Below are 111,627 nucleotides of genomic sequence, written 5' to 3'. Positions count from 1 at the left end.
GGTGTCGCGCGTGCTGTGCGACGCCCGCATCCTCAACATTTTCGAGGGCGCCGCCGAGATCCAGGCGCAGGTGATCGCGCGGCGGGTGCTCGACGGCGGGAACTGAGGGCGCTCGGCAGGCGGTTGCGGCCGACGCGATGGCCGTATCGATCAAGGCACAGACGCCCGTCCGCGCCTTGATCGAATGCCGGTGCAACCAGCGTCGCGCCGATCACGCCGCCCTGGCGCGGTCCCGTGCGACGAAGGCCTCGTAGCCGAAGCACGCCAGCGCCACGATGCGGGGGATCGGGCCCACGTGGAGGTAATTCTCGATCTGCCGCCGGCTGCGTCCCAGCAGCGCCGCCGCGGCCTCATGCGTCAGGCCGTTCCGGACCAGAAACCGCTCGAAATCGGCCGGGCTCATGCTCTGCTCGGCCAGCGTCTCGATCAGCTCGGCCGTCATCTCGAGATCGGGACCGTCCCACGCGACGACGTCGCCGTCCTCAATGAGATGGGCCGTGGCAAACAGATCGGGGTTGTTTCGCAGCGGACGATAGACCTTGTAGCTGCCGATCAGCGGGGTGAGATCGAGCACATCCGTCCGCCCGGCACGGATCCCCTCCGACCAGACGACTTCCACCTGATTGGCCCCAACGACGCGAAGATGGGCGATCCGGGCAATCGTCAGGCCGGTATCCAAAATGTCATCAGTCGCGTTCATTGAGCCGTCTCCACTCGCTCAACAGGCGATGGCGATGCTCCGGAATGCTGGCCCAGGCAACGGCCTCGCCAATCGCCGCCTTATCCCCGGTTCCCCTCAGCACCTTGTGCGTCACGATATCGATCGACACCCGCACACCTGGACCGCGCACATGGAAATGAGGCGGCAGATGATCGCCGGGATAGACGCAGATCTTGCATCGGGCGAGACGAACGATCTCGGGCACTGTCCAGCGGTCTCACGAACGGGAAGGATAGTGCAATGGCTTCACATCCGCAAGCCGGGAATTGTGAAACAATTGCACATGCACACGCTCAATCGACACCAGCCTCTTGTGCAGCCCGTCATCGTTTCAACGACCAGAAGCACCTTGCGGCGGCGCAACCGGCGAACCCAAATGGATTGGCCCGATCGAGGGCCGGAAGCGCTCACGCCCCGCCGCCATTTGACGAACCGCGCCGCCGCACTACCCTTTCAGCGAGCTTCGACCCCCAAACTCGGAGGATGCAATGGGCGACGCCGTGCGGATTCCCCACGACGCCTGGGTGCTGGTCGGCGACGGCCGCAAGGCCCTGGTGTTCCAGAACGAGGGCTCGCCGGACAAACTGAAGCTCGTCGTCCAGGAGGTGTTCGAGGCCCCCGCCAATCCCTCGGCCGCCTCGCAGGGCAGCGAGCGGCCCGGCCGGGTGATCGCCTCCGCCGAGGGTGGCACCCGGCGCAGCGCCGTGGAGGCGACCGACTGGCACGAGATCGCCGAGGCCCGCTTCGCCCGCGATGTCGCCTCGGCCCTGGCCGGGGCCGCCCGCGCCGGCCGGTTCGAGAAGCTGGCGGTGGTGGCGCCCCCCAAGACGCTGGCCGAGCTGCGCGATGCATTCGACGATCCGGTCCGGAAGAAGATCATCGGCGAGCTCGACAAGACGCTCACCAACCATCCTGTGCCCGAGATCGAGCGGCTCTTGGCGGGCTGAGGCACCCCGCAAAGACCGGACGGCATCGCGCCGGCCGCGCTTGCCGGTGTCAACCGCGGCTTGGCGCCAGTCCGGTTTGGCGCCAAGCTGGGCAGCGGAGGCCGCCCCCGATGTTCGTTCCGCTCTACGACCACAACCCGCTGCGCCATCTGGCGGTGCCGTGGGTCACCCGCCTGCTGATCCTGGCCAACATCCTGATCTACGCCCTGTTCCAGGAGCCGCGGGTGGTCGGCGAGCCGGCCTCCGAGGCGATGCTGGCCTCGTTCGGCGTCATTCCGGCGGTGATGACCGACTTCGCCTATCTGCCGCCGGAGCTGGTGCGCCTGCCCACCGAGGCGACGCTCGTCACCTACATGTTCCTGCACGCCGGCTGGCTGCACCTCGTCACCAACATGCTGTTTTTGTGGGTGTTCGGCGACAATGTCGAGGACGCCATGGGCCACGTCCGCTTCATCGTCTTCTATCTGGTGTGCGGGGTGGTGGCGGGCCTCGCCCATGTCGCCTCGGTGCCGGGCTCGGAGATCCCGCTGGTCGGCGCCTCGGGCGCGGTGGCCGGGTGCGTGTCGGCCTATCTCATCTTGCATCCGCGGGTGAAGGTGTGGGTGCTGGTGCTGATGCGCATCCCGATCCGGATTCCGGCCGCCGTGGCGCTTGGCGCCTGGATCGTGCTGCAGGGGGTCAATGGCGTGCTGGCCAATGACGACGGCACCGCGTGGTGGGCGCACATCGGCGGCCTGATCGCCGGCGCCGTGCTGGTGGTGCCGCTGCGCCGGCCGGACGTGCCGCTGTTCGACCGCGGCTTGGATGCCGGAACGCCCTGACTCGGGGCGGGCTCTACGCCGGCCGCATAATTGACAATCGTTGCCCCACCGCTACCGTGCCCCGGCTTCGTGCGCCCGAGGGCGGCGAAACAGCGCCGTTTCCGGCTGATCCCGTTGCGGTCCCGGATGCGGTTTCGCCGAAACCTCTTGTTCGGCAACGGGAATTCGGCGACCGGACGCCGAAATCCGCCCTCGAGGGCGGATTTCGCATAACAAGACGCGCAGCCCGCCGTTCGCGCCCTGGCGAGGCCGGCGAGAGTGCTGCTCCGCGGGGAGATTTGGATGAAGGTTCTGGTGCCCGTGAAGCGGGTGGTCGATTACAATGTCAAGATCCGCGTCAAGGCGGACGGTTCGGGCGTTGATCTCGCCAATGTCAAGATGTCGATGAATCCGTTCGACGAGATCGCCGTCGAGGAGGCCATCCGGCTGAAGGAGAAGGGCACGGCGACCGAGATCGTGGCGGTGTCGATCGGCCCGGCGCAGGCCTCCGAGACGCTGCGTACCGCGCTCGCCATGGGGGCCGACCGCGGCATCCTGGTGAAGACCGATGCGGTGGTCGAGCCGCTGGCGGTCGCCAAGATTCTCGCCAAGCTGGTCGAGGCCGAGGCCCCGGGCCTGGTGATCATGGGCAAGCAGGCGATCGACGACGACTGCAACCAGACCGGCCAGATGCTGGCCGCCCTGCTCGGCTGGCCGCAGGGCACCTTCGCCTCCAAGGTGGTGGCGACCGACGGCTCGCTCAACGTCACCCGCGAGGTCGATGGCGGTCTTGCCACCGTGCGGCTGAAGCTGCCGGCGGTGGTGACCACCGACCTGCGGCTCAACGAGCCGCGCTACGCCAGCCTGCCCAACATCATGAAGGCCAAGAAGAAGCCGATCGACGAGAAGACGCCCGAGGCGCTCGGCGTCGACGTGGCGCCGCGCCTCAAGGTGCTCAAGACCACCGAACCGCCCGCCCGCAAGTCCGGCGCCAAGGTCGCCTCGGTCGAGGAGCTGGTCGCCAAGCTCAAGAACGAAGCGGGGGTGCTGTGATGACGACGCTGCTGATCGCCGATTACGCCGCGGGCCATCTCTCCGACGCCACCGCCAAGGCGCTCACCGCCGCCCGCGGGCTCGGCGCGCCGGTCCATGTGCTGGTGGCGGGCGCGGGCGTGGGGGCCATCGCCGACGCCGCCGCCAAGCTGGAGGGCGTGGAGAAGGTGCTGCTCGCCGACGACGCCCGCTACGCCCATTTGCTCGCCGAGCCGGTGGCGGCTCTCGTGGTGTCGCTCGCCGGCGGCTATGGCGCGCTGGTCACGGCCGCCACCACCACCGGCAAGAACCTGATGCCGCGCGTCGCCGCGATGCTCGACGTCATGCAGGTGTCCGAGATCACCAAGGTGGTGGGGCCCGACACGTTCGAGCGGCCGATCTATGCCGGCAACGCCATCCAGACCGTGCAGTCGGCCGATAAGGTGAAGGTCCTCACCGTGCGCACCGCGAGCTTCGCCGCCACCCCGGCGGGCGGCGCGGACGCGCCGGTCGAGGCGGTCTCGCCTGCGGCCGACCCTGGCCTTGCGAGCTTCGTCGGCGAGGAGCTGTCGGTCTCCGACCGGCCGGAGCTGACCTCGGCCAAGGTGGTGGTGTCGGGCGGCCGGGCGATGCAGTCGCGTGAGAACTTCGCCAAATACATCGAGCCGCTGGCCGACAGGCTGGGCGCGGCGGTCGGCGCCTCGCGCGCCGCGGTCGATGCCGGCTTCGCCCCCAACGACTGGCAGGTCGGCCAGACCGGCAAGGTGGTGGCGCCGGACCTCTACATCGCGGTCGGTATTTCGGGTGCCATCCAGCACCTCGCCGGCATGAAGGATTCCAAGGTGATCGTGGCGATCAACAAGGACGAGGAAGCGCCGATCTTCCAGGTCGCCGACTACGGCCTAGTAGCGGACCTCTATCAGGCCCTCCCGGCCCTGCAGGACGAGCTGGCCAAGATCGGCAAGTGAATCGGCCCGTGAACCGGTAAGCGAATTGGCAATTGAACCGGCAAGTGAGTCGGCAAAGGAGTCAGCGGGCAACCCGGTTTCCGGAAGGTGATGCCGTGATCACGGAACCACACTCGGCAAAAATCCTTGTTCGATAATGGATTCTTGGCGACTGGAAGTTCGAAATCCGGCTTGATCCGCCCGATTTCATGTGACACGAACGCCGGCCCCTGGGCCGAAGTTCGCATGGTACGGATTCCGGCCGATCAGGCCGGAATCCGTATAAGGTGCTCTCGCGCGAAGGGACGACCCTCTGCGCACCTGGGCGAGTGGGAACGATGACGTTCGAAATCAAGAAGATTGGAGTCATCGGCGCCGGCCAGATGGGAAACGGCATCGCCCATGTCTGTGCCGTCGCCGGCTACGACGTCGTTCTCAGCGACGTGTCCGAGGACCGCGTCAAATCCGGCCTCGCGACCATCACCGGCAACATGGCTCGCCTTGTCACCCGCGGCAAGCTGACGGACGAGGAGCGCAAGATCGCGCTCGACCGCATCAAGCCCTCGGTCGGCCTCGCCCGGCTCGCCGACTGCAATCTGGTGATCGAGAGCGCGGTGGAGAAGGAGGACATCAAGCGCAAGATCCTGGTCGATCTGTGCGTCGTCCTCAATCCCCGCGCCATGATCGCCACCAACACCTCCTCGATCTCGATCACCCGGCTCGCCGCGGTGACCGACCGGCCCGAACGGTTCATGGGCATCCATTTCATGAACCCGGTGCCGCTGATGGAGCTGGTGGAGCTGGTGCGCGGCATCGCCACCGGCGAGGAGACCTTCGAGGCCTCCAAGGAGTTCGTGCGGCGGCTCGGCAAGACCTATGCGGTGGCGGAGGATTTCCCGGCCTTCATCGTCAACCGCATCCTGCTGCCGATGATCAACGAGGCGGTCTACACGCTCTATGAGGGCGTCGGTACCGTCGAGGCCATCGACAACGCCATGCGGCTCGGCGCCAACCACCCGATGGGGCCGCTGCAGCTCGCCGACTTCATCGGCCTCGACACCTGCCTGTCGATCATGCAGGTGCTCTATGAGGGCTTGGCCGACTCCAAGTACCGGCCCTGCCCACTGCTGGTGAAGTACGTCGAGGCCGGCTGGCTCGGCCGCAAGACCCAGCGCGGCTTCTACGACTATCGCGGCGAGAAGCCGGTGCCGACCCGCTAGAGCATTCTCCGCAAGAGCGCGAACCGGTCCTGCGGACGGGATTGCGACAGATCAAGCCGCAGAGCGTCCGCTTGAGTTCCGTACATCGGAGGATGCGCTGAAGGCCAGCGCCGCGATGCGCGACGGATCGCGCCCGCCACCTTGCCGCCACCGCCGTCGATCCCTTAGAACACGCCGGGTCCGGCGAGGGCCGCTGCGGAAAGCCGGGCATTCCTCCGCGTCCGGCGGCGCTGCCGCCTTGGCGCTTCCGTCTGCCCGGTGCTCGTGCCCCCACCGTCTCAGCCTCGGAGAACGATCATGAGCAACAGGATGTGGGGCGGCCGCTTCGCCTCGCCGCCCGCCGAGATCATGGCGGAGATCAACGCCTCGATCGGCTTCGACAAGCGCCTGCACGCCCAGGACATTCGCGGCTCGATGGCGCATGCCGCCATGCTGGCGGCCAAGGGCATCATCTCGGCCGAGGACGCCGCCGCCATCCGCTTCGGGCTCGCCGCCATCGAGGCCGAGATCGACGCCGGCACCTTCCAGTTCTCGCGCGAATTGGAGGACATCCACCTCAACATCGAGGCGCGGCTGACCGAGCGCATCGGCCCGGCCGGCGGGCGGCTGCACACCGCACGCTCGCGCAACGACCAGGTGGCGACCGACTTCCGGCTGTGGGTGCGCGACACGCTGGATACGCTCGACCTCCAGTTCAAGGACTTCCAGCAGGCGCTGGCCGAGAAGGCGCTGGCGCACGCCGCCACCGTGATGCCGGGCTTCACCCATTTGCAGACCGCCCAGCCGGTGACCTTCGGCCATCATCTGCTGGCCTATGTCGAGATGGCGGCGCGGGACCGCGGCCGGCTTAAGGATGCCCGCCGCCGCCTCAACGAGTGCCCGCTGGGCTCGGCGGCGCTCGCCGGCACCTCGTTTCCGATCGACCGCGACATGACCGCGGCCGAGCTCGGCTTCGACCGGCCGACCGCCAATTCGCTGGATGCGGTGTCGGATCGCGACTTCCTGATGGAATCGCTGGCCATGGCCGCGATCGCCGCCGTCCACCTGTCGCGGCTGGCCGAGGAGATCGTGATCTGGACCTCGGCGCCGTTCGGCTTCGTGCGCCTGTCGGACGCCTTCACCACCGGCTCCTCGATCATGCCGCAGAAGAGGAACCCCGACGCCGCCGAACTGGTACGCGCCAAGACCGGACGAATCGTCGGCGCGCTGATCGGCATCCTCACGGTGATGAAGGGCCTGCCGCTCGCCTATGCCAAGGACATGCAGGAGGACAAGGAGGGCGGCTTCGATGCGCTCGCCACCCTGTCGCTGGCCCTCGCCGCGATGGCCGGCATGATCCGCGATCTCGAACCCAATGCCGGGGCGATGAAGGCCGCGGCCGGCGGCAGCTACTCCACCGCCACCGACCTTGCCGACTGGCTGGTGCGCCGCCTCAACCTGCCGTTCCGCGAGGCCCACCACGTCACCGGCCGCATCGTCGCCGCTGCGGCGGCCGCCGGGCTCGCCCTGGACGAGCTGGCGCTCGACCAGATGCAGGCGGTCGAGCCGCGCATCACCGCCGAGGTCTACGAGGTGCTCTCGGTCGAGAACTCGGTGAGGAGCCGCACCTCCTATGGCGGCACCGCGCCGGCCAATGTCGAGGCCCAGGCCAAACGCTGGCTGGAAAAACTGGCGGCCGAGGGCCGCGCGGCGTAGACAAGGCAGAGATTTTGCCGGCCGGGGCGTCCGTCGCGACCTCGGGCCGGACGCCCGGACTGCACGGCCCCGCTTGATACGGCCCTGCTTCATGGAGACGACCCGCGTGAGTGCGATTCTCCCCTCCCGCCGCCGCCTGTTCCTCCTCGCCGGCGCGCTCGTTTTGGCCGCGGCCACGGCGGGCTGCGGCCGCAAGGGCGCGCTGGAGCCGCCGCCCGGCAGCTGGGAGCCGCCGCCCGGCACCGAAAACGACAAGGCCAAGCCGCCCAAGGGGCCGGTCAAGCCCAAGGACCCGATCCTGCTCGACAAGCTGCTGAACTGAGCCTCGCCGGCACGCCATGAACCATTTCGCCTATCGCGGCGGCGCCCTCTTCGCCGAGGACGTCGCACTGGCCGAGATCGCCACGCGCGTCGGCACGCCGGTCTATTGCTATTCGACCGCGACGCTCGCCCGCCACTACCAGGTGTTCGACGAGGCACTGGCCGGGCTCGACCATCTGATCTGCTACGCGCTGAAGGCCAATTCCAACCAGGCGGTGCTGGCGACGCTGGCCGGGCTCGGCGCCGGCGCCGACGTGGTCTCGGGCGGGGAGCTTCAGCGTGCGCTCACCGCCGGCATGCCGGCCGACAAGATCGTGTTCTCCGGCGTCGGCAAGACCGAGGCCGAGCTCGCCGGCGCGCTGGACGCCGGCATCCTGTGCCTCAACGTTGAATCCGAGCCCGAGCTGGCCGCGCTGTCGAAGGTGGCGCAGGCGAAGGGCAAGGTCGCCGCCGTGTCGCTGCGCATCAATCCCGATGTCGACGCCAAGACCCACAAGAAGATCGCCACCGGCAAGGCCGAGAATAAGTTCGGCATCCCGCGCGCGAAGGCCCGCGCCGTCTATGCCGAGGCGGCGAAGATGCCCGGCATCCGCATTGCCGGCGTCGACATGCATATCGGCAGCCAGATCGTCGATCTGGCGCCGTTCGAGGACGCCTTCGCCATCCTCGCCGAACTGGTGGGCGAGCTGCGCGCCGACGGCCACGCCATCCACCACGTCGATCTCGGCGGCGGGCTCGGCATCCCCTACCGCACCGACAACGAGCCGCCGCCCGAGCCGCTGCGCTATGGCGAGATCGTGCGCCGGCACATCGCCCCGCTGGGCTGCAAGGTGATCATCGAGCCCGGCCGGCTGATCGTCGGCAATGCCGGGGTGCTGGTGGCCAGGGTGCTCTACGTCAAGGAAGGCGAGGCCAAGACCTTCGTCATCACCGACGCCGGCATGAACGACCTGATCCGCCCCACCCTCTACGAGGCGTTCCACGACATCCGCCCGCTGAAGGAGCCCGCGCCGGGCGGTCCGCGCATGGTGGCCGACGTGGTCGGCCCGGTGTGCGAGACCGGTGACTTCCAGGCCCAGGACCGCGATCTGCCGGAGATGAAGGCCGGCGACCTCATCGCCATCCTCACCGCCGGCGCCTATGGCGCGGTGCAGGCCTCGACCTACAACACCCGCCCGCTGGTGCCGGAGGTGCTGGTGAAGGGCGACGAATGGGCGCTGGTGCGCCCGCGCGTCGGGGTCGAGGTGCTGATCACGCTCGACCGCCTGCCGCCCTGGCTGTGAGCGCCACCTCGTCGTCCCGGGCAAGGGCCGAAGGCTCGCGACCCGGGGCCGTTTCCGGACCAAAACCCTATCCTGCGCCCGGATGCTGACGCGCTCGTGTCCACCGGCTCACTTTCGGCCGATTCGGCCCGTGTTATGCTTGCTCGGGATTTGCCCGGAGTTTGCGTGACCGACACCTCACGGATCGCACCGCCCGACATCCGCCCGCCGGAGCCCCCGTCGGCCGCGCCGCTGGCGCCGGCGGTGGAGCGCGCCCGCCACGTGCTGCTGTGGGAGCAGGTCTGGCCGCCGCTGGTGCGCCTCGGCTCGGCGATCGGCCTGTTCCTGGCGGCCTCCTGGGCCGATCTGTGGTCGGTGCTGCCGCCGCTCGGCCGGCCGGTCGTGCTGTTCGGCTTCATCGCGCTCGCCGCCTATGCCGGAGCGCCGCTGCTGCGGCTGCGCCGGCCCGGCCGCGGCGCCGCCCTGCGGCGGCTCGATGCGGTCTCCGGCCAGCCGCACCGGCCGGTGAGCGCGCTCGACGACCCGCTCGCCACCCGGCGCGACGACCCGATGTCGCGGGCGCTGTGGGAGGCCCACCGCGAACGCATGCTGGCGCAGAGCGGCACGCTCGATGCCGGCCTGCCGAGCCCGCGCATGGTGGAGCGCGACCCGTGGGCGCTGCGCGCGCTGGTGCTGCTGCTGCTCGTCGCCACCTGGTTCATGGCCGAGGGCGATCGCGGCCGGCGCATCCTGACGGCGTTCGACTGGACCGGCGCGGCCTCGGCACCGCCCTACCGCATCGACGCCTGGGTGACGCCTCCCGCCTATACCGGCCGCCCGCCCTTGCTGCTGTCGGGCGTGCGCTCGGGCGAGCCCGTGAGCGAGGCCCGCGGCACGGGCCCGATCGAGGTGCCGGCCGGCAGCGTGGCGACGGTGCGCGCGACCGGCCTCGGCACCCTGGCGCTGCGCGCGCAGGGCGGCCTGGCCGACCTGCCGGACCAGGACGACGCGCCTGCCCCGCCCGCCGGCACCATCGAACGGCGCCTCGTCATCACCGGCGCCGGCCAGCTGTCGCTGCACGATGTCGGCGATGCCGACCTGATGTGGTCGTTCGCCGCCGTGCCGGACCTTCCGCCGGCCGTGAGCCTGACGCGCCCGCCCAATGCCGTGGGGCGCGGGGCGCTGTCGCTCGCCTACCGGCTGGAGGACGATTACGGCGTGGTCTCGGCGGAAGCCCGCATACGGCGGAGCGAGGAGCCGCAGGCCGGCCGCCCGCTCTACGCGCTGCCCGCTCTGCCGCTCGCGCTGCCGCAGGCCCGCACCCGCGCCGGCATCGGCGAGACGGTGAAGGACCTCACCGACCACCCCTTCGCCGGCGCCAAGGTGACGCTGACGCTGCACGCCCGCGACGACGCCGGCAATGAGGGCCAGAGCGAGCCGGCCGAACTGGTGCTGCCGCAGCGCAGCTTCTCGAATCCGGTGGCGCGGGCGCTGGTCGAGCAGCGCCGCAATCTGGCGCTCGACGCCACCCGCCGCCCGCAGGTGGAGCGCGCGCTCGACGCCCTGGCGATCGCGCCCGAGCGCTTCACGCCCGACCCCCGCCTCTATCTCGGCCTGCGCAGCGCCTTCTGGCGGCTCGCCAATGCCCGCGACGACGACGATCTGCGCGGCGTCGTCGATTATTTGTGGGCAATCGCGGTGCAGGTCGAGGACGGCGACCTCGCCGACGTCGAGCGCGAGCTGCGCGCCGCCGAGGACGCCCTGCGTCAGGCGCTGGAGCGCGGCGCCACCGACGCGGAGCTGAAGCAGCTCACCGACGCCCTGCGCCAGACGCTCGACCGCTTCCTGCGCGAGCTGGCCGAGGACATGCAGCGCAACCAAAGCCAGGACGCTCAGAGGCGGCCGCTCGACCGCAACGCCCGCATCCTGCGTCCGCAGGATCTGCAGGCCATGATCGACCGGCTGGAGAACCTCGCCCGCTCCGGCTCCCGCGACGCCGCCCGCCGCATGCTGGAGGAGCTGCAGGCGATGCTCGACAGCATCGACCGCCGCCGCTCCGGCGACATGGCCGAAGGGCCGGACGGCACGCGCGACGCGCTCGACGAACTGGGCGACATGATCCGCAACCAGCAGCAGTTGCGCGACCGCACCTGGCGCGAGGGCCGCGAGCAGCGCGAACGCCAGCGCCACGGCGAGGCCGACCCGGAGCGCAGCGACCGGCTGGACGATCTGCAGAACAGCCAGGAGGCGCTGCGCCAGAAGCTGGAAAACCTGCTCGACCAGCTCCAGCGCTCGCGCCGCGAGCAGGGCAATGGCGAGGCCGGCGAGGGCGAGAGCGCCGAAGGGCCGGAGGGCCAGGCCTTCGGCCGCGCCCGCGAGGCGATGCGCGACGCCGAGCGCCGGCTCGACGGCGGCAATGCCGACGGCGCCGTCGATTCCCAGGGCAAGGCGCTCGAAAACCTGCGCCGCGGCGCCCAGAGCCTGGCGCAGAACCGCCAGGGCGAAGGCCAGGGCCGCATGGGCAGCCGCAGCGGCCCGGCCAGTGGGAACGACACCGATCCGCTGGGCCGGCCGCGCGCCGGCAACCGCGACCTCGACACCACCAGCCAGGACCGCATCCCCGACGCCATCGACGCCCAGCGCGCCCGCCGGGTGCTGGAGGAGCTGCGCCGCCGGCTCGGCGAGGCCGAGCGCCCGCGCCTCGAACTCGACTATCTGGAGCGCCTGCTTCGGGAGTTCTGAGACAGAATGCCGGCAGGTTTCGCGCGCCATCCCAGGCAAGCAGCGAAGCTGCGCGAGCCGCAACGACGAGAACGGAGCCGCTGCTACTCCGCCGGCGTCAGCACCGCGGCGACCGCCGCCCGCAGTTCGGGCAGAGTAAAGGGCTTGGAGAGCACCTCGCGCACGATGGCATCGAGGCCGTGGGCGCGCTCGCGCTGGTCGGCATAGCCGGTCATCAGCAGGATCGGCAGGCCCGGATAGTCGCGCGCCGCCGCCAAAGCGAGGGCGATGCCGTCCATCACCGGCATCTGGATGTCCGACAGCAGCAGGTCGAAGCAGCCTTCCTCGCGGCTCAGGATGTCGAGCGCGGCGCCCCCGTCCTCGGCGGCGGTGATCTCGTGCCCCTGGGCGGCGAGCGCCCGCACCACCAGAGCGCGGACCTCGGAATCGTCTTCGGCAATCAGGATGCGCGCCATCGCATCGCTACTCCGTCTCGCTGTGCTCGACCACGCCGACGAACGGCAGCTGGCGGAAGGCGTGGGCGATATCCATGCCGTAGCCGACCACGAACAGGTCCGGGCAGCGGAAGCCGAGGAAGTCGGCGTCGATCTTGACGGCCCGCTTGCCCGGCTTCTCCAGCAGCACGCAGGTGAGCACCCGGGCCGCCCCGCGCGCGGCGAGCAGATCCTTGGCGAAGGCCAGCGTGCGGCCGGACTCCAGGATGTCGTCGATCAGCAGCACGTCGCGCCCGCGCACCTCGCTCTCGACATCGCGCAGGATCTGTACGCGTCCCGTGGAGACGGTCGAGGTGCGATAGCTCGACAGGATCATGAACTCGACCTCGGGCGCCACGCCCGCGGCGTGCAGCGCCCGGATCAGGTCGGCGGCGAACACGAAGCTGCCCTTGAGCACGCACACCACCAGGAGCCGCTGGGGCTCGATGGCGGCGATCTCAGTGGCCAGCGCGCGGTTGCGCGCGGCGATGGTCTCCACGTCGTAGAGGACGCGCACGGCGGGTAGCGGCGGGGGCGCCGCCGGGGGCGGCTCGCTGGGGTCGGAGGGGGGATGGTCCGAAGGCGACATGAGCTCTCAGGGCTTGGAGTTGGCCATATCCCGCTTGCGCAGGAAGCGCACCACGACCTCCTGGCCATCCTGCGGCGGGGCGGCGAGACGGCTGCGCAGGACGAAGCTCTCGCCGGCCTTCAGCATGGGCTGCGGCGGCTCCGCCGTCCAGACGTAGAGTTCGCGCCCGCCCGAGCCGACAATCGCCATGCGCAGCTTGGGCACCTCGGCCGCCTTGGGGCCGGGATTGAACACGAAGCCCTCGATCGACAGCACCGGGACGCCCTCCACGTCCGCGCGCACCGCGCGCACCTCGTGAAGCTGCAGCCCGCGCAGGTTCACCTCGAGTCCGAAGAGCTGGTAGAAGCCGGCAAGGCTCGGGACCAGCCGCACCAGGTCGCTGCGCCAGATGAACAGCGCGGCGACCGCGACCAAGAGCGCCGTCGCCGCGGCACCCAGCAGATGCGACAGCAGGCCCGGCTTCGGCCGCGCGGCCGGTCGGCGCGCGCGCGCGGCCGCCTCGCCATCGCCGGGGTCGCCGTCCGAGGGTCGCCCATTGAGCCGCAGGCCGTCGAGGGAGGAGGCCTCGCGGGAGGCGACCGCCTGCGCGCGGGCATCGGACGGATCGTCGGCGGCGGAATCGTCGAAGGCGCCCGCCTCGTCGGTCTCCGGCTCGGCTCGATCGCCGAAGGCGTCGTCGGCCGGCAGCGCATCCTGCGGCGCCAGCGGCGGGGCGTCGGCCTCCTTGATCAGCGCCTCCTCGCCGCCGAATGGCCGGTCGACGGCGATGATGTCGTCGTCGACGCCGATCTGGAACCGCGGGTCGGCGTCGGGATCGGTGGTCCAGCCCTCCGTACCCGGGGCGACGGCATCCCAGGAGTCAGCCCCCCAGGATTCAGCGGCAGACGCGTCGTCCGAGCCGGCGTCAGGGGAGGCGGCTGCGGCGGCCGGCCCGCCTCGGGCAGCGCCGCCGGCCGCAAATCCGCTGCCAGCCGACCGCCCCGCCGCCTCGGCGGTCTCGAGGTCGGGCTCGGGCACCAGGTCGGCCGGCATCGCCGTCCAGATGTGCTGGCAGTGCGAGCAGCGCACCGTCCGCCCCGCGGCCGAGATCGCGGCCGGCGGGATGCGAAAGGCAGACGTGCAAGAAGGACAGACAAGCAGCATGGCCGACCCAGGGGTTGCGCCGCAACTTTGCACCGGCGACCGTTAACGGATTGGAAACCTCGTTTCGAATTTCCGGCCACGGATGGCAAAAGGGTGCAGGCGCGCGCGTTCGGACGGCGGCCCGCCTGCCGCCGCAATTGCGTGGCGGAGATCATGCGGAGATCATGTCATGGCAGCATTCAAGAATCCGTTGAGCCGGTCCGGGGGGTGCGCGTGATCCGCTTCGAGAATGTCGGTCTGCGCTACGGCATGGGGCCGGAAGTGCTGCGCGACCTCACCTTTTCGATCGAGCCGCATTCGTTCCAGTTCCTCACCGGCCCGTCGGGGGCGGGCAAGACCTCGCTGTTGCGGCTGCTGTTCCTGTCGCTGAAGCCGACGCGCGGGCTGGTGTCGGTGTTCGGGCGCGAGGTGACGGGGCTGGCGCCCGACGAGGTGGCGGGGATCCGCCGGCGCATCGGCATCGTGTTCCAGGATTTCCGGCTGCTCGACCACCTCACCACGTTCGAGAACGTCGCGCTACCCCTGCGGGTGATGGGGCGGGAGGAGGCGAGCTACCGCGTCGAGGTGAGCGAGCTTCTGCGCTGGGTCGGGCTCGGCGAGCGCGCCTCGGCGCTGCCGCAGACCTTGTCGGGCGGCGAGAAGCAGCGCGCCGCCATCGCCCGCGCGCTGATCGCCCGGCCGGAGCTGCTGCTGGCCGACGAGCCGACCGGCAATGTCGACCCCACCCTTGCCCGCCGCCTGCTCAAACTGTTCGCCGAGCTGCACAAATCCGGCACCTCGGTGGTCATCGCCACCCACGACCTGGCCCTGATGGACCAGTTCGACGCCACCCGCTTCGTGCTCGCCGGCGGACGCCTGCACGTCTACGATTGAGCATGGCCACGATGAAGCTGATGACTGCCGATCCCGATGCCATCGACCAGGGCAATGCCATCCGGCCGCCCGGCCCGATCATCCCGTCGGGCAGCATCTCCGGCAACGCGCTGGTGGCGGTGGTGGCGATCATGACCTTTCTCGCCGCCCTGGCCATCGGCACGGTGGGGCTGGTGCATGTCGCCGCCGCCGACTGGCGCGCCGAGGTGGCGCGGGAGATGACCATCCAGATCCGCCCGGTGGACGGGCGCAACGTGAACGACGACGTGCGCCGCGCCAGCGAGATCGCCCGCGCCACGCGCGGCGTCGATGGCGTGCGCATCTACGCCCAGGCGGAATCCGAGCGGCTATTGGAGCCGTGGCTGGGCTCGGGGCTCGACCTCACCGGCCTGCCGGTGCCGCGGCTGATCGGCCTGCATGTCGGCGGACCGGGTCTCGATTCGGCGGCGCTGCGCCGGCAACTGGCCGAGAAGGTGCCGAACGCCAGCCTCGACGACCACCGCACCTGGTCGGCCTATCTGGTGACGATGGCCGACACCGTGGTCGCCGGCGGCATCGGCGTCACCGCGCTGGTGCTGGCCGCCACCGCGCTGTGCGTGGCCTTCGCCACCCGCGGCGCGGTGTCGATCAACCGCAACATCGTCGAGGTGCTGCATCTGGTCGGCGCCCGCGATTCGTTCATCGCCAGCCAGTTCCAGCGCCACTTCCTGCTTCTGGGGCTGAAGGGCGCGGCGATCGGCGGCCTGCTCGCCACCGTGCTGTTCCTGACCGTCAGCCTCGTCGCCGGCAGCGGCCTCGCCGACGGGGCGGGCGGCGCGGCGGCGCTGCTCGGCAGCATGTCGCTGCCGCGCCAGAGCTATGTCCTGATCGCCGCTTTGGTGCTGGTGGTGGCGGCCGTCACCGCGCTGACCACCCGCGCCACGGTGCGCGCGACGCTGCGCTCATTCGAGTGATACGGTCTCCGGCCTGAAGGCCCGGAGACCGTATGCCGGTCGCCGGGCGGGGAATGTCGATACGCAACCCGATTCACAGGCCGATGCCGCGCGCTTATGATTCGCCCCGGAGAGGGGCATGACCATAGGGCAGAACCGAGATCCGGCCGCACCGCCGCGGCGCCGGTTTCATCGGCTCCGGCTGGCGCTGGAGCTGGTGGGACTGGCGACGCTGGCCGGCCTGTGCGCCGGCATCGGCGGGTTCTTCTGGTTCGCCGCCGGGCTCGACATGGAGGAGCGGCCGCTGAGCGAGAAGGCGGACGCCATCGTCGTGCCCACCGGCGGCGCCTCGCGCATTGAGGACGGGCTGGTGCTGCTGGGGCGCGGCCTCGGCCAGCGGCTGTTGATCACCGGCGTCAACCGCTCGACGCGGGCCGAGGAGCTGGCCCGGCTCGCCCCGCAGAACGCGACGCTGTTCGCCTGCTGCGTCGACATCGACCGCCGGGCGCTCAACACCAATGGCAACGCCATCGAGACCGGGGTGTGGGCGCGCCGGCACGGCTTCCGGTCGCTGATCGTGGTCACCTCCGCCTACCACATGCCGCGCGTGCTGGTGGAGCTCGGCGGCGCCATGCCGGATGTCGCGCTGATCCCCTTCCCGGTGGTCTCCGACCAGCTCCGCGCCGAGCCGTGGTGGGCCAGCCCGCGCACCGCCCGGCTGGTGGCGCTGGAATACGTCAAGTATCTCATGGCCCACGTCCGCCTTCGGCTCGACCCGCCGACCCACGCCAGCGCGCTGGCGACCGCCCAGTCGCACTGAAGGCGCCAAGGACCCGACAACGGAACCGGCCAGAACCGGCAAAGGAAACCGCCCGTGCTGCTGCGCTCGCTCGCCTTCAACTTCCTGTTCTATCTCAGCGTCCTGGTCCATTCCGTGCTCTACATGCCATCGCTGGCGATGTCGCGACAGGCGGTGATCCGGGCCACCCAGAGCTGGGCGCGCACCGTCGATTTCCTGCTGCACACCGTCATGGGCGTGCGCATCGAATGCCGCGGCCTGGAGAACATTCCGCCCGGCCCGCTGCTGGTCGCCTCCAAGCACCAGTCGGCCTGGGAGACCTTCGGCCTGCTGCTGTTCCTGACCGACCCGGTGTTCGTGATGAAGCGCGAGCTGATGCGGCTGCCCTTCTATGGCTGGTACTGCCGGCGCGCCGGCATGATCCCGGTCGACCGCGCCGGCGGCGGCGCAGCGCTGCGCCGGCTTGCCGAGGACGCCCGCGGCGCCATCGCGCTGGGCCGGCAGATCATCATCTTTCCCGAGGGCACCCGACGGCCGGTCGACGCCGCCCCCGACTACAAGCCCGGCGTCGGCCTGCTCTACGGCCAGCTCGGCGTGCCGTGCCTGCCGGTGGCGCTGAATTCCGGCCTGGTGTGGCCGCGGCGCACCTTCCGCCGCTATCCCGGCACCATCATCGTCGAGTTCCTGCCGCCGATCCCACCCGGCCTGCCGCGGGCGGAATTCATGGCGCGGCTGCAGGAGGGGATCGAGCGCGCCAGCGCCGCCCTGGTGGCGGAGGGGCGGGCGAACGCCATCGGCCCGCAGCCGGCGGCGGATACGGCGTCCGTCTGATCGTCCGGCATCTCGCGCCCTCGTCCGGACGGGAGCGGACCGGCGAGCACCCCTCGGCTCACGGCTTGTCCGAGCTGCTCCACAGCCGCTCGGCCAGCCAGGACAGCCCGTCGTCGCGGATGCCGAGCCGCTCCAGCTCCGCCACCGTCGCCAGCACATAGTCGCGATTGGGGCCGGAGCGGCCGTGGCCCTGGCGGACGAGGTAAAGCTGCTCCTCGCGCGTCAGATTGCCGGCATACTGCGGGTGGGCGCGGTCGATGACATAGACCAGCGCCAGCACCTCGCGCGCCGGGTGGCTGGCCAGACGCACCCGCCGGTGCACCTCGCGATAGGCCTTGGTGGTCTGCTCGCGCTCGCGCAGATAGGCCAGCGTCGCCGGCCAAAGGTCCGCCTCGACGCGGTAGGCAACGCCGCGGCATTGGCCGCCGAGATCGAGCCCGAGCACTAGGCCCGGCCGCTCCGGCGTGCCGCGATGGACGTGCGAATAGAGGCAGAGCGCGCGGTGGGCGCCCATCAGCCGCGCCGGATGGCGCTCGGCGAAAGCGAAGTCCGGCCGCCACATCAGCGAGCCATAGCCGAACACCCAATGGCCCGAGACATCGATCCCGGGCGCCGGCACGGCATTGCTGGGGTCCGCTGCACGTGCGTTGACAGCGGCGTCGTAAACCGGTCCTTTCGCCATGTTTCTCGACTAGAGCATTTTCCGTGGCTGTGGGAACCGGATTTGCGCAAAAGAAATGCCGCAGACGAGGCGCCCAGCCCGCTTCAGCCCAGCCCGCTTCAGCCCCAGATCCGCGATTGCCGATGTCGTCCTCCCGCCGTTTCAAGCTTCTCGCCGCCCTCGTCGTGCTGCTGGTGCTGGCCGTGGCCGGCTGGTCGGCACTGTGGGTCACGGCGCGCGACCGCGTCGAGGCCGAGATCGACCGCGCGCTGGCCCGCGAGGCCCGCGCCGGCCGGCAGGTCGCCTGCGCCGAGCGCACCCTCGCCGGCTTCCCCTTCCGAATCGAGGTGACCTGCGCCCGACCGCTGTTCGCCCAGAGCCGCGGCCAGCTGCTGGAGGTCACCGCAACCCGGCTGACGGCGCGCGCCGCAATCTGGCAGCCGCGCCGCGTGCGGATCGACGTCGCCGGTCCGCTGCGGGTCGCCGAGCCCGGACCGGGCGGGCGCGAGATCGCCGAGGTCGCGTTTTCCGCCGCCACCGCCGAGGCCCTCTATGACTGGAGCGGCCGCCACGGGCTGACCGCCTCGGCCCGGGACATCGCCATTCGCCTTCCCTCCGCCGCCGAGCCCTATCGCAGCCCGCACGCCGAGCTGGTGATGCGCCGCAAGGCGGCGGACGGCGCCGGTGGCCACCCGGTCGAGATCACCACCGCGGTGTCGCGCCTCGAAGGACCGCTGCAGCTGCCCGGCGTCCACGGCGCCATCGACCTCGACGCCGAGCTGACGGTGTCCGAACTCGACCAGGTGCAGGGCGCCAGCCGGGCCGAGCGGTTGCGGAGCTGGGCGGAGGCGGGCGGACGCGCCGAGATTGCGCGCCTGCGCGTTCTCAGCCCCGGCGCGGCGAGCGAGACCTCGGGCACGCTGGCGCTGGACCCCCGCGGCCGGGTCAATGGCGCGCTCAAGGTTCTGGTGCACGGGCTCGACCAGGTGCTCGGCGACCTGATCGAGCGCCGCCTGATGCCGCGCGAGATGATGACAATGATGCCGACGCTGGCGGCGCTGAGCCAGAAGGGCGACATCGGCGGCCGCCCGGCGATGGTGCTGCCGGTCAATCTGCGTGAGGGGCTGATCCGCATCGGGCCGATGCCGGTCGGCGCCCTGCCGCCGGTGTTCTGACGCGGAGATCCGGCTGATCGGGCCGGCGCTTTACTGCAGAGCGCGGATGGTCGGCAAGGCGGCGTTCGCTCGCCCTGCGGACTCGGCCCTTCGGATCATCTTCCGCGCCGAAGACTTGACCGGTGGCGCCGATTGGCCGACCAAGACCGGTCCGTTCCGATCGTTGAGCCGAACAGCCGCAAAGGATCAAGATGGCGACATCCACTCGCGACCTGATGAAACGCGCCCCCCGGAACCCGTTCTGCATGTCGTTGCCTGCCGCATCCGCCCCTGTTCAGCGGAGGCGCACGAGACTCCCAGCGTTCAGCCGTTTCCTGTTCGCGATTTTCTTGATTCTGAGCGTATCGGCCGCGGTGGCGCAGACATCGCCGAGCCCAGGCGCCCAGCCCGCCCCGGCACCGGCCGCCCCCAAGGATCCGCTCGGCCGCGAGACGCCGCAGGGGCTGGTGACCGGCCTGATCAGTGCGTTTGCCGCCGGCGACTATGACCGCGCCACCCGCTTCTTCACCACCAAGAAGATCGCGGGCACCGCCGGCACCGCCGCGTCGCGCGTAGCGCTGGCCAAGACGTTCCAGCAGGTTCTCGACCGCAATGGGCGGCTGACCACCCCGGCCGAACTCAGCACCGACCCAACCGGCCGCGTGGACGATGGGCTGGGCGAGACGCTGGAGCGCATCGGCACGATCCAGACCGAGGATGGCGCGGTCGAAATCCTCGCCGAGCGGGTCGATGACGATGGCGTCATGGTCTGGGTCGTGTCGGCCAAGACGCTCTCCGCGATCCCCGCTTTGGCACGGACAAATGCCGACAGCCTGTCATTCGCCTCGCTCACAAACTACATCCCCGCCGGCCCGGTGGTGGGCGGCGCCCCGGTTGTGCACTGGGGGATGCTGCTGGTCATCGCCGGCCTGGCCTATGTGGCGGCGTGGCTGGTGATCGTGCTGGTGCGCCTCATCGTGCGGCTGATCAAGCGCGCCCACGGCGAGACGCCGGTGGCCCGGTTCATGGAGGCCGCCGCCGCGCCGGCCCGCCTGCTGCTGACGGCGGTGCTGTTCGTCGTCGCCCTGCGCTGGATCGAGGTGACGGTCGTCATCCGCTATTACGCGGAATTCGGGGCGCAGCTCGTGAGCTGGTTCGGCCTCGCCTGGCTGCTGTGGCGCCTGTCGGGTGCGGCGGGGGAAGTGGCGCTCGGCCGCATGTCACGGCGCGGCCAGCTCTCCACCTACGCCATCGTCAGCTTCCTGCGGCGCATCTTTCAGGGCCTCGTCGCCCTGGCCCTGGTGGCAGCGCTGCTGCATGTCTTCGGTATCGATTTCACCACCGCTCTGGCCGCCCTCGGTATCGGCGGTCTCGCCATCGCGCTGGGCGCCCAGAAGTTCTTCGAGAATCTGATCGGCAGCCTGACACTCATTTTGGACCAGCCGGTGCGGGTCGGAGATTTCTGCCGCTTCGGTACGGCGCTCGGCACGATCGAAGACATTGGCATGCGCTCCACGCGCATCCGCACGCTCGACCGCACCGTGCTCACTGTGCCGAACGGCGAGTTCTCGGCGCTGCACATCGAGAACTTCTCACGCCGCGACCGCTTCTGGTTCCATCCCACCCTCAACCTCCGCTACGAGACCGATCCGGACCGGATGCGCTTCCTGTTGCAGGAGCTGCGCGCCATGCTCCTGGCGCATCCGCGGGTCGATCCCGACCCGGCGCGCGTGCGGTTCGTGCGGCTGGGGTCGTTCTCGCTCGACGTCGAGATCTTCGCCTACGTCTACGCCGTCAATTTCGACGACTATCTCGAAGTGCAGGAGGATCTGCTGCTGCGCTGCATGGACATCGTCGCGAAAGCCGGCACCGGCTTCGCCTTCCCGTCGCAGACCGTCTATGTCGCGCGCGATTGCGGCAGCGACGACGAGAAGGCCACGGCGGCGCGCGAGACCGTCAAGCAGTGGCGGGAGGCCGGCGAACTGCAGATTCCCCGCTTCCACCCCGACCGCATCCGCGAACTGCGCAACACGCTCGAATACCCGCCGCCGGGCGCGGCCGTGCGGTGAGGACGGGCTGGGCGAGGATGCTTGGTGAGGATGCTTGGTGAGGATGCTTGGTGAGGATGTCTGGAGGGTGGCAAGGGTGCCGGCGGATTTCGCTTCACCCCCGCCGCCTGAGCAGGAACACCCCCTGCTCGCCGAACAGGTTCCAGAACCACCACGGCACGTCAACCCGCACCGGCCGGCCGTAGCGGTCGAGCGCCACCGCGCGCTCCATCTCGGCGTCGAGTTCGTGCACCAACTCGACGAAGTCGCGGATGGTGCAGAAATGGATGTTGGGCGTGTCGTACCAGCTGTCCGGCAGGCTCTCGGTCACCGGCATCTGGCCGCGCACCAGCAGATGGGCGCGGATGCGCCAGTGGCCGAAATTGGGGAACGACACGATGCCGCGCCGGCCGATGCGCAGCATCTGCTCGATCACCCAGCGCGGCCGGCGCATTGCCTGCAGCGTCTGCGACAGCACCACATAGTCGAAGGCGTCGTCGGGATAGTCGGCAAGGTCGGTGTCGGCGTCGCCCTGGATCACCGCCAGCCCCTTGGCCATCGAGGCCGACACCCCCTCGCGCGAGATCTCGATGCCGCGGGCATCGGCGCCGCGGGTCTCGGCCAGGAGGCGCAGCAACTCGCCGTCGCCACAGCCGACGTCGAGCACCCGCGCGCCGGGTGCGATCATGCCGGCGACGGTGATAAGGTCGACGCGCGCGCCATGGGTGCCGCTGGACGGCTTGGCCGGCGCCGCGATGATGTTGTCGGCCACGCTCATGACGCCACCGGCAGGCCGCGAGCCTTGGCGGCGGCGTCCAGGAAGCCGCGCACCGTGGCGGTGAGCGCGGGCACGTCGAGCAGGAAGGCGTCGTGGCCCTTGTCGGTCTCGATCTCGACGAACGACACCGAGGCCGCCGCCGCATTCAGCGCCTTGACGATCTGGCGCGATTCCGCGGTCGGAAACAGCCAGTCGGAGGTGAACGAGATGACGCAGAACCGCGTCTTCGAACCCTGGAAGGCGCGCGCCAGCACCCCGCCATGGTCGGCGGCGAGGTCGAAATAGTCCATCGCCCGCGTCACATAGAGATAGGAGTTGGCGTCGAACCGCTCGACGAAGCTCAGGCCCTGGTGGCGCAGATAGCTCTCCACCTGGAAGTCGGCGTCGAAATGGAAGCCGGGCGCAGTGCGGTTCTGGAATCGGCGGCCGAACTTGGTGTGCAGCGCCGCTTCCGACAGATAGGTGATGTGGGCACCCATGCGGGCGACCGCGAGGCCCTTCTCGGGACGGGTGCCGGCCTCCAGATAGTGGCCGCCGCGCCATTCCGGATCGGCCATCACCGCCTGCCGGCCGACCTCGCCGAAGGCGATGTTCTGGGCCGAGTGGCGGGCGGCCGCGGCGATCGGCAGCGCCGCGAACACCCGCTCCGGGTAGCTCGACGCCCACTGCAGCACCTGCATGCCGCCCATCGAGCCGCCGGCCACCGCGAACAGCGTGTCGATGCCGAGATGGTCGATCAGCCGCGCCTGGGCATCGACCATGTCGTGGATGGTGACCACCGGCAGATCGAGCCCCCACGGCTTGCCGGTGGCCGGGTTGGTCGATGACGGGCCGGTGGTGCCCATGCAGCCGCCCAGCACATTGGCGCAGATGATGAAGAAGCGGTCGGTGTCGAGCGGGCGGCCCGGGCCGACCATGGTCTGCCACCAGCCCAGCTTGCCGGTGACCGGGTGGGGGTTGGCGACGTGCTGGTCGCCGGTCAGCGCGTGGCAGATCAGGATGGCGTTGGAGCGCGCGGCATTCAGCGTGCCGTAGGTCTGGTAGGCGCACTGCCAGGGCGCGAGCACCGCGCCGGAGACGAGCTTGAGCGGCGCCTCGGGGCCGAACCGCACCACAGGCGAGGTCGGCTCGTCGGCCTCGCGCCGCGTCAGGTCGAACGCCTTTGCCTTCTCGTGCTTGGTCATGCTGATCCTGACAGCTTTGTGGAACCGTTCCGTTCTCGTCAAGCGCCGTTTCGTTCGGTACAACGAACGAAACGGACGGACAAGCGGCCTCCGCCGCAGGCGGAGCCGCTTTGCATCCGGCGCGCGCCGGCCTATCACATCGTCATGACCAAGCCCCCGCCGCCCTCCCCCGCGCTGGCCCAGCTCCGGGCCGAGATCGACCGCCTCGATGCCGAGATGCACCGGCTGCTGATGGCGCGCGGCGAGATCATCGACCGCCTGGTCGCCGTGAAGAAGACCGGCGAGAGCGGCTCGGCCTTCCGCCCGGCCCGCGAGGCCGACATGATGCGGCGCCTCGTCGCACGCCACCACGGACGGCTGCCGCTCGACACGGTGGAGAGCATCTGGCGGGTGATCATCGCCACCTTCACCTGGGTGCAGGCGCCCTACACCGTGCACGCCGACTTCTCCGCCGGCGAGGCGGTGATGCGCGACGTGGTGCGCTTCCATTTCGGCTTCACCGTGCCGTTCGTGCCCCATATGGGGGCGGCCGGCGCGGTGGCGGCGGTTGCAGCCTCCAAGGGCGACCTCGCGCTGGTGCCGGCGGCGGGCCTCGGCGGCAACGGCGCCTGGTGGCGGGCGCTGGAGGCCGACGACGCCCCCAAGATCATCGCCCGCCTGCCCTTCGTCGAGCGTGCCGACCACCCGGCGGGCCTGCCCACCTTCGTGGTGGCGCGCCCGGCGCCGGACGCGGTGGCGAACGAGGTCCGCACCGTGAGCGTGCGGGTCGCCGGCTGGGGGCCGCAAGTCGCGGCGGCGCTGTCGCCGCTCGTCGACACCGTGGCGGCGCCGGACGCGGCACTCGACGGCGCGGCGCTGCTGGTGTCGCTGCCGCCGGGGCGGACGCTGGAGGAGGTGCTGGCCGCCATGCGGCAGGCGGGCGCCTCGGTCCGCAATACGGCGCTCGTCGGCGGCCACGCCAGCCGCTATACGGTGGCCTCCGAAGGGGCCGCGCCGGTGCCGGCGGGCCGCTGAGCCGGCCGGCGGCACCCTGCCACAACGATCCCAGAGACGACCCCAGACCGCCTGTTGCCTGACATTTCGGAGTTCTCGGCCATGAACGCGCCCGTCCGCCCGCTGCCGCTCCCCGGCGTGCTTGCCATCGATCCCTACGTGCCGGGCAAGAGCGGCGCGCCGGGCGCCGCCAAGGTGTTCAAGCTGTCGTCCAACGAGACCCCGCTCGGTGCAAGCAAGAACGCCGTCACCGCCTACGCGGCGCTGGCCGACAAGCTCGAATTCTACCCGGACGGCGCCTCCACCGCGCTGCGCGAGGCGATCGGCGCCACCTTCGGTCTCGACCCCGCCCGCATCGTCTGCGGCGCCGGCTCCGACGAGATCCTCAACTTGCTGGCGCGCGCCTATATCGGCCCCGGCGACGAGGCGATCTACTGCGCCTACGGCTTCCTGGTCTACAAGATCGCCATCACCGCCTGCGGCGGCGTGCCGGTGGTGGCGCCGGAGACCAACTACACCGCCGAGGTCGACGCCATTCTGGCCAAGGTGACGGCAAAGACTAGGATCGTCTTCCTCGCCAACCCCAACAACCCGACCGGCACCTACCTGCCGTTCGACGAGATCAAACGGCTGCAGAACAGCCTGCCCGGCAACGTGCTGCTGGTGCTCGACGCGGCCTACGCCGAATATGTCCGCCGCAACGACTACGAGGCCGGCATCGAGCTGGTGGCAACCTGCGACAACGTCGTGATGTGCCGCACCTTCTCCAAGATCTACGGCCTCGCCGGCCTGCGCCTGGGCTGGATGTACGGCCCCGCCCACGTGGTCGACGCGCTGAACCGCATCCGCGGGCCGTTCAATGTCGGCGCGCCCTCGATCGCGGCGGGCATCGCCGCGCTCGCCGACGCCGACCACCTCAACGCCGCGCTGGCCCACAATGACCGCTGGCTGCCCTGGCTGACCCAGGAGATCTCAAAGCTCGGCCTCGAGGTGACGCCGAGCGTCGGCAACTTCCTGCTCATCCACTTCCCGGCCACCCCCGGCAAGGCCGCCAAGGACGCCGACGCCTTCCTCACCGCCCGCGGCCTGGTGCTGCGCGGGGTCGGCGCCTACGGCCTGCCCGGCGCGCTGCGCCTGACGGTCGGCGACGAGGAGGCCAACCGGCTGGTGGTGCAGGCCTTGGCGGAGTTCGTCGGTGCCTGAGACCGCACCGGTCTTCGAGCGCGTGGCGCTGATCGGCGCGGGCCTCATCGGCTCGTCGCTGGCGCGGGCGATCCGCGCCACCCGGGCGGCGAAGGCCATCGTCGTCACCGACGCATCCGAAACGGTGCGGGCGCGGGTGCGCGGGCTCGGCTTCGCCGACGTCGTCACCACCACCGCGGCCGAGGCCGTGATCGGGGCGGACCTCGTCATCGTCTGCGTGCCGGTGGGCGTGCAGGGCAAGGTGGCGGCCGAGATCGCCCCGGCGCTGAAGACCGCCGCCGTGGTCTCCGACGTCGGCTCGGTCAAGGGCGCGGTGGTGCAGGCGATGGCGCCGCATCTGCCGGCGTACGTCCATTTCGTGCCCGCCCACCCGGTGGCCGGCACCGAGCAGTCCGGCCCCGACGCCGGCTTCGCGACGCTGTTCGAGAACCGCTGGTGCATCCTCACCCCGCCGAAGCACACCGGCGAGGATGCGGTGGCCAAGGTGAAGGCGTTCTGGGAACGTCTCGGCTCCAAGGTCGAGATCATGACGCCCGAGCATCACGATCTGGTGCTGGCGATCACCAGCCACCTGCCGCATCTGATCGCCTACAACATCGTCGGCACCGCCGACGACCTGGAGACGGTGACCGAGAGCGAGGTGATCAAGTTCTCGGCCGGCGGCTTCCGCGACTTCACCCGCATCGCCGCCTCCGACCCGACGATGTGGCGCGACGTGTTCCTGGCCAATCGCGAGGCGGTGCTGGAGATGCTCGGCCGCTTCACCGAGGATCTGGCCTATCTGCAGCGGGCGATCCGCTGGGGCGAGGGCGACAAACTGTTCGACCTCTTCACCCGCACCCGCGCCATCCGCCGCTCGATCATCGAGAGCGGCCAGGAGACCGCCGCCCCCGACTTCGGCCGGCATGCCGTGCGGGAGGGCGAGCCGGTGCCCATCCCCCGCCCCTATGGCAGCGGGGAGTGATACCAGGGGCCGTGAAACTCGACTCGGCATGCCCGCACAGCCAAGCCCGCGCAGGCTGCATGAATCGGCCTGCGCAGGCATCCACGACTTGAATGTCTTTTAAAACAAAGACGTGGATGGCCGGGACAAGCTCAGCCATGACGACGGCGGGTCATAGCCGAAGTCCGCTGGCATGAGACCCCTTCCGGCCGATCGGGCCGGATGCGTCATCACCAGTAGCAGGCGCCCTTGCTGCCCTGCCAGCCGGGGCCGACATCAAGGCTGGGTGCGCCGCCGCGCCGGCCGCCGCGCCCACCGATCGCCCAGTTCGGCCGCAAGGCGTCGTCCCGCAGCTCGTAGGTCGTACCGCCCAGCGTGAAGGTCTTGGCCACATAGGTGTTCTCGGGCATCTGATCGGTGCGGAACCCCTCGAAGCTGACCGGATTGGTGGTGGTGATCTGATCGAGCAGGTCCTCAAGCGCCGCCGAGGGGCCGAGATGCACATCGACGATCCGGTCCGGCATCTGGACCTTCACGTGCACGCCCTCGACGAACCGGCCGGTGGTGCGCTTGCACGGGGCGATCTCGATATTCTCCACCGTCCCGGCGAAGGACTGGACCGTCGGCTTGTCGGCCTGCCGCGCCACGCCGGTCGCCTCGCCCATGCCCTTCTGGGCCGAGGCCGGCTGGCCGGACAGCGCCAGCCCCGCGCACGCGACAAAGACGCCAGCCCGGAAACGGGTCCGGACAGCCGTCGGCAACTTGGTCGGCACATTCGTCGACAAATTCGTCATGGGCCTGCCCTCCACCACCTGAGATTGGCTACCGTCTGGCGAATCATACGCCGTCCGATTGCAGCTGCAAAACCACCGGCGCCGGCCCATCCCGAACCGGGTGCGGCGACGCCCGAGGCTTCGCCGGAGAGTCGTTGCAGCACAAATTAACAATTGCGTGTCAGGCTTCGCTCCAACCGCTTGATATGGTTTCCGTTGATCTCTTTGGGAGACCGGGCTCGATCGGCAGGATCGCGCGCAGCCGGATCGCGCGCAGCCGGATTTCCCGCCAAGGCCGGGGATATGGATTGGGGGCCGGATGCACGAACCGGTACGATTGCTGATTTCGGATCTGGAAGCCGCGCTGGCCTCGGGGCCGGGCGAGCGCCGCCTGGGCATGCTCAACCGGGTGACCGAACTGTTCCTGGCGCGCGCCGAAGGCGTCGGCGAGGCGCAGGTCGCGGTGTTCGACGAAGTCCTGCTGCGGCTGGCCGAGGGCATCGAGAGCCGCGCCCGCGCCGAGCTCGCCCGGTCGCTGGCGCCGGTCGCCAACGCACCGCTGGTGCTGGTGGGCAATCTCGCCCGCGATGCGTCGATCGTCGTCGCCGCGCCGATCCTGCAACATTCCGAGCGCCTCGACGACCGCACGCTCAGCGACTACGCCACGAAGCTGAGCCAGGGCCATCTCCTGGCCATCTCCCGGCGCCGGCGGCTCGGCACCCGCGTCACCGACGTGCTGGTGACGCGCGGCGACCGGGCCGTGGTGCGCACGGTGGCCGGCAATGACGGCGCCCGCTTCTCCGACGCCGGCTTCCACGTGCTGGTGAGCCGTGCCGGGGACGACGACCTTCTGGCCGAGACGGTGGGCCTGCGGGCCGACCTGCCCCCCGCCAGCCTGAACCGGCTGGTCCGGCAGGCCTCCGAACCGGTGCGCCGGAAACTCGCCGAACGCGATCCGGCGCGCGGGCGCGCCACCGCCACCGCCACCGCCACCATTGCCGGACGGGTGGCGCCGCAGCGCAACTATTCCGCCGCCGAACGGCTTGTTTCGGCGCTGGCGCGCGAAGGCAGCCTGGACGAGGAGACCGTGCGCGGCTTTGCCAGCGCCGGCCGGTTCGAGGAAGCGGTGGCCGGGCTCGCCGCCCTGAGCGGCCTCACCAGCGACGTCGTCGGCCAGGCCCTGACGAGCGAGGCCGGCGATCCGGCCCTGATCATCGGCAAGGCCGCGGCCCTGTCCTGGCCCACCGTACAGGCGCTGCTGGTGATGCGCAGCGGCGGCCGGCCGATCGCGCCGCGCACGCTCGAGGACAGTCGCGTCAACTACCTGCACCTGAGCCGCGAGACCGCCCAGCGCGTCACGCGCTTCTACCGGCTGCGCGCCATCGTCAACCGCCCGGCGCAGGCCACGCCCCCGCACAACGGCCTGCCGCACCACACGCCGGCGAGCCGCCTCGACGCCTGATGCGGTTCTCCGCCCCGATCAGCCGGGATCGCGCCGCATCTCGCCGGTGGCGACCCGCGCCCCGGCGGCGGCCGGCCCCAGCGCCGGTTCCAGCGCCGGCATCAGCCGGGCCCGCCGCACCGGCGCCGGCCGGTAGACCTGCTTGGTCGCCTCGACGATATGCACCCCGGCGAACGGCAGCCCGAGCGAGGCACCGACCCGCTCCCACGCCACCGCCGAGCGCAGCAGGAGGCCGCGCGGCACCGGCGGCAGATAGAGCGCCTCCGACCAGCCCACCGGCGTGAACCAGGTCTCCCGCAGCAGATGGATGATCTGCGATTTCGAATAGGGCCGGCCCTGGCCGAACGGCGTGGAATCGATGCGCGCCCACAGCCCAGCGCGGTTGGGCACCACCGCCAGGAGCCGCCCGCCGGCACTGAGCGCCCGCCACACCTCGCGCAGCACCTCGGCCGGGTCGGCCGACATCTCGATCAGATGCACGCACAGCACCCGGTCGATCGAGGCGTCGGGCAGCGGCAGCTCGCCGGCCTCGACCAGCGCCGCCAGCGAGGGCCCGCGCGTCGGCCAGTACATCACACCCTGGTGCGCCGGCATGAAGGCCAGCGTGCGCTCGGCCTCGTCGCGGAACACGCCGAGATAGGGCGTGGGATAGCCGAGCCCGACCATGCGGTCGCCGCTGACGTTGCCCCAGCGTGCCCGGATCGCCCGCGACACGAAGCGGCGCGCCACCATGCCGAGCGGCTGGGCGTAGAAGCTGCGCAGATCGACGACATCGAGCGCCATGGGTGGGACGGATCCTGTCCGCTTCAGGCGGCGGCGGGTTGATGGTAGCCTTTCCGCAGATAGGCCGGAAACCGCATGACCGCCACATCCTTGCCCGCCACCATCCGCCTTTTTCGTTGCCGAACCGACAATTACGGCGTGCTGATTCATGATCCGGCGACCGGCGCCACCGCCGCGGTCGATGCGCCCGATGCCGGGCCGATCCGCGCCGAGCTCGCCGCCGCCGGCTGGCAGCTCACCGACATCCTCGTCACCCACCACCACGCCGACCATGTGGCCGGCCTCGAAGCGCTCGCCGCCGAGACCGGCTGCCGGGTCGTGGCGGCCCGTGCCGACGCCGGCCGCATCGGCGGCGTCACCCTGCCGGTCGCCGACGGCGAGCGCGTCGCGGTCGGCGCGCTCGAAGCCCTGGTGATGGCGACGCCGGGCCACACCAGCGGCCACATCGCCTTCTGGTTCGGCGGCCTTGGTGCGGTGTTCGTCGGCGACACGCTGTTCTCGCTCGGCTGCGGCCGGCTGTTCGAGGGCACCCCGGCCGAGATGTGGGCCTCGCTCCAGAAGCTGCGGGCGCTGCCCGACGACACGCTGGTCTATTGCGGCCACGACTACACGCTGGCCAATGCCGCGTTTGCGCTGACCGTGGAGCCGGACAATCCGGCGCTGCAGGCCCGCGCCGCCGAAGCGGAGCGGCTGGCCGCCGCCGGCAAGCCGACCATCCCCACCACCATCGGCGTTGAGAAGGCCACCAACCCCTTCCTGCGCGCCGACCGGCCGCAGCTTGGCGCCGCCATCGGCCTGCCGGGCGCCCCGGCGGTCGAGGTGTTCGCCGAGCTGCGGCGGCGAAAGGACCGGTTCTGATGAGCGACCATGCTTTGCGCGGCCTGTCGGCCCGAGACGTCATCCGCCTGCTCGACCTCAAGCGCCACCCCGAGGGCGGGCACTATCGCGAGACCTTCCGCGACGCCGGCGACATGCCGGGCGGGCGCGGCGCCTCGACGGCGATCTATTTCCTGCTCGCCGCGGGCGAGCGCTCGCACTGGCACCGGGTCGATGCCGCCGAGGTCTGGCACTTCTATGCCGGCGCGCCGCTGACGCTGATGACCGCGGAGAGCGACGCCGGGCCGGTCAGAACCAGCGTGCTCGGCCCCGATCTCGCAGCCGGCGAGAGGCCGCAGGCGGTGGTGCCGGCCGGTGTGTGGCAGGCGGCCGAGAGCCTCGGCGGCGAATCGACGCAAGCTTGGACCCTGGTCGGCTGCACCGTAGCGCCGGCCTTCGTGTTTCCCGGCTTCGAGCTGGCCCCCAAGGGCTGGGCGCCCAAGACCTGATCATCTCCGGAAGAAATCCAGCGCCGCCACCACCGCGCCGGCGGTGATCAGCAGGGCTGCCACCAGCAGCAGCCAGCTGGCGGAGGCGTAGCCGGCGATGACCAGCAGGCTGGTCGAGATCACCGGCGCGGCGTAGGAGGCCGCCCCCAGCACGCGGATGTCGCCGCGCTTGACGCCGTGGTCCCAGACATAGAAGGCGAGCCCCACCGGCCCGAGGCCCAAGGCCACGACCGCCGCCCACTCGACCGGCGTGGCGGGCCACACCGTGTCCTCCAGCGCCAGATGGAACAGCGCCGACAGCAGCGCGGTGACAAGGCAGAAGCCGGCCACCGCATCGGTCGGCACGCCCGGCAGGCGGCGCGACAGCACCGAATAGGTGGCCCACACGAAGGCGCACACGAACGCCGCCGCATAGCCCGGCAGATAGGCGTCGTCGATGGCGAGGCCGCGCCCGCCGGTGACCACCAGCACCGTGCCGGCGAAGCCGAGCACGGCGCCGATGACGTGATGGGCGCGAAGCCGCTCGCCCGGCAGCGCCGCCGAGAACAGCACGATCAGGAGCGGCCAGAGATAGTTGATGAGGCCGGCCTCGGCCGGCGGCGCAAGCCGCAGCGCGATGAAATACAGCGCGTGGTAGCCGAACAGTCCGCCGACCCCGAGCAGCCAGACGGGAAGCGGCTGGATGAGCGCGCGGGCGCCCTGCGGCCGAGCCAGCCAGCGCGACGCACCGACCGCCGCCCCGAGCAGGAAGGTCATCGCCGCGAGCTGGAACGGCGGCACGCCGCCGGATGCGGCGGTCAGGGTCGCCAGCGTCGACCACAGAAGGATGGCGCAAAGGCCGACCAAGGTGGCCGAGCGGGCGGAGGCGGACTGTGCGGGCATGGAAAACGGGCCAAAGGAGCGGGCCAGACCGATGCCCCGGTGTCGCCGGACGGTGCCTCTGCGTCAAGGCTGTTCGTGACGGGTGCGCGGCCGCAAGACCCCGAAGGCCAAACACCCCGAAGGGCAGCCCGCAGGGGAGCTCCCATAGCTCCCAAGGGCCTGCGGCCGCGCAACGCCGATCACGGCATGTACTGGCCGCCATTGATCGAGATCGAGGCGCCGGTGATGAAGCCTTCCTTGTCGTCGACCAGGAACATCACGGCGCGGGCGATCTCGTCGGGGTCGCCCAGCCGGCCGACCGGGATCAAGGGCAGGATCGACTTCTCCAGCACGTCTTTCGGGACGGCCTGTACCATCTCCGTGCCGATATAGCCGGGGCAGATGGCATTCACGGTGATACCCTTCTTGGCATTCTCCAGCGCCAGCGTCTTGACGAAGCCGATCTCGCCGGCCTTGGCCGCCGAATAGTTGGCCTGGCCGATCTGACCCTTCTGGCCGTTCATCGAGGAGATGACGATGATGCGGCCGAAATTGCGCTCGCGCATGCCCTCGATGACCGGCCGGCACATGTTGAACAGCGAGTTCAGGTTGGTGTTGATCACCGCCAGCCACTGCTCGACCGTCATGCGGTGGAACATGGCGTCGCGGGTGATGCCGGCATTGTTGACCAGGATTTCGATCGGACCGAGCTCGGCCTCGACCTGCTTGATGCCGGCGGCGCAGGCCTCATAGGAGGAGATGTCCCACTTGAAGACCGGGATGCCGGTCTCGTCCTTGAACTTGGCCGCCGCTTCGTCATTGCTCGCGTAATTGGCGGCAACCGTGTGCCCGGCAGCCTGCAGCGAGCGGCTCACCGCAGCGCCGATACCGCGCGTTCCTCCGGTGACCAGAACCACATGCCCCATTGTCGTTTCCCTTTTTGAAATTGGCCGTTTTGCGCAGGTTCTTGTCCGGCGTCTCGGATCAAAACTCGAACTTGGCCATTTTGTGCCGAGAGCGCGCGACGGGACGCTGTGGCGTCCCGTCGCAGTCGACGAAGTGCTAGACGAAGTCCGGCATGGCGCGCCGGAGAACCGTCGGCCAGCCACCGAAAGTCCCGCGTCAGACAAGGGACTCCCGGCGAGATCGTTTCCGGGATCCCGACGGGATCATCCGGAAACCGCCTCACGCCCGCTCGACGCACATGGCGATGCCCATGCCGCCGCCGATGCACAGCGTGGCGAGGCCCTTCTTGGCGTCGCGCTTGCCCATCTCGTGCAGCAGCGACACCAGGATGCGGGCTCCCGAGGCGCCGATCGGATGGCCGAGCGCGATGGCACCGCCATTGACGTTGACCTTCGACGTATCCCAGCCGAGATCCTTGTTCACCGCGCACGCCTGCGCCGCGAACGCCTCGTTGGCCTCGATCAGGTCGAGGTCGGCCGCCGTCCAGCCGGCCTTCTTGAGCGCCGCGCGCGAGGCCGGGATCGGCCCCGTACCCATCAAAGCGGGGTCCACACCAGCCTGCGCCCAGGAGACGACGCGGGCGAGGGGCGTGAGGCCGCGCTTGGCGGCTTCGCTGGCACGCATCAGCACCACGGCGGCCGCGCCGTCATTGATGCCCGAGGCGTTGCCGGCGGTCACCGTGCCGTCCTTCTCGAAGGCGGGGCGCAGCTTCTGCACCGCCTCCAGCGTGGTGCCGTGGCGCGGGAACTCGTCGGTGTCGACGACGATGTCGCCCTTCTTGGAGGCGATCACCACCGGCACGATCTCGTCCTTGAAGCGGCCGGACTTCTGGGCCGCCTCGGCCTTGTTCTGCGAGGCCACCGCGAACGCGTCCTGCTCCTGCCGGGTGATCTGCCACTTCTTGGCGACGTTCTCGGCGGTGTTGCCCATGTGGTAGCCTTGGAAGGCGTCCCACAGGCCATCGCGCAGCATGGAGTCGAGAAACTCGACCGTGCCCATCTTGGCGCCGTTGCGCAGGAAGGCGACGTGGGGAGCCTGGCTCATCGATTCCTGGCCGCCGGCCACCACGATGTCGGCGTCGCCATTGGCGATCGCCACCGCCCCCAGCGCCACCGAGCGCAGGCCCGAGCCGCAGAGCTGGTTGATGCCCCAGGCCGGCACCTCGGCCGGCAGGCCGGCGGCGATGGCGGCTTGGCGCGCCGGGTTCTGGCCTTGCCCGGCGGCGAGGATCTGGCCGAGGATCACCTCGGTGACCTCGCCGCCCTCGACCTTGGCGCGCTTGAGGGCCTCGGTGATGGCGATCTTGCCGAGCACATGGGCTGGCTGGCTCGACAGCGCGCCGTTGAAACTGCCGACCGGCGTGCGTGCCGCACTGACGATCACGACGTCGTCTTTCATGTCCCGCTCCCGTTACGTTATCCGCCCGATTGACATTGGCCGGCTAATCTTCCGGCGTGCCGCCGCAGCTCGCGCCGCCCAGCCCGGTCATCCTTCATTACCGTGCGTTGCGCTGTCAATTCATGCGTTCGGACGGGTGGGCGCAGGGTGCTCGGCGACCGCCTGGAACCGCCGCCTGGAACCGCCGGCGCAGCCGCTTCGAATGCGAAGCTCGGGCAAGCCCAGCTTCGGCGCAAACCGGGGGGGCGGACCTCGCGGCGGCGCAGCCTCGCCGGGGTTTCCGGCCGCCCCCCAAAGCCGCCAAGACGTCGCCGAAGTACCAACTAGCCGCCCGGTCAAAAACGCCATATTGTCGGCACAAAACCGCCATGCGAGGCGGCGCAAACGGGGGGGCACGTTACGACATGGCCAAGACGCACGATCCGGTCACCATCAAGAAGTACGCAAACCGGCGGCTCTACAACACAGGCACCAGTACCTACGTCACGCTCGAAGACCTTGCCGTCATGGTCAAGAACGGTGAGGACTTCCTCGTCTACGATGCCAAGACCGGCGAGGACATTACCCGCTCCGTTCTGGCCCAGATCATCTTCGAGCAGGAGAACAAGGAAGGCCAGAACCTGCTGCCGGTCACCTTCCTGCGGCAACTGATCCGTTTCTATGGCGACAGCATGCAGATGCTGGTGCCGCGCTATCTCGACATGTCGCTCGACAATTTGTCGAAGGACCAGGAAAAATTCCGCGAGATGATGACGTCGAGCTTCGGCCACGGGCCGTTCAGCGGCTTGATGGAGGAGCAGGCGCGCCGCAACATGGAGATGTTCGAGCGCGCCTTCACCATGTTCCTGCCCTTCGCCAAGCGTGAGCCGACGGCCGAAAGCCCCAAATCCGAACTGACCGACGAGATCGGCGACCTCAAGCGCCAGATTTTCGAGATGCAGAAGAAGCTCGACAAGCTCTCCGAAAAGGAGAGCTGAGCCACTGGGCTGAGCGCCGGCGGCGGTCTATCCCGTCGACGCGCGTCCCTTGATCGCGCGCTCCCGGCACACTCTCAGTCCCTGGTCACTTCAAGATCCTGGCCACTTCGAGATCCTGGCACATTGCGCACGCCGGCCCCTTGGGCCGGCGTTGTCGTTTCGCCGCCCCCTCGACGCCAATCCATCCGCGCCGCCACGCCCGCCGGGAAGCCTGGAACGAGGGCCAGGGAACGGACGCGCTCTGCGCGCCCGAAAGCGAAGGTGGTTGCGATTTATGCGCGTGTATTTTACATTTTGAGTTGAATTGTCGCCCGCACCCGAATCGTCCTTCCCGGGACGGGTGACGGTACCGAATTGGGACGGAGTCTGCGGACCGATGAGCGCGGCGAGGCCTTGGTCGGAGACAAGCAGGCTGGCGGCCCATGCGGCATCAGGACACGGTCCGGTGCTGCCGTCCGGCATGGCGCGCCGGCCCGCGATCGAGGCGCCCCAAGGTGTTGCCGGCGGAGCGCGGACGCCAGCCGCGAACGTCCCGCCGGCGCGGTTGTGGGCCAACGCCCGGCAACCAGGCCGTTTGGCGCGCGGCTTGAACTGCGGAGGGCGGGATCCCGCCCGGGCGTCCCGAACTGGCACAGGAGCTGCGCCATGACGACCGCCAAATCTGTCCACCACAGGTCTGCGAATCCTTCGGCGGGCGATGCGTTCCGGTTGGACGACGAAGAACCGGCCACCCCCAGCCTTGGCGCCCTGGTGCCGGTCGAGCCTGCCGCATCCACGCCGCTGACACCGCAGATCCGCCGCCTCGCCGAGGCCGGGCTGATCGCCCAGCTCATCGCCCACCGCGAAGGGTTCGAATGGACCCGCGAGAGACGCCGCGCCGCGCCGGACGTCGCCACCGCCGCCTATCGCGCCAGCTCCGCCACCCCGCCCGCCCCCGGCCGCGTGCTGACCGCGGCGTGATCGCGCCGGTCTCAACCGCTTGAGCATTCTCCGCAAAAGTGGATACTGGTTTTGCGAAAGAGAATGCGCCAACTCAAAGACTGAGAGCATCCGCTTGGTTCAATCAGATCGGCGGATGCTCTTGAGCGCGATCCGCTCCGACGGTATCCGAGGGCCGGTCCGCTGCGCGAGCCTCTTGCTGCCGGCGCCCCCAGGCCTTCAGACGGCTGCCGGTTGATCCCTCCGGAACACCGGAAACGGCCTCGCGGGTAAATCACTGACCTGAAACGTATTGCTGCCATTGGAACGCGAACGCCGGCCCACAGGGCCGGCGTTTGTGTCCCGTGGCATAGCCCGCGACGACTCTGAGGTCAGAGTTCCCCCGCGACCACGTCCTCCAGCGTCTTCAGGCCGGTGGTCGGCGCATTGACCAGCACCGCCATGTTGCCGGGCGCGTGCTGGTTCTTCCACATCTTGGTGTGGGCGAGCGGGATCTGGTTCCAGCCGAACACCTCGCTCATGCACGGGTCGACGTGGCGGTCGAGCACGAACTGGTTGGCGGCCGAGGCCTGCTTCAAATGGGCGAAGTGCGAGCCCTGCACCCGCTTCTGGCGCATCCACACATAGCGGGCGTCGAAGGTGATGTTGAAGCCCGACGTTCCGGCGCAGAACACCACCATGCCGCCGCGCTTGACCACCAGGCACGACACCGGGAAGGTCGCCTCGCCCGGATGCTCGAAGACGATGTCGACGTCCTTCTTGCCGGTGATGTCCCAGATCGCCTTGCCGAACTTGCGCGCCTCCTTCACCCACGCGTCGTATTCGGGCGTGTTGACGATCGGCATCTGGCCCCAGCAGTTGAACTCCTTGCGGTTGATCACCCCCTTGGCGCCGAGGTCGAGCACGTACTGGCGCTTGGTCTCGTCGGAGATGATGCCGATGGCATTGGCGCCCGAGGCCGCGCAGAGCTGCACGCCGAACACGCCGAGCCCGCCCGAGGCGCCCCACACCAGCACATTGTCGCCGGGCTTCAGCGTATGCGGCGCGTGGCCGAACAGCATGCGGTAGGCGGTCGCCAGCGTCAGCGTGTAGCAGGCCGCCTCCTCCCAGGAGAGGTGGGCCGGCTTCTTCAGGAGTTGGCGCGACTGCACCCGGCAGAATTGGGCGAACGAGCCGTCGCAGGTCTCGTAGCCCCAGATGCGCTGGGAGGCGGAGAACATCGGGTCGCCGCCATTGCATTCCTCGTCGTCGCCGTCGTCCTGATTGCAGTGGACGATGACCTCGTCGCCGACCTTCCAGCGCTTCACCTTGGCGCCGACCTTCCACACGATGCCCGAGGCGTCGGAGCCGGCGATGTGATAGGGGTGCTTGTGGACGTCGAGCACTGAGATCGGCTGGCCGAGACCGGCCCACACGCCGTTGTAGTTGACGCCGCCGGCCATCACCAGGATCAGCACCTCGTCGTCGCCGATCGGCCAGGTCGGCACCACCTCGAGCTGGAACGACTGCTCGGGCGGGCCGTGGCGCTCCTTGCGGATCACCCAGGCGTGCATGTTCGCGGGCACGTGTCCGAGCGGCGGGATTTCGCCGATCGCGTACAGATCCTTGGCAGCAGAAGCCTCGGCCGGAACCGGAGCGGCCATCGCGATCTCCCTTGTGAGAAGCGGCCGTCTTTGGTGGCCGTTTGGCGCCGCAACATAGCCAATCGGCGACAGCGGCGCGAGAGCGTCCGCCTTCGACCTTGGTCGGCTTTGCAACCGAATGGCCGGCTGCGGCGTTGGGTCGCCATACCCCTCGCCCGGCCACAGGAGAGACGCATGGACTTCTCGATCGCCGCCATCATCATCCTGCTCGTGGTCGGCGGCATCGCCGGCTGGCTCGCCGGCATCATCGTCACCGGCTACGGCTTCGGCCTCGCCGGCAACATTGCGGTCGGCATCGTCGGCGCGGCGCTCGGCAACTGGCTCCTCGGCGCCGCCGGCCTGATGTTCGGCGTCGGCATCGTCGGCGCCATCATCCGGGCGACGATCGGCGCCGTCGTGCTGCTGCTCCTGCTGCGGCTGATCCGAAGGTAGCTTCCTCCGACCAAAGGCGGCATGGTTGCGCAGGATCGGACCGGGTAGGACAATTGGGACGCCGATCCCGGCGTATCGTTCCGCTGCCGTGCCGGAGCCCGCTCCATGACCCGCCCCAATCGCGACAAGCCCTGGATCTTCCGCACCTATGCCGGACATTCCACGGCCCGAGAATCGAACAAGCTCTACCGCAGCAATCTCGAAAAGGGCCAGACCGGCCTGTCGGTGGCCTTCGACCTGCCGACCCAGACCGGCTACGACTCCGACCATGTGCTGGCCAAGGGCGAGGTCGGCAAGGTCGGCGTGCCGGTCGCCCATCTCGGCGACATGCGCATGCTGTTCGAGGGCATCCCGCTGGTCGAGATGAACACCTCGATGACCATCAATGCCTGCGCCCCCTGGCTCCTGGCGCTCTACATCGCGGTGGCCGAGGAGCAAGGCACCGCGCGCGCTGCGCTCGCCGGCACCACCCAGAACGACATCATCAAGGAATATCTGTCGCGCGGCACCCACGTGTTCCCGCCGGCGCCCTCGATGCGGCTGACCAAGGACGTCATCCTGTTCACCACCTCGGAGATGCCGAAGTGGAACCCGATGAACGTCTGCAGCTACCACCTGCAGGAGGCGGGCGCCACGCCGGTGCAGGAGCTGGCGTTCGCGCTCTCCAACGCCATCGCCATCCTCGACACCGTGCTGGCCTCGGGCGAGGTCGACCACGCCGGGTTCGAGGAGGTGGTCGGCCGCATCTCGTTCTTCGTCAATGCCGGCATGCGGTTCGTCACCGAGATCTGCAAGATGCGGGCGTTCGGCGAATTGTGGGACGAGATCACCCGCGAGCGCTACCGCGTCGCCAATCCCAAGCACCGGCTGTTCCGCTACGGCGTGCAGGTCAATTCGCTGGGCCTCACCGAGCAGCAGCCGGAGAACAACGTCTACCGCATCCTCTTGGAGACGCTGGCGGTGACGCTGTCCAAGCGCGCCCGCGCCCGCGCGGTGCAGCTTCCCGCCTGGAACGAGGCGCTGGGCCTGCCGAGGCCCTGGGACCAGCAATGGTCTTTGCGCATGCAGCAGATCCTGGCCTACGAGACGGACCTTCTGGAGTTTGGCGACATCTTCGACGGCTCGACCGAGATCGCCAAGAGGGTCGAGGCGCTGAAGGCCGAGGCGCGCGAGGAGATAGCCCGGATCGACGCCATGGGCGGCGCCATCGCCGCGGTCGACACCAGCTACATGAAGCAGCAGCTGGTGGAAGCCAACACGCGGCGGCTGGAGGCGATCGAGCGCGGCGAGCAGGTGGTGGTCGGCGTCAACCGCTTCACCGGCACCGAGCCCTCCCCGCTCACCACCGGCGAGGGCTCGATCCTCACCGTGCCGGAGCACCTCGCGGTCGAGCAGGTCGAGCGCCTCAAGGCGTGGCGCGAAGGCCGCGACGCCAAGGCGGTGGAGACGGCGCTCAGCAGCTTGCGCGCGGCTGCGGCGGAAGGCCGCAACATCGTGGAGCCGTCGATCGCCTGCGCCAAGGCCGGCGTCACCACCGGCGAGTGGGGCGGCACGCTGCGCGAGGTGTTCGGCGAGTACCGCGCGCCCACCGGGGTGGGCCGCGCCGCCCGCGCCGACGTCACCGGCCTCGACGAGGTGCGGCGCGACGTCGAGCTGGTGTCAAAGACGCTCGGCCGGCGGCTGAAGTTCCTGGTCGGCAAGCCGGGGCTCGACGGCCACTCCAACGGTGCCGAGCAGATCGCGGTGCGTGCCCGCGATGCCGGCATGGAGGTGGTCTATGAGGGCATCCGCCTCACCCCGGCCGAGATCGTCAACGCCGCCCTGGAGGAGGGCGTCCACGTCGTCGGCCTGTCCATCCTGTCGGGCAGCCACGTGCCGCTGGTGCGCGACGTGATGGAGCGCATGCGGAAAGAAGGCCTCGACGACATCCCGGTGATCGTCGGCGGCATCATCCCGCCGGAGGACGCGGCGCTGCTCAAGGCGTCCGGCGTCGCCGCCGTCTACACGCCCAAGGACTACGAGCTGAACCGCATCATGGCCGACATCGTGAAGATCGTCGGCGCAGGCACGCAGCGGGCCGCGTAATTCGGCTTCCAGTGAGGAACTCGCGCCCCTTCCTTCCCTCTCCCCTTGCGGGAGAGGGTGCCGAGCGATCATCAGATCGCGAGGCGGGTGAGGGGTGACACGGTGCCGGCTTGAAGCAACCCCTCACCCGGCTCGACCTCGCTGACGCTCAGTCTCGCCACCCTCTCCCACAAGGGGAGAGGGAAGGAAGCGGGCTCCCGGGCAGCCGCAATGGACGTCGATCGCCCGGACTCCGCCTCACGCGATCGGGCCGGCATCCTTGCGGGCGCGCTGGTCCTTCTTGCGGTCGTTGGGATCGAGGATGCGCTTGCGCAGCCGGATCGATTTCGGCGTCACCTCGACCAGCTCGTCCTCGTCGATATAGGCCAGCGCCTTCTCCAGCGACATGCGGATCGGCGGCGTCAGCCGCACCGCCTCGTCCTTGGAGGTGGTGCGGATATTGGTGAGCTTCTTGCCCTTGATGACGTTCACTTCGAGGTCGTTGTCGCGGGTGTGCTCGCCGACGATCATGCCCTCATAGACCTTCCAGCCCGGCTCGATCATCATCGGGCCGCGGTCCTCCAGGTTCCACAGCGCATAGGCCACCGCCTCGCCCGGCTCGTTGGCGATCAAGACGCCGTTGCGCCGGCCGACCATCTCGCCCTTGAACGGGGCGTAGGAATGGAACAGCCGGTTCATGATGGCGGTGCCGCGGGTGTCGGTGAGCAGCTCGCCCTGATAGCCGATCAGGCCGCGGGTGGGCGCGTGGAACACGAGGCGCAGGCGGCCACCGCCGGACGGGCGCATCTCGATCATGTCGGCCTTGCGGGCCGACAGCTTCTCGACCACCACGCCGGCGTGCTCCTCGTCGACGTCGATCACCACCTCCTCGATCGGCTCCAGCACGCTGCCATTGGCATCCTTGCGGAACACCACCTGCGGCCGCGACACCGCCAGCTCGAACCCCTCGCGGCGCATGGTCTCGATCAGGATCGCGAGCATCAGTTCGCCGCGTCCGGCGACCTCGTAGGAATCCTTGTCCGCGGATTCGCCGACACGCAGCGCGACATTGCCCTCGGCCTCCTTGAACAGCCGGTCGCGGATGACGCGGCTCGTGACCTTGTCGCCCTCGGTGCCGGCGAGCGGCGAATTGTTGACCATGAAGGTCATCGCCACCGTCGGCGGGTCGATCGGCTGGGCCTTGAGCGGCTCCTCCACCTCCATGGCGCAGAAGGTGTCGGCCACGGTACCCTTGGTCATGCCGGCGATCGAAATGATGTCGCCGGCGGAGGCTTCCTCGATCGCCGTCCGCTCGATGCCGCGGAACGCCAGGATCTTGGTGATGCGGCCCTGCTCGACCACCAGCCCGTCACGCGACAGCACCTTGATCGGCTGGTTGGGCTTGATCGTCCCTGAGCGCACCCGGCCGGTGATGATACGGCCGAGATAGGGGTTGGCCTCGATGATGGTGCCGAGCAGGCGGAACGGCCCCTCGTCCACCTCCGGCGGCGCGACATGCTGCAACACGAGGTCGAACAGCGGCGCCATGCCCTGGTCCTTGGGGCCCTCGGGCGCCTTGGCGATCCAGCCCTCCTTGGCCGAGCCGTAGAGGATGGGGAAGTCGAGCTGCTCGTCGGTGGCGTCGAGCGCGGCGAACAGGTCGAACACCTCGTTGACCACCTCGGTGATGCGGGCGTCGGGCCGGTCCACCTTGTTGACCAGCACGATGGGCTTCAGCCCGAGCTTGAGCGCCTTGCCGACCACGAACTTGGTCTGCGGCATCGGCCCCTCGGCGGCATCCACCAGCACGATGGCGCTCTCGACCATGTTGAGGATGCGCTCGACCTCGCCGCCGAAATCGGCGTGGCCCGGGGTGTCGACGATGTTGATGCGGGTGCCGTGCCACTCGACCGAGGTGCACTTGGCGAGGATGGTGATGCCGCGCTCGCGTTCGAGGTCGTTGGAATCCATCACCCGCTCGGCGACGCGCTGGTTTTCGCGGAAGGCGCCGGATTGCTGCAGGAGGCGGTCGACCAGCGTGGTCTTGCCGTGGTCGACATGGGCGATGATGGCGATGTTGCGCAGGCTCATGAAAGGTCTTTCGGCAAAGGACTTGGGCGGCGCCCGGCACGCGCGGCGGGCCGCGCCGGCATCGGCGGAGCCGACGGGCGCGCGTCGCGGCGGACGAGGTGGAAGTTTCACCGCCCGGCTTAGCCGACCGCGGGCGACGGTTCAATGACGCCGTGCCGAAACCGGCCCAAGCTCGCCCTCTGCCCAAGCCGGCCCTAGGTCCAAGCTAACCCTGCGCCCAACCAAGCCGGCCCTAGGCCGCGTGCAGCCAGCCGGCCCGGCGCTCCTTGGGCCAGGCGGAGCGCACCTGCATCAGCCGGCGAACATTGTCCGGCGTCACCAGGCCGATCAGGCGCTGGTCGTCGTCCACCACGCCGAGCGCCGGAATGTGCCGCTGTCGCAGCCGCTTGAGGACGGAGTCGAGCGGCGCGCGGTGGTGGACGGTGGGCACCTGGGTCATCACGCTGGTCACCGGCGCGGTGCCGCCTGTGCGGCGCAGCGCCCCCAGCATGGCCTTGCGGGTGAGGAAGCCCTTGAGCTGGCCGGCGCCGTCGACGACCGGGAACTCCTTCTGGCTGGTGCGCAGAAGCTCGTCCACCGCCCGGCCGAGCGTGGCGTGGGCCTGCAGGCTCTCGAACTTGGTGATCATGGTGGCTTCCACCGGCAAGCCGCGCGCCGCATGCGTCAGCGTCACGTCGTAGGATTCCGCCTTGGCGGCGATCAGCACGAACACCGCCACGACCACCAGCAGCGGGTTGTAGAAAGCGCCGAAGATGGCGAGCGGCACCGCCACCACGCGGCCGATCCAGGCCGCCGCCGTGGTGGCGCCGGGATAGCTCATGCGAGTGGCGAGCAGCGCCCGCAGCACCCGCCCGCCATCCATCGGGAAAGCCGGGATGAGGTTGAAGCCGGCGACGACGAGATTGGCCAGCGTGAGCCGCCCGAGCATGCTGCCGCCGGGGCTCAGGATCTGGTCGGCCGAGCGGATGTCGTGCATCCCGACCATGACCAGCACCAAAATACCGGCGATCGCCACATTGATGGCCGGACCGGCCAGCGCCACCACCAGCTCCTCGCCGGATTTCTCGGGCATGCGCTCCAGCGTCGCCAGCCCGCCGATCGGCAGCACGGTGACGTCCGGGGTGAAGATGCCGTAGCGGCGGGCAGCGAAGATGTGGCCGAACTCGTGCGCCACCACGCAGGCGAACAGCAGGATGACGAAGGTGAGCGCATCGGCCGCCTCGGCGAGGCCGCCGACCACGAAGCCGGCGATGGCGACGGCCGCGAGCAGCAGCACGAACGTCAGATGAATCCGAACGACCGTGCCAGCGATCCTGCCGAGCGCAAAAGACCAGACCATGCCTCGTCTCTCCCGTACCCGACACTTTGCCGGGTTCATTCCAAACTGGCAACGCTGGTGAGCCCTGGTAAGGACCGGAATCGTTCGCGCACAATTTCTTGATTGTACGGCACAATTGCCGCATCCGCGGCCGAGACGGCCGGCCGAGTTCAAGAATGCGTGCCGGCGCAGGACCTTACCCGGCCTCAGGGCCGGCAATCGGGCCGCGCCGGCCCCGCCCTCACGCCGCCCGCGGCAATTGCCGCTCGGGCCGCACGCTGCGGATCAGCATCATCTCGCCGACATTCTCGGGCGTCACGAGGCCAACCAGCCGCTCGTCGTCATCGACCACGCCCAGGGCCGGCGCCTGCTCTGTGCGCAGCCGCTGCAGGGCGGCCTGCAGCGGCGCCCGGCAATGGACCACCGGAATCTCGATCATCACCTCGATCACCGGCGTCGTGCCGCCGCCCTCGCGCAGCGCCGCCACCATCGCCTCGCGGGTGATCAGGCCGCGCAGGCGCCCCGCCCCGTCGACCACCGGAAACTCCTTCTGGCTGGTGCGAATCAGCTCGTCCACCGCCCGGTCGACGGTGGCGTTGGGCAAGAGCGACTCGAACTTGGTGATCATCGCCGAGGCGACCGGCAGGCCGCGCGTCGCGTCGCGCAGCGCCACGTCCTGCGCCTCCGCCGTCGCGGCGAGATAGACGAAGATGGCGATGAAGATCAAAAGCGGGTTGAAGAACAGGCCGAGGAAGCCGAGCAGATAGGCCACCCCCTGGCCGACCGAGGCGGCCGTGGCGGTGGCCCGCGCATAGCCCATGCGGCTGGCGAGCAGCGCCCGCAGCACCCGCCCGCCGTCCATCGGGAAGGCCGGGATCATGTTGAACACGGCGAGGAACAGATTGGCCGCGGCCAGCCGCGCCACCAGGCTCGCGCCCGCATTCTCGATATGGGCGAGGTGGCTGAGGTCGGTCACCGACCCCATCGCCAGCATCAGGATGATGCCGATCGCCAGGTTCACCGCCGGCCCGGCCAGCGCCACCACCAGCTCCTCGCTGGGCTTTTCGGGAATGCGCTCCAGATTTGCCACCCCGCCGATCGGCAGCAGCGTCACGTCCGGCGTGCGGATGCCGTAGCGCCGGGCGGCGAAGATGTGGCCGAACTCATGCGCCACCACGCAGGCGAACAGCAGCACGACGAAGGTCAGCGACGCCAGCGCCTCGGCCGAGCCCCCCGCCGCGTAGCCGGCGATGCCGATCCAGGCGAGCAGGATCAGGAATGTCAGGTGAACCCGCACCACGGTGCCCGCAATGGTGCCGATCGGGATGGACCAGGACATGCCGAACCTCCTGTTGCGTCACCTGCCGCGCCCGCCGGCGGCGTTTTCCAGAGCTCTCCAATAGATAGGCAAGGCCTGAGGTTTGTGCGATGGGCGCGGGCCCCCTTCGGCGCCCGGCGCGGGCAGGCCCTTGCGCGGTACCGCGGTATCCCGGCCGGATCGGGCCGGCGTGCGACCATTAACTGTCTGTTAACGATCCTTCTTGAAGAGCGCCGGCCGCCGTGCTTCGATCTGCCCATGTCGACGAGCACCATCGAAATCCGACGCGCGCGTCCTCAGGATGCACAGGCCCTGGCGGAGGCCCACGACGAGGCCTGGCGGGCCGCCTATCGCGGGCTGATCCCCGGCATCGAGCTGGAGCGGCTCATCAATCGCCGCGGCCCGGCGTGGTGGGAGACCGCCGTGCGCCGGGGCTCGCGCATCTCGCTGATCATGTTCGGCGACTCGGTTGCCGGCTACGCCAATTACGGCCGCAACCGCGCCAAGAGCCTGCCCTATGCCGGCGAGGTCTATGAGCTCTATCTGAAACCGGAGTTCCAGGGCCTGGGGTTCGGACGCCGGCTGTTCAGCCACGCCCGGCGCGACCTGACGAGCAACGGGCTCGCCTCCACCGTGGTGTGGGCGCTCTCCGACAACGACTACGCGACCGGCTTCTACCGGGCGCTCGGCGGCCGCGCGGTCGCCCGGTCGTCGGAGACCTTCGGCACCCAGGTGCTCGACAAGGTGGCGTTCGCCTGGGCCGGATAAACGGGCCGGATAAGCGGGGCCAAGCGAATCGGAACGCCCGGCTCCCGGCCGGGAGAACGCCTCCGGCACCTCTCGCCCGTTGCCCGATGCACCCGCGATCCGATGCAGCCGCCGCGCGACTGGGACGCGCGCCGCAGTCTGCGCGCCTTTATGTCCCAGTCATACCGCGATGATCTGATCGCCGGCTCGCCGCCAAGGCGAGCGGCCGTCAGCCCTCTTGATGATTGTCCGCGACCGGCCGTCCCCATAGAAGAGGCGCGGACAAGGAGATTCCCATGCGCATCGATGCGATATCGGTCGGCGACAACGTGCCCTACGAGGTCAATGTCGTGATCGAGGTGCCAACCGGCGGCGAGCCGATCAAATACGAGCTGGACAAGGCCTCCGGTACGCTGGTGGTGGACCGGTTCCTCTACACCTCCATGCACTATCCTGGAAACTACGGCTTCATCCCGCACACCTTGTCGGACGACGGCGACCCGATCGACGTCCTGGTCGCCAACCAGCGCGCCATCATCCCCGGCGCGATCATGGCGGTGCGGCCGATCGGCGTGCTGCTGATGGAGGACGAATCCGGCCACGACGAGAAGATCATCGCGGTGCCGACGCCCAAGCTGACGCCGCGCTACGAGCAGATCCGCCACTACACCGACCTCACCGAGATCGCCCGCCAGCAGATCCGGCACTTCTTCGAGCACTACAAGGACCTGGAGCCCGGCAAGTGGGTCAAGGTGGTCCGCTGGGGCGACCGCGAGGAGGCCCACAAGCTGATCCTCGAATCGATCGAGCGCTACCGGCAGGACAAGGCCGGTAAATGACCGCTGCCACCCCGGCCGAGCGCGGCTATGCCGGCCCGGCCGGGGTGTTCGGCTGGCTCCTGTTCGACTGGGCCGGCCAGCCCTTCTTCACCCTCGTCACCACCTTCGTCTTCGCCCCCTATTTCGCGTCCGCCGTGGCGCCCGACCCCGCCACCGGCCAGGCGCTGTGGGGGTTCGCCACCGGCGCGGCCGGCCTTTGCATCGCCCTTCTGTCGCCGGCGCTCGGCGCCATCGCCGATGCCGGCGGGCCCAAGAAGCCGTGGGTTGCCGCTTTCGGCGGGCTGATGTGCCTCGCCGCGATTTCATTGTGGTGGGTGGCGCCCGGCGCGCCGGCCGCCGTGACGCTGGGGCTCGCCGCCTTCGCGCTCGGCACCATCGGCGCCGAGTTCGCCCAGACCTTCAACAATGCGATGATGCCGCGGGTGGTGCCGCCCGAGAGGCTCGGCCGGCTGTCGGGCACCGGCTGGGCGGTGGGCTATGTCGGCGGGCTGGTCAGCCTGTTCCTGACGCTGGGCTTCCTCGCCGCCGACCCCACCACCGGCCTGACCCTGCTCGGCCACGCCCCCGCCTTCGGCCTCGATGCCGCCACCCGCGAGGGCGAGCGCCTCACCGGCCCCCTCGCGGCGGCGTGGTTCGCGGTGTTCGTGATCCCGATGTTCCTGTTCACGCCCGATGCGCCGCGCGAGCTGCCGCTGCGCGCCGCGGTGCGCCAGGGCTTCATCGGGCTGCGCCGGACGATCGGCCACGTGCGCACCCACCGCAACGTGCTGACCTTCCTCGCCGCCAACATGATCTACACCGACGGACTGATCGCGCTGTTCGCCTTCGGCGGCATCTATGCCGCCGGCACCTTCGGCTGGAGCGCGGTGGAGCTTGGGGTGTTCGGCATCCTGCTCACCATCACCGGCACGGCGGGCGCGCTCATCGGCGGCTGGCTCGACGACCGGCTGGGGCCGAAGCCGGTGATCCTCGGCGGCCTCGCGGTGCTGGCGCTCGCCAGCGTGCTGGTGCTGTCGGTCGGCCGCGACTTCGTGCTGTTCGTCATCCCGGTCGAGCCCTCAGCCCCCGGCCACGGCCTCTACGACTCGCTGCCCGAGCGGCTCTACGTCGCCTTCGGCCTGCTGATCGGGGCCGCCGCAGGTCCCGTGCAGGCCTCCTCGCGCGCCCTTCTGGCGCAGCTCGCCCCCGCCCACGACATCGGCCAGTTCTTCGGCCTGTTCTCGCTGTCGGGCAAGCTCACCTCGTTCGCCGGGCCTTTCCTTGTCGGCCTCGTCACCGCGGTGACATTGAGCCAGCGGCTCGGCATCTCGGTGCTGGTCGCGTTCTTCGCGGTGGGAATGGCGCTGCTGGCACGGGTCGAGCCGCCGGAGCTGGCGCGGGGGTGAGACGGTTTCCGGCTGACCAAGCCTTCGAGCCGTATTCCGATCGCCGAAAATCCCGTTGTCGAACAAGGGTTTTCGGCGAGTTCGCTTCCGGGATCACGAAGTGATCTCCCGGAAACAGCAGGACGTCTTGACGTCATCCCGGCCAAGCGGCGAAGCCGCGCGAGCCGGGATCGTCCGCAGAACCGGCCCCTTTCTGCTTACGGCCCCGGGTCTCGGCTGAAGCCTCGCCCGGGGCGACAGCGCTTCAGATCAATGCCGGAAATGCCGAGTGCCGGTGAGCACCATGGCGAGGCCGCGCGCGTCGGCCGCCGCAATCACCTCGGCGTCGCGGATCGAGCCGCCGGGCTGGATCACCGCCGTGGCGCCCGCTTCCGCCGCCGCGATCAGGCCGTCGGCGAACGGGAAGAAGGCGTCCGACGCCACCACGCAGCCCTTGGTCAAGGGCTCCACCAAACCGGCCATCTCGGCCGCGTCGATCGCCTTGCGCGCGGCGATGCGGGCGGAATCGACCCGGCTCATCTGGCCGGCGCCGATGCCCACCGTGGCGCGGTCCTTGGCATAGATGATGGTGTTCGACTTCACGTGCTTGCAGACGCGGAAGGCAAACTTGAGATCCTCGAACTCCGCCGCGGTCGGCGCGCGCTTGGTGACCACCTTCAGATCCATGTCGTCGACCACCGCATTGTCGCGCGACTGCACCAGCAGGCCGCCGGCGACCGTCTTGGCGACGAGTCCCCGTGCACGCGGGTCGGGCAGCGTCCCGGCGATCAACAGGCGAAGATTCTTCTTGGCGGCGAACACTGCGATCGCCTCGTCGTCTGCCTCCGGCGCGATCACCACCTCGGTGAAGATTTCGGCAATCGCCCGCGCGGTCGCGACGTCGAGACGCCGGTTGACGGCAATGATGCCGCCATAGGCCGAAACCGGATCGCACATCAGCGCCTTGCGGTAGGCCTCCAGCAAGGACGGCGCCTCGGCGACGCCGCACGGATTGGCGTGCTTGACGATCACCACCGCCGGGGTGCGCTCAGGCGAGAATTCGCCGATGCACTCATAGGCGGCGTCGGTGTCGTTGATGTTGTTGTAGCTGAGCTCCTTGCCCTGGAGCTGGCGGGCGGTGGCGACGCCCGGGCGCACCTCGCCGGTGCGGTAGAAGCCGGCCCACTGGTGCGGGTTCTCACCATAGCGCAGGCCCTGCAGGAGGCGGCCGCCGACGGCGCGGAACGGCGGGGTGGTCTCGCCGACCTCGGCGAGCAGCCACGTCGAAATCGCCGCGTCATAGGCGCCGGTGCGGGCGAAGGCGCGCGCGGCGAGCCGCTTGCGGGTGGCGAGCGTGGTGCCGCCGTGGGCCTCGATCTCGTCGAGCACCGTCTGGTAGTCGGACACATCGACCACCACCGCCACGTCGGGATGGTTCTTGGCGGCGGCGCGGATCATCGCCGGCCCGCCAATGTCGATGTTCTCGATGCAGTCGTCGAAGCCTGAGCCCTTGGCCAGCGTCTCCTCGAACGGATAGAGCGACACCACCAGGAGGTCGATCGGCGGAATGCCGTGCTCGGCCATGGCGGCGGCGTGGGCGGCATCGTCGCGGATGGCCAAGAGGCCGCCATGGATCTTGGGGTGCAGGGTCTTCACCCGCCCATCCATCATCTCCGGATAGCCGGTGACGTCGGCGACGTCGGTGACCGGAATGCCGGCCTCTTTAAGCGCCTGGGCCGTGCCGCCGGTCGAGACCAGCGTGACGCCCCGCGACGCCAGCGCCTGGGCGAAGGGGACGAGACCGGTCTTGTCCGAGACGGACAAAAGAGCGCGGCCGATGGGGCGGATACGGTCAGGCATTAAGACACCACTTGATCAGGAAGGCCGGCCGGCAGCCATGCCGGCGTCGGTACGGATGAAGGTCCAGCGGATGCGCGTGCTGGTCCGAAGCCGGCCATGCAGCACGATCTGGACGGTTCGGCGCGGCCCGTCGGTCGCGCCAAGATAGACGCTTTCCTCCAGGACCGGTTTCAGGTCGTGGACCGCGAACATCCAGGAATCGCGGTCGGGCAGCACCAGCAGCAGGCTCTCGCCCGCACCGATCGGGCTGACCTTGACCGCCGGATGCAGGTGGAAGCGGATGGCAAAGTCGTCTTCCTCGACCTTGATACGCGCCGCAGCGTCCTGGAACACGTCCTCACCATCGAGCCGGCTGCCGTCGGCGGTCAGCCGCAGCGAGCGCTGGTGCAGGACGCCGAACCGCGGTGCATAGCCGTCATGGCTGGCGCGCACCATGATGGAATCGGCACGTTCGCTGCGCGCCGCGCGCGCGTCGTGCGGCCCGTCGACGATCGGCGTGCCGCAGACGCTCTCGGCGAAGCCGCCGGTGAGGAAGCGGCAGGAGGAGGTGTCGGCCAGCACCGCGGTGGAGTGGGCGGCGGTGGCCCGGGCGGCGGCGCGCCAGGCGGCGCGGTTGGCGGTCGGCACGCCGCAATTGACCACCAGCCGGTGGCGGCCCACCGACATCTCGAACGACAGGCAGCCGGCATGGGCGTCGCCGGCCACCGCGATCGGCGGCGGCGGGCCGGTATCCATCAGCACCACCGTGCTGCCGGCCTCCATGCGCTGATAGCCGCCGTGCGGGGCGGCGGCGATCGGCCGGCCGCGGGCGTCGTCATAGGCCAGCAGCGTCGCGAGGTGGTCGGCCGCCGTGGTGCCCATGCCGTTGAAATTGCCCAGCGTGCCGTCGCGGTGGCGGAAGAAGCGCAGCATCGGCATGGTGCGGTCGATGGCGTTCATCAGCGCATCGGGCGGCACGCTGCGGGCGGCGAACGCCTGACGGAGCGGAAGAAGATCGAGCAGCAGCTCGACCAGCACGCCGGGATTGCGGCTGACATGCACGCCGTCCGGCAGGATCTGGCGGCCCAGCTCGTAGGCCAGCCGCCGCTGCGCCACCTTGAGCAGCCGCCCCTGCCCGGCCATGCACAGGCCGGCGAAGCTGAGCGCGATGGCCGAGACCAGCCGCGGATAGCCGTCCTGGGCATCGCGGGAGACCTGGCGCAGAAAGCGCACCTGCTTCAGCAGGCTGCGCAGGAAGCGCCGGTAGAAGTCGTGGTCGGCATTCTCCAGGATCATCGGCGCGTGGGCGAGCCACGAGATGATCCGGCGCGACAGGATGGTCGGCTCCCAGGCGCGCGGATCATAGCCGCCGCAGACATGGATCCATTCGTCAATCAGGGCGCGGGCGTTCTGCTGGGCGATGGCGGTGCCGGCGGCGCGCAGATGGCGCAGCCAGGCGAACGACATCAGCTCCTCGGACCATTCCTGCGACGGCGCCGGCATCTCGAACGGCGAGCGGCCATCGACCGCCACCATCTTGCCGGCGAAGGCGAAATGACCTGCGTAAATTTCGCTGGCATTGGTGGGGTCGGCGGTGCGCAGATCCTGCGGGGCGATCACCAGCCGGTCGAGCGAACCCGCGCCATAGCGCCAGCGCACGAGCCGCGAGGCCGCCCAGGAAGCCCGCATGTCGCGCGCCAGTCGCTCGACGACGAACAGGCCGGTGCGCGCTCGCGCCATGCTCGCTTTTCCCCCTCCAGAGCATTCTCCGCAAAAGTGGGAACCGGTTTTGCGAACGAGAATGCGACAACTCAAAGACTTAAAGCGTCCGGCCGGTTCATTCAGATCGGCGGACGTTCCAGGAACCCCAGTGTCCAATATCCCATGGCAGGTTCGGACAATTCTGCAAGCGATCCTTTACGTGCTGTTCACCACAAAAGAGGTGCAGGCGGCCGGCGGGCCGGCGATCGTCTGTCCGGACTTGACGAGGATTGTTCAGCCGATGGCCAGCCGGGCGGCGAAGAAGCCGTCGAGGCCGGCCAGCCGCGGGTCGGCGTCCGGCAGGTGGCACGGCAGGGTGCGCAGATCGCCGGCCGCGGTGATCCAGGCCGGATCGGCGCCGATCGCGGCCGCCTCGATCGGCAGCCGCGTCACGCCCGGCCGCCGCGCCAGCAGCGCCTCAATCTGGTCCGGCCCCTCCTCCGGCTCGAGCGAGCAGGTGCAGTAGACGAGCCGCCCGCCGGGCTTCACCAGCTGGACCGCGCGGTCGAGCAGGGCCGCCTGCAACTCGGCGAGCGACGCGATGTCCTGCGGCCCCTTGGTCCAGGCGACGTCCGGGTGGCGGCGGATGGTGCCGGTGGCCGAGCACGGCGCATCGAGCAGCACCGCGTCGAACGTCCCGCCCGCGAAGGCCAGCACGTCGGCGCAGACGATCTCCGCCGTGAGGCCGGTGCGTTCGAGGTTCTGGCGCAGCCGGTCGAGCCGGCTGTCGGCGCGGTCGACCGCGGTGACGCTGGCGCCGGCCGTGGCGAGCTGCAGCGTCTTGCCGCCCGGCGCGGCGCAGAGGTCGGCGACCCGCAGGCCCCGCACGTCGCCGAGGAGGCGCGCCGGCAAAGCCGCGGCGGCATCCTGCACCCACCACGCGCCCTGCGCGAAGCCTTCGAGCTGCGGCACCGGCCCCTTGGCGAGCAGCCGCACCGAGCCGGTCGGCAGCACCTGCCCGCCGAGCCGCTCGGCCCAACCGGCGGCGTCCGCCTTCACCGTGAGATCGAGCGCCGCCTCATGCCGGTGGGCCTCTGCGATGGCGGCGGCAACCTCGGCGCCATAGGCGGCGCGCCAGCGCGCCATCAGCCAGTCGGGCGCATCAATGCCGGGATCGGCAAGCCCGGCCAGCACGGCTTGCCCCTCGGCCGCCACCTTGCGCAGCACGGCGTTGACGAGGCCGGCATAGTGGCGGGCGGCATGGTCGGATGTCGCAAGCCGCACCGACAGATCGACCGCTGCATGGTCCGGCACATCCAGGAACAGGATCTGCGCCGCGCCGAGCAGCAGCGCCGCGTCCAGCCGCGGTCCGCCCTTCGGCGCGCGGGTGAGGAACGTGCCGACCACCGCGCGCAGCGTGCCGTGGCGGCGCAGCACGGTGCCAACCAGCATGCGCACCAGCGCGCGGTCGCGCTCGGCGACCCCGGCCAGTGCCGCCTCCAGCGCCTCGTCGAGCGGGCGGCCATGGTGCAGCACGCCCTCGATCAGCTCGGCGGCGACCCGGCGGGACGCGAGGCCGGCCGGCGGCTCGGGCGGGCGCGCCCGTCCGGCAGAACGGTTCGGTTTTCTCATACCCCGGCGATTAGCGCACTTGCCGGCCCATTGCACGCACCGGCACCGTCAGCCGTCGTCCCGGGCGGAGGCGTCGCGTCCGTCCGGGACGACACCCGGTATCACCCCCACGGCCCGCCGCGGCGGCCCGGACCGGCGCCCGGCACCGAGCCACCGCCGAACAGCGCCCCGGCCCGCCCGGCGGACCCGCTGAACAGGCGCGGGTCGCCATGGGCGCGCATATCGGCATCGAGGTCCTGCAGCGCGGCGATGCGGTTCTCGGTCGCGGGGTGGGTCGAGAACAGATTGTCCATCCGCGCCCCCGACAGCGGGTTGATGATGAACATGTGGGCGGTGGCCGGGTTGCGCTCGGCCTCGTAGTTCTCGATCTGGTGGGCGGCGCCGGAGATGCGGTTCAGCGCCGAGGCCAGCCACAGCGGCCGGCCGACGATCTCGGCGCCGAGCCGGTCGGCCTCGTATTCGCGCGAGCGCGAGATCGCCATCTGCACGATCATCGCCGCCATCGGCGCCAGGATCGCCATCAGAATGACGCCGATGAAACCGAACGGCGAATTGTTGTCGCGGCTTCCGCCGAAGAACAAGCCGAAATTGGCCAGCATCGACACTGCACCGGCAAGAGTTGCGGTGATGGTCATGGTCAGCGTGTCGCGGTTCTTGATGTGCGCCAGCTCGTGCGCCATCACGCCGGCCACCTCCTCCGGCGACAGGCTGTTGATCAGGCCGGTGGTGGCGGCCACCGCCGCGTTCTGCGGGTTGCGGCCGGTGGCGAACGCGTTGGGCTGCGGATTGTCGATGATGTAGACGCGCGGCATCGGCAGCCCGGCCCGCTGCGACAGCTCGGCGATCATGGCGACGAAATCGGGCGCCGTGTGCTCGTCCACCTCCTGAGCGTTGTACATGCTCAGGACCATCTTGTCCGAGTTCCAGTAGGCAAACAGATTGGTGGCCGCAGCAACGACGAGCGCGACGATCATGCCCTGCTGGCCGCCGATCATGGCTCCCACCGCCATGAACAGCGCGGTCATGCCGGCAAGCAGAATGGCGGTCTTCAGATAATTCATCGGTCTCCTCCCGCGGGGACACGCCCCGTCTCCGGCTGAAGGCGCGGACTGCCAACAAGATGGGGGAGCACGATTGCACCGGCAAGACTCCCGCATAGGCAAGACTCTCGCGCCGGCGAGACGCAGGCATCCGGCGAAACGTCTGGGGCGGGACGAGGCACCCAGGCGGTTCGCCGCCGGTCTTGCCCGGCGGGTGAAGCCGCGCCATGGTGCGGGCATGACCGAAACGCCAGTCAACGCACCGCAAGCCGAGGCCAAGCAATTGGACTCGAAACGCGAATTGCCGCCGGCCGCCCAGCGCGCCTTGGCGGAAGCCGCCGCGCGCCGCGCCGCCATCGACGCCGCCGCCAGACTGCCGCCCGAGCACCACGGCCGCGGCGGGCTCGAACCCGTCCGCTACGGCGACTGGGAGATCAAGGGGATCGCGGCGGATTTTTGAGCGCCACAGCAAAAGAGCCAGGCGCTGCCCGGCTCTTTGAGCGTCGGTTTCCTGTCGTCCCGGGCGAGCGGAGCGAGACCCGGGACCGTCTGCAGGAAAGGGATCCCATTCGGGTCACGGCCCCGGCTCGCGCGGCTGCGCCGCTTGGCCGGGGCGACGAGACCGGAATGACTGGCCTCAGTTCCCCAGCTTCCGCTTCCTCGCCCCGTACGTCCGCAGGCGCAGGGCGTTGAGGCGGATGAAGCCGGCGGCGTCGCGGTGGTCGTAGGCGACCGCCCCTTCCTCGAACGTCACCAGATCCTGGTCGTAGAGCGAATACGGGCTGTCGCGGCCGACGATGTGGACGCCGCCCTTGTAGAGCTTCAGGCGCACCCAGCCGGTGACCATCTCCTGGCTCTTGTCGATCAAGGCCTGCAGCATCTCGCGCTCGGGCGAATACCAGAAGCCGTTGTAGATCAGCTCGGCATAGCGCGGCATCAGCTCATCCTTGAGGTGGGCGGCGCCGCGGTCCAGCGTGATGCTCTCGATGCCGCGATGGGCGAGCAACAGGATGGTACCGCCCGGCGTCTCGTACATGCCGCGGCTCTTCATGCCGACGAAGCGGTTCTCGACCAGATCGAGCCGGCCGATGCCGTTGGCGCGGCCGAGCTCGTTGAGCTTGGTGAGCAGCGCCGCCGGCGACAGCGCAACGCCATCGATCAAGACCGCATCGCCCTTCTCGAAGCCGATGGTGACGTAGGTCGGGGTATCGGGCGCCTGCTCGGGGCTCAGCGTGCGCGAGAAGACGTAGTCGGGCACCTCGAGCGCCGGATCCTCCAGCACCTTGCCCTCGGACGAGGTGTGTAGCAGGTTGGCATCGACCGAGAACGGCGCCTCGCCGCGCTTGTCCTTGGCGATCGGGATCTGGTGCTGTTCGGCGAACTCGATCAGCTTGGTGCGCGAGGTGAGGTCCCACTCGCGCCACGGCGCGATGATCTTGATGTTGGGCTCGAGCGCGTAATAGGTCAGCTCGAAGCGGACCTGATCGTTGCCCTTGCCGGTGGCGCCGTGGCACACCGCGTCGGCGCCGACCTGGCGGGCGATCTCGATCTGGCGCTTGGCGATCAGCGGCCGGGCGATCGAGGTGCCGAGCAGGTAGAGCCCCTCGTACTGGGCGTTGGCGCGGAACATCGGGAACACGTAGTCCCGCACGAACTCCTCGCGCAGGTCCTCGATGAAGATGTTGTCCGGCTTGATGCCGAGCAGCAGCGCCTTGCTCCGGGCCGGCTCCAGCTCCTCGCCCTGGCCCAAGTCGGCGGTGAAGGTCACCACCTCGCAAGCGTAGGTGGTCTGCAGCCATTTCAGGATGATCGAGGTGTCGAGCCCGCCCGAATAGGCGAGCACCACCTTCTTCACGTCGCCTTTCGGCATCTCGATGCACTCCGGAGGAATGGGCGTTTTGCCCCCAAATATCGCGCGCGGTGTATCAGCGCCCTTCCGCGCTGCCAAGCGCGCCCGCCGCGGCCCGGCGGTACCAGCGCCAGCCGGCCCAGACGACCGTGAGCGACACCAGCGCGCCGAGCAGCACGTCGGACAGGAAGTGGGCGCCGAACACCACCCGCAAGACCGCGGTGGCGGCGGCATAGCTTGCGGCACCGGCCAGCGCGAGCGCCCGCCACGGCGGCGGCGTGAGCGCCGCCGGCGCCAGCATCCAGGCCGAGGACGCAGCCTCCCCCGAGACGAACGAACGGTTGGCGAACCAGCCCGTCCCCGGCTGCCACCAGGGCTGGAACGGCGCCGCCCCGCCGAAGGTCGCGACGTCGCGCGGCCGCGGCCGGTCCCAGGCGGTCTTGACCACGCCATTGACGATCAGGCCGGGGCCGAGCGCGAAGGTCGCGACCAGAAAGATCAGCGCCCGGCGCGGCAGGCGCAGCGACGGGCGCAGCGCCGCCACGATCAGTGCGACCAGCGCCGGCCAGAAGATCAGATGCGGCAGGATGCGAAAGACCTCGCGCAACCCCTTCAGCGCCGGGTCGGCGGCGGCGGGAAAGCGGCCCGCGGCGGGATCGAACGCCGCCGCCGAGACGGCGAGATCGAGCCCCGGCCATACCCCGAGCACGGCGACGACCCCGAGGACCGCAAACAGCAGCGTCAGGCGGGCGCGGGCGGTCACGGGCAAACGACGAGCCGGGTCCGCGGCCCGAGCCGGGCGACCAGCCGGCGCAGCTCGGCCGGGGCCAGCGCGACGCAGCCGGCGGTCGGCTCGAACCCGGGGCGGGCGGCGTGCAGGAAGATGGCGCTGCCGCGCCGGCCGCGGCGGGGCGACATGTTCCAGCCGATCTCGACCACGAGGTCGTAGAGCCCGTCCGCCCGCCACATCTCCTCGTGGCTCGCGCGGCAGGGCAGGCGGACCGGCCGGTTGTAGGCGGCAGCACCCGGCTGGTCGCACCAGCCGTCGTCGCGGCGGATGCGCCGTCGTCGCAAGTTACCTCCAGGCTGTGGGCCGCGGTCGGCCCGCCACCATGCCCGGCCGAACGGGAACCGGCCGGCCGGCGTCGCCCCGTCGCCCTCGCGCTTGAGGGCGCGGATGCCGGTGCGGCCGAGTGCGCAGCGGATGGCGCGGCCGCCGGCGAACAGCAGCCCCTTGGTGCCGCAGCCGGGGCGCCGGACCACCCGGATGCGGCTCAGGCTCGTCATGATCATGATTATCCAGGCCTGAACATCGTCCCTCAGCGCGGTTCCGCTTGCGCTCCGGCTCCGGCAGCTTATCGTCCGCGACACACAGGTCGAGGTCGCGGCCGATCATGGACGCCGGCGCGACCGACGGGAAGAAACGCAAGAAGAGCCGCACAACGCAAGAAGAGCCGCACCATGAGTACGACCATATCGGGCTCGCGCAAGATCCTCGTGGTTGACGACGACGAGGATCTGCGCACGGCGCTGGTCGAACAGCTCGACCTGCACAAGGAATTCGAGACCATCGCCACCGAGACCGCCCGGGCCGGCATCGAGGCCGCCAAGGCCGGCCACATCGATTTGGTGATCATGGATGTCGGCCTGCCGGACATGGACGGCCGCGAGGCGGTGCGGGAGCTGCGCCAGGCCGGGTTCAAGTCGCCGGTCATCATGCTCACCGGCCACGACGCGGATTCGGACACCATTCTCGGCCTGGAGGCGGGCGCCAACGACTATGTGGTGAAGCCGTTCCGCTTCGCGGTGCTGCTGGCGCGCATCCGCGCCCAGCTGCGCCAGCACGACGCCAGCGAGGACGCGGTGTTCACCGTCGGCCCCTACAGCTTCCGGCCGAGCCAGAAGCTGCTGGTCAATGCCAAGGGCTCCAAGATCCGGCTGACCGAGAAGGAGACGGCAATCCTGCGCTATCTCTACCGGGCCGACCTGAAGCCGGTGGCGCGGGACGTGCTGCTGTCGGAGGTCTGGGGCTACAATTCCGGCGTCACCACCCACACACTCGAAACCCACATCTACCGGCTGCGCCAGAAGATCGAGACGGATCCGGGCAATGCGCAGCTCCTGGTGACCGAGGGCGGCGGGTACAAGCTCATTCCATGACGGTTCGGCTGGCCGATGGCTCTCGATGACGACGTCGCGCTGCTGGAACGGGTGGCCGTGCTGCAGGTCCTGGGGCGCGACACGCTGCGCATTCTGGCGATCGGCGCCGAGACGAAACGCCTCAAGGCCGGCGAGACGCTGTTCCGCGAGGGCGACGAGGCCGACTGTGCCTATGTGGTGGTTAACGGCAGCATCGGCCTGAAGCATGCGCTGAAGTCCGGCCAGGCGGAGGTGCAGGCCGGCCCCGGCGCGCTCCTCGGCGAGACCGCGCTGATCACCGAAGTGCGCCGCCCCGCCACTGCCACCGCCCGCGAGAGCACCACGCTGCTGCGCATCCCGCGCAACACCTTCCTGCGCACGCTGGAAGGGTTTCCGGTCGCCGCCGGCCGGCTGCAGGCGCTGCTGGCCCAGCGCATGGCCGACACCGTGGCCGACCTCGCCCGGGTGCGCCAGCAGCTGGAGAGCCTCGACGCGACCGGGCAGCCGCGGCCGGCGTGATCTGGTTTTCATTCGGTCCAACCGGACGTTCCATCACACGCCAGGATCGGCAGAGCGCCGGCAGTCCGCTACACTGGCGGGCATGGTTCGAATCGCGCCCATCGCCTCGCTCGCCGTCGCCGCCCTCCTCGGCACGACCCTCCTCGGCTCGACGCCCGCCCGCGCGGTCGGCCCGGTCGACGGCCCGCCGCTGCCCGCCGCCTGCATCGAGGGCGTCAAGGCCGAGGCGCGCGCCAAGGGCGTGCCCGACGCGGTGCTGGAGCGCGCCTTCCGCGGCCTGCTGACCGACGCCTCCGTCGTCGGCTTCCTGCAGAACCAGCCGGAGTTCCGCACCCCGGCGTGGGACTATGTCGCCGCCCTGGTCGATGACGAGAAGATCGCCGACGGCAAGCGGCTGCTGAAGGAGCACGCCGCGCTGCTGTCGCGGCTGGAGGCGAAATACGGCGTCGAGGCCACCACCATCGTCGCGGTGTGGGGCATCGAGAGCGACTACGGCAAGACCGTGGGGCTGCGCCACATCGTGCGCTCGCTGGCGACGCTGGCCTGCACCGCGCCCCGGCGTCGCGACTATTTCCGCACCGAGCTGATCGCGGCGCTCAAGGTCGCCGCCACCAACGAGATCCCGTATGAGGCGCTTTACGGCTCGTGGGCCGGCGCGTTCGGCGGGCCGCAGCTGATGCCGACCGTGTTCTTCCGCGTCGCGGTGGACGGCTATAACGACGGCAAGCGCGACGTCGCCCGCTCGGTGCCGGACGTGCTGGCGTCGATCGCCAATTTCGTACGGCTGAACGGCTGGCGCGCCGGCCTGCCCTGGGGCGTCGAGGTCGAGCTGCCCGACAGCATCTCCGAGGGACAGACCGGGCGGCTGACCCGCAAGCCGGTCTCGGCCTGGGCGGCGGCCGGCGTGCGGCGGGTCGACGGCCGGGCGCTGGCCGGCGGCGGCCTGCCGGCCGCTGCCCCGTCGGCCATCATCCTGCCGGCCGGGCGGCGTGGGCCGGCCTTCCTGGTCACCCGCAATTTCGAGGCGTTCTACCGGTACAATCCCACCATCGTGTACGCCATGTCGATCGGCCACCTCGCCGACCGGCTGCGCGGCGGCGGCCCCATCCTCACCCCCTGGCCGACGAGCGAGCGCCCGCTCGACCGCGCCGGCCGGCGCGAGCTGCAGACGCTGCTGATGCGGGCGGGCTTCGATATCGGCGGCGTCGCCGACGGCGTCATCGGCCGCCAGACGGTGGCCGCCATCCGCACCGTGCAGCATAAGAACGGCCTGCCGGTCACCGGCCGCGCCACCGCCGACGTGCTGGAGGCGCTCCGCCGCGGGCGCTGAGCATGATGCGCAAAAGTGGGAACCGGTTTTGCGATAACATCATGCTCCAACAAAATCTAAATGGCCGCCGCAGCGCTGGGTGACGTGCAGCCCGCGCTGATACTTGCGGCCCGCCCCGCGAGCTTCTAGAGGAATCGTCTCATTCTCGTCGTCCCGGCCGAGGCGGAGTCGAGAGCCGGGACCGCATGCAGACAAATGACCTGCTGACGATCCCGGCTCTCCGCTCGGACCAGATGTCCTCGCTGCGGCCGGGATGACGCCAACACACCCGCTGACAGCCCTGCGAGATGCGTCATGCCTTCGTTCAAGCTCCTGCTTCTGCCCGGCGACGGGATCGGCCCCGAGGTGATGGCGGAGGTGAAACGCCTGCTCGCCTGGTTCGAGACGCGCGGCATCGCCACCTTCGACTATGACGAGCGGCTGGTCGGCGGCTCCTCCTATGAGGCCGACGGCGTCGCCATCACCGATTCGACCATGGATCTGGCCCATGCCGCCGATGCCGTGCTGTTCGGCGCGGTCGGCGGGCCGAAGTGGGACGGCGTGCCCTATGAGGTGCGCCCCGAGGCCGGCCTGCTGCGCCTGCGCAAGGATCTCGGCCTGTTCGCCAATCTGCGCCCGGCGATCTGCTATCCGGCCTTGGCCGAGTCCTCCTCGCTGAAGCGCGATCTGGTCGAGGGCCTCGACATCATGATCGTGCGCGAGCTCACCGGCGGCGTCTATTTCGGCGAGCCCAAGACCATCACCGACCTCGGCAACGGTCAGAAGCGCGCCATCGACACGCAGGTCTACGACACCTACGAGATCGAGCGCATCGCCCGCGTCGCCTTCGACCTCGCCCGGAAGCGCCGCAACAAGGTGACCTCGACCGAGAAACGCAACGTCATGAAGTCGGGCCTGTTGTGGAACGAGGTGGTCACCGCCGTCCACACGCGCGAATACCCGGACGTGGAGCTGGAGCACCAGCTCGCCGACGCCTGCGGCATGCAGCTCGTGCGCCGGCCCAAGCAGTTCGACGTCATCGTCTGCGACAATCTGTTCGGCGACATGCTGTCGGACATCGCGGCGATGCTGACCGGCTCGCTCGGCATGCTGCCCTCCGCCTCGCTCGGCGAGGCCAATCCGGCGACCGGCAAGCGCAAGGCGCTCTACGAGCCGGTGCACGGCTCGGCGCCCGACATCGCCGGCAAGGGCCTCGCCAACCCGCTGGCCATGATCGGCTCGTTCGGCATGGCGCTGCGCTATTCGTTCAATCTCACCGACGCCGCCGACCTGCTCGACCAGGCCACCGCCAATGTGCTGGCAAGCGGCCTGCGCACCGCCGACATCGCCGCGCCGGGCCAGGCGACGGTCGGCACCAAGGCGATGGGCGACGCCGTCCTGTCCGCGCTCGACGCGCTGGCGGGGTGAGCGGGTTTCTGGCTGTTGAACTTGAAACGGGCCTCGGCCGAGGAAGACCCTCACCCTCTCCCCTTGCGGGAGAGGGTGCCGAGCGATCTTCAGATCGCGAGGCGGATGAGGGATGATATCGAGCCGGCTTGAAGCAACCCCTCACCCGGTTCGACCTCGCTGTGCTCGGTCTCACCACCCTCTCCCGCAAGGGGAGAGGGAAAGGGGAAGAAGGCTCAGAACGGTAGCGGCCGGATGCCGCCCAATTCGAACGGTTGCGGCAGGTTGAACTGGCCGCCGTCGCCGCCGGGGCCGGTGTTCCACGACATCGGCACACCGGGGCGGAAGCGCAGGTCGGTCGCATAGTCGGCCGCCGTGCGCGCCGAAACGGCCGTGCCCGGATAGAGATAGGACTGGTCCTTCGTCACGGTGATCCGCGACGGCGCCCGCCGGCTCTGGGCGTCGGCCGCGCTCGGCAGAAGTGTCGTCGCGGCGATGCCGAGCACGACGGTGGAAACAAGAAGACTGGCGAGCCGCATGGCACCCTCGATCCCGGTTTGATCACACACTAATGACCTTCGCGTGCCGCCGCCAGGGCGGATTGCTCAGGACAACGCCGTTCCGGCCCCACAGTTGCATCGCCGCAACGACCTGCGGCGAGCCGCCCGCGGAACCACGCCTACTCTATCGCGTTAGCGGTAAATACTTAAGGAACGCGTGCATGTATCAGCCCGGAAAGTGGTTCGACGCCCTGTTTGCGGATCCGCCCGAGCGCGGACAGGTGATCTGGCTCGACCGGCGGGCGGCGGCGCGGAAGGCGCGCAGCGTGCACGCGCCGCCGCCGACGCTGGGCGGGGAGCGCGGACTGCTGGTGCCGTTTGCCACCTTCGTGGCCCGAGCCCAGGCCAAGCGGCGGCTGCGCGGCCGGGCGGTGTGAGGCGAAGTCCGCCCGGCAGGGCCGCAAACCGCCGTCCGGTCGCCGAAAATCCCGCCTTCGATCCCGGGTTTGAGGCAGGATCCCTGCTGCGATCCCGCAGGGATCACCCAGCAACCGGATCACGGCGTGCGCGCGGCGTGCGTGTTGTGTCCGCGCCGCTTGTGCAATAGAAGCCGAGGCTCCCGGAATGGACTTGGAGTCGACCCGGACTCCCAGGTTGCCGCCGATTGTCCGCGGTCCGGGATGTTCGCCGGAGAGTCAAGGATGGGTTACTCGGTCGCCGTTGTCGGGGCCACAGGCAATGTGGGCCGCGAAATGCTGTCGATCCTCGCCGAGCGGGGCTTTCCCGCCGATGAGGTGATCCCGCTCGCCTCGCGCCGCAGCATGGGCGTGGAGGTCTCCTACGGCGACAAGACGCTGAAGGTGAAGGCGCTGGAGAACTTCGACTTTTCGACGACCGACCTGTGCCTGATGTCGGCCGGCGGCGCGGTGTCGAAGGAGTGGTCGCCGCGGATCGGCGCGCAGGGGTGCGTGGTGATCGACAATTCCTCGACCTGGCGCACCGACCCCGACGTGCCGCTGATCGTGCCGGAGGTCAACGCCGACGCGGTGGTGGGCTTCACCAAGAAGAACATCATCGCCAACCCCAACTGCTCGACCGCGCAGCTCGTGGTGGCGTTGAAGCCGCTGCACGACGCCTTCACCATCAAGCGGGTGGTGGTCGCGACCTATCAGTCGGTCTCGGGCGCCGGCAAGGACGCGATGGACGAATTGTTCAGCCAGACCCGCGCGGTGTTCACCGCGCAGGAGATGGAGACCAAGAAGTTCCCCAAGCGCATCGCCTTCAACCTCATTCCCCAGATCGACGTCTTCATGGAGGACGGCTCGACCAAGGAAGAGTGGAAGATGGTGGCCGAGACCAAGAAGATCCTCGACCCCAAGATCAAGCTCACGGCCACCTGCGTGCGCGTGCCGGTGTTCGTCTCCCACTCGGAGGCCGTGAACGTCGAGTTCGAGAAGCCCGTGACGGCGGACGAGGCGCGGGCGATCCTGGCGCGCGCCCCGGGCTGTCTGGTGATCGATAAGCACGAGCCCGGCGGCTACATCACCCCGGTCGAGGCCACCGGCGAGGATGCCACCTATATCAGCCGCATCCGCGAGGACAGCACCATCGACAACGGCCTGAACTTCTGGTGCGTGTCGGACAATCTGCGCAAGGGCGCGGCGCTGAACACCATCCAGATCGCCGAGCTGCTGATCAACCGCAAGCTGATCCAGCCGAAGAAAAAGGCGGCGTGAAAGTCTTTGGGCTTCCTAGGGCGCAATCTTGAAGCGTATTGCGCCCCATGCCCGTTGCCACCGGCGCAATACGGTGCCGCTATTGCGCCCAACAGAGCTTGATATTCACGATGCTTGATACGCGAAGGGGCGCCCTCGGGCGCCCCTTCGTCGTTCAGGCGGCAGTATAAACTGGCATCACAACCGCCGCGACTCGACGGCCGAGAACAGGGCGACCGCCAGCGCCGCCAGCGCCGCGAAGAACACCAGCGCCGGCACGCCGGTGATGTCGGGCAGCGTCACCCGGCCGAGGTTCCACCACGCCAGCACCGTGTCCTTGAGCCAGGGATAGTTGAAGCCATAGAGCATGCCGCCGACCAGCATGCCCACCGCGCCGACCAAGGCATGGACGCTGCCGGTGGCGATCGCCGCCACCCCCGTGCCCGGGCAGTAGCCGTAGAGCACCATGCCCACCCCGAACAGCGCCGAGCCGAGGAGCACGCCGCCCATATTGGCGTCGCGTACCGCCATCTTGGCGAAGCCGAGATCGACCAGCGCCAGCACGCCGACGCCGCCGACGATGATCGCCGTCAGCATCACCTTGAGGACGGTGAAGTCCTTGAATCGGAACTGGTTGATAATGGTGTCGTAGTGCGTCACCCGGCCGCGGTCGAGCAGCCAGCCGAAGGCGAAGCCGAACACCACGGCGAGGACGAGGGCGGCGGTACCGGTCATCGGGAACATCGGCGTCTCCTCAGCGCGGCTGACGGAACAGGATGAAGGCGGTGAGAAGGCCGGTGGTAAACATCACCGCCAGGAACACCCAGCCGACCACCGCGAGCTGCAGCCCCTGCGAGATGCCGTTGCCCGACGTGCAGCCATTGGCGAGGCGGGCGCCGTACATGGCGATGACGCCGCCGACGAAGGCCACCGCGTAGCGCTTGAGCGGCGAGGGGCCGAACCGCTCGGCCCACACTGCAGGCACCGTCTCCAGCCGCCAGGTGCGGGCGGCGAGCGAGGAGGCCAGCGCGCCGAGGAAGGTGCCGACCAGGAACAGGGTTCCATAATCGAGCCGCATCGGATGGCGCGCCCAATAGGCGTTCTGCGCCACGGCCTCGGCGCCGACCAGCGGCACCGCGAGCCCGCCCGAAAGCTGCGACACCGCGGTGGTGATGCCGATCGGCGCGGCGACGACGACGAACACCACCCAGCTGAGGACGCCGATTCCGGCGCCCACCAGATAGGGGCTCCAGTCGATGCGGCCGTGGGCGGCGGTGGAGGTTGACAGGGAGCTGACGGTCATGGGGACACCGGCGCGGTTGACGAAATATATGTATATTATTGAATGTGTTCTAGGGTCGCGACGCTGTTCCGTCAACGCCGGCCATCACATCCGGTTTCCGCCCATTCCGACGGGATCGTCCGGAGGCCGTATCACGCGCCGTCGGCGTCCACCGCCTCGGCCCGGAACGGATTGCGCTGCGCCACCGGCACGAAGCGGTCGGTAGCCGGGTCGAGCCGCTCCAAAAGCCCGGTGGCGATGGCGAAATAGGCGCCGTGCAGATGGAGCAGGCCGGCCTCCACCCGCTCGCGCACCCAGGGGAACGTCATCAGATTGGCCAGCGACTGGCGGATGCCGGCATATTCCAGCCGCGCCACCGTTGCGTCCGGCAGGTCCGGGGCGGGCACGATGCCGGCGGCGGCCGCCGCCGGTTCGAGCAGCGACATCCATTGGCCGATGAAGTCGCCGGCCCCGAGATCGGTGTGCCGGCGGGCATAGGCCATCACGCCGCCGCAGCTCGCATGGCCGAGCACCACGATGTCCTCGACCTTGAGCGCCAGCACAGCATATTCCAGCGCCGCCGAGGCGGCGCGGTGGCCGCCGGGCTCGTAGGGCGGCACCAGATTGGCGACGTTGCGGACGGTGAACAGCTCGCCCGGTATGGCGTCGAAGATCACGGTCGGCGAGACGCGGGAGTCGCAGCAGGCGATCACCATCAGCTTGGGCGACTGGCCCTGCGCCAGCGACTCGTAATGCTCGCGCTCCTCGGCGTAGCGGCGGTCGAGAAACGCCCGGTAGCCGGCGACCAGCCGGGGAGGGAAGGCTTTCTCAGGCAAGGTCTTTTCGCTCATGGCTTCGTCCGCTCAAGGCCGCAACGTCGGTTGCGGACAACGTCATAGGGGCGAAACGTCATAGGGGCGAATGGTTCTGGCGGCAACGCGCCCGTTGACGATCCGTCCACCGATTGCCGGCCTGTCATCGCGCCGCAGGTGTGGTATGACCCGCCTCCCATGACCGCCCCCATGACAATGACCCCCCAAGCTGACCATCCCGCCCCACGCGAGCAGGCCCCAGGCGAACAGGCCCGAGCCAAGCCCGCCGCCGAAGACCACGTGCATGCGCCCGCGGCCGCCCCGAAGGCGCTCGCCTCGGCGTCCGGCAAGCCCTCGATCGCCGGTCTCGGCCGCGGCGGCCTCGCCAAGGCGCTGTTCGAGGTCGGCGTGCCCGAGCGCGAGCTGCGCATGCGGGTGCAGCAGCTCTGGGGCTGGATCTACGAGCGCGGCGTCACCGAGTTCGACGCCATGACCAATGTCGGCAAGGGCCTGCGCGCCACGCTCGCCGACCATTACTCGCTGGCGCGGCCGGCCGTCGCCGCCGAGCAGGTGTCGGTCGACGGCACACGCAAATGGCTGCTCCATCTGCCCGCGCAGGAGGACGGCGAGAAGCCGCACGCCGTCGAGGCGGTGTATATCCCCGAGGCCGACCGCGGCACGCTGTGCCTGTCCTCGCAGGTCGGCTGCACCATGACCTGCGCCTTCTGCCACACCGGCACGCAAAAGCTGGTGCGCAACCTCACCGAGGCCGAGATTGTCGGCCAGATGCTGGTGGCGCGCGACCGGCTGGGCGACTGGCCGGGGGCGTCCCCGCCCGAGGACGGCACCGTGCCGACCGATGGCGGCCGCTTCGTCACCAATATCGTGATGATGGGCATGGGCGAGCCGCTGTTCAATTTCGAGGCGGTCAAGCGCGCCCTCCTCACCGTCGCCGACGGCGACGGGCTGTCGCTCGGCAAGCGGCGCATCACGCTGTCCACCTCCGGCGTGGTGCCGATGATCGGGCGCACCGGCGCCGAGATCGGCTGCATGCTGGCGATCTCGCTGCACGCGGTGCGCGACGATCTGCGCGACGTGCTGGTGCCGCTCAACCGCAAATATCCGATCCGGGACCTGCTCCAGGCCTGCCGCGACTATCCCGGCCTGTCGAATGCGCGCCGCATCACCTTCGAGTACGTGATGCTGAAGGGCGTGAACGACAGCCCGGCCGATGCCCGCGAGCTCATCCGCCTGCTTCGGGGCATCCCGGCCAAGATCAACCTCATCCCGTTCAATCCCTGGCCGGGCACGTCCTACGAATGCTCGGACTGGGGGACCATCGAGCGCTTCTCCGAGATCGTGTTCGACGCCGGCTATGCCAGCCCGGTGCGGGCGCCGCGCGGCCGCGACATCTTCGCCGCCTGCGGCCAGCTCAAGAGCGAGACCGAGCGGCTCTCCGCCCGCGAGCGGCTGGCGCTGCGCGCCATGGCCGCGGCGGAATAGGCGCCCGATGAACGCAGTGTGGCGCGTCGTCGTCATCGCCTTCGGCCTGATCGTGGCGGCGGGCGCGGGCCTGGTGTTTCTCGTCTCGGCGCTGGCATCGGCCGATTTCGGCGAGGCGGGGCCGGAGATCATCGCCCAGTTCGCGCTGTTCGCCTGGCTCTTCACCTTCTTCAGCGCCGAGCAGGGCCTCGATCCGGTCTCGATGCTCGGCCTGCTCATCGCCTCGCTGATCATCGTGCCGGTGGCGATGCCGGGCGCGCTGGTGGCGATCCTCGCCGAGGCGTTCGGCTGGCGCTCGCTAACCCTGCACATGGCCGCCAATGCCGCGCTGGGCGCGCTCGCCGCAGCGGCGGCCGGCTTCTATGACCTGCTGGCCCTCGACCAGACGACGGCCGCCGTCGCACCTGTCGAATCCCGCGCCGTGCTGGTGATGGCGGCGACCGGCGGCGTGGTCGGCTTCGTCTACTGGCTCGTCGCCGGACGCAACGCCTCCGGTTTTCTCAACAGGCAGATCACGTCATCGACCCGAGATGCTGACGCATCGGGCCGTTGAGGCTCGCGGATTTTCGATTCCCGAAATCCGTGATTTCACGAAAATCCGCGACCGGAACCAACGGCCGGCTTTCGCCGCCGTTGGCGTCAGCTCCCCCCCGCCCGGGCGGTGATCAGCTTCAGCGCGAACGCCCCCATCACGCCGGCGAACAGCCAGTCGATCCCGCGCATCACCGCCGGCGAGGCGCGCACGATGCCGGCGATGCGGTCGGCCGCCAGCACCATCAGCGAGCAGGACGGCGCCGCCAGCACGATGAAATAGACGCCGAGGAAGCCCAGCCGGCCGGCCGCCTGCGGATCGTCGGCCGCCACGAACTGCGGCAGGAAGGTCACGAAGAACAGAATGACCTTGGGATTGAGCAGGTTGACGCCGAGCCCGGTGGCGTAGAGCCGGGGATAGCTCAGGCGGACGGGTGCCGCGGCATCGAGCGCGAGTCCGCCGCGGTGGCGCAGCGCCTGCCACGCCAGCCACATGAGATAGGCCGCGCCCGCGAACTTCAGCACGTCGAACGCGGTGGCCGAGGCCGCGAGCAGCGCCGAGAGGCCCGCCGCCGCCAGCGCCGAATGGATGAGGATGCCCGACAGCGCCCCGGCCAGCGTGACGAGCCCCGCGAGCCGCCCCTGCGCCACGGTCTTCGACAGGAACAGCGCCATGTCCGGCCCCGGCGTGACGATCAGCACCGCGCAGGCCAGGGTGAAGGCGGCCAGCACGTCGGGCGCCGGCACGGCAAGGACGGGCAGCGACAGCTCAGGCAGCGCAAGCATGGAAAACCTCCGACACGTCTTCTAATCCTTCCCCGGGCCTTCGACCAAGGACGGGCGGCGCGGGCCTCCCGTGCCGGCGGCGCAGGGGCTATGGTGCGGCCGAACCTGCCGGAGCCTCTCATGAAAGCCGTGCTGTCGACCCGTCCGGGCCCGCCCGAGACGCTCGAACTCGTCGACCTCCCCGATCCCGACGCCGGACCCGGCGAGGTGGTGGTGGCGGTGAAGGCGGCGGCGCTGAACTTCTACGACACGCTGATCATCGCCGACCGCTACCAGGAGCGGCCGCCGCGCCCGTTCGCGCCGGGCGGCGAATGCGCCGGCGTGGTGGCCGCGGTCGGCCCCGGGGTCGAGGGCTTCGCGCCGGGCGACCGCGTCGCCGCCTATCTGCGCTGGGGCTGCGCCCAGGAGAAGGTGGCGGTGCCGGCCGGCCAGCTCGTGAAGCTGCCCGCGGGGCTCTCGTTCGAGCGCGCGGCGGCGCTGATCATCGTCTACGGCACCACCTTTCACGCGCTGCAGGACCGCGCCCGCCTCCAGCCCGGCGAGACGCTGGCGGTGCTGGGGGCGGCGGGCGGCGTCGGGGTCGCCGCCATCGAGCTCGGCAAGCTGATGGGGGCGCGGGTGATCGCCTGCGCCTCCTCCCCCGACAAGCTCGCCTTCTGCCGGTCGCTCGGCGCCGACGACACCCTCGACTACACCCAGCAGGATCTGAAGGCCGGCCTGCGGGCGCTGACCGGCGGGGCGGGCGTCGACGTGGTCTATGACGCGGTCGGCGGCCGCTATTCGGAGCCGGCGCTGCGCGGCACCGCCTTCGGCGGCCGCTTCCTCGTGGTCGGCTTCGCGGCGGGCGAGATCCCAAAGATCGCGCTGAACCTGCTGCTGCTCAGCAGCCGGGACGTGCTGGGCGTCAACCTCGGCGGCTGGGCCAGGCGCCACCGCGAGACCTTCCGTGCCGCGCTGGCCAGGCTGTTCGACTGGGCGGCCGAGGGCCGGCTGTCGGTGCCGATCGACGCCACCTACCCGTTGGCCGAGACCGCGGCGGCGCTGCAGGCGATCGCCGGCCGGCGGGTGCGCGGCAAGGTCGTGCTGGTGCCGTGAGCGCCGATCATACGGTTTCCGGTTGATCAGCTCGGAATAACCGCTGGCCGGCAGCCGCCTTCCTTCCCTCTCCCCTTGTGGGAGAGGGTGCCGAGCGAGCGAAGATCGCGAGGCGGGTGAGGGGTGAATCTTCAAGCGCGCGTCCGCATTTACCCCTCACCCGGCTCGACCTCGCCTCGCTCGGTCTCGCCACCCTCTCCCACAAGGGGAGAGGGAAGAAGAGGCCGAGCCAATCAACCGGAAACCCTATCAGTCCCGTTCCGGCCGCTCTCCGCGGCCGAGGCGGGCCAGAGCATTTTCCGCACAAGTGGATACCGGTTGTGCGAAAGAAAATGCGACAAACCAGAAATTTAGAGCGTCCGATCTGATGCCGTCAGATCGGATCACGCTCAAGCGCCGCCCGCGCCGCCGCCCGGTGGACAAGGGTGACGTGGCCGCCGACCAGCTTCAGCGCCGCCACCAGCACCGCCGCATCGTCGGTGAAGCCGAGCCCGGCCAGGATGTCCGGCACCGCGTCGGCCGGCAGCAGGAAATAGGCGAGCGCACCGGCCAGCGTGGCGCGCACCTGCGGCGGGGTGTCGCGGTCGATGACGCAATAATAGGCCGCGACCAGATCCTCGGCGAACGGCACCCGGGCAAGGGTGTGCGCGAGCTTGGCCCAGAAGCCGCGCAGCGTCGCCGCCGCCTCGCCCGCGTCCTGACCCCCACCCTGGCCCGACCCCTGATCCGCCGATCCCTTCAGGCCCCACACGGCCGAGCCGGCAAAGCGGTCCATCGTAACGTCTCCCTGGCGCGCGCCGTCAGGCCGCGCTTGCCATTCGAGGTGGGCCCGCAAGCGGCCGGGATCAAGGCGTCCCCTGGCCGCAGGCCGGACCGCGACGGCTGGCTTGCCGCGGCGGTTTGCATCAGCGGTATGCAACGGCCGGTTTGACTGTGTCGGGCCACTCGCTCCAAGCTTCCGGAATCGAGCATGGTCCGTCGCCGCCTTGGCTCCTGCCGCCGCGACCGAAATGCTCCAGGGGGGAAACAGGCAATGATGATCGGTTCCAACGTCGCCGCCGTCGTCACCGGCGGCGCATCCGGGCTTGGCGAGGCGACGGCGCGGGCGCTGGCGGCGCGCGGCGCCAAGGTGGCGTTGTTCGATCTCAACGCCGCGCGCGGCGAGCGGGTGGCGCAGGAGATCGGCGGCCTGTTCTGCACGGTCGATGTCGCGAGCGAGCAATCGGTGGAGGACGGCCTGGCGCGGGCGCGCTCGATCAACGGCCAGGAGCGAATCGCCGTCAACTGCGCCGGCATCGTGATCGCCCAGAAGACCGCGACCAAGGACCGCGAGCACGGCTTCTACCGGCCGCACGAGCTCGACGCCTTCATCCGCGTGATCACCGTCAATCTGGTCGGCACGTTCAATGTGATGTCGAAGAGCGCCGCCGGCATGGCGACGCTGCATCCGGTGGGCCCGGACGGCAGCCGCGGGGTGGTCGTCAACGCCTCCTCGATCGCCGCCGTCGAAGGCCAGATCGGCCAGATCGCCTACGCCGCCTCCAAGGGCGGCATCCAGGCGATGACGCTGCCGGCGGCGCGCGACCTCGCCCGCGAGGGCATCCGCGTGTGCTCCATCCAGCCCGGCCTGTTCCACACCTCGATGTTCGACAGCCTGGACGAGGACTTGCGCAAGTCCCTCGCCGCCGGCGTGCCGTTCCCGACGCGGCTCGGCCGGCCGGAGGAGTTCGCCGCGCTGGTCTGCCATATCGTCGAAAACGACATGCTGAACGGCGCCCAGATCCGGCTCGACGGCGGCCTGCGCCTGCCGCCGCGCTAATGGTCCGGCCCTGACATTTGCGTCCGCAAATGTCAGGACAAGTCGGCCCACAAGATATTGATCCTGTGGATGTAATCCACGAGAGCAGTCTCAGCAAAAGTGGAAACCGGTTTTGCGCAAGAGACTGCACCGACTCAAAAACTCCGGACGACAGGCGGGGGAGGTATGGCAACCATCGAGTTCTGGTACGAGTTCGCCTCGACCTACTCCTTCCTCGCCGCCGAGGAGGTCGAGGCGGCGGCGCGGCGCGCCGGCGTCGGCGTATCCTGGCGGCCGTTCCTGCTCGGGCCGATCTTCGCCGGCCAGGGCTACACCACCTCGCCGTTCAACCTGTTCCCGCTCAAGGGCCGCAACATGTGGCGCGATCTCGCCCGCCGCGCCGCCCAGCTCGGCCATCCCGCCATCGTCCGGCCCGACCCGTTCCCGGCCAACGGCCTGTTGGCGGCGCGGGTCGCCACCGCTCTCGCCGACGCCGACCGCCCGGCGTTCTCGCGGGCGGTGTTCCGCGCCGAGTTCGTGGACGGCGACGATATTTCTGACAGGGGCGGTGATCGGCCGGCTCGCCGCCGGCCTCGGCCATGATGCGGAGGCCCTGCTGGCGCGCAGCGGCGCCGACGACGTCAAGGCCGCGCTGCGCGCCGCCACTGCCCGGGCGGAGCAGCTCGGCATCTACGGCGCGCCGAGCTTCGTGACGGCGGATGGCGAGCTGTTCTGGGGCAGCGACCGGCTGGCCGATGCGCTGGCCTGGGCCAAGGGCCAGCGCTGGGGGCTCCCGGCCTGACGCCGGAGGCGTTGCTGGACGTCCGGCCGATCCTTCGGGGTGTCCGTCAGACCGCCGGCGCCGGCAGCCCGGCCTGCATCGACGCGGCCTTGAGCGTGTTGGCCAGCAGGCAGGCGATGGTCATCGGCCCGACGCCGCCCGGCACCGGGGTGATCGCGCCGGCCACCGCCGCCGCCTCGGCGAACGCCACGTCGCCGACCAGCTTCGTCTTGCCTTCGCCGGCCTCGACGCGGTTGATGCCGACATCGATGACGATGGCGCCGGGCTTGATCCAGTCGCCGCGAATCATCTCCGGCCGGCCGACCGCCGCCACCAGGATGTCGGCGCGCCAGCACACCCCCGGCAGGTCGCGCGTCTTCGAATGGGCGATCGTCACGGTGCAGTTCTCGGCCAGCAGGAGCTGCGCCACCGGCTTGCCGACGATGTTGGAGCGGCCGACCACCACCGCCTCGCAGCCCGCGAGCTGCGGCCGCACCGTCTTGGCCAGGATCACGCAGCCGACCGGGGTGCACGGCACCAGCGCCGGCAGGCCGGCCGACAGCCGCCCGGCATTGACCGGGTGGAAGCCGTCGACGTCCTTTGCCGGATCGATCGCCTCGATAACCGCCTGGGCGTCGATCTGCGGCGGCAGCGGCAGCTGCACCAGGATGCCGTGGACCGCCGGGTCGGCATTGAGGCGCGAAACCAGCGCCAGAAGCTCGGCCTGCGAGGTCGTGGCCGCCAGCTTGTGCTCGAAGGAGGCGAGGCCCGCCTCGACCGTCGCCTTGCCCTTGTTGCGGACATAGACCGCGCTCGCCGGATCCTCGCCCACCAGCACCACGGCGAGGCCGGGCACCAGCCCATGGTCCCGGGCAAGGCGGGAGGCTGCCGCCGCCACCTTGGCCCGCAGGTCCGCCGCGATGGCCTTGCCGTCGATCAGGGTCGCGCTCATGCCGTCTCCGTCGCTTTGCTGAGCGCCGCGGCCAGCGCCGCCGGATCGCCCGTCACATGCAGTGTCTTGAGTCGTCCGGTGGCGCCGGCGACGAGCTCGACGTCGCGGCGCGCCACCCCCAGGGCGTCGGCGATCAGCGTCAATAGCGCGGCGTTGGCGGCGCCGGCCTCCGGCACCGCGCGCACCCGCGCCGCCACCACGCGGCGCCCGTCGGAAAGCTGTGCGAGGCCGTCGAGCGCGTCGCGCCCGCCGCGCGGCGTCAGGCGCACGGTGACGGTGAGACCGCCGCCGACGGCGCGCCAAGCGGGTTCGTCGGCCATCAGAGCATTCCCCGCAAAGGTGAAACCCGATCTTGCGCGCGAGAATGCATCAGCACGATGGCTTGAAGCGTCGAACCTGGACTGCCGGCCGGGGAGGATTCGGTCCGGCGCCGCAGCGTCAGAGAAGGATCTCGAACACCAGATTGCGGATGAAGAACAGGCCAATGATCAGCACCACCGGCGACAGGTCGAGCCCGCCGAAACTGGGCAGCACCCGCCGGATGGGGGCGAGCGCCGGCTCGGTGAGCCGCCACAGCGCTTCGCCGACCTGCGCCACGGTGGGATTGCGCGGGTTGACCACGTTGAAGGCGACCAGCCACGACAGCACGGCCGAGGCGATCAGAATCCAGACGTACAGCGTGATGATTGTGTCGAACAGCCACAGGATCGAGTTCATGGCAGCGCCCCTCGTGCCTCGCTGGCGCAATGACTATAGGGGGCGGACGCCCGCTGCAAGCCTTCCTCTGCAAGCTCTGCAAGCCGTCCTCTGCAAGCCGTCCCATCAAGCCCGCCCGGCCGGCGGATCGTCTGCGCCGCGCGAACGCCATTGACTTTGTGGGGCCGGCACACCTAAAAGGCGCCGCGTGGCGGGGCCGTAGCTCAGTTGGGAGAGCGCTGCAATCGCACTGCAGAGGTCAGGGGTTCGAATCCCCTCGGCTCCACCAGCCCGCCACCTGTCTCTCCCGCCCCGGCTCTCAAATCGGCCTGGGTCCTGACGGGCCTCACGTTTCCGGCACTCGACCCTCCCCACCGTCAAACATCGACAGGCCGGCTGGCCACGTCTGCGGCGATAGAGACCGCGCGCACGAGAGACCGCGCGCACGGCCTGGGCCCCATCGATCAGCACGGTTTCATGGTCGCGCCAGGAAGGGCGCACGCCGCTCGAAGACGCAGGGCTGCAGCACCACGGGCCTGAAGCATCGCCGGCTTGGAGCACGCCCCGGCACGGCTGGACACGCGGAAAATGGCCTCCCGGAAGGGAATCGAACCCCTGACCCCAGGTTTAGGAAACCTGTGCTCTATCCTGCTGAGCTACCGGGAGGTGGAACCCTCGTTGTCCGCGTTTCGTCGCTCCGCCGCCATGCGCGGCGGAGGTGCTCATCATATGATGCGATCGGCCCCCGCTGATCAAGACTCGTGATCACGAGCGGCGATCGCGTCGGATGATCGAGGCCCGTCGCCGAGACCGGCGGTCAGAACCTCGGCCGGCCCCGCACGCCGATCCGGCCGCCGTCCTACCACAACGCGCCCGCGCGGGCGATCTGCCGCGTCACACGCCTCACCCACCGGGATGCCGCACTGTCGCCCGATTGGCGCTCTTGTTTGGGCGCAGGAGACTGGCGGCATGGGGTTGAGGTCGGACGGGCGGACCCGTCGCGGCGGCGGGCGCGCCCTTGGCTTGGCGGCGGCGCTGTGCGCAGCAGGAACGCCTGCGGCGAGCGTTCCGGGCTGGGCGGATGATTTGCGAAGGGACGACATGGCGGAGGTCGACGCGTGCGCACCGCAGGGGGTGATTCGCGACCGCGTGGCCGCGCTCGGCGAGGGCGGCCTGCGGCTGGCCGGCGGCGCGCTGGCGACCTTCCCGGCGCTGCGGCTTGAGGGGGCGGCCACCGCTTGGCTGGCGGATCAGTCGCTCGGCCGGGCGGTGGAGATTCGCGGCGCCGGCGCGCCGGACCGCTGGGGCCGGCTGCCGGCCGGTGCGGTGACGGTGGCCGGGCCGGACGGCGCGCCACCGTCCTGGCTGGAGGCGCAACTGGTGGCGCAGGGGCTCGCCGTCGTCGCCCCGCGTCCCGGCGCCCGCTGCGTCCGGCCGCTGCTGGCGCGCGAGCAGGCGGCGCGGCGCGCGGGCAAGGGCCGCTGGGCGGAGGCGGCCAACCAGCCGGTGGCCGCACGCGATCTTGCCCGCCTGAATGCCCTGGCGGGCCGCTACGCGCTGGTGGAAGGCCGCATTTCCGCCGTCAACACCCGCGGCCGCACGGTCTATGTCAATTTCGGCCGGCGCTGGCGCGAGGACTTCACGGTGATGGTCGCGGCGCGCGACCGCCGGGCCTTCGCCCAGGCTGGCCTGGAGCTTGCCGGGATGGTCGGCGAGACGATCCGGGTGCGCGGCCATATCGAGGCCCGCGGCGGCCCGGCGATCGAGGCGCAGACGCCCGACCAGATCGAACGTCTTGAGGCCGCCAAGTGATCGGGTTCAGGTTGATCGGATTCAAGTTGACCAGGTTCGGATTGAGCGGGCTCGGGCCGTCCGGCAGCCCCGCGGCCAATGGCTGGTGGCAGGCCGGCCTCGTCCTGGCGGGCCAGACGGCGCGCGCGCTGCGGGCAGCGCTGCTGGCCGGGCTCGTCGCCGGCTGCGGCTCGATCGGCCTGCCCGATCTCGACCGGCCCGACACCGACGTGCCGCGGGCGCGCCTGACCTCGCCGCCGCCGCCCGCGCGCGGCGAGGAGCGCGAGCACGCCCGCATCCTCGCCAGCTATGGCGGCGAGTACAAGGATCCGGCGCTGCGGGCGTCGATCGAAGTCACCGTCGCGCGGCTGGTGGCGGCGTCCGACCGGCCGGACCTGCGCTACCGCGTCACCCTCCTCAATTCGCCCTCCGTCAATGCCTTCGCGCTGCCGTCGGGCTCGCTCTACGTCACCCGCGGCCTGCTGGCGCTCGCCAACGACCGCGCCGAGCTTGCCTCGGTGCTCTCGCACGAGATGGCCCACGTGGTCGCCCGCCACGCCGTGGAGCGCGAGGAGCAGGTGCGGCAAGCGGCGATCGTGTCGAAGGTGATCTCGGACGTGCTGCAGGACCCGCAGCTCGGCGCGCTGTCGCTCGCCCGCTCCAAGCTGAGCATCGCCAGCTTCTCCCGCCAGCAGGAGCTGGAGGCGGATGCGATCGGCGTCGGCATCAGCGCCCGCGGCGGGTTCGATCCCTACGGCGCCTCGCGCTTCCTCACCTCGCTCGCCCGCCACGGCATCCTGCGCGACCAGGCGCTCGGCGCCGACTCCGCCCGCGGCTCAGGCGAGGCCCTCGACTTCCTGTCCACCCACCCCTCCACGCCCGACCGGCTGGCGATCGTCGTCACCTATGCCCGGCAGTTCGCCGGTCCCGGCGGCACCGGCGAGCGCGACCGCGACCGCTACCTCGCCCAGATCGACGGGCTCGCCTACGGCGACGACCCCAGCGAGGGCTATGTGCGCGGCCGGCGCTTCATCCATCCCAAGCTCGGCTTCACGTTCGTGGCGCCGGAGGGGTTCTCGCTGGAGAACACGCCGCAGGCGGTTCTCGGCGCCTCGTCCGGCGGGCGCGAGGCGCTGCGGCTCGACGCCGCCCGGCCCGGCGGCACCGAGGATCTGGCGACCTACCTCGCCGCCGGCTGGATCGACGGCGTGGAGACGCCCTCGGTCGAGGCGCTGTCGCTGAACGGCTTCGAGGCGGCAACCGCGGTGGCGCGCGGGCGCGAATGGTCGTTCCGACTCTACGCCATCCGCTTCGGCAGCGAGGTCTACCGGCTGATCTTCGCCGCCCGCTCGCTGACCCCCGAGATCGACCGGCAGTTCCGGGCCGCGGCGCAATCCTTCCGGCGCGTAAGCCTGCAGGAGGCCGACAAGCTGCGCCCGCTGCGGCTCAAGATCGTCACCGTCCAGCCGGGGGAGACCGCCGAAAGCCTGTCCGGGCGCATGGCGCCGCTCGACCACCCGCTCGACCGTTTCCTGGTGCTGAACGGGCTGGAACGCGGCACCCCGCTCCAGCCCGGCCAGAAGGTCAAGATCGTGGTCGAATAGACCCCACGCGCCCTACCGCACCGGCCGGGCGTCGGGTTCGGATGAGGCGCATCAGACCAGCGCGGCGCGGGCGTCCGGCTGCTGGGCGTCGAGGGCTTGGCGCAGCTTCTCCATCGCCCGCGTCTCGATCTGGCGGACGCGCTCCTTGGAGATGCCCATCCGCGAGCCCAGCGCCTCCAGCGTCGCGGCGTTGTCGACCAGCCGGCGCTCGCGCAGGATGCGCAGCTCGCGCTCCGACAGCACCGCCATGGCCGCACGCAGCCATTTCACCCGGCGGACCCGGTCGATCTCCTCGCCCACCAGCTCGTCCGGCCCCGGACCGTCCCACACCAGGAAGTCCTGCCGCTCCGAGGAGGAGGAATCCGCGTCCGCCATCGGCGCGTTCAGCGACATGTCGTGCCCGGTGAGGCGGCAGTCCATCACCGCCACGTCGTTCACCGACACCCCGATCTCCTCGGCGATGGTCTGGTACATCTGCGAGGCCGGCCCGTCCTCGCCGCGCTGGGCGAGGCGGGCGCGGATGCGCCGCAGATTGAAGAACAGCGCCTTCTGCGCCGAGGAGGTGCCGCCGCGAACGATCGACCAGTTGCGCAGGATGAAGTCCTGGATGGCGGCGCGGATCCACCACGTGGCGTAGGTCGAGAACCGCACCTCGCGCTCCGGATCGAACCGCGCGGCCGCCTCCAGGAGACCGACATGGCCCTCCTGGATCAGGTCGGCCATCGGCAGGTTGTAGTGCTTGAACCGCGCGGCAATGGCGATCACCAGACGGATGTGGGCCGAGGCGAGCCGGTGCAGCGCCGCCTGGTCGCCCTCGCTCTTCCAGCGCACCGCCAGATCGTGCTCTTCCTCGCGCCCAAGGAAGGGGGCGTTCATCGCTGCCTTCACGAAACGCTGGCGGATACCCATCACCCGGTTCATGCCGCTCTCCCGTCGACTTTCCCGATTCACGTCCTGCCCGTTCAAATTCAGGCTTACGAATATTTACGTACCCAAATATTTACGTACCCTGTCGGATCCGGCCACAAGCAAGGTGAAAACGTGGCGCGGGGCCGCCTTGTTCCGCCCTGGGCAGCGGCGAAGTCTGGCGTACCGATTGATGTCTAGCGGAAATATCGCGCACGATAAATTATTGCGCGTTCAATTAATTGTTAGCAAGGGTGATACCCGCGGCGCAAGGCCTTGACCCGTCGACGTCATGGCCGGGCCCGCCACGGCTCTCCACGTCTCTGTTTTGGATGTCATTTGAAGGCGCGGATGCCCGCGGGAAGCAATGTTTGCGCCTTGGCAGGCTTGGCTTCAGGCGCGGCATGACGAGTCACGGTTTGCGGCCCCGGCATGACGCGGCGCGGGCGAGAGACCGGGCGAAAGCATTCTCCGCAAAAGTGGACGCCGGTCTTGCGAAAGAGAATGCGACAACTCAATAACTTGGCGGACTCTCCAAGATGTTGCGTTGACATGCTCAATCGCGCTGGACCGGGGCCCGGCCGACAGCAGCGTGTCGGCGGCCGGCCCCTGACATTGAGGCATGTTGTCGCAGGGGGCACGCGCAGTGCGGCCGACCACGCCGAAGATCGGTCGTCCGATCGTCGGAAATCCCGCCATCGAACAAGAGGGTTTCGGCGAGATCGCTTCCGCCCATCCCGAGGGGATCGACCGGAAACGGGATCAGAGCCCCTTGAGACCGCGGCCTGAAGACCTCAGCCGGGGAGCGCGTTGGAGACAGGGAGATCGCGCCGCGCCGATCGCCAACGGCGGCCGCATCGCCGCCGAACGGCAAAGGCCCGGCTTGCGCCGGGCCTTTGGTGATCTTCGCGATCATGCCGGTTCCGGCGATGCCGGGCCGCCCCTTATGGGCGACTTTTCGGAAACCCGCTCAGGCCGCCTCGGCCTCGGTGTCGGCCTCGACATCGACATCGACATCGTTGTCGGCCTCTTCGGCCTTGCCGGCGCGGCGCGGACCCTTGGCGAGCTGCGCCTCAATGCGCTTGATCGCCTCGGTCTCGGTGAGATCCTCGACCGCCGCCAGTTCGCGGGCCATGCGATCGAGCGCCTGCTCGAACAGCTGGCGTTCGGAATAGGACTGCTCGGGCTGCTGTTCGGAGCGGTAGAGATCGCGCACGACCTCGGCGATGGCCACGAGGTCGCCGGAGTTGATCTTGGCCTCGTATTCCTGCGCCCGGCGCGACCACATCGTCCGCTTGATGCGGGCGCGGCCCTTCAGGGTGTCCAGCCCCTTCTTGACCACATTGCCTTCGGCGAGCTTGCGCATGCCGACCGCAAGGGCTTTGCTGGTCGGAACGCGAAGCTTCATCTTCTCCTTCTCGAAGGAGATCACGAACAATTCAAGTTTGAAACCGGCAACTTCTTGTTCTTCGATGGCAACGATCTGGCCGACGCCATGAGCCGGATAGACGATGTACTCATTCGTCTTGAAACCATGACGGGTCTGGGTCGCGGCCGTCTTCTTGGCGGTCATGCGCTTTTACACTCCTGGATTTGGCCGGCGCCTGAGCGAAGCGGCCGAAAATCCTTCCACGATGCGCCCGAAGGCGCGTCCGCTTTGCTGCCGGCCCTGAGGAACTTCGAGTCCTGAAGGGAGTTCGAGTCCTGTGGGATTGGCCAGTCAGCCGACAGAACGAATGTCCTTCGCACCAAGTCTGCCCGCCCTCGACAACGGATCACCGTCACTGGCGCGCTTCAAAGTCGACCAACCCGAACCCCGCTCCCACGCGGCAAAGAGTCTGGAACCCACCATGACATGACGACAGTGCATGATGACAAGATAGGTCCCGGCACTCTGCGATCGGCGCATGCCTGCAAAATGCCATGGCCCAAAACCGTGGCTGTTCCACGTGTTCCTGCTTTGGGGAGTTCCTGCTTTGGGGAGCGCTTCAGCGCGAATGAATTCGACTGTTCAAAAACGCTATCACGAACAGCCAAAAAATCAAAGACATATTTGAACTTGGGCGCCCCCGCCGGCCGGCGGGCGCCCATTTGCCGCGATGGTGGCGTCACCCGGCGACGTCAGTCGCCTTCGCCGGGATTCGGCGAAAACTGCGCCTTCTTGCCGGCGATGCCGTCCCAATCCTTGGCGTCCGCCGGCGGCTCGCGCTTGGCGGTGACGTTGGGCCACTGGGTGGCGTATTGGGCGTTCAGCGCCAGCCACGCGTCGAGTTCCGGCTCGGTGTCCGGCTTGATCGCCTCCGCCGGGCACTCGGGCTCGCACACGCCGCAGTCGATGCACTCGTCCGGATTGATGACGAGCATGTTCTCGCCTTCGTAGAAGCAGTCGACCGGACACACCTCCACGCAGTCCATGTACTTGCACTTGATGCAGTTCTCGGTAACGACGTAGGTCATTTCAGCCCCTGAGACGCGGGTGACAACCGGCATGTGTCGGATTTCGGACACCCCCCTATCCGAGGCGAACCGCGCCGGCAAGCCTGAAGGTTTCCTTCACCCGCGACAGAGCCGGCGGCATGCGGTCAGCGCATGCCACGCTGCCCGGGTTCGTCCGTTTCCGGGACGTCCTCGATCAGCGCCCGGGCGTCCTCGGCCCGGCCCCGCCGCGCGGCGAAGCCGAGCAGGCGCACCACCCGGACCCCGCCATGCAGCGCCACGGTGATCACGTCGCCCAGCCTGACCAGCCGGGCGGCGCCGGTCACCCGCGCCCCATTGACGCGGACACGCCCGGCCCGGGCCAGCGCCGCGGCATCGGCGCGGGTGCGCACGATCCGCGCATGCCACAAGACGAGATCGATGCGCTGCCCGGCCCCGCCGGTCATGGCGGCGTCTTCCGGTCACGGCGTCCGGCCGATCCGCCGGAAACCGCATGGCCTGACCGCCGGAACCCGGCGCGCGAGGCCACGGCCTCGCCTCACGGCTTCTCCGCTTCCAGCCGGGCCTTGAGGATGGCGAGCTTGGCGAAGGGCGAATCCGGATCGATCGGCTTGTCCTCGCGCTCGCGCCGCTCGGGACGCGACTCGTGGCGCACCCGCTCCGGTGCCGGTCCCCGCGGCCGCTCGTCGCGGCGGGGCGGGCCGCCGCGCTCGCCGCGGCCCTCCGGCCGCTCGCTCCGGTCGCGATCGAACCCCTGCGTCCGCTGGCGGCGTTCGCCGCGCTCGCCGCGCTCATTGTTGCGGTCGGGACGCTCCCCGCGATCGGGGCGCTCGCCCCGGCCCTGGGCCTCGCCGTCCGGCCGGCGACGGTGATCGGGACGCGGACGGTCGAACCGCCGGCCGCCGGCCGGCGCCTCCGCCTGGGGTCGGGCCTGGTCCTCCGGCGCCCCCTCGCCGGCAGCCGCAGCCGGCTGCTCGCGCCGGAACGGACGGCCACCATGGCCCTCGCCCGGACGGCGCGGGCGGCGCTGGTCGTGATGGCGCCCGCCGATCCGCCACACCTCGATCATCTCCGGCTCGGCCGGCACCGCCGGCGCGCCAATATCGGCGGCCGCCTCGGCGGCTCCCTCGGCCGCAGGCTCCGGGACGCTCCCGGCCTCGGCCGAAACGGTCTCGGGCTCCACCGCCGCGGGCTCGGACGACGCGACGGCTTCGGGCGCGGCCTCGGCCGGCGCCTCGTCCACCACTTCGTCGGCCATGTCGGCCTGCGCCTCGGGCTCGCTCTCGGCGGCAATCGTCTCCTCGGCCATGGCCGGCGCGGCCTCGCCGGACTCGGCCAGGCTTTCGTCCGAGCTTTCGGGCACAGCTTCGGGCGCGGCCGCCGGGGCCTCGGCCGGCGGCAGGCGGCGTTCCATGCGGTAGCCCAGTGCCTTGAGGATGGACGCGAAGTCCTCGCCCGAGCAGCCGACCAGCGAGGTCATGCCGACCGTGACGGTGAAGCCGGTGCCGTCGACGGCGCCGGCCGGCTTGGGGCCGGGCGAGGCCGGCCGCCACGCCAGCGCCGGCCGGATCAGGTCGGCCAGCCGCTCCAGAATGTCGACGCGCACCGCGCGCTCGCCCACCACCCGATAGCCGATGGCGCGGTAGAGCGCCTTCTGCACCTCGTGATCGACCGGGATCGAGGTGCGGCCGGAGGCCGCCAGATGCGGCAGGGTGTCGAGGCCCTTCTGGTCGAGCCCGCCATGCTTGAGCGCCCACAGCTGCAGCGCCAGCGCCCGCGGCGCCGGCTTCAGCAGCCCCGGCAGATAGAGATGGTGGGCGCCGAAGCGCACGCCGTACTTGCGCAGCGCCGCGCGCGCCGTCTGGTCGAGCCCCTTGACCTCCTCGGCGACGCGCTGGCGCTCCAGCACCCCCAGCGCCTCGGCGATCTGGAAGGCGACGCCGCGGGCGATGCCGGTGATATCCTCGGCCGAAAGCAGCGCGAACAGCGGGCCGAGCAGCTTTTCGAGGTGGGTCTTCAGCCACAGGTCGGCGCGCGCCTGCACCGAATCGCGGGCCGCGCCGGTGAGCTGCTCGTCGGCGATCAGCCGCAGCCGCGGCTTCAGCACCTCCTCGCCCGACTGGATGCGGGCGATCGCCTCGCCGAGCCAGCGCACGGTGCCGTCGGCGGCGAGCACGATGGTATCGTCGCGCGTCTCGGCGAAGCGGGCAGCGCGGATATCGATCTCGCCGGCGAGCGCCTTGGCCGATGCGGCGCGCAGCGCCTTGGCGTCCGGACCGGCCGCGCTTGCCTCCGGCGCGAAATGAAAGCCCTGGAGGTGGCCGATGCGGTGGCCTTCGACGAGCACGTCGCCGGTCTTGCTGATCTCGGTTTCGAGCATGGTATTTTCTCTGAGGCGCCGCATCAGCACGCTGGTGCGGCGGTCGACAAATCGCTGGGTAAGTCGCTCGTGAAGGGCATCGGACAGCTTGTCCTCCAGCCCGCGGGTGATGTCCTGCCAGTGCTCCGGCTCTGCCAGCCAGTCAGGCCGGTTGGCAACGAATGTCCAGGTTCGCACATGTGCAATCCGCGTCGACAGCGTGTCGATATCGCCGTCGGTGCGGTCGGCCAGCGCCAGTTGCCGGGCGAACCAGTCCGCCGGGATGCGGCCCGTGCGCTGCAGGAAACCGTAGAGCGTCGTGCATAGCTCGGCGTGGGCGGCGGGCGCGATCTTGCGATAGTCCGGAACCTGGCAGCATTCCCATAGACGGGCGACATCGTCGGGAGTTCGGGCAAAGTCTCGCACCTCACTATCACGCGCCGCCGCCTCCAGCACCAACAGATCCTCTGCCATCGGCGCCCGCGTCAGCCCCGGCTCGGCAGGATTTCGCGCCAATGACGCCTGCAACGCCGAAAGCGAGGCGAAATCAAGCTGCGTGTTGCGCCATTGTAGAACCTTGACCGCCTCGAAACTATGACTTTCGAGCCGCTGGACGGTCTCGGCGTCGAAGGGGGCGCAGCGGCCGGTGACGCCGAACGTGCCGTCGCGGGTCGCCCGGCCGGCGCGGCCGGCGATCTGGGCAAGTTCCGCCGGGGTCAGCCGGCGGTACTGGTAGCCGTCGAACTTGCGGTCCGCGGCGAACGCCACGTGGTCGACGTCGAGATTGAGGCCCATGCCGATGGCGTCGGTGGCCACCAGATAGTCGACGTCGCCCGACTGGTAGAGCGCCACCTGGGCGTTGCGGGTGCGCGGGGATAGCGCCCCCAGCACCACCGCCGCCCCGCCGCGCTGGCGGCGGATCAATTCGGCGATGGCGTAGACCTCCTCGGCCGAGAACGCGACGACGGCCGAACGCTGCGGCAGGCGGGTGAGCTTCTTCTCGCCGGCATAGACGAGCTGGGACAGGCGCGGCCGCTGCACCACCGAGACGCCGGGAATGAGCCGCTCGACCAGCGGGCGCATGGTGGCCGCCCCCAGCACCAGCGTCTCGTCGCGGCCACGGCGGTTGAGGAAGCGGTCGCAGAACACGTGGCCGCGCTCGAAATCGGCGGCAAGCTGGATTTCGTCGATGGCGACGAAGGACACGTCGAGGTCGCGCGGCATCGCCTCGACGGTGGCCACCCAGTAGCGCGGGTTCGGCGGCTTGATCTTCTCCTCGCCGGTGACCAGCGCCACCTCGCGATCGCCGATCCGGCTGACGATGTGGCCATAGACCTCGCGGGCGAGCAGCCGCAGCGGCAGGCCGATCAGCCCGGTCGGATGCGCCAGCAGGCGTTCGATGGCCAGGCGCGTCTTGCCGGTATTGGTCGGCCCCAGCACGGCGGTGACGCCGCGGGCGCGGAGGGAAGGCGGAAGAACCGAGGAATGGAAGTGGGACACGGGCGATCGGAGTTCGAAGGGCGCGCGGCAAGGCCCGGGTTCAGAGCGCTTGTATCACACGAAAGCCGCCCGCTGGGGCCGCGTTTCGTCCGGCGATCGTCAAACATCCCTTACCGGACAAGGATTTTTGACAAGACTGTTTCCGAAGATCACGGCGTGATCCCCACATACCGTATCATAATGCGACACCATCGCGGCAGTAGCCCGGCGGCAACGCGCAACCCATTGGAACGACTCTCGAACGAACCGGGGCCGAATCGCTGACTCTGCGGGAATCGGGATTCGTTCGCCACAATATGTAGGGTGTCTCCGGCCACATACCCCCAGCCGCCGCAAACTGGACTTTGCGCCTGCGTGCCTGCTCCCGCGTCTTGGCTCCCGCGTCTTGGCCCCCGCATTCTCGCTTCCCGCCGAACGCGCGCGGCGACGGCGCGTCACCGCGCGGCGTTGCCCTGGGCGGGCGCCGCGGTGGCGCGCGGCTCCACGCGCCGGGTGGCGAAGGACTTCGCCTCGATGACGCAGGTGCCGACCTTGGTGGCCACCGAGATCTTGAACGGCACAAGGACGCGGCTGCCGGCGGCCGGCACCAGCCAGACCGCGATGTCCTTGTTGTTTTCCATATATTCGATGTCCTTGCGTCCGAGCCGGTGGCCGGCGATGGCCCGGAAGCCGACGGCGCAGACCACCGCTGTGCCGGCAAACCCCTTGGCCGCGACCGCCTCCTGGCGGAGAAACTCGAACGTCAGGTCGTAGCGCGACACCCCGTCGAAGATCGGGACCACGCGCGTGCAGGCGTCGGGACCGGTGACGTCGCCGGTGCCGGGCACCACGAACAGGGCGGCGCTCATCGGGTCGAGCACGTTGCGCCGGTGGATCTCGGTCACCTCGATCCGGTCCGGCCGCGGCTTCGGCTCCGGCGTCACCTGCAGGCCCTTGACCGCGCCGCGCTCGAACCCGAACTGGATGGCGATCTGCTTGTCGTCGCCCGAGGCCGTCATCGCAAACGAACCCGGCTGCGGCTTCTCTTTCGTCAACAGGCCGCGGGCGCCGGCCGAGCCTTTGCCTTCGGTGACGAACTGGGCCACGCCGGTGATCTTGCCGCTGGCGGCGGCGGTGTAGTTGACGGCGTCGATGTCGATCACCAGCGCCGCCTTGCCGATCTCCATGCCGGCCAGCGTGACGTCGTAGCGGGCATTGACCCTGGTGTCGCCGGCCGCCGCCGCCGCGCACTGCCACAGGATGGCCCCGGCGATCGCCGCGAACCGCGCCCCAGACCGGATCGATGACGAAGCGAAATATGGCATGGCTCAACCCCGGTGCGATGCAATTCTGTCGGAACTGTGTCGCAATCTGGCGCAACCGCGCGCCCGAAACGCCCTTCGGCGGCGATGGCCGGCTTGACGTGCGCAAGGCAGGCGATTATACGCCCACTCTCCCATGACGAGTTTGAGACGGCCGCCGCTGACGCGGCCTCATTGAGGTTGTGCCATGTCCCGGCGCTGCGATCTGACTGGCAAGGCGGTCCTTGTGGGCCACAAGGTGAGCCATTCGAACCGGAAGACCAAGCGCCGGTTCCTGCCGAACCTGTGCAATGTGACGTTCCGCTCCGACACGCTGGACCGCGACGTGCGGCTGCGGGTCTCGGCCAACGCCATCAAGACCGTCGACCACCGCGGTGGCCTCGACGCGTTCCTGGTCAAGGCGCGGGCGGAAGAGCTGTCGCCGCGCGCACTCGTGCTGAAGCGCGCCGTCGAGAAGGCGCAGGCCGAGCAGCCCCAGGCTGCGGCCTGACCGCTGGAGCCTTTTCCGCAATAGCCGGAGCCGGCTTTGCGGAAGAGACTGCGACACCTCAAAGATTTGGCGCATCCGATCCGACGCTGTCGGATCGGGTACCGCTTCAGGCGAACCCTGCCCGTTTCGCGTGAGAGTCCAGCCGCCCGGCACCGTCGGGCGGCTTTCGTTTGTGCGCTCGTCAGGGCGGATGGCCAATACGGTTCTCCAACCCTTTAGGCTGGAAACCGGATTACCCGATCTCCGCCTTCTGCGGCCGGGCCAGGAGGCCGGTGATCGCCTCGTCGAGCCCGAGCCGGCCGGCGAGCACGGCGTCGACCGCGGCGGCGATCGGCATCTCGACCCCGGCCTTCGCCGCCATCTCCACCAGCACCGGCGCGGTGAAGACGCCTTCCGCCAGCGGCCCCGAGCCGGGCGCCGGCAGGGCCTCGCCGGAGCCGAGCCGGAAGCCGAGCGAGAAATTGCGCGACTGCGGCCCGCCGCAGGTGAGGATGAGGTCGCCCAGCCCCGACAGGCCGGCCAGCGTCTCCGGCCGCGCGCCATAGGCGTGGCCGAAGCGGCGCAGCTCGGCGAAGCCGCGGGTGGTGAGCGCGGCTGCGGCGCTGGCGCCGAACTTGCGTCCGTGGGCGATGCCCACCGCGATCGCCAGCACGTTCTTGGCGGCGCCGCCGATCTCGACGCCGCGCACGTCGGTGGAATGATAGAGCCGGAACGAGGCCGAGCCGACAGCCTCGGCGAGGTGCGCCGCGACGGCCTCGTCCGCCGAGGCCACCGTCACCGCGGTCGGCAGGCCGGCGGCGACGTCGGTGGCGAAGCTCGGCCCGGACAGGATGGCGGGGATGGCGGGCGGCGCCGCCTCCGCGACGATCTCGGTGACGAAGCGATCGGTGCCGCGCTCGATGCCCTTGGCGCAGGCGACCAGCGGCGTGCCGGGCCGGATCAGCGGGGCGAGGTTCGCCGACACCTCGCGCAGCGCCCCGGTCGGCACCACCATCAGGATGGCGGAGGTCTCGGCCAGCACCGCGAGGTCGGCGGTGATCTCGACGTCCGGCGCGATCGGCACCCCCGGCAGGAACATCCTGTTCTCGCGGGTGCGGATCATGTCCTGGGCGTGGTCGGGAAACACCGTCCACAGCACGACGCGCCGGCCGGCGCGGACGGCGGCATTGGCCAGCGCGGTGCCCCAGGCCCCGGCGCCGGCAACTCCGATGGCGGAATAGCGGGTCACGATTCGGTTGCCTCGATCTTGAGCGGCAGGCCGAGCGGCCAGCGGGCGCGCGGCGGACAGTCGAGGTCGTCGGTCATGCCCAGCGCCAGCCGCTCGGCCCCGGCCCAGGCGATGATGGCGCCATTGTCGGTGCACAGCGACGCCGGGGGAATCAGCAGACGCAGCGCGTTCTCGGCGGCGATGCGGTCGAGCGCGGCGCGGATCGCCTTGTTGGCACCGACGCCGCCGGCGATCACCAGCCCCTTGGGCTTGCCGAACCTGGCGCCGAACAGCCGCAGGCCCACGCGCAGCCGGTCCTCGATCACGTCCACCACCGCCGCCTGGAACGAGGCGCACAGGTCGGCGACGGCGGTCTCCGACAGCGGCGCGATCGCCTCGGCGGCGAGCCGGACCGCCGTCTTGAGGCCGGACAGCGAGAAATCCGGCTCGGGCCGCCCCAGCATCGGCCGCGGGAAGGCGAATCGCTTCGGATTGCCGCGCAAGGCCGCGGCCTCGACCCGCGGCCCGCCCGGATAGGGCAGGCTCAGCATCTTCCCGACCTTATCGAATGCCTCGCCCACCGCGTCGTCGATGGTGGTGCCGAGCCGCTCGAAGCGGTCGACATCGAGCACCGCGACGATCTGGGTGTGGCCGCCCGAGACCAGCAGCAGGCAATAGGGGAAGCCGAGCTTGCCGACGAGGCGCGGCGACAGCGCGTGGGCTTCCAGGTGGTTGACCGCCACCAGCGGCTTGCCGGCGGCGAGCGCGATCGCCTTGGCGGTGATCAGCCCGACGATGACCCCGCCGATCAGGCCGGGGCCGGCGGCGGCGGCGACCGCGTCGAGGTGGCTGAAGCCGATTCGCGCCTCCGCCATCGCCTGGGCGACGATGCCGTCCAGCGCCTCCACATGGGCGCGGGCGGCAATCTCGGGAACCACGCCTCCGTACTCGGCATGGGCGGAAACTTGGGATAGAACGACGTTCGATAGGATTTCGCCGCGTCCGTCCTCGTGGCGGCGCACCACCGCGGCGGAGGTTTCGTCGCACGTCGTCTCCAGCCCGAGTACGAGCATGTCCGTCACCGCGTTCCGGCCCTCAGCTTGATCCCCAAGCGGATACGTCATATCCGCGTCCGCCCGCGCTTTTTTGCGCATGTCTCACGTTGGCGTAACATCGGCCTGCCTCATGACGCAATCTTCTCCGTTCCTTCGCCTCGGTACCCGGGGCAGTGCCCTTGCGCTCGCGCAGGCCTATGAAACCCGCCGCCGGCTCGCCGCCGCGCATGGCGTGCCCGAGGACGACATCCGGATCGACATCATCAAGGTGATCGGCGACCAGATCCTCGACCGCGCGCTGTCCCAGGCGGGCGGCAAGGGCCTGTTCACCAAGGAGATCGAGGACGCGATGCTGGCGGGCCAGATCGACATCGCGGTGCACTCCTCCAAGGATCTGCCCACCGTGCTGCCGCCCGGCCTGATGCTGCCGGCCTTCCTGCCGCGCGAGGACGTCCGCGACGTGCTGATCAGCCGCGTGCCGGGCGGGCTTGCCGGCCTGCCGCAGGACGGCAAGGTCGGCTCGGCCTCGCTGCGCCGGCAGGCGATGGTCAAGCGCACCCGGCCCGACCTCGACGTGTCGCTGCTGCGCGGCAATGTCGAGACGCGGCTGCGCAAGGTCGCCGAGGGCGCCGTCGACGCCACGCTCTTGGCGCTGGCGGGCCTGAAGCGCCTCGGCCTGATCGACCGGCTGCCCGCGGGCGTCACCGCCACGATCATCGAGGCCGACGACTTCATCCCGGCGGTCGGCCAGGGCGCCATCGCCATCGAGTGCCGCGAGGACGACAGCCGCACCCGCGAGCTGATGGCGGCGATCAACGCGCCGGCGACCGAGCGGGCGCTGGCCGCCGAGCGCGCCTTCCTGCACGAGCTCGACGGCTCCTGCCGCACGCCGATCGGCGGCCACGCCACGGTCACCGGCGACCGGCTGTCGTTCGCCGGCATCATCCTGATGCCGGACGGCACCGAGGCCCACGACACCACCCGCGAGGGATCGGTGACCGAGGCCGCCGCCCTTGGCGCCGACGCCGGCCGCGAGCTGCGCGGACGGGCGGGCCCCGCATTCTTCGCCGCCTTGGCCGGGGCCTGAGGCGATGCGCCTGCTGGTCACGCGGCCGGAGCCCGGGGCCAGCCGGACCCGGGCCGCGCTTGCGGCCCACGGCCACGAGGCGCTGCTCGATCCGTTGATGACCATCGTGCCGGTGGCGCCGTCGCCGCCGGCCAACCGCTTCGACGCCGTGGCGCTGACCAGCGTCAACGGCGCCCGGGCTGCGGCCGAATTGGCCTGGGTGTTCTATTCGGGCCTGCCGGTGTTCACCGTCGGCCGCCGCACCCGCGAGGTGGCGATCGGCGCCGGCTTCACCGACGTCACGTCGGCCGAGGGCGACGTTGGCGATCTGGCGGACATGCTGGCCAAATGCCTGATTCCCGGCGAGCGGGTGCTGTGGCTGGCCGGCGAGGACCGGGCCGGCGATCTGGCCGCCGAGCTGGCACCGCGCGGCATCGCCGTCGAAACTGTTGTGGCTTACCGCGCAGAACCGGCCCAACATCTCGCCGAGGCCACGCTCGCGGCGTTGTCAGCGGGACGAATCGACGGAATACTGCACTACTCCCGCCGAAGCTGCGAAACTCTGCTGGCGGCGGGCATCCGTGACGGCGTTTATGATGCTGTCGTGGGGCTGCAACATTATGCGCTGTCGCCGAGGGTGGCCGAGCCGCTGGTGGCGAGCGGCGCGGTTGTGCGCATCGCAGCGACACCGGACGAAGGCAGTCTGCTCGACCTGTTGCCCTTCGGACGACAAGCGGGTGACGCGTGCGACGTGACACGTGGGAGGACGGCGATGGCATCACAAGCAACCGACGACGTGCCGAACAGGCCCGGGCAGACGCCCACCGAACCGGCCCCCAAGACCGAGACCGAAGCGATCGAGACGGACGCGGCGAGCGCCAAGGCGACGAGCGCCTTGGAGACGATCCCGTCGTCGGCGGACGACACGCGCAAGGCGGCCGCCGGACCGGCGGAAATCGAGGTCGCAGCCATCGAGATCGCCGAGACGTCCGCCTCGCCGGCCGGCGAGGCCCCGGTTGCCGCGGAGGCCAAAGCGCCGGAGACGTCCGAAGAGACGAAGGCGCTGGAAGCTCCGGCACAGGAAGGCTCGGCGCAGGAGACGCAGGAAACGAAGGCGCAAGACACGAAGGCGCAAGACACGGAGGCGCAAGACACGGAGGAGCCGGAGTCGAAGGCGCCGGAGGCCAAACAGCCCGTTTCCGCCCCGCCCCCGTCGCGCGGCCGCGGCGGCGCCATCGTCGGCGGCACCTTCGCCGGCCTGCTGGCCGGCGCCGTGGCGGCCGGCGCCCTGACCTACACCGGCATCCTGCCGCCGCTCGGCGCCGATCCCGGCCCGCTCCTGGAGGCCCAGGCCCGCCTGCAGGCGACCGAGGCCCGCCTCAGCGCCCTCGAAAGCCGGCCCGAGCCGGCGCCTGCCCCCGCCCCGACGGCACCGGCCGAGCCGGACCCGGCGATCGTCGCCAAGCTCGACCAGGTCGAGGTGCTCGCCACCCGCATCGCCGAGCTGGAACGCGCCGCCCAGGCACTGTCGCGGCTCGACGCCCGCATCGCGGCGCTGGAGACCCAGGCGCGCGAGACTGAATCGGCCCCGGCGGCCGGCCAGCCGGCCGGCGACGACACCCGCGTCAGCGCCCTGCAGACCCAGGTCAAGGGCCTGGAGACCAAGATCGACGGCGCCGCCCACGGCGCCGAGGAGGCGATCCGGCTGGCGACCACGGCGGGCGAGGCGGCCCAGCGGGCCGCCGCCGCCGCCACGCCGCTGCCCGACCAGCTCGCCGCGATCGACCGCAAGCTCGCCGAGCTGTCGAGCCTGCCCGGCCGGGTGGTGGCGCTCGACCAGCGCCTGCAGCTCGCGGCGGCGCCGAGCCGGATGATCGCCTGGCCGGTGGCGCTCGGCGCGCTGCGCACCGCGCTTGACGAAGGCCGCCCGTTCCGCGCCGAGTACGACGCGGCGATGGCGCTGGCCGGGCCGGGCTATGAGCGGCTCAAGGCCATCGACGGTGTCGCTGCCAGCGGCGTGCCGACGCTGCGCCAGGTGCAGGGCCGGTTCGACGATCTGGTGAGCCAGCTTCTGTCGAACGTGCCCCGCGACGAGCCGGCCAACGACATCGGCGCTGTGCTGAACAAGCTGGCGCGCAGCGCCGAAGGGCTGGTGCGCTTCCGGCCGACCCCCGGCATGGACGGCGAGACGCCGGCGGCACTCGTCGGCCGCGTCCAGTCCCAATTGTCGCGCGGCGATCTTGCCGGCGCGATCGCCACGGTCGGCCAGTTGCCGCCCGATCTCGTCAAGATCGCAACGCCATGGCTGCAGATCGCCAAGACCCGGCTCGACGCCGACCGTCTCCTGGCCGAGCTGACCGACCAGGCCCTCGCCGCCCTGGCGCGCACCGGCGGCTGACACCAGGAGACGCGCCATGATCCGCCTCGTATTGTTCCTCTTCGTCCTGGCCGGGATCGCCTTCGGCGCCGGCTGGCTGGCCGACCGGCCCGGCATCGTCGCCGTCCAGTGGCAGGGCTGGGAAATCGAGACCTCGGTGCTGTTCGCCGCGGTGGCCCTGGTGACGGTGGTGCTCGCCGCCGGCATCCTGTGGTCGATCGTCTCGACCCTGTTCAACCTTCCAGGCCTGATGTCGTCCTCGGTCTCCGAGCGGCGGCGGGCCCGCGGCTTCTCGGCGCTGTCGCGCGGCATCGTCGCCGCCGGCGCCGGCGATCCCAAGACGGCGCGCCGGGCGGCCGCCGAGGCCGAGCGCCTGCTCGGCAACGAGCCGCTGACGCTGCTGCTGCGGGCCCAGGCGGCCCAGCTCAGCGGCGACCAGGGCGCGGCCGAGGCGGCCTTCCACGAGATGGCCGCCAACAAGGAAACCCGCCTGCTCGGCCTGCGCGGCCTGTGGATGGAGGCGCAGCGCCGCGACGACGCCACCGCCGCCCGCGCCTATGCCGAGACCGCGGCCGGCGAGGCGCCTGGGCTGCCCTGGGCGGCGCAGGCCGCGCTCGACACGCGCGCGGCAAGCGGCGACTGGTCGGGCGCGCTGGCGCTGCTCGATCGCAACAGCCGCAGCGGCATCGCCGACCGCAACTCGGCCAAGCGCCTGCGGGCTGTGCTGCTGACCGCCGATGCGATGGCCAAGCAGGAGAGCGACCCGGAGGTGGCGCGCGAGCGCGCGGTCGAGGCCGTCAAGCTGGAGCCGACGCTGGTGCCGGCGGCGGTGCTGGCCGGGCGCATGCTGGGCCGGACCGGCGAGCTGCGCCGGGCCTCCAAGATCCTCGAGACCGCGTGGCGCGAGACGCCGCACCCCGAGATCGCCGAGGCCTATATGCGGCTGCGCGACGGCGACGGCCCGCGCGACCGGCTGGAGCGTGCGCGCATGCTGCAGCGGCTGGCCCCGGCCGGGCACGCCGAAGGCGCGCTCACGGTGGTGCGCGCCGCGCTCGACGCGCAGGACTTCGCCACCGCGCGCGGCGCCATCATCCACCTGATCCAGGAGCCGACCCAGCGGGCGTGCCTGCTGATGGCGGAGCTGGAAGCGGCCGAGCATGGCGACGTCGGCAAGGCCCGCGAATGGGCGGCCCGCGCCGTCCGCGCCAAGCGGGATCCGTCCTGGGTGGCGGACGGCTATGTCTCCGAACGCTGGCTGCCGATCTCGCCGGTCACCGGCCGCATCGACGCCTTCGAGTGGAAGGTGCCGCCGATCGAGCTCGGCGGCCCGATCCTGGAGCACGAGATGGAGACCGCCTTCACGGTGGTCGAGGCCGCCGCCAGCGCCCACCTGCCGGGGGTCGACGCCGTGGCAGCGGCACCGGCCGAGCGGACGCCCAAGGCGGCCCCCGCGCCGATCCTGGCGCCGGCCGCAACGCTTGAGGTGGACGAGACCCGCCCCCTCGCCGACACGACCGCGGACGTCGGAGAGGCGACGGAGGTGGAGATTGAGCCCGCGGCCGAGCCGCGGCTGCGGGCCTGAGCGCCCTTCGCCGGACCGTACTTCGCCGGCCGGCGCCCTCAGTCCGGCGTCTCGATCTGGCGGCGCGGCCGGGTCGGGAACTTCGGGTCACAGACCCCTGGCCGGATGCCCGGCTGCATATTCGAACCATCGAACAGAACCGCCTCGCTTGAAAAAGCGGGGCGGTTCGTTTAAGCCGGCTCGGCTGCCGCAATAGCTCAGCTGGTAGAGCACATCATTCGTAATGATGGGGTCGGGGGTTCGAATCCCTCTTGCGGCACCAGTTTTCCGAAAACCTCCACCCGATCAGCAAAACTCTGTCCGATCAACGCCGGGCGCGTGGCGCCCCTTGGCCGGCGTGCCATTTCGCGCGGCGGCCCGGCCGGCCGTCGCGTTCAGAGCCAGCTTGCAGGGCGGACGTGCAGAACCGATTGGCGGCTGCTCGTGGGGCCGCCGGTCACGCCACGGCGCGGCGGCGCGGCCGCGCATTGCGCTCGAAGAACAGCGCCTGGCTGATCACCGCCGCCGCATGGTTGGGCCGGAACGGCTTGGCGATCAGGAAGGCGGGCTCCGGCCGCTCGCCGGTGAGGAAGCGCTCGGGGTAGGCGGTGATGAACACCACCGGCACCTCGGCCTTCATCAGGAGGTCGTTGACGGCGTCGAGCCCCGAACTGCCGTCGGCGAGCTGGATGTCGGCCAGGATCAGGCCCGGCCGCCGCCCCGCGGCGAGCTTCACCGCCTCGTCGCGCGTGCGCGCCACGCCCAGCACGCGGTGGCCGAGCGATTCCACCAGCGCCTCGAAGTCGAGCGCGATCAGCGGCTCGTCCTCGATGATCAGCACGTCGGTGGCAATGTCCTCGGCGAGTTCGCGCCCGGCGCTGTCCAAGAGGTCGCGGAAGGCCGAGCGGTCGACGCTGAGAATGCGCGCACCTTCCTCCTCGCTGAAATTCTCCAGGCTGACCAGAAGGAAGGCCTGGCGCGGCAGCGGCGTGAGCTGGCGCAGCCGCGCCTCGCCGGGCGTGGCGGCCGCGGCCTCCTGCGCGTGGTTGACCGACAGCGAGTTCCAGATCCGGCTGAAGATGCGGAACAGCTCGACCTTGGTGTCGGACGCCTTGCTCAGTTGCGGGGCGTTCGCCAGCAGGGCCTCCAGGGTCGCCGCCACATAGGCGTCGCCACCCGACTGATCTCCCGTGACCGCACGCGCATACCGCCGAAGATAGGGCAGACTCATCGCGACCAGTTCGGCTGTCGTCATGACGCGGACCCCCAACTCAATGCCGACGGGCGCAAATCGTACGCCCCCGTTTTCAAAACGCCTGCATCCGAAAAATGTTCCCGTCAGGGAACCGAACTCGGCATTCGGCGTTAATTCGAGAGGCATGGGACCGCATCTCGGAGGACCGCATCGAGAACCGTCCGTCGAGCCGAGGTGCTGAAGGCCGATTATCAGTAAAGCATCGGGTACGGTAAGTACTGTGGCGTAGCGTCGCGCGAACTTGCGATGAAGAAGAGGACTGACATGGCGCAAAAGAGGGCGAGGGAGGTCGCGGAAGACGTGGTTCCCGGACATGTGCCACCCGCGCCTCCACGGCTGGACCGCAATGCACAGGCGCGATTGGGCGAGCAGTTGCGCGCGATGTACGACGATCTTCTTCAGCAACCGATACCGGATCGGTTCATCGATCTCTTGAAGGACCTCGACGACATCGAAAAGGGGAAGAGTACCGGGAAGGGAACGACTGGATGACCATTGACGCATCGATGCGCGATGCCCTTCTTGGCGCCGTCCCCAGCCTGCGTGCCTTTGCGATCTCATTGTCCGGCAACGTCGACCGGGCGGATGATCTCGTGCAGGAAACGCTGGTGCGCGCGCTCTCGCACATCGACAGCTTCCAGCCGGGTACCAATCTGAACGCGTGGCTGTTCACGATCCTGCGCAACCTTTTTCATTCCGAATACCGCAAGCGCCGCCGGGAGGTCGAAGACGCCGACGGCGTCTATGCCGCGCGCCTGTCCACCCAGCCCGAACAGGGCGCCCGCCTCGACCTCGAAGACTTCAAGACGGCGCTCGCCCGCCTGCCGCCCGACCAGCGCGAAGTGCTGCTGCTGGTCGGCGCCTCCGGCTTCTCCTACGAGGAGGCCGCGGAAATCTGTCAATGCGCCGTCGGCACCATCAAGAGCCGGGTCAATCGCGCCCGCACGCGCTTGGCCCAGCTCCTCGCGGTCGAAAGCGTCGACGATCTCGGACCGGACGACCAGACCCGCGCCGCGCTGCAGGCGACCGGCTGAGGACTCGGGCCGTCCGCGCGCGGAAACGTGATCTCCCGGCCGCCAATGGCGCGGGCAATTCGGGTCCAGCCCCTCAAATGTTTCACTTGGCCTTAATGGGCTCGGAACCGTCCGGAGCGTCCGGCGTTTGGTTCGCACCGTCCCAAACAGGAGTGCGTGGAATGGAAGCGAGCGTGAAGGTCAAGCGCGGCTTTGCGGCGATGGATAGCCAGACGCGGCGCGAGATCGCTCGCAAGGGCGGACAGAGCGTCCCGCCGGAAAAGCGAGTCTTCGCGAGGGATCGGTCTCTCGCAACTTCGGCAGGCCAGAAGGGCGGGCGCAGCGTCGACCCCGCCAACCGGTCCTTCTCCCAGGATCGGGAGCTTGCCTCCGATGCCGGCCGCAAGGGCGGCCGCAAGCGCGCCGGCAGCCATCACTGACCCCTGCCCGCCCGCGTCCCCGACCTCACAACCGGCGGGGGCGGGCGGGAGGAAAGCGGCTCGGCGCGAGACGAAATCCGGCCCCTCGGGCCGGATTTTCGTTTGATGCCGGCTCCACGTGATGCGGTGGAAACGACGTCTACGGTTTCCGGCCGATCCCTTCGGGATACCGGAAACGGCCTCGCCGAAAATCCCTTGTTCGGCAACGGGATTTTCGGCGATCGGAATACGGCTCGAAGGCCTTGCAGGCCGGAGAACCGTATCACTCGCCCGCGAAGGCCATGTCGTCGCGGTGGATCATCTCGGTGCGGCCGGAAAAGCCGAGGATCGTCAGGATGTCCTCGGACGAGCGGCGCAGGATCTTGGCGGCGTCCTCGGCGTCGTAGGCGACGAGGCCGCGCGCCACCTCGGCGCCGTCGGGTCCGCGCACGATCACCGCGTCGCCGCGGGCGAACGCCCCCTCGATCCGGATCACCCCGGCCGGCAGCAGCGACTTGCCGCGCTTGAGCGCGGCGCGGGCGCCGGCATCGATGAAGAGCGTGCCCTTGGGCTCCAGCGAGCCGGCAATCCATTTCTTGCGGGCGGTCACCGGATTGGCCGGCGTCAGGAACCACGTCGCCCGCGCCCCCTGCTCGATGGCGCGCAGCGGGTTCGGCACCCTTCCCGAGGCGATGAGGAGGTGGGCGCCGCCCGAGGTGGCGATCTTGGCGGCCTCGATCTTGGTGCGCATGCCGCCGCGCGACAGTTCCGAGCCGACATCGCCGGCCATCGCCTCGATCTCGGCGGTGATCCGCGGCACCACCGGGATGAAGCTGGCGGTGGGATCCTGCCGCGGCGGAGCGGTATAGAGCCCGTCGATGTCAGACAGCAGCACCACGAGGTCGGCGGACGCCATGGTGCCGACGCGCGCCGCCAGGCGGTCGTTGTCGCCGTAGCGGATCTCGGTGGTGGCGACGGTGTCGTTCTCGTTGATCACCGGCACCGCGCCGAGTTCCAGGAGCTTGTCGAGGGTGTTGCGGCCGTTGAGATAGCGCCGCCGCTCTTCCGTATCGCCCAACGTGAGCAGGATCTGGCCGGCCTTCATGCCCTCCGCCGCCAGCATCTCCGACCACACCCGCGCCAGGGCGATCTGGCCGACCGCGGCGGCGGCTTGGCTTTCCTCCAGCTTGAGCGGGCCGCGGCCGAGCCGCAGCACGGTGCGGCCGAGCGCGATGGCGCCCGACGACACCACCATGAGATCGGCACCGCGCCGGTGCAGCATGCCGAGATCGGCGGCGAGCGAGGCGAGCCACTCGGTGCGCGGCACCCCCTCCTTGGGATCGACCAGCAGCGCCGAGCCGACCTTGATCACGATGCGGCGGAACGCCGCGAGCTGGGGCGCGGGCGGGGATTTGGCGGGCTGGGGCGAGCACATGACTGCGGACGGGATTTGAAGTGGACGCGGGTCAGGACCGCGCGGCTGTCGCACGGGTCAGGCGGGTTGGCAACCGGCAACTGGCGGACCCGCGCGATGCCGCTGGCGCAGCCGCGGCGCCACCCCGCGTGCAAGGGGTGTCACGGCTGCCAGCCCTCCATCTCGGGCTCGTCCTCCTCCACGTCGATCGCCTTGGCGTCGGCAATCACCGCCGCCAGCGCCCTGAGCGCCTCGGCGACGCCGGTGCGGGACTGGGAGGACAGCACCAGCGGCGTGCGCTTGGCGGCGCGCTTCAGCCGCGCCACCTGCTCCTTCAGCGTGTCGGGGTCGAGCGCATCGGCCTTGGACAGCGCCACCACCTCGGGCTTGTCGGCGAGCCCGCCGCCATAGAGCTGGAGCTCCTTCCTCACCGCCTTGTAGGTCTTGCCGGCATGCTCGGTGGTGCCGTCGACGAGGTGCAGCAGCACCCGGCAACGCTCGATGTGGCCAAGGAAGCGGTCGCCAATGCCGACGCCCTCGTGGGCGCCCTCGATCAGGCCGGGAATGTCGGCGATCACGAACTCGCGCTCGTCGACGCGCGCCACGCCGAGATTGGGGTGCAGGGTGGTGAAGGGATAGTCGGCGATCTTCGGCCGCGCCGCCGACACCGCGGCGAGAAAGGTCGACTTTCCCGCATTGGGCAGGCCGACCAGCCCGGCGTCGGCGATCAGCTTCAGCCGCAGCCAGATCCAGCGCTCCGGCCCCACCTCGCCGGAATTGGCCCGGCGCGGCGCGCGGTTGGTGGAGGTGGTGAAGCGCATGTTGCCGAAGCCGCCATTGCCGCCCTTGAGCAGCACCACCTGCTGGCCGACTTCGGTGAGGTCGGCCAGCAGCGTCTCCTTGTCGTCGTCGAACACCTGGGTGCCGACCGGCACCCGCAGCACGATGTCCTTGCCGCCGGCGCCGTGGCGCTGCTTGCCCTTGCCGTTCTCGCCGCGCTGGGCCTTGAAGTGCTGCTGGTAGCGATAGTCGATCAGGGTGTTGAGGCCATCGACGCAGGCGATGACGACGTCGCCGCCGCGGCCGCCATCGCCGCCGTCCGGCCCGCCGAACTCGATGAACTTCTCGCGGCGGAACGAGGCGCAGCCGTTGCCGCCGTCGCCCGCCTTCACGTACACCTTGGCCTGATCGAGGAATTTCATCGAATTCTACGGGTTGGTCGCGTTGTCGTCCCGGACGGCGCGACGCGCCGAGCCGGGACCGTTTGCAGGAAAGAGGGCCGTTGTGACGACGGTCCGGCTCGCGCGGCTGTCGCCGCCTAGCCCGGATGACGTTCCAGTGTTGTGACTTAGCCCAGCCGGGGGCCGGAAGCGAGACCGCCTCCCTCCGAACCGGAGAGAGGCGGCCCAAATCACGCCAGCCAGCTCACGACAGCTTTCTCACGCCGCCTGGATCGACGGCCCCTCGGTGAGCGGCATGGCGCCCCAGGCGCGCAAAGACGCCCAGGTCTTGCGGTCGAGCCGGAAGCGGTCGACCGGCACCGAGGCGCCGAGCGCCTTGACCCGCACCAGGCCGACGCCGGTCCACTGGAAGCCGCATTTCTCGAGCACGCGGCGCGAGGCGGCGTTGGTGACGCGCGCTGCCGAGGTGATCTCGGGCAGGCTAAGGCGCGTGAAGGCAAAATCGATGATTGCGCGGGCGGCCTCGGTGGCAACGCCGGCATTGCGATAGGGCGCACCCAGCCAATAGCCGAGGTGCATCGCGCCATCGAGGCGGTTCAAGCCGCACGCGCCGGCGAACGTGTCGCGATGCTTCGGATAGATGCCGAAGGTCGCGCCATCGTCGTCCGGACCCGCAAGCTGGGCGATCCAGGCCTCGGCGTCCTGTTTTCGATAGGGATGCGGAATCAGGGCCGTGTTGACGGCCACGGCAGGATCGTCGGCCATCGCCGCGATCGCAGCCGCGTCCTCAAGACGCGGCGTGCGAAGCACCAGCCGCTCGGTCTCGAGGACGGGGAGACAGATCTCGCCTGGCAGGCGGATTTCGCAGGATCTTTCGAGAGTCATCGGACGGGTCCTTCCGTAGTTGAATGCGAAAGGGGAGCCGGCACCCCGGTCTCCCCTTGCGATCGACCCGTCTTGTCTTTTTGGGTCCGCCGGTTCGACTGGTGCCGACGGACCCCTGATCTTGGTGTCCGTCTATTCTGCCGCCTTCATCGTCGCAATGACGGATACGAAGGTGCGGCCGTTCGCTTTCGTACGGTAGGCGACGTGGCCGGTGGCGGTGGCAAAAAGCGTATGGTCCTTGCCAATGCCGACATTGTCGCCCGCGTGCCACTTGGTGCCACGCTGACGGACGATGATGTTGCCGGCGAGCACGGCTTCGCCGCCGAACTTCTTCACGCCGAGGCGTTGGGCGTTCGAATCGCGCCCGTTGCGCGACGAGCCGCCTGCTTTTTTGTGTGCCATAACCGGTCTCCCGGAGATCGTATTCGACTAAAGGGGAATCGCGACGAACATATGTTCGTCAGGCGGCGGTCGCGGTGCGGATTTCGGTAATCCGGACCAGCATCAGATCCTGACGGTGGCCCCGCTTGCGCCGGGAATTCTTGCGACGGCGCTTCTTGAAGGCGATGACCTTTGGTCCGCGCGTCAGCTCCACCACTTCGGCGGCAACCACGGCGCCCGCGACGGTCGGCGCGCCGACCGTGGTTTCGCCCTCGCTGCCCACCAGCAGCACTTCGGAGAACGTCACCGTTTCTCCGGCTTCGGCCTCAAGTCGTTCGATCTCAAGGGTATCGTTGGGGGCGACGCGGTATTGTTTGCCGCCCGTTTTAATGACCGCGAACATCGTTTTGTCCCGTGTTCCATCCCGGCCTGGAGGGCCGGCTTCTTGGCGATCGTTGAAAGGTCAGGGTGAATCGCGGCGCGCGCAGAACACACGCCGCCGAAGGGCGACATCTACACGGCGGCGCGCGCCGAAGTCAAGGATCGACGGCGTCAGTCCAGCAGCGCGAACTGCAGGATCAGCGTCCGCTGCAGGAAGCTGAAATTGTCGTCGGAGATCATCGTCAGGATGGTCTCGCCGGCCGCGTTGGTGTGCACCGCCAGCCCCTCCATATTGTCGATCTGCCGGCCGCGGCCGGCGGTCATCAGCACCTCGCCGTCGACCATCGCGCCGGGCCCGATCGCCGCGAGCGGGATCCGCCGCACCCGCATCGATACCCCGCGCAGCAGCGAGTAGTGGCGCTCCAGCACGAGGAGGTCGTTGCCGGCGAGCGCGGCGTCGGTGACCGAGAAGTCGTCGGAGCGCTTGACGCGGAAGGTGGCGAAGCGCGCCCCACGGATGATGAAGCCCAGTGAATCGGCCTCGCCGGTTTCGCCGGTCTCGGTGATGCCGATCAGGCTGCCGGCCAGCGCGCTGCCGGTGCCGGCGAGATCGCGCGGCACCGCGACCAGCGCCTCCAGGCCGCTGTTTCGCGGCATCTTCTTCAGCGCCGAGGGCACCGGCCGGGGCATGCCGCGCGCGGCGAACGGCGCGCCCGAGCAGTCGTAGCGGCGGATTTCGTGCACGCGCTCGATGCCGACGTAACAGGCCGTCCCGTCGACCGCCAGCGACTCGACGTCGGCACGGCCGATCCGGGCCAGCGTCTCGCCGGCCGAGCCGCGCATCGCCGCGATCTTCACGTCGCCGAGGCCGCTGAGCCGGCCGTTCGCGGTGTCGAGCCGGCCGGTCAGCCACACGCCGGCGTCGGAGACGGCGAGGATGCGCTCGCCCGAAGCATCCAGGCGCAGCGCCGACCAGCCGCCGAAGGCGGGACTGTCGGCCGACAGTTCCAGCCCGCCGCGAAATTCCAGCCGGCCAAAGCGCTTCCGCTCGGGCTCGCCTGGATCGAAGCTGGCGATCGGCGTCGCCTGCACCGCCAGCGCCACCGGCTCGACCGGCAGCGCCTTGGGCTTGGCAACGGCGGTGGCGGCGAACGGCAGCGCCGCCACGACCACCGCCGCGGCGATCAGACTGCGAAATCGAGCCCTCATGCTGCGCGCCTGCCCTTGCGGCCGGGGCGCGGCTCGGGCCGCGCCATGTCCTCGTCGAACAGTTCGGCCAGCTTGTCGGTCATCGCGCCCCCCAGCTCCTCAGCGTCGACGATGGTCAGCGCCCGGCGATAGTAGCGCGTCACGTCGTGGCCGATGCCGATGGCGATCAATTCGACCGGCGAGCGGGTCTCGATCTCCTCGATGATCCAGCGCAGATGCCGCTCCAGATAGTTGCCGGGATTGACCGACAGCGTGGAGTCGTCGACCGGGGCGCCGTCCGAGATCATCATCAGGATCTTGCGGTTCTCCGGCCGCGCCAAGAGCCGCTCGTGCGCCCAGGCCAGCGCCTCGCCGTCGATATTCTCCTTGAGCAGGCCCTCGCGCATCATCAGGCCGAGATTCTTGCGCGCCCGCCGCCAGGGCGCATCGGCCGACTTGTAGACGATGTGGCGCAGGTCGTTGAGCCGGCCGGGCGCGGGCGGCTTGCCGGCGGCGAGCCACGCCTCGCGCGACTGCCCGCCCTTCCAGGCCCGGGTGGTGAAGCCGAGGATCTCGACCTTGACGCCGCAGCGCTCCAGCGTGCGGGCCAGAATGTCGGCACAGGTCGCCGCCACCGTGATCGGCCGGCCGCGCATCGAGCCGGAATTGTCGATCAAGAGCGTCACCACGGTGTCGCGGAAGCGCGTGTCCCGCTCCATCTTGAACGACAGCGGGTGCATCGGGTCGATGATGACGCGCGCCAGGCGCGCCGGATCGAGCAGGCCCTCTTCGAGGTCGAAGTCCCAGCCGCGGTTCTGCTGGGCGAGCAGCCGCCGCTGCAGCCGGTTGGCGAGCCGCGCCACCACGCCCTGCAGGTGCGACAGCTGCTTGTCGAGATAGCTGCGCAGCCGGTCGAGCTCCTCGGCGTCGCACAGATCCTCGGCGTGCACCGTCTCGTCGAACTTGCCGGTGAACGGCCGGTAGTCCGGCCCGCGGACCTCGTTGGGCAAGGCATGGCGGGGGCGGCGCGGCTCGCCGGCATCCTGGGCCTCGCCCGCGTCGGTCTCCTCCGGCAGATCGCAGGCCGGCGCCTCGTCCAGCTCGCTGGTGCCGTCGGGCAGGTCGTCGGCGCCGAGGTCGCCGGTGCGCTCGCTCGCCCCTTCGGCGCTCTCGCCCGTCTCGTCCTGGCTGTCTTCCTCGTCGTCGCGCTGGTCGTCGTCGCCCGCATCCTCGCTGTCGTCGGGCTCGGTGTCGCGGCCCTCGGCCATGTCGAGCTGGGCCAGCAGGTCGCGCACCGTCTCGGCGAAGCGCCGCTGGTCGTCGATGCGGCCCGCGAGCTTGTCGAGGTCGCGGCCGGCGCGCTCCTCCACGAAGTCGCGCCACAGCGCGACCAGCCGGTCGGCGCCGGCGGGGGGTGGACGGCCGGTCAGCCGTTCGCGCACCAGCATGGCCAGCGCGTCGGCCAGCGGCGCGTCCGCCCGGTCGGAGATGTCGGCATAGGGGCCGCGGCGGTAGCGTTCCTCCAGCATGGCGGCGAGGTTGCCGGCCACGCCGGCCATGCGCCGTGCCCCGATCGCCTCGACGCGCGCCTGCTCCATCGCCTCGAACACCGCGCGCGCCTCGCGCTCCTCCGGCGCCAGCCGGCGGTGGACGGCGGGGTCGTGGCAGGCCAGCCGCAGGGCGACCGAATCGGCGTGACCGCGCACCACCCCGGCATCGAACGGCGTCATCTTGCGCGGCGGCTCGGGCAGCCGCACCCGGCTGCCGGCGAGGCTCGGCCGCTCGGCGGCGAAGCCGACATCGATGTCCGAACGCCGGGCGATCGCCTTCAGGCAGGACTCGACCGCCCGCTTGAACGGCTCTGTCGGCGCCTCGCGCGCGCCGGCCTTGCTGCGGTTCGAGCCGCCCGCCGTCCGCGATTCGCTGGCCATGGCCCCGTCCCTAACCCGCCATCATGACAGCGCGACGTTCACCGCCGATTCGGGCAGGTCCTGGCCGAAGCAGCGCTGGTAGAACTCGGCGACCAGCGGCCGCTCCAGCTCGTCGCACTTGTTGAGGAAGGTGACGCGGAAGGCGAACGCCAGTTCCTGGAAGATGTCGGCATTCTCGGCCCAGGTGATCACCGTGCGCGGGCTCATCACCGTCGAGAGGTCGCCATTCATGAAGGCGTTGCGGGTGAGGTCGGCCAGCCGCACCATCTTGCCGATGGTCTCGCGGCCCTTCTCGGTGCGGAAGGACTTGGCCTTGGCCAGCACGATCTCGACTTCCTTGTCGTGCGGCAGATAGTTCAGCGTGGTGACGATCGACCAGCGGTCCATCTGCGCCTGGTTGATCTGCTGGGTGCCGTGATAGAGGCCGGTGGTGTCGCCGAGCCCGATGGTGTTGGCGGTGGCGAACAGCCGGAACGACGGGTGGGGGCGAATGACCCGGCTCTGGTCGAGCAGCGTCAGCCGGCCGGAGGATTCCAGCACCCGCTGGATGACGAACATCACGTCGGGGCGCGCGGCGTCGTACTCGTCGAACACCAGCGCGACATTGTTCTGGTAGGCCCAGGGCAGGATGCCGTCGCGGAACTCGGTGACCTGCTGGCCCTCCCGGATGACGATGGCATCCTTGCCGATCAGGTCGATGCGGCTGATGTGGCTGTCGAGATTGACGCGCACGCACGGCCAGTTGAGCCGCGCCGCCACCTGCTCGATATGGGTCGACTTGCCGGTTCCATGGTAGCCGGCGACCATGACGCGGCGATTGTGGGCAAAGCCGGCAAGGATCGCCAGCGTGGTCGTGCGGTCGAACACATAGTCGGTGTCGAGGTCCGGCACGTGGTCCTCGGGCTCGGAATAGGCCGGCACTTCGAGATCGCTGTCGATCCCGAACACCTGCCGGACCGACACTTTCATGTCGGGGAGGGGGGCGGTGGACGCGCTGACGTTCATGAACCACTTCCTTGCCGCGGGCGCGATCGGGGGCGGTGGCCCGCTCGCGGGCTCGCGCCCCGAGGCGCCACCTTGAAATCTAGAGCATCAAATCCAGAGCATTAGATCTAGAGGATCAGATCTAGAGGATTCCTGGGCCCGATGGAACCGGACCGGACGCCCTAAGTTTTTGAGTTGTCGCGCCTTCTATCGCAAACCTGCATTCTGCTCGTGCGGAAAACGCGCGCAACCGGGCCCCAGCGGAACACCCCCCGCGATCAGCAGAGGCCGGCCCCCTTCAGATAATTGTAAGCGGAGATGATGTCACGGAGCCTGTCCTCGGAGGAGGTGTCTCCGCCATTGACGTCGGGGTGGTGGCGCTTGGCCAGCGTCTTGAACCGCGCCTTGATCTCCTCGCGCGTGGCGTCGACATCGAGGTCGAGCGCGGCCAGCGCCTTGCGCTCGCCATTGCGGATGGTGCGCCCGCGCGCCTTGGGCTGCGGCGCCTCGGCCGGGCGGGCGCCGAACACCCGGAACGGGTCGCCGAAGGCGAACTCGCCGGCCTCGAAGGCGGCCTCCGCCTTGTGCGCGCTGGCATGGACGCCGTTGACGCCCATCTTCCAGGTCGGGCGGTGGCCGGTGACCGCGGCCTTCTGCCAGGCGGCCACCTCGTCGTCGCTCATGCCGGCGAAGTAATTGTAGGACTGGTTGTATTCGCGCACATGGTCGAGGCAGAAGTGCAGATACTCGCCGTCGCGGCCGCGGCCCTTCGGCGCACGGTGCGTGCCGGCCGCCTGGCAGCCGGGCCACTGGCACACGGCCGCCCGCGCACGCACCACCGGCTCCTCGGCGGTGCGCTTGACGCGGATGCGATCGAACAAAGGCGAGTTCAGTTTCATTGCGAGATTATGCGGATGGGACCGACTTCAAACAAGGATGGCCGTCCGGATTGACGCCGCGCGCTCGCCGCCCTTACGCATAGCACATGACCTTTGCCGAACGCATCGAATCGAAGCTTCGGGCCGCGCTGGCGCCCAGCGAGCTGCGCGTCGACGACGACTCCGACCGGCACGCCGGGCATGCCGGCAGCCGGACGGAGGGCGAGACGCACTTCCGAATTTATATCGTGGCCGAGGCCTTCCGCGGAAAGAGCCGCGTCGCACGTCACCGCATGGTGAACGATGCGTTGCGCGACGAGTTCGCCGAGCGCATCCACGCCCTCGCGATCCACGCCGCGGCACCCGGCGAGTAGGCGCCGCGGGCCACGCGGCCGACGCGGCGGCGGCTACTTCGCCAGCGCCTTCTCGACCTCCGGCATCAGCGTGGTCTTGAGCGTGTCCGGCATGATCGGGCCGATGAACTTGTAGCGGATGGTGCCGTCGCGGCCGATCACGAAGGTCTCCGGCACGCCATAGACGCCCCAGTCGATGCCGGTGCGCCCGCTCTGATCGGCGCCGATGGCCACATAGGGATTGCCGAAACGCTCCAGGAAGCGGCGGGCGTTGTCGGCCTTGTCCTTGTAGTTTAGGCCGTAGAGCTTGATGCGCGGATCCTTGCCGAGCTCGACGAGCTGCGGATGCTCCTCGCGGCAGGGAACGCACCAGGAGGCCCAGACGTTCACCAGCGTGACTTGGTCCTTGAGCGTGCCGGAGCTGAAGCCCGGCAGGCCCGTTCCCTCCAGCGGCTCCAGCGCGAAGGCCGGCACCGGCTTGCCGATCAGGGCCGACGGGATCTTGGACTTGTCGCCCGAGAACAGGCCGAACCAGAACAGCAATGCCAGCGCCACGAACAGGCCGAGCGGCAGCATCGCCAGCTTGAGCCGGTGCGGCGCGGCCTCCGGCGCCGCCGGGGCGGGTTCAGGCGCAGGCGCGGGCGTCTGCTTGGCCTCGGGCGTTACGGGCGCGGGCGTGGCATCGGCGCCGGGCTTCGGGGTCTCGGACTCGCTCATGGCACGCCGGCTCCTTCAAGCACCGCCGGCGTCGGCGCAGCCGGGCGCCGGCGGGCATTGGCCGCCTGCTCCAGGGCCGCGAGCTGACGGCGCTGGCTGCGGTAGTCGATCATCACCCAGGCAATCAGGCCGAGGGTGACCAGCCCGGCGGCAGCCCAGGCGAGTTGAATGAACAGCGCATGCGGTCCGAGGTCGATCATGACGGGGAACTCACGCGGTGGCGCCGCGCTGGGCGGCAAGGATGCGTAGCGTGCGCACACGCCGGCGCAGGATTTCGTTGCGCATGGCGGAAAGATGCAGCGCCACGAACAGGGCGGTCGCGCCGATCGCCATGATCAGCAGCGGCGTCAGGATCGAGGAATGGATGGTCGGGCCGCCGAGCCGGATCACCGACGTCGGCTGATGCAGCGTGTTCCACCAGTCCACCGAGAACTTGATGATCGGGATGTTGACCGCCCCCACCAGCGTCAGCACCGCCGCGGCGCGCCCGGCCCGGCCCGGATCCTCGACCGTGCGCCACAGCGCGATCAGGCCGAGATAGATCAGGAGCAGCACCAGGGTGGAGGTCAGCCGCGCGTCCCACACCCAATAGGTACCCCACATCGGCCGGCCCCACAGCGCGCCGGTGACGAGGCACAGCAGGGTGAAGGCGGCGCCGATCGGCGCCGCCGCCTTCTGCGACACGTCGGCCAGCGGGTGCTTCCACACCAGGGTGCCGAGCGCCGACAGCGTCATCACCACGTAGCAGGCCATGCCCAGCCACGCCGAGGGCACGTGGATGTAGAGGATGCGGACGGTGGCGCCCTGCTGGTAGTCCTCGGGTGCCACGAAGAACGCGAGATAGATGCCGACGGCCAGCAGGCCGGCAGCCAGCACCCCGGCGATGGGAATCGCCGCACGGGCAAAGGCGAGAAACCGCGTCGGATTGGCCAGATCGATGAGCGCCATGGGGCGGGCTTTTAGCGGGAGTGCCCGGCCCCCGCAATGCGCTGACGCAAGGACCAGCGAATCCACGTAGGCCGCGATCCGATCAATCGAGGCCGGCGCGGATGGCGGCCCCGGCCGCGATCGGTCCCAGGACGAGGCTGCCCAGCGACAGCGCGCACAGGATGGTGAAGGGCGCGCCGAACGGCAGGCCGCCGGTCACCGCCGCGTTGGAGGCCGAGATGCCGAAGATCAGGATCGGGATCGACAAGGGCAGGATCAGCACCGCCACCAAGAGGCCGCCGCGGCGCAGTGTCACGGCCAGGGCGGCGCCGACCAGGCCGATGAAGGTGAGCGCCGGCGTGCCGACCAGCAGCGTCAGCACCACCGCGCCGATGGCCAGCGGCTCCAGGTTGAGCAGCAGCGACAGCACCGGCGCCGCCAGCACCAGCGGCAGGCCGGTGGCGATCCAGTGGGCGAGGCCCTTGGCGGCGGCGACCAGCTCCAGCGGCGTGCGCGCGGTGAGCAGCAGGTCGAGCGTACCGTCCTCCTGGTCCTGGGCGAACAGCCGGTCGAGCGCGAGCAGGCTCGCGAGCAATGCGCCGATCCACAGGATGGCCGGGCCGATGCGCCGCAGCAGATTGAGGTCGGGGCCGATGGCGAACGGCATCACCACCACCACCGCGAGGAAGAACAGCACGCCGACGAAGGCGCCGCCGCCGACCCGGACGGCGAGGCGCAGATCGCGCACGACGAGAGCGATGAGCGCGGTCATGACACGGTGTCCCCGGCGAGCCTGAGTTCGTCATAGGCCAGCGCCAGCGGCTGGTGGGTGGCCGCCACCACCAGCCCGCCGGCGGCGAGATGCGCGGCGATCAGCTCGAACAGCCGGCCCTGCGAGGCGACGTCGAGCGCGGTGGTCGGCTCGTCGAGCAGCCACAGCGGCCGGTGGACGACAAGAAGGCGGGCGAGCGCCAGCCGCCGCCGCTGGCCGGCGGAGAGATACTGCGCCGGCAGCTCCGCAAGCTTGCCCAGCGCCACCCGGTCGAGCGCATCGTCGCGCGACAGGCCGCTATCGCCGCCGAGCGCGGCGATCCAGAAATCGAGATTCTCGGCCACCGTGAGCGCCGGCTTCAGCGCGTCGAGATGGCCGAGATAGTGCGCCTGCTCGCCGACCGAAAGCTCGCCGTCGCCGCCCTCCAGCGTGAGCGTCCCGGCGGCGGGGCGCACCAGCCCGGCGATGAGCCGCAGCAGCGAGGACTTGCCCGCGCCGTTCGGCCCGACCAGCGCCAGCGTGCGGCCGCCGTCGAGCGAGAACGACACGTCGCGGAACACCTCGCGGCCGCCGCGTTCGCAGGTGAGGCGCTCGCCGACGAGGCGACAGGGTGACGGCATGAGGTGCGAGACCGGATGACGGAGCAATGGACGGGACGGAACCAACACCACGCCGGCCCGGCCGGCGCAAGAGGCGTGAGAGGCGGTGCAGCAGAAGCGGCGGCTTGGCGGGCCGTGCCCGCTCGCTGATTCGCGCAATTGCGCGTGGCCTCTCGCGCGTGCGGAATGGAGGCGCTATAAGCCGCTGTGCCCTGGCATCTATCCGCGCGACCACCCGGTTTTCGTTTGACCGGCGGCCGGTCGGCGAGCCTGCGCGGCACGCCAGATCACCTGCACGCGGGAACGGCTTTCACCATGACTTCGCTCGACAGTTTCAAGTGCCGCAAGACTCTCACCGTCGGCACGAAGACCTACGTCTATTTCAGCCTCAAGGCCGCCGAGAAGAACGGCCTCAAGGGTATTTCCCGCCTGCCGTTCTCGATGAAGGTGCTCTTGGAAAACCTGCTGCGCTTTGAGGATGGGCGCACGGTGACCAAGGACGACATCAAGGCGATGGCCGACTGGCTGAAGTCCAAGGGCAAGTCCGAGCGCGAGATCGCCTTCCGCCCGGCGCGCGTCCTGATGCAGGACTTCACCGGCGTGCCGGCGGTGGTCGATCTGGCGGCGATGCGCGACGCCATGGCCACGCTCGGCGGCGATGCCAAGAAGATCAATCCGCTGGTGCCGGTCGACCTCGTCATCGACCATTCGGTGATCGTCGACAATTTCGGCACGGCGCGCGCCTTCAAGCAGAATGTCGAGCTTGAGTATCAGCGCAATGGCGAGCGCTATCGCTTCCTCAAATGGGGCCAGTCGGCGTTTGCCAATTTCTCGGTGGTGCCGCCCGGCACCGGCATCTGCCACCAGGTCAATCTGGAATATCTCGCCCAGACGGTGTGGACGAAGAAGGAGAAGGTGCTCAAGCGCGGCAAGGCCGCCTCGGTCGAGGTCGCCTATCCCGACACGCTGGTCGGCACCGACAGCCACACCACTATGATCAACGGCCTGGCCGTCCTGGGCTGGGGCGTCGGCGGCATCGAGGCGGAGGCCGCGATGCTGGGCCAGCCGATCTCGATGCTGATTCCCGAGGTGGTCGGCTTCCGCCTCACCGGCAAGATCCGCGAGGGCGTCACCGCCACCGACCTCGTGCTGACGATCACCCAGATGCTGCGCAAGAAGGGCGTGGTCGGCAAGTTCGTCGAGTTCTTCGGCCCCGGCCTCAACGGGCTGACGCTGGAGGACCGCGCCACGATCGCCAACATGGCGCCCGAATACGGCGCCACCTGCGGCTTCTTCCCGGTCGACGAGGACACGCTGCGCTATCTCGGCGACACCGGCCGCAAGCCGGGCCGCGTCGCGCTGGTCGAGAAATACGCCAAGGCCCAGGGGCTCTACCGCACCCGCGCCACGCCCGAGCCGGTGTTCACCGACACGCTGGAGCTCGACCTCGCCACCGTCGAGCCCTCGCTCGCCGGCCCCAAGCGGCCGCAGGACCGGGTGCTGCTGTCGGACGTGAAGGCCGGCTTCGCCAAGGCGATGGAGACCGAGTTCAAGCGGCCGGGCGAGGAGGACAAGGCGGCGCCGGTCGAGGGCGCGCCGTACGAGCTGCACCATGGCGACGTGGCGATCGCCGCCATCACCTCCTGCACCAACACCTCCAACCCGTACGTGATGATGGCCGCGGGCCTCGTCGCCCGCAACGCGGTGGCGCGGGGGCTCAAGTCCAAGCCGTGGGTGAAGACCTCGCTGGCACCCGGCTCGCAGGTGGTGGCCGAATATCTCACCGCCTCCGGCCTGCAGAAGGACCTGGACAAGATCGGCTTCAACCTCGTCGGCTTCGGCTGCACCACCTGCATCGGCAATTCCGGCCCGCTGCCCGAGCCGATCTCGAAATCGATCAACGACAACAAGCTGGTGGCCGCGGCGGTGCTGTCGGGCAACCGCAACTTCGAGGGCCGGGTGAACCCCGACGTGCAGGCCAACTACCTCGCCTCGCCGCCGCTGGTGGTGGCCTATGCGCTGGCCGGCTCCGTCACCAAGGATCTCACCACCGAGCCGCTCGGCACCGCCAAGGACGGCACGCCGGTATTCCTCAAGGACATCTGGCCGACCCAGCGCGAGGTCGCGGCACTGGTGCGCAAGTTCGTCACCAAGAAGATCTTCAAGGCCAAGTACGCCGACGTGTTCAAGGGCGACGCCCACTGGCGCAAGATCAAGGTCACCGGCGGCCTCACCTACGCCTGGGAGAACGCCTCGACCTACGTGCAGAACCCGCCCTACTTCACCGAAATGGGGACGGAGCCGAAGCCGATCACCGACATCGAGACGGCGCGGGTGCTGGGTCTGTTCCTCGATTCGATCACCACCGACCACATCTCGCCGGCCGGCTCGATCAAGGCCGCCTCGCCGGCCGGCAAGTACCTCACCGCCAACGGCGTCGCGGCGATCGACTTCAACCAGTACGGCACCCGCCGCGGCAATCACGAGGTGATGATGCGCGGCACCTTCGCCAACATCCGCATCAAGAACCAGATGCTGGGCGGCAAGGAAGGCGGCCTGACCATCCACTATCCGGATGGCGAGGAGATGCCGATCTATGACGCGGCGATGCGCTATCGTGACGAGGGCGTGCCGCTGGTGGTGTTCGCCGGGCGCGAATACGGCACCGGCTCCTCGCGCGACTGGGCGGCCAAGGGCACCAACCTGCTCGGCGTGCGGGCGGTAATCGCCCAGTCGTTCGAGCGCATCCACCGCTCCAACCTCGTCGGCATGGGCGTGCTGCCGCTGATGTTCCAGGAGGGGACATCCTGGCAGACCCTCGGGCTCAAGGGTGACGAAACCGTCACCATCAAGGGCCTGGAGACGGGGCTGAAGCCCCGCCAGACCCTGACCGCGACCATCACGCGGGGCGACGGCACGAGCTTCGACGTAGCCCTGCTGTGCCGGATCGACACGCTCGACGAGCTCGAATACTTCAAGAACGGCGGCATCCTGCACTACGTGCTGCGCGGCCTCGCGGCGTAATCGCGGCTCCGGCCGCCGAGGCCGGAGCGTCGCGCCCCGATGGCCGAACCCGGCCACCGCCCCCCCCCGGGGGGGGGGGGGGGGGGGCCCGGGGGCCCCCCCCCCCCCCCCCCCGCGCGGCGGGTGAGGGGTGCCTCTTCCAGCGTTCGCCCGTATGCACCCCTCACCCGGCTCGACCTCGCTTCGCTCGGTCTC

General features: G+C 69.9%; 107 protein-coding genes, 3 tRNA genes and 1 pseudogene (1 of these 111 only partly in view). 54 read left to right on the top strand and 57 right to left on the bottom strand.

Features of this window, described 5'->3' with window-relative positions:
* Positions 1-106, top strand: partial view of an acyl-CoA dehydrogenase family protein gene (locus F1193_RS01575; protein WP_150095913.1) — the end only. It extends 1,571 nt beyond the left edge of the window; only the last 106 of its 1,677 coding nucleotides appear in the window; its start codon lies off the left edge, out of view; its stop codon occupies positions 104-106.
* A 105-nt stretch (positions 107-211) separates the two neighbouring features.
* Here F1193_RS01575 and F1193_RS01570 read toward each other — a convergent pair whose 3' ends face one another.
* Entirely contained in the window at positions 212-700 is a 489-nt protein-coding gene (locus F1193_RS01570; RefSeq protein ID WP_170263251.1) for a hypothetical protein, read from the bottom strand.
* On the bottom strand, positions 687-926 hold the full coding sequence (locus F1193_RS01565; RefSeq protein ID WP_150095911.1) for a DUF4160 domain-containing protein: 240 nt from the start codon (positions 924-926) through the stop codon (positions 687-689). The genes F1193_RS01570 and F1193_RS01565 overlap by 14 nt, the downstream gene beginning before the upstream one ends.
* 283 nt (positions 927-1,209) lie before the next feature.
* Between F1193_RS01565 and F1193_RS01560 the strand changes: the two genes are divergently transcribed.
* From F1193_RS01560 to F1193_RS01520, 9 genes are all read left to right on the top strand, one after another.
* A complete protein-coding gene (locus F1193_RS01560) occupies positions 1,210-1,668 on the top strand; it encodes a host attachment protein (RefSeq protein ID WP_150095910.1) in 459 nt (152 codons plus the stop codon).
* 110 nt (positions 1,669-1,778) lie between these two features.
* Positions 1,779-2,489 (top strand): rhomboid family intramembrane serine protease, encoded by a 711-nt coding sequence (locus F1193_RS01555; protein WP_150095909.1) that lies wholly within the window; start codon positions 1,779-1,781, stop codon positions 2,487-2,489.
* Between the two features lie 282 nt (positions 2,490-2,771).
* Positions 2,772-3,521: an electron transfer flavoprotein subunit beta/FixA family protein gene (locus F1193_RS01550; protein ID WP_150095908.1), complete on the top strand. Its 750-nt coding sequence runs from the start codon at positions 2,772-2,774 to the stop codon at positions 3,519-3,521.
* Positions 3,521-4,468, top strand: a complete 948-nt coding sequence (locus F1193_RS01545; RefSeq protein WP_150095907.1) for an electron transfer flavoprotein subunit alpha/FixB family protein — start codon at positions 3,521-3,523, stop codon at positions 4,466-4,468. The genes F1193_RS01550 and F1193_RS01545 overlap by 1 nt, the downstream gene beginning before the upstream one ends.
* Positions 4,469-4,785: 317 nt before the next feature.
* Positions 4,786-5,667, top strand: coding sequence for a 3-hydroxybutyryl-CoA dehydrogenase (locus F1193_RS01540; protein WP_150095906.1), 882 nt, complete (start codon positions 4,786-4,788; stop codon positions 5,665-5,667).
* 297 nt (positions 5,668-5,964) lie between these two features.
* Positions 5,965-7,362, top strand: a complete 1,398-nt coding sequence (gene argH / locus F1193_RS01535; protein WP_150095905.1) for an argininosuccinate lyase — start codon at positions 5,965-5,967, stop codon at positions 7,360-7,362.
* Positions 7,363-7,468: 106 nt separating this feature from the next.
* On the top strand, positions 7,469-7,684 hold the full coding sequence (gene lptM, locus F1193_RS01530) for an LPS translocon maturation chaperone LptM (protein WP_246164060.1): 216 nt from the start codon (positions 7,469-7,471) through the stop codon (positions 7,682-7,684).
* Between the two features lie 16 nt (positions 7,685-7,700).
* The gene (gene lysA / locus F1193_RS01525) at positions 7,701-8,966 is read left to right on the top strand and encodes a diaminopimelate decarboxylase (protein ID WP_150095903.1); all 1,266 of its coding nucleotides are present in this window, start codon (positions 7,701-7,703) and stop codon (positions 8,964-8,966) included.
* A gap of 165 nt (positions 8,967-9,131) precedes the next feature.
* Complete coding sequence (locus F1193_RS01520) at positions 9,132-11,687, top strand: TIGR02302 family protein (protein ID WP_246164059.1); 2,556 nt, start codon at positions 9,132-9,134, stop codon at positions 11,685-11,687.
* A gap of 83 nt (positions 11,688-11,770) precedes the next feature.
* On the opposite strand, the gene F1193_RS01515 is transcribed toward F1193_RS01520, so the two are convergent.
* From F1193_RS01515 to F1193_RS01505, 3 genes are read right to left on the bottom strand one after another with little or no spacing between them, the layout of a single operon-like run.
* Complete coding sequence (locus F1193_RS01515; RefSeq protein ID WP_150095901.1) at positions 11,771-12,142, bottom strand: response regulator; 372 nt, start codon at positions 12,140-12,142, stop codon at positions 11,771-11,773.
* Positions 12,143-12,149: 7 nt separating this feature from the next.
* Positions 12,150-12,749 carry a hypoxanthine phosphoribosyltransferase gene (gene hpt, locus F1193_RS01510; RefSeq protein ID WP_150095900.1) on the bottom strand — a complete coding sequence of 200 codons (600 nt, stop codon included), beginning with the start codon at positions 12,747-12,749 and terminating at the stop codon, positions 12,150-12,152.
* 6 nt (positions 12,750-12,755) lie between these two features.
* Positions 12,756-13,892 carry a zinc-ribbon domain-containing protein gene (locus tag F1193_RS01505; RefSeq protein ID WP_150095899.1) on the bottom strand — a complete coding sequence of 379 codons (1,137 nt, stop codon included), beginning with the start codon at positions 13,890-13,892 and terminating at the stop codon, positions 12,756-12,758.
* 213 nt (positions 13,893-14,105) lie between these two features.
* Here F1193_RS01505 and ftsE point away from each other — a divergent pair, with 213 nt between their 5' ends.
* From ftsE to F1193_RS01485, 4 genes are all read left to right on the top strand, one after another.
* Positions 14,106-14,765 (top strand): cell division ATP-binding protein FtsE, encoded by a 660-nt coding sequence (ftsE, locus tag F1193_RS01500; protein WP_150095898.1) that lies wholly within the window; start codon positions 14,106-14,108, stop codon positions 14,763-14,765.
* A gap of 2 nt (positions 14,766-14,767) precedes the next feature.
* Positions 14,768-15,718: a cell division protein FtsX gene (locus tag F1193_RS01495; RefSeq protein ID WP_150095897.1), complete on the top strand. Its 951-nt coding sequence runs from the start codon at positions 14,768-14,770 to the stop codon at positions 15,716-15,718.
* 118 nt (positions 15,719-15,836) lie between these two features.
* On the top strand, positions 15,837-16,517 hold the full coding sequence (locus F1193_RS01490; protein WP_246164058.1) for a YdcF family protein: 681 nt from the start codon (positions 15,837-15,839) through the stop codon (positions 16,515-16,517).
* 54 nt (positions 16,518-16,571) lie between these two features.
* Entirely contained in the window at positions 16,572-17,327 is a 756-nt protein-coding gene (locus tag F1193_RS01485; RefSeq protein WP_246164057.1) for a lysophospholipid acyltransferase family protein, read from the top strand.
* A 58-nt stretch (positions 17,328-17,385) separates the two neighbouring features.
* Here the strand turns inward: F1193_RS01485 and F1193_RS01480 are convergent, their stop codons facing one another.
* A complete protein-coding gene (locus tag F1193_RS01480; RefSeq protein WP_281287224.1) occupies positions 17,386-17,946 on the bottom strand; it encodes a gamma-glutamylcyclotransferase in 561 nt (186 codons plus the stop codon).
* Positions 17,947-18,131: 185 nt separating this feature from the next.
* Here F1193_RS01480 and F1193_RS01475 point away from each other — a divergent pair, with 185 nt between their 5' ends.
* Together F1193_RS01475 and F1193_RS01470 are read left to right on the top strand one after the other, a co-directional pair.
* The gene (locus tag F1193_RS01475; RefSeq protein WP_150095895.1) at positions 18,132-19,163 is read left to right on the top strand and encodes a DUF2125 domain-containing protein; all 1,032 of its coding nucleotides are present in this window, start codon (positions 18,132-18,134) and stop codon (positions 19,161-19,163) included.
* 329 nt (positions 19,164-19,492) lie between these two features.
* Complete coding sequence (locus tag F1193_RS01470) at positions 19,493-21,211, top strand: mechanosensitive ion channel family protein (protein ID WP_150095894.1); 1,719 nt, start codon at positions 19,493-19,495, stop codon at positions 21,209-21,211.
* A 94-nt stretch (positions 21,212-21,305) separates the two neighbouring features.
* Here F1193_RS01470 and metW read toward each other — a convergent pair whose 3' ends face one another.
* Positions 21,306-21,968 (bottom strand): methionine biosynthesis protein MetW, encoded by a 663-nt coding sequence (gene metW / locus F1193_RS01465; protein WP_150095893.1) that lies wholly within the window; start codon positions 21,966-21,968, stop codon positions 21,306-21,308.
* A complete protein-coding gene (gene metX / locus F1193_RS01460) occupies positions 21,965-23,152 on the bottom strand; it encodes a homoserine O-acetyltransferase MetX (protein WP_150095892.1) in 1,188 nt (395 codons plus the stop codon). Before metX ends, metW begins: the two co-directional genes overlap by 4 nt.
* A 144-nt stretch (positions 23,153-23,296) precedes the next feature.
* On the opposite strand from metX, the gene F1193_RS01455 reads away from it, so the two are divergent.
* The 3 genes from F1193_RS01455 (at position 23,297) to F1193_RS01445 (ending at position 26,312) form a co-directional block, all read left to right on the top strand.
* Complete coding sequence (locus tag F1193_RS01455) at positions 23,297-24,166, top strand: chorismate mutase (RefSeq protein ID WP_150095891.1); 870 nt, start codon at positions 23,297-23,299, stop codon at positions 24,164-24,166.
* A gap of 81 nt (positions 24,167-24,247) precedes the next feature.
* Positions 24,248-25,348, top strand: coding sequence for a histidinol-phosphate transaminase (gene hisC, locus F1193_RS01450; protein WP_150095890.1), 1,101 nt, complete (start codon positions 24,248-24,250; stop codon positions 25,346-25,348).
* A complete protein-coding gene (locus F1193_RS01445) occupies positions 25,341-26,312 on the top strand; it encodes a prephenate/arogenate dehydrogenase family protein (protein WP_150095889.1) in 972 nt (323 codons plus the stop codon). The genes hisC and F1193_RS01445 overlap by 8 nt, the downstream gene beginning before the upstream one ends.
* Positions 26,313-26,521: 209 nt before the next feature.
* Here the strand turns inward: F1193_RS01445 and F1193_RS01440 are convergent, their stop codons facing one another.
* Positions 26,522-27,085, bottom strand: a complete 564-nt coding sequence (locus F1193_RS01440; RefSeq protein ID WP_210247276.1) for a MamS/MamX family magnetosome protein — start codon at positions 27,083-27,085, stop codon at positions 26,522-26,524.
* A gap of 316 nt (positions 27,086-27,401) precedes the next feature.
* Here F1193_RS01440 and F1193_RS01435 point away from each other — a divergent pair, with 316 nt between their 5' ends.
* The gene (locus tag F1193_RS01435; RefSeq protein WP_150095888.1) at positions 27,402-28,526 is read left to right on the top strand and encodes a DUF2336 domain-containing protein; all 1,125 of its coding nucleotides are present in this window, start codon (positions 27,402-27,404) and stop codon (positions 28,524-28,526) included.
* A gap of 18 nt (positions 28,527-28,544) precedes the next feature.
* Here the strand turns inward: F1193_RS01435 and F1193_RS01430 are convergent, their stop codons facing one another.
* A complete protein-coding gene (locus F1193_RS01430; protein ID WP_150095887.1) occupies positions 28,545-29,309 on the bottom strand; it encodes a class I SAM-dependent methyltransferase in 765 nt (254 codons plus the stop codon).
* A 90-nt stretch (positions 29,310-29,399) separates the two neighbouring features.
* Here F1193_RS01430 and gloB point away from each other — a divergent pair, with 90 nt between their 5' ends.
* Together gloB and F1193_RS01420 are read left to right on the top strand one after the other, a co-directional pair.
* Complete coding sequence (gene gloB, locus F1193_RS01425) at positions 29,400-30,167, top strand: hydroxyacylglutathione hydrolase (protein ID WP_150096006.1); 768 nt, start codon at positions 29,400-29,402, stop codon at positions 30,165-30,167.
* Entirely contained in the window at positions 30,167-30,634 is a 468-nt protein-coding gene (locus F1193_RS01420; protein ID WP_210247275.1) for a cupin domain-containing protein, read from the top strand. Before gloB ends, F1193_RS01420 begins: the two co-directional genes overlap by 1 nt.
* Here the strand turns inward: F1193_RS01420 and yddG are convergent, their stop codons facing one another.
* The 3 genes from yddG to F1193_RS01405 form a co-directional block, all read right to left on the bottom strand.
* A complete protein-coding gene (yddG, locus tag F1193_RS01415; RefSeq protein WP_150095886.1) occupies positions 30,635-31,516 on the bottom strand; it encodes an aromatic amino acid exporter YddG in 882 nt (293 codons plus the stop codon).
* Positions 31,517-31,695: 179 nt separating this feature from the next.
* Positions 31,696-32,421 (bottom strand): acetoacetyl-CoA reductase, encoded by a 726-nt coding sequence (gene phbB / locus F1193_RS01410; protein WP_150095885.1) that lies wholly within the window; start codon positions 32,419-32,421, stop codon positions 31,696-31,698.
* A gap of 259 nt (positions 32,422-32,680) precedes the next feature.
* A complete protein-coding gene (locus F1193_RS01405) occupies positions 32,681-33,859 on the bottom strand; it encodes an acetyl-CoA C-acetyltransferase (RefSeq protein ID WP_150095884.1) in 1,179 nt (392 codons plus the stop codon).
* Positions 33,860-34,263: 404 nt separating this feature from the next.
* Here F1193_RS01405 and phaR point away from each other — a divergent pair, with 404 nt between their 5' ends.
* Together phaR and F1193_RS01395 are read left to right on the top strand one after the other, a co-directional pair.
* Positions 34,264-34,836, top strand: a complete 573-nt coding sequence (phaR, locus tag F1193_RS01400; protein WP_150095883.1) for a polyhydroxyalkanoate synthesis repressor PhaR — start codon at positions 34,264-34,266, stop codon at positions 34,834-34,836.
* 708 nt (positions 34,837-35,544) lie between these two features.
* On the top strand, positions 35,545-35,796 hold the full coding sequence (locus F1193_RS01395) for a hypothetical protein (RefSeq protein ID WP_150095882.1): 252 nt from the start codon (positions 35,545-35,547) through the stop codon (positions 35,794-35,796).
* 350 nt (positions 35,797-36,146) lie between these two features.
* Here the strand turns inward: F1193_RS01395 and ccrA are convergent, their stop codons facing one another.
* On the bottom strand, positions 36,147-37,418 hold the full coding sequence (gene ccrA, locus F1193_RS01390) for a crotonyl-CoA carboxylase/reductase (RefSeq protein WP_150095881.1): 1,272 nt from the start codon (positions 37,416-37,418) through the stop codon (positions 36,147-36,149).
* Positions 37,419-37,592: 174 nt separating this feature from the next.
* Here ccrA and F1193_RS01385 point away from each other — a divergent pair, with 174 nt between their 5' ends.
* On the top strand, positions 37,593-37,850 hold the full coding sequence (locus F1193_RS01385; RefSeq protein ID WP_150095880.1) for a GlsB/YeaQ/YmgE family stress response membrane protein: 258 nt from the start codon (positions 37,593-37,595) through the stop codon (positions 37,848-37,850).
* Between the two features lie 105 nt (positions 37,851-37,955).
* Positions 37,956-39,935, top strand: a complete 1,980-nt coding sequence (locus F1193_RS01380) for a protein meaA (RefSeq protein WP_150095879.1) — start codon at positions 37,956-37,958, stop codon at positions 39,933-39,935.
* 237 nt (positions 39,936-40,172) lie between these two features.
* On the opposite strand, the gene typA is transcribed toward F1193_RS01380, so the two are convergent.
* The 3 genes from typA to F1193_RS01365 form a co-directional block, all read right to left on the bottom strand.
* Positions 40,173-42,005, bottom strand: coding sequence for a translational GTPase TypA (typA, locus tag F1193_RS01375; protein ID WP_150095878.1), 1,833 nt, complete (start codon positions 42,003-42,005; stop codon positions 40,173-40,175).
* A 232-nt stretch (positions 42,006-42,237) separates the two neighbouring features.
* Positions 42,238-43,344 (bottom strand): site-2 protease family protein, encoded by a 1,107-nt coding sequence (locus tag F1193_RS01370; protein ID WP_150095877.1) that lies wholly within the window; start codon positions 43,342-43,344, stop codon positions 42,238-42,240.
* Between the two features lie 220 nt (positions 43,345-43,564).
* Positions 43,565-44,662: a site-2 protease family protein gene (locus F1193_RS01365; RefSeq protein ID WP_150095876.1), complete on the bottom strand. Its 1,098-nt coding sequence runs from the start codon at positions 44,660-44,662 to the stop codon at positions 43,565-43,567.
* Positions 44,663-44,899: 237 nt separating this feature from the next.
* Between F1193_RS01365 and F1193_RS01360 the strand changes: the two genes are divergently transcribed.
* The 3 genes from F1193_RS01360 to F1193_RS01350 all read left to right on the top strand — a co-directional run bounded on the left by F1193_RS01360 (position 44,900) and on the right by F1193_RS01350 (position 47,612).
* Entirely contained in the window at positions 44,900-45,409 is a 510-nt protein-coding gene (locus F1193_RS01360) for a GNAT family N-acetyltransferase (protein WP_150095875.1), read from the top strand.
* 275 nt (positions 45,410-45,684) lie between these two features.
* A complete protein-coding gene (gene ppa / locus F1193_RS01355) occupies positions 45,685-46,227 on the top strand; it encodes an inorganic diphosphatase (RefSeq protein ID WP_150095874.1) in 543 nt (180 codons plus the stop codon).
* Complete coding sequence (locus tag F1193_RS01350; RefSeq protein WP_150095873.1) at positions 46,224-47,612, top strand: MFS transporter; 1,389 nt, start codon at positions 46,224-46,226, stop codon at positions 47,610-47,612. Before ppa ends, F1193_RS01350 begins: the two co-directional genes overlap by 4 nt.
* A gap of 249 nt (positions 47,613-47,861) precedes the next feature.
* On the opposite strand, the gene purH is transcribed toward F1193_RS01350, so the two are convergent.
* From purH to htpX, 4 genes are all read right to left on the bottom strand, one after another.
* A complete protein-coding gene (purH, locus tag F1193_RS01345) occupies positions 47,862-49,451 on the bottom strand; it encodes a bifunctional phosphoribosylaminoimidazolecarboxamide formyltransferase/IMP cyclohydrolase (RefSeq protein ID WP_150095872.1) in 1,590 nt (529 codons plus the stop codon).
* A gap of 15 nt (positions 49,452-49,466) precedes the next feature.
* Positions 49,467-51,170 carry a heparinase II/III family protein gene (locus tag F1193_RS01340; protein WP_150095871.1) on the bottom strand — a complete coding sequence of 568 codons (1,704 nt, stop codon included), beginning with the start codon at positions 51,168-51,170 and terminating at the stop codon, positions 49,467-49,469.
* Between the two features lie 255 nt (positions 51,171-51,425).
* Positions 51,426-52,763 carry an RsmB/NOP family class I SAM-dependent RNA methyltransferase gene (locus tag F1193_RS01335; RefSeq protein WP_150095870.1) on the bottom strand — a complete coding sequence of 446 codons (1,338 nt, stop codon included), beginning with the start codon at positions 52,761-52,763 and terminating at the stop codon, positions 51,426-51,428.
* 101 nt (positions 52,764-52,864) lie between these two features.
* Positions 52,865-53,824, bottom strand: coding sequence for a zinc metalloprotease HtpX (htpX, locus tag F1193_RS01330; protein WP_150095869.1), 960 nt, complete (start codon positions 53,822-53,824; stop codon positions 52,865-52,867).
* A 217-nt stretch (positions 53,825-54,041) separates the two neighbouring features.
* Here htpX and F1193_RS01325 point away from each other — a divergent pair, with 217 nt between their 5' ends.
* The gene (locus F1193_RS01325; RefSeq protein WP_150095868.1) at positions 54,042-54,263 is read left to right on the top strand and encodes a DUF1674 domain-containing protein; all 222 of its coding nucleotides are present in this window, start codon (positions 54,042-54,044) and stop codon (positions 54,261-54,263) included.
* A gap of 177 nt (positions 54,264-54,440) precedes the next feature.
* Here F1193_RS01325 and F1193_RS01320 read toward each other — a convergent pair whose 3' ends face one another.
* From F1193_RS01320 to F1193_RS01310, 3 genes are read right to left on the bottom strand one after another with little or no spacing between them, the layout of a single operon-like run.
* Entirely contained in the window at positions 54,441-55,673 is a 1,233-nt protein-coding gene (locus tag F1193_RS01320; protein WP_150095867.1) for an argininosuccinate synthase, read from the bottom strand.
* Between the two features lie 55 nt (positions 55,674-55,728).
* Positions 55,729-56,415: a phosphatase PAP2 family protein gene (locus F1193_RS01315; protein ID WP_170263249.1), complete on the bottom strand. Its 687-nt coding sequence runs from the start codon at positions 56,413-56,415 to the stop codon at positions 55,729-55,731.
* Positions 56,412-56,945, bottom strand: a complete 534-nt coding sequence (locus F1193_RS01310; protein ID WP_150095865.1) for a L,D-transpeptidase family protein — start codon at positions 56,943-56,945, stop codon at positions 56,412-56,414. The genes F1193_RS01315 and F1193_RS01310 overlap by 4 nt, the downstream gene beginning before the upstream one ends.
* Before the next feature lie 168 nt (positions 56,946-57,113).
* Here F1193_RS01310 and F1193_RS01305 point away from each other — a divergent pair, with 168 nt between their 5' ends.
* The 4 genes from F1193_RS01305 to leuB all read left to right on the top strand — a co-directional run bounded on the left by F1193_RS01305 (position 57,114) and on the right by leuB (position 61,047).
* A complete protein-coding gene (locus tag F1193_RS01305) occupies positions 57,114-57,812 on the top strand; it encodes a response regulator transcription factor (RefSeq protein WP_150095864.1) in 699 nt (232 codons plus the stop codon).
* Between the two features lie 15 nt (positions 57,813-57,827).
* On the top strand, positions 57,828-58,310 hold the full coding sequence (locus F1193_RS01300; protein WP_150095863.1) for a cyclic nucleotide-binding domain-containing protein: 483 nt from the start codon (positions 57,828-57,830) through the stop codon (positions 58,308-58,310).
* Positions 58,311-58,392: 82 nt separating this feature from the next.
* Positions 58,393-59,640, top strand: coding sequence for a lytic murein transglycosylase (locus F1193_RS01295; RefSeq protein ID WP_150095862.1), 1,248 nt, complete (start codon positions 58,393-58,395; stop codon positions 59,638-59,640).
* A gap of 294 nt (positions 59,641-59,934) precedes the next feature.
* A complete protein-coding gene (gene leuB / locus F1193_RS01290; RefSeq protein WP_150095861.1) occupies positions 59,935-61,047 on the top strand; it encodes a 3-isopropylmalate dehydrogenase in 1,113 nt (370 codons plus the stop codon).
* 215 nt (positions 61,048-61,262) lie between these two features.
* Here leuB and F1193_RS01285 read toward each other — a convergent pair whose 3' ends face one another.
* Positions 61,263-61,565: a hypothetical protein gene (locus F1193_RS01285; protein WP_150095860.1), complete on the bottom strand. Its 303-nt coding sequence runs from the start codon at positions 61,563-61,565 to the stop codon at positions 61,263-61,265.
* Between the two features lie 182 nt (positions 61,566-61,747).
* Here F1193_RS01285 and F1193_RS01280 point away from each other — a divergent pair, with 182 nt between their 5' ends.
* Positions 61,748-61,963 (top strand): hypothetical protein, encoded by a 216-nt coding sequence (locus tag F1193_RS01280; RefSeq protein ID WP_150095859.1) that lies wholly within the window; start codon positions 61,748-61,750, stop codon positions 61,961-61,963.
* A 264-nt stretch (positions 61,964-62,227) separates the two neighbouring features.
* Positions 62,228-63,262 (top strand): aspartate-semialdehyde dehydrogenase, encoded by a 1,035-nt coding sequence (locus F1193_RS01275; protein ID WP_150095858.1) that lies wholly within the window; start codon positions 62,228-62,230, stop codon positions 63,260-63,262.
* A gap of 177 nt (positions 63,263-63,439) precedes the next feature.
* Here the strand turns inward: F1193_RS01275 and F1193_RS01270 are convergent, their stop codons facing one another.
* From F1193_RS01270 to F1193_RS01260, 3 genes are all read right to left on the bottom strand, one after another.
* Entirely contained in the window at positions 63,440-63,985 is a 546-nt protein-coding gene (locus F1193_RS01270) for a YeeE/YedE thiosulfate transporter family protein (RefSeq protein ID WP_246164056.1), read from the bottom strand.
* A 10-nt stretch (positions 63,986-63,995) separates the two neighbouring features.
* Positions 63,996-64,544: a YeeE/YedE thiosulfate transporter family protein gene (locus F1193_RS01265; RefSeq protein ID WP_150095857.1), complete on the bottom strand. Its 549-nt coding sequence runs from the start codon at positions 64,542-64,544 to the stop codon at positions 63,996-63,998.
* Positions 64,545-64,675: 131 nt separating this feature from the next.
* Positions 64,676-65,374: a carbonic anhydrase gene (locus tag F1193_RS01260; RefSeq protein WP_150095856.1), complete on the bottom strand. Its 699-nt coding sequence runs from the start codon at positions 65,372-65,374 to the stop codon at positions 64,676-64,678.
* Positions 65,375-65,551: 177 nt separating this feature from the next.
* On the opposite strand from F1193_RS01260, the gene rlmN reads away from it, so the two are divergent.
* Both rlmN and F1193_RS01250 read left to right on the top strand, forming a co-directional pair.
* Positions 65,552-66,838, top strand: coding sequence for a dual-specificity RNA methyltransferase RlmN (gene rlmN, locus F1193_RS01255; protein WP_150096003.1), 1,287 nt, complete (start codon positions 65,552-65,554; stop codon positions 66,836-66,838).
* A gap of 7 nt (positions 66,839-66,845) precedes the next feature.
* Positions 66,846-67,391, top strand: a complete 546-nt coding sequence (locus tag F1193_RS01250) for a hypothetical protein (protein WP_150095855.1) — start codon at positions 66,846-66,848, stop codon at positions 67,389-67,391.
* An 86-nt stretch (positions 67,392-67,477) separates the two neighbouring features.
* Here F1193_RS01250 and F1193_RS01245 read toward each other — a convergent pair whose 3' ends face one another.
* Entirely contained in the window at positions 67,478-68,155 is a 678-nt protein-coding gene (locus F1193_RS01245; RefSeq protein ID WP_150095854.1) for a LysE family translocator, read from the bottom strand.
* A 120-nt stretch (positions 68,156-68,275) separates the two neighbouring features.
* On the opposite strand from F1193_RS01245, the gene F1193_RS01240 reads away from it, so the two are divergent.
* Positions 68,276-69,250, top strand: a complete 975-nt coding sequence (locus F1193_RS01240) for an NADPH:quinone oxidoreductase family protein (RefSeq protein ID WP_150095853.1) — start codon at positions 68,276-68,278, stop codon at positions 69,248-69,250.
* Positions 69,251-69,623: 373 nt separating this feature from the next.
* Here the strand turns inward: F1193_RS01240 and F1193_RS01235 are convergent, their stop codons facing one another.
* Complete coding sequence (locus tag F1193_RS01235; RefSeq protein ID WP_150095852.1) at positions 69,624-70,025, bottom strand: YkvA family protein; 402 nt, start codon at positions 70,023-70,025, stop codon at positions 69,624-69,626.
* Positions 70,026-70,283: 258 nt separating this feature from the next.
* Here F1193_RS01235 and F1193_RS01230 point away from each other — a divergent pair, with 258 nt between their 5' ends.
* Positions 70,284-71,069, top strand: coding sequence for an SDR family NAD(P)-dependent oxidoreductase (locus F1193_RS01230; RefSeq protein ID WP_150095851.1), 786 nt, complete (start codon positions 70,284-70,286; stop codon positions 71,067-71,069).
* A gap of 165 nt (positions 71,070-71,234) precedes the next feature.
* Positions 71,235-71,850: pseudogene (locus F1193_RS01225) on the top strand (DsbA family protein).
* A gap of 46 nt (positions 71,851-71,896) precedes the next feature.
* Here F1193_RS01225 and folD read toward each other — a convergent pair.
* The 3 genes from folD to F1193_RS01210 form a co-directional block, all read right to left on the bottom strand.
* Positions 71,897-72,781, bottom strand: a complete 885-nt coding sequence (gene folD / locus F1193_RS01220; RefSeq protein ID WP_150095850.1) for a bifunctional methylenetetrahydrofolate dehydrogenase/methenyltetrahydrofolate cyclohydrolase FolD — start codon at positions 72,779-72,781, stop codon at positions 71,897-71,899.
* Positions 72,778-73,101, bottom strand: coding sequence for a DUF167 family protein (locus tag F1193_RS01215; protein ID WP_150095849.1), 324 nt, complete (start codon positions 73,099-73,101; stop codon positions 72,778-72,780). The genes folD and F1193_RS01215 overlap by 4 nt, the downstream gene beginning before the upstream one ends.
* A gap of 118 nt (positions 73,102-73,219) precedes the next feature.
* Positions 73,220-73,498 (bottom strand): YggT family protein, encoded by a 279-nt coding sequence (locus F1193_RS01210; protein ID WP_150095848.1) that lies wholly within the window; start codon positions 73,496-73,498, stop codon positions 73,220-73,222.
* A gap of 192 nt (positions 73,499-73,690) precedes the next feature.
* Between F1193_RS01210 and F1193_RS01205 the strand changes: the two genes are divergently transcribed.
* A tRNA-Ala gene (locus tag F1193_RS01205) sits at positions 73,691-73,766 on the top strand.
* A 300-nt stretch (positions 73,767-74,066) separates the two neighbouring features.
* Here the strand turns inward: F1193_RS01205 and F1193_RS01200 are convergent.
* Positions 74,067-74,143, bottom strand: a tRNA-Arg gene (locus tag F1193_RS01200).
* Positions 74,144-74,578: 435 nt separating this feature from the next.
* On the opposite strand from F1193_RS01200, the gene F1193_RS01195 reads away from it, so the two are divergent.
* Positions 74,579-75,289 (top strand): thermonuclease family protein, encoded by a 711-nt coding sequence (locus F1193_RS01195; protein ID WP_150095847.1) that lies wholly within the window; start codon positions 74,579-74,581, stop codon positions 75,287-75,289.
* Between the two features lie 104 nt (positions 75,290-75,393).
* Entirely contained in the window at positions 75,394-76,872 is a 1,479-nt protein-coding gene (locus F1193_RS01190) for a M48 family metalloprotease (protein ID WP_150096002.1), read from the top strand.
* 51 nt (positions 76,873-76,923) lie between these two features.
* Here F1193_RS01190 and F1193_RS01185 read toward each other — a convergent pair whose 3' ends face one another.
* The 6 genes from F1193_RS01185 to F1193_RS01160 all read right to left on the bottom strand — a co-directional run bounded on the left by F1193_RS01185 (position 76,924) and on the right by F1193_RS01160 (position 85,377).
* Positions 76,924-77,793, bottom strand: coding sequence for an RNA polymerase factor sigma-32 (locus tag F1193_RS01185; RefSeq protein ID WP_150095846.1), 870 nt, complete (start codon positions 77,791-77,793; stop codon positions 76,924-76,926).
* Positions 77,794-78,748: 955 nt separating this feature from the next.
* Positions 78,749-79,351, bottom strand: a complete 603-nt coding sequence (locus tag F1193_RS01180; RefSeq protein ID WP_150095845.1) for a CarD family transcriptional regulator — start codon at positions 79,349-79,351, stop codon at positions 78,749-78,751.
* A 548-nt stretch (positions 79,352-79,899) separates the two neighbouring features.
* Entirely contained in the window at positions 79,900-80,235 is a 336-nt protein-coding gene (fdxA, locus tag F1193_RS01175) for a ferredoxin FdxA (RefSeq protein ID WP_150095844.1), read from the bottom strand.
* A gap of 125 nt (positions 80,236-80,360) precedes the next feature.
* Positions 80,361-80,660: a S4 domain-containing protein gene (locus tag F1193_RS01170; RefSeq protein ID WP_150095843.1), complete on the bottom strand. Its 300-nt coding sequence runs from the start codon at positions 80,658-80,660 to the stop codon at positions 80,361-80,363.
* A gap of 92 nt (positions 80,661-80,752) precedes the next feature.
* Positions 80,753-84,073, bottom strand: coding sequence for a DEAD/DEAH box helicase (locus F1193_RS01165; protein ID WP_210247274.1), 3,321 nt, complete (start codon positions 84,071-84,073; stop codon positions 80,753-80,755).
* 434 nt (positions 84,074-84,507) lie between these two features.
* Positions 84,508-85,377, bottom strand: coding sequence for a DUF3108 domain-containing protein (locus F1193_RS01160; protein WP_150095842.1), 870 nt, complete (start codon positions 85,375-85,377; stop codon positions 84,508-84,510).
* A 184-nt stretch (positions 85,378-85,561) separates the two neighbouring features.
* On the opposite strand from F1193_RS01160, the gene rpmB reads away from it, so the two are divergent.
* Positions 85,562-85,864 carry a 50S ribosomal protein L28 gene (gene rpmB, locus F1193_RS01155; protein WP_150095841.1) on the top strand — a complete coding sequence of 101 codons (303 nt, stop codon included), beginning with the start codon at positions 85,562-85,564 and terminating at the stop codon, positions 85,862-85,864.
* A gap of 232 nt (positions 85,865-86,096) precedes the next feature.
* On the opposite strand, the gene F1193_RS01150 is transcribed toward rpmB, so the two are convergent.
* Positions 86,097-87,092 carry an NAD(P)H-dependent glycerol-3-phosphate dehydrogenase gene (locus F1193_RS01150; RefSeq protein ID WP_170263244.1) on the bottom strand — a complete coding sequence of 332 codons (996 nt, stop codon included), beginning with the start codon at positions 87,090-87,092 and terminating at the stop codon, positions 86,097-86,099.
* Positions 87,089-88,144 carry a tRNA (adenosine(37)-N6)-threonylcarbamoyltransferase complex transferase subunit TsaD gene (gene tsaD, locus F1193_RS01145; protein ID WP_150095840.1) on the bottom strand — a complete coding sequence of 352 codons (1,056 nt, stop codon included), beginning with the start codon at positions 88,142-88,144 and terminating at the stop codon, positions 87,089-87,091. Before tsaD ends, F1193_RS01150 begins: the two co-directional genes overlap by 4 nt.
* A 112-nt stretch (positions 88,145-88,256) precedes the next feature.
* Here tsaD and hemC point away from each other — a divergent pair, with 112 nt between their 5' ends.
* From hemC to F1193_RS01125, 4 genes are all read left to right on the top strand, one after another.
* On the top strand, positions 88,257-89,213 hold the full coding sequence (gene hemC / locus F1193_RS01140; RefSeq protein WP_150095839.1) for a hydroxymethylbilane synthase: 957 nt from the start codon (positions 88,257-88,259) through the stop codon (positions 89,211-89,213).
* 4 nt (positions 89,214-89,217) lie between these two features.
* Positions 89,218-91,590, top strand: a complete 2,373-nt coding sequence (locus tag F1193_RS01135; protein WP_150095838.1) for a uroporphyrinogen-III synthase — start codon at positions 89,218-89,220, stop codon at positions 91,588-91,590.
* A 16-nt stretch (positions 91,591-91,606) separates the two neighbouring features.
* Positions 91,607-93,151: a heme biosynthesis protein HemY gene (locus tag F1193_RS01130; protein WP_150095837.1), complete on the top strand. Its 1,545-nt coding sequence runs from the start codon at positions 91,607-91,609 to the stop codon at positions 93,149-93,151.
* A gap of 186 nt (positions 93,152-93,337) precedes the next feature.
* A tRNA-Thr gene (locus F1193_RS01125) sits at positions 93,338-93,413 on the top strand.
* Between the two features lie 174 nt (positions 93,414-93,587).
* Here the strand turns inward: F1193_RS01125 and F1193_RS01120 are convergent.
* On the bottom strand, positions 93,588-94,385 hold the full coding sequence (locus tag F1193_RS01120) for a response regulator (RefSeq protein WP_150095836.1): 798 nt from the start codon (positions 94,383-94,385) through the stop codon (positions 93,588-93,590).
* Positions 94,386-94,649: 264 nt separating this feature from the next.
* Here F1193_RS01120 and F1193_RS01115 point away from each other — a divergent pair, with 264 nt between their 5' ends.
* From F1193_RS01115 to F1193_RS01105, 3 genes are all read left to right on the top strand, one after another.
* The gene (locus F1193_RS01115; RefSeq protein ID WP_170263242.1) at positions 94,650-94,877 is read left to right on the top strand and encodes a NepR family anti-sigma factor; all 228 of its coding nucleotides are present in this window, start codon (positions 94,650-94,652) and stop codon (positions 94,875-94,877) included.
* Positions 94,874-95,419, top strand: a complete 546-nt coding sequence (locus F1193_RS01110) for a sigma-70 family RNA polymerase sigma factor (RefSeq protein WP_150095835.1) — start codon at positions 94,874-94,876, stop codon at positions 95,417-95,419. The genes F1193_RS01115 and F1193_RS01110 overlap by 4 nt, the downstream gene beginning before the upstream one ends.
* A 161-nt stretch (positions 95,420-95,580) precedes the next feature.
* The gene (locus F1193_RS01105; RefSeq protein WP_150095834.1) at positions 95,581-95,838 is read left to right on the top strand and encodes a con-10 family general stress protein; all 258 of its coding nucleotides are present in this window, start codon (positions 95,581-95,583) and stop codon (positions 95,836-95,838) included.
* A 262-nt stretch (positions 95,839-96,100) separates the two neighbouring features.
* Here the strand turns inward: F1193_RS01105 and proB are convergent, their stop codons facing one another.
* The 9 genes from proB to F1193_RS01060 all read right to left on the bottom strand — a co-directional run bounded on the left by proB (position 96,101) and on the right by F1193_RS01060 (position 105,061).
* Positions 96,101-97,252: a glutamate 5-kinase gene (proB, locus tag F1193_RS01100; protein ID WP_150095833.1), complete on the bottom strand. Its 1,152-nt coding sequence runs from the start codon at positions 97,250-97,252 to the stop codon at positions 96,101-96,103.
* Between the two features lie 140 nt (positions 97,253-97,392).
* Complete coding sequence (obgE, locus tag F1193_RS01095; RefSeq protein ID WP_150095832.1) at positions 97,393-98,433, bottom strand: GTPase ObgE; 1,041 nt, start codon at positions 98,431-98,433, stop codon at positions 97,393-97,395.
* Between the two features lie 237 nt (positions 98,434-98,670).
* Entirely contained in the window at positions 98,671-99,297 is a 627-nt protein-coding gene (locus tag F1193_RS01090; protein ID WP_150095831.1) for a GNAT family N-acetyltransferase, read from the bottom strand.
* A 132-nt stretch (positions 99,298-99,429) separates the two neighbouring features.
* On the bottom strand, positions 99,430-99,699 hold the full coding sequence (gene rpmA / locus F1193_RS01085; RefSeq protein WP_150095830.1) for a 50S ribosomal protein L27: 270 nt from the start codon (positions 99,697-99,699) through the stop codon (positions 99,430-99,432).
* A gap of 58 nt (positions 99,700-99,757) precedes the next feature.
* A complete protein-coding gene (gene rplU / locus F1193_RS01080) occupies positions 99,758-100,081 on the bottom strand; it encodes a 50S ribosomal protein L21 (RefSeq protein ID WP_150095829.1) in 324 nt (107 codons plus the stop codon).
* A gap of 149 nt (positions 100,082-100,230) precedes the next feature.
* Positions 100,231-101,268 (bottom strand): esterase-like activity of phytase family protein, encoded by a 1,038-nt coding sequence (locus F1193_RS01075; protein ID WP_150095828.1) that lies wholly within the window; start codon positions 101,266-101,268, stop codon positions 100,231-100,233.
* Positions 101,265-103,178, bottom strand: a complete 1,914-nt coding sequence (gene cobT / locus F1193_RS01070; RefSeq protein WP_150095827.1) for a cobaltochelatase subunit CobT — start codon at positions 103,176-103,178, stop codon at positions 101,265-101,267. The genes F1193_RS01075 and cobT overlap by 4 nt, the downstream gene beginning before the upstream one ends.
* A gap of 21 nt (positions 103,179-103,199) precedes the next feature.
* Positions 103,200-104,183: a cobaltochelatase subunit CobS gene (gene cobS, locus F1193_RS01065; RefSeq protein WP_150095826.1), complete on the bottom strand. Its 984-nt coding sequence runs from the start codon at positions 104,181-104,183 to the stop codon at positions 103,200-103,202.
* 257 nt (positions 104,184-104,440) lie between these two features.
* Positions 104,441-105,061: a J domain-containing protein gene (locus tag F1193_RS01060; protein WP_150095825.1), complete on the bottom strand. Its 621-nt coding sequence runs from the start codon at positions 105,059-105,061 to the stop codon at positions 104,441-104,443.
* Between the two features lie 86 nt (positions 105,062-105,147).
* On the opposite strand from F1193_RS01060, the gene F1193_RS01055 reads away from it, so the two are divergent.
* Positions 105,148-105,414, top strand: a complete 267-nt coding sequence (locus F1193_RS01055) for a BolA family protein (RefSeq protein WP_150095824.1) — start codon at positions 105,148-105,150, stop codon at positions 105,412-105,414.
* 33 nt (positions 105,415-105,447) lie between these two features.
* On the opposite strand, the gene F1193_RS01050 is transcribed toward F1193_RS01055, so the two are convergent.
* The 5 genes from F1193_RS01050 to ccmA form a co-directional block, all read right to left on the bottom strand.
* Positions 105,448-105,969: a DsbE family thiol:disulfide interchange protein gene (locus F1193_RS01050; RefSeq protein ID WP_246164068.1), complete on the bottom strand. Its 522-nt coding sequence runs from the start codon at positions 105,967-105,969 to the stop codon at positions 105,448-105,450.
* A 137-nt stretch (positions 105,970-106,106) separates the two neighbouring features.
* Positions 106,107-106,310: a heme exporter protein CcmD gene (ccmD, locus tag F1193_RS01045; protein ID WP_246164054.1), complete on the bottom strand. Its 204-nt coding sequence runs from the start codon at positions 106,308-106,310 to the stop codon at positions 106,107-106,109.
* Positions 106,311-106,320: 10 nt separating this feature from the next.
* Positions 106,321-107,058: a heme ABC transporter permease gene (locus F1193_RS01040; RefSeq protein WP_150095822.1), complete on the bottom strand. Its 738-nt coding sequence runs from the start codon at positions 107,056-107,058 to the stop codon at positions 106,321-106,323.
* An 82-nt stretch (positions 107,059-107,140) separates the two neighbouring features.
* The gene (ccmB, locus tag F1193_RS01035; protein WP_150095821.1) at positions 107,141-107,809 is read right to left on the bottom strand and encodes a heme exporter protein CcmB; all 669 of its coding nucleotides are present in this window, start codon (positions 107,807-107,809) and stop codon (positions 107,141-107,143) included.
* Positions 107,806-108,429, bottom strand: a complete 624-nt coding sequence (gene ccmA / locus F1193_RS01030) for a heme ABC exporter ATP-binding protein CcmA (protein WP_150095820.1) — start codon at positions 108,427-108,429, stop codon at positions 107,806-107,808. Before ccmA ends, ccmB begins: the two co-directional genes overlap by 4 nt.
* A 294-nt stretch (positions 108,430-108,723) precedes the next feature.
* Here ccmA and acnA point away from each other — a divergent pair, with 294 nt between their 5' ends.
* A complete protein-coding gene (acnA, locus tag F1193_RS01025) occupies positions 108,724-111,432 on the top strand; it encodes an aconitate hydratase AcnA (protein ID WP_150095819.1) in 2,709 nt (902 codons plus the stop codon).
* Positions 111,433-111,627: the final 195 nt, after the last annotated feature.

Source organism: Blastochloris sulfoviridis, from assembly GCF_008630065.1.
Lineage (GTDB): Bacteria > Pseudomonadota > Alphaproteobacteria > Rhizobiales > Xanthobacteraceae > Blastochloris > Blastochloris sulfoviridis.
Note: the sequence above shows the minus strand (reverse complement) of the source record. Positions and strands in the feature narration are given on the sequence as shown.

Excerpts from the sequence above, each read along its gene's own strand:
- ccmA (WP_150095820.1), bottom strand. The coding sequence starts at position 108,429 with ATGCCGTCACCCTGTCGCCTCGTCGGCGAGCGCCTCACCTGCGAACGC.
- F1193_RS01185 (WP_150095846.1), bottom strand. The coding sequence starts at position 77,793 with ATGAACCGGGTGATGGGTATCCGCCAGCGTTTCGTGAAGGCAGCGATG.
- F1193_RS01540 (WP_150095906.1), top strand. The coding sequence starts at position 4,786 with ATGACGTTCGAAATCAAGAAGATTGGAGTCATCGGCGCCGGCCAGATG.
- phaR (WP_150095883.1), top strand. The coding sequence starts at position 34,264 with ATGGCCAAGACGCACGATCCGGTCACCATCAAGAAGTACGCAAACCGG.
- F1193_RS01075 (WP_150095828.1), bottom strand. The coding sequence starts at position 101,268 with ATGAGGGCTCGATTTCGCAGTCTGATCGCCGCGGCGGTGGTCGTGGCG.
- F1193_RS01350 (WP_150095873.1), top strand. The coding sequence starts at position 46,224 with ATGACCGCTGCCACCCCGGCCGAGCGCGGCTATGCCGGCCCGGCCGGG.
- F1193_RS01420 (WP_210247275.1), top strand. The coding sequence starts at position 30,167 with ATGAGCGACCATGCTTTGCGCGGCCTGTCGGCCCGAGACGTCATCCGC.
- acnA (WP_150095819.1), top strand. The coding sequence starts at position 108,724 with ATGACTTCGCTCGACAGTTTCAAGTGCCGCAAGACTCTCACCGTCGGC.
- purH (WP_150095872.1), bottom strand. The coding sequence starts at position 49,451 with ATGCCTGACCGTATCCGCCCCATCGGCCGCGCTCTTTTGTCCGTCTCG.
- F1193_RS01490 (WP_246164058.1), top strand. The coding sequence starts at position 15,837 with ATGACCATAGGGCAGAACCGAGATCCGGCCGCACCGCCGCGGCGCCGG.
- F1193_RS01385 (WP_150095880.1), top strand. The coding sequence starts at position 37,593 with ATGGACTTCTCGATCGCCGCCATCATCATCCTGCTCGTGGTCGGCGGC.
- F1193_RS01440 (WP_210247276.1), bottom strand. The coding sequence starts at position 27,085 with ATGACGAATTTGTCGACGAATGTGCCGACCAAGTTGCCGACGGCTGTC.
- hemC (WP_150095839.1), top strand. The coding sequence starts at position 88,257 with ATGACGCAATCTTCTCCGTTCCTTCGCCTCGGTACCCGGGGCAGTGCC.
- hisC (WP_150095890.1), top strand. The coding sequence starts at position 24,248 with ATGAACGCGCCCGTCCGCCCGCTGCCGCTCCCCGGCGTGCTTGCCATC.
- F1193_RS01430 (WP_150095887.1), bottom strand. The coding sequence starts at position 29,309 with ATGGCGCTCGATGTCGTCGATCTGCGCAGCTTCTACGCCCAGCCGCTC.
- F1193_RS01365 (WP_150095876.1), bottom strand. The coding sequence starts at position 44,662 with ATGTCCTGGTCCATCCCGATCGGCACCATTGCGGGCACCGTGGTGCGG.
- F1193_RS01230 (WP_150095851.1), top strand. The coding sequence starts at position 70,284 with ATGATGATCGGTTCCAACGTCGCCGCCGTCGTCACCGGCGGCGCATCC.
- F1193_RS01055 (WP_150095824.1), top strand. The coding sequence starts at position 105,148 with ATGACCTTTGCCGAACGCATCGAATCGAAGCTTCGGGCCGCGCTGGCG.
- htpX (WP_150095869.1), bottom strand. The coding sequence starts at position 53,824 with ATGAATTATCTGAAGACCGCCATTCTGCTTGCCGGCATGACCGCGCTG.
- yddG (WP_150095886.1), bottom strand. The coding sequence starts at position 31,516 with ATGCCCGCACAGTCCGCCTCCGCCCGCTCGGCCACCTTGGTCGGCCTT.
- F1193_RS01285 (WP_150095860.1), bottom strand. The coding sequence starts at position 61,565 with ATGCGGCTCGCCAGTCTTCTTGTTTCCACCGTCGTGCTCGGCATCGCC.
- F1193_RS01550 (WP_150095908.1), top strand. The coding sequence starts at position 2,772 with ATGAAGGTTCTGGTGCCCGTGAAGCGGGTGGTCGATTACAATGTCAAG.
- F1193_RS01340 (WP_150095871.1), bottom strand. The coding sequence starts at position 51,170 with ATGGCGCGAGCGCGCACCGGCCTGTTCGTCGTCGAGCGACTGGCGCGC.
- F1193_RS01560 (WP_150095910.1), top strand. The coding sequence starts at position 1,210 with ATGGGCGACGCCGTGCGGATTCCCCACGACGCCTGGGTGCTGGTCGGC.
- F1193_RS01130 (WP_150095837.1), top strand. The coding sequence starts at position 91,607 with ATGATCCGCCTCGTATTGTTCCTCTTCGTCCTGGCCGGGATCGCCTTC.
- typA (WP_150095878.1), bottom strand. The coding sequence starts at position 42,005 with ATGAGCCTGCGCAACATCGCCATCATCGCCCATGTCGACCACGGCAAG.
- F1193_RS01260 (WP_150095856.1), bottom strand. The coding sequence starts at position 65,374 with ATGAGCGAAAAGACCTTGCCTGAGAAAGCCTTCCCTCCCCGGCTGGTC.
- ccmD (WP_246164054.1), bottom strand. The coding sequence starts at position 106,310 with ATGATCGACCTCGGACCGCATGCGCTGTTCATTCAACTCGCCTGGGCT.
- F1193_RS01105 (WP_150095834.1), top strand. The coding sequence starts at position 95,581 with ATGGAAGCGAGCGTGAAGGTCAAGCGCGGCTTTGCGGCGATGGATAGC.
- F1193_RS01040 (WP_150095822.1), bottom strand. The coding sequence starts at position 107,058 with ATGGCGCTCATCGATCTGGCCAATCCGACGCGGTTTCTCGCCTTTGCC.
- rpmA (WP_150095830.1), bottom strand. The coding sequence starts at position 99,699 with ATGGCACACAAAAAAGCAGGCGGCTCGTCGCGCAACGGGCGCGATTCG.
- F1193_RS01240 (WP_150095853.1), top strand. The coding sequence starts at position 68,276 with ATGAAAGCCGTGCTGTCGACCCGTCCGGGCCCGCCCGAGACGCTCGAA.
- F1193_RS01265 (WP_150095857.1), bottom strand. The coding sequence starts at position 64,544 with ATGACCGTCAGCTCCCTGTCAACCTCCACCGCCGCCCACGGCCGCATC.
- F1193_RS01250 (WP_150095855.1), top strand. The coding sequence starts at position 66,846 with ATGAACGCAGTGTGGCGCGTCGTCGTCATCGCCTTCGGCCTGATCGTG.
- F1193_RS01405 (WP_150095884.1), bottom strand. The coding sequence starts at position 33,859 with ATGAAAGACGACGTCGTGATCGTCAGTGCGGCACGCACGCCGGTCGGC.
- F1193_RS01545 (WP_150095907.1), top strand. The coding sequence starts at position 3,521 with ATGACGACGCTGCTGATCGCCGATTACGCCGCGGGCCATCTCTCCGAC.
- F1193_RS01370 (WP_150095877.1), bottom strand. The coding sequence starts at position 43,344 with ATGGTCTGGTCTTTTGCGCTCGGCAGGATCGCTGGCACGGTCGTTCGG.
- phbB (WP_150095885.1), bottom strand. The coding sequence starts at position 32,421 with ATGGGGCATGTGGTTCTGGTCACCGGAGGAACGCGCGGTATCGGCGCT.
- F1193_RS01300 (WP_150095863.1), top strand. The coding sequence starts at position 57,828 with ATGGCTCTCGATGACGACGTCGCGCTGCTGGAACGGGTGGCCGTGCTG.
- F1193_RS01160 (WP_150095842.1), bottom strand. The coding sequence starts at position 85,377 with ATGCCATATTTCGCTTCGTCATCGATCCGGTCTGGGGCGCGGTTCGCG.
- leuB (WP_150095861.1), top strand. The coding sequence starts at position 59,935 with ATGCCTTCGTTCAAGCTCCTGCTTCTGCCCGGCGACGGGATCGGCCCC.
- F1193_RS01320 (WP_150095867.1), bottom strand. The coding sequence starts at position 55,673 with ATGCCGAAAGGCGACGTGAAGAAGGTGGTGCTCGCCTATTCGGGCGGG.
- F1193_RS01280 (WP_150095859.1), top strand. The coding sequence starts at position 61,748 with ATGTATCAGCCCGGAAAGTGGTTCGACGCCCTGTTTGCGGATCCGCCC.
- ccrA (WP_150095881.1), bottom strand. The coding sequence starts at position 37,418 with ATGGCCGCTCCGGTTCCGGCCGAGGCTTCTGCTGCCAAGGATCTGTAC.
- rlmN (WP_150096003.1), top strand. The coding sequence starts at position 65,552 with ATGACCCCCCAAGCTGACCATCCCGCCCCACGCGAGCAGGCCCCAGGC.
- rplU (WP_150095829.1), bottom strand. The coding sequence starts at position 100,081 with ATGTTCGCGGTCATTAAAACGGGCGGCAAACAATACCGCGTCGCCCCC.
- argH (WP_150095905.1), top strand. The coding sequence starts at position 5,965 with ATGAGCAACAGGATGTGGGGCGGCCGCTTCGCCTCGCCGCCCGCCGAG.
- hpt (WP_150095900.1), bottom strand. The coding sequence starts at position 12,749 with ATGTCGCCTTCGGACCATCCCCCCTCCGACCCCAGCGAGCCGCCCCCG.
- F1193_RS01110 (WP_150095835.1), top strand. The coding sequence starts at position 94,874 with ATGACCATTGACGCATCGATGCGCGATGCCCTTCTTGGCGCCGTCCCC.
- tsaD (WP_150095840.1), bottom strand. The coding sequence starts at position 88,144 with ATGCTCGTACTCGGGCTGGAGACGACGTGCGACGAAACCTCCGCCGCG.
- metW (WP_150095893.1), bottom strand. The coding sequence starts at position 21,968 with ATGAGCGTGGCCGACAACATCATCGCGGCGCCGGCCAAGCCGTCCAGC.
- F1193_RS01570 (WP_170263251.1), bottom strand. The coding sequence starts at position 700 with ATGAACGCGACTGATGACATTTTGGATACCGGCCTGACGATTGCCCGG.
- lysA (WP_150095903.1), top strand. The coding sequence starts at position 7,701 with ATGAACCATTTCGCCTATCGCGGCGGCGCCCTCTTCGCCGAGGACGTC.
- F1193_RS01455 (WP_150095891.1), top strand. The coding sequence starts at position 23,297 with ATGACCAAGCCCCCGCCGCCCTCCCCCGCGCTGGCCCAGCTCCGGGCC.
- cobS (WP_150095826.1), bottom strand. The coding sequence starts at position 104,183 with ATGAACGTCAGCGCGTCCACCGCCCCCCTCCCCGACATGAAAGTGTCG.
- F1193_RS01050 (WP_246164068.1), bottom strand. The coding sequence starts at position 105,969 with ATGCTGCCGCTCGGCCTGTTCGTGGCGCTGGCATTGCTGTTCTGGTTC.
- F1193_RS01305 (WP_150095864.1), top strand. The coding sequence starts at position 57,114 with ATGAGTACGACCATATCGGGCTCGCGCAAGATCCTCGTGGTTGACGAC.
- F1193_RS01170 (WP_150095843.1), bottom strand. The coding sequence starts at position 80,660 with ATGACCGGCGGGGCCGGGCAGCGCATCGATCTCGTCTTGTGGCATGCG.
- F1193_RS01495 (WP_150095897.1), top strand. The coding sequence starts at position 14,768 with ATGGCCACGATGAAGCTGATGACTGCCGATCCCGATGCCATCGACCAG.
- F1193_RS01215 (WP_150095849.1), bottom strand. The coding sequence starts at position 73,101 with ATGGCCGACGAACCCGCTTGGCGCGCCGTCGGCGGCGGTCTCACCGTC.
- F1193_RS01120 (WP_150095836.1), bottom strand. The coding sequence starts at position 94,385 with ATGACGACAGCCGAACTGGTCGCGATGAGTCTGCCCTATCTTCGGCGG.
- rpmB (WP_150095841.1), top strand. The coding sequence starts at position 85,562 with ATGTCCCGGCGCTGCGATCTGACTGGCAAGGCGGTCCTTGTGGGCCAC.
- ccmB (WP_150095821.1), bottom strand. The coding sequence starts at position 107,809 with ATGACCGCGCTCATCGCTCTCGTCGTGCGCGATCTGCGCCTCGCCGTC.
- F1193_RS01115 (WP_170263242.1), top strand. The coding sequence starts at position 94,650 with ATGGCGCAAAAGAGGGCGAGGGAGGTCGCGGAAGACGTGGTTCCCGGA.
- F1193_RS01135 (WP_150095838.1), top strand. The coding sequence starts at position 89,218 with ATGCGCCTGCTGGTCACGCGGCCGGAGCCCGGGGCCAGCCGGACCCGG.
- F1193_RS01090 (WP_150095831.1), bottom strand. The coding sequence starts at position 99,297 with ATGACTCTCGAAAGATCCTGCGAAATCCGCCTGCCAGGCGAGATCTGT.
- F1193_RS01515 (WP_150095901.1), bottom strand. The coding sequence starts at position 12,142 with ATGGCGCGCATCCTGATTGCCGAAGACGATTCCGAGGTCCGCGCTCTG.
- folD (WP_150095850.1), bottom strand. The coding sequence starts at position 72,781 with ATGAGCGCGACCCTGATCGACGGCAAGGCCATCGCGGCGGACCTGCGG.
- F1193_RS01060 (WP_150095825.1), bottom strand. The coding sequence starts at position 105,061 with ATGAAACTGAACTCGCCTTTGTTCGATCGCATCCGCGTCAAGCGCACC.
- F1193_RS01325 (WP_150095868.1), top strand. The coding sequence starts at position 54,042 with ATGACCGAAACGCCAGTCAACGCACCGCAAGCCGAGGCCAAGCAATTG.
- fdxA (WP_150095844.1), bottom strand. The coding sequence starts at position 80,235 with ATGACCTACGTCGTTACCGAGAACTGCATCAAGTGCAAGTACATGGAC.
- F1193_RS01295 (WP_150095862.1), top strand. The coding sequence starts at position 58,393 with ATGGTTCGAATCGCGCCCATCGCCTCGCTCGCCGTCGCCGCCCTCCTC.
- F1193_RS01275 (WP_150095858.1), top strand. The coding sequence starts at position 62,228 with ATGGGTTACTCGGTCGCCGTTGTCGGGGCCACAGGCAATGTGGGCCGC.
- metX (WP_150095892.1), bottom strand. The coding sequence starts at position 23,152 with ATGACCAAGCACGAGAAGGCAAAGGCGTTCGACCTGACGCGGCGCGAG.
- F1193_RS01180 (WP_150095845.1), bottom strand. The coding sequence starts at position 79,351 with ATGACCGCCAAGAAGACGGCCGCGACCCAGACCCGTCATGGTTTCAAG.
- obgE (WP_150095832.1), bottom strand. The coding sequence starts at position 98,433 with ATGAAATTCCTCGATCAGGCCAAGGTGTACGTGAAGGCGGGCGACGGC.
- F1193_RS01195 (WP_150095847.1), top strand. The coding sequence starts at position 74,579 with ATGGCGGAGGTCGACGCGTGCGCACCGCAGGGGGTGATTCGCGACCGC.
- F1193_RS01310 (WP_150095865.1), bottom strand. The coding sequence starts at position 56,945 with ATGATCATGACGAGCCTGAGCCGCATCCGGGTGGTCCGGCGCCCCGGC.
- F1193_RS01210 (WP_150095848.1), bottom strand. The coding sequence starts at position 73,498 with ATGAACTCGATCCTGTGGCTGTTCGACACAATCATCACGCTGTACGTC.
- F1193_RS01335 (WP_150095870.1), bottom strand. The coding sequence starts at position 52,763 with ATGAGAAAACCGAACCGTTCTGCCGGACGGGCGCGCCCGCCCGAGCCG.
- F1193_RS01245 (WP_150095854.1), bottom strand. The coding sequence starts at position 68,155 with ATGCTTGCGCTGCCTGAGCTGTCGCTGCCCGTCCTTGCCGTGCCGGCG.
- F1193_RS01270 (WP_246164056.1), bottom strand. The coding sequence starts at position 63,985 with ATGTTCCCGATGACCGGTACCGCCGCCCTCGTCCTCGCCGTGGTGTTC.
- F1193_RS01555 (WP_150095909.1), top strand. The coding sequence starts at position 1,779 with ATGTTCGTTCCGCTCTACGACCACAACCCGCTGCGCCATCTGGCGGTG.
- F1193_RS01475 (WP_150095895.1), top strand. The coding sequence starts at position 18,132 with ATGTCGTCCTCCCGCCGTTTCAAGCTTCTCGCCGCCCTCGTCGTGCTG.
- F1193_RS01505 (WP_150095899.1), bottom strand. The coding sequence starts at position 13,892 with ATGCTGCTTGTCTGTCCTTCTTGCACGTCTGCCTTTCGCATCCCGCCG.
- cobT (WP_150095827.1), bottom strand. The coding sequence starts at position 103,178 with ATGGCCAGCGAATCGCGGACGGCGGGCGGCTCGAACCGCAGCAAGGCC.
- F1193_RS01235 (WP_150095852.1), bottom strand. The coding sequence starts at position 70,025 with ATGGACCGCTTTGCCGGCTCGGCCGTGTGGGGCCTGAAGGGATCGGCG.
- F1193_RS01360 (WP_150095875.1), top strand. The coding sequence starts at position 44,900 with ATGTCGACGAGCACCATCGAAATCCGACGCGCGCGTCCTCAGGATGCA.
- proB (WP_150095833.1), bottom strand. The coding sequence starts at position 97,252 with ATGTGCTCGCCCCAGCCCGCCAAATCCCCGCCCGCGCCCCAGCTCGCG.
- ppa (WP_150095874.1), top strand. The coding sequence starts at position 45,685 with ATGCGCATCGATGCGATATCGGTCGGCGACAACGTGCCCTACGAGGTC.
- F1193_RS01380 (WP_150095879.1), top strand. The coding sequence starts at position 37,956 with ATGACCCGCCCCAATCGCGACAAGCCCTGGATCTTCCGCACCTATGCC.